Source organism: Agrobacterium sp. CNPSo 2736, from assembly GCF_004005385.1.
GTDB lineage: Bacteria > Pseudomonadota > Alphaproteobacteria > Rhizobiales > Rhizobiaceae > Agrobacterium > Agrobacterium leguminum.
Genome location: NZ_RZTX01000020.1, coordinates 1 through 84777, shown reverse-complemented (window position 1 = coordinate 84777; position 84777 = coordinate 1). Strand labels below are relative to the sequence as shown.

Annotated in this window: 96 protein-coding genes; 28 read left to right on the top strand and 68 right to left on the bottom strand. The window is 62.1% G+C overall.

Annotated features, from left to right (window positions below; translation table 11 throughout):
- Positions 1-44: 44 nt before the first annotated feature.
- The 13 genes from EM858_RS24185 to EM858_RS24125 form a co-directional block, all read right to left on the bottom strand.
- Positions 45-2036: a heme lyase CcmF/NrfE family subunit gene (locus EM858_RS24185; RefSeq protein WP_020808641.1), complete on the bottom strand. Its 1992-nt coding sequence runs from the start codon at positions 2034-2036 to the stop codon at positions 45-47.
- Complete coding sequence (ccmE, locus tag EM858_RS24180) at positions 2033-2545, bottom strand: cytochrome c maturation protein CcmE (RefSeq protein ID WP_080817359.1); 513 nt, start codon at positions 2543-2545, stop codon at positions 2033-2035. The genes EM858_RS24185 and ccmE overlap by 4 nt, the downstream gene beginning before the upstream one ends.
- Entirely contained in the window at positions 2542-3705 is a 1164-nt protein-coding gene (ccmI, locus tag EM858_RS24175) for a c-type cytochrome biogenesis protein CcmI (RefSeq protein ID WP_164865550.1), read from the bottom strand. The genes ccmE and ccmI overlap by 4 nt, the downstream gene beginning before the upstream one ends.
- Positions 3706-3865: 160 nt before the next feature.
- A complete protein-coding gene (locus EM858_RS24170) occupies positions 3866-4294 on the bottom strand; it encodes a hypothetical protein (protein ID WP_127758231.1) in 429 nt (142 codons plus the stop codon).
- Positions 4295-4399: 105 nt separating this feature from the next.
- Complete coding sequence (locus tag EM858_RS24165) at positions 4400-5800, bottom strand: HAMP domain-containing sensor histidine kinase (RefSeq protein WP_003521230.1); 1401 nt, start codon at positions 5798-5800, stop codon at positions 4400-4402.
- Positions 5790-6461 carry a response regulator transcription factor gene (locus EM858_RS24160; protein WP_003509815.1) on the bottom strand — a complete coding sequence of 224 codons (672 nt, stop codon included), beginning with the start codon at positions 6459-6461 and terminating at the stop codon, positions 5790-5792. The genes EM858_RS24165 and EM858_RS24160 overlap by 11 nt, the downstream gene beginning before the upstream one ends.
- Positions 6462-6555: 94 nt before the next feature.
- Positions 6556-6810: a hypothetical protein gene (locus EM858_RS24155; RefSeq protein ID WP_003497070.1), complete on the bottom strand. Its 255-nt coding sequence runs from the start codon at positions 6808-6810 to the stop codon at positions 6556-6558.
- Positions 6811-6947: 137 nt separating this feature from the next.
- A complete protein-coding gene (locus tag EM858_RS24150) occupies positions 6948-7154 on the bottom strand; it encodes a hypothetical protein (RefSeq protein ID WP_035262738.1) in 207 nt (68 codons plus the stop codon).
- Between the two features lie 34 nt (positions 7155-7188).
- Entirely contained in the window at positions 7189-10998 is a 3810-nt protein-coding gene (locus EM858_RS24145; RefSeq protein WP_127758224.1) for a glycoside hydrolase/phage tail family protein, read from the bottom strand.
- 16 nt (positions 10999-11014) lie between these two features.
- Positions 11015-11449 (bottom strand): NlpC/P60 family protein, encoded by a 435-nt coding sequence (locus EM858_RS24140; protein ID WP_127758223.1) that lies wholly within the window; start codon positions 11447-11449, stop codon positions 11015-11017.
- Positions 11446-12330, bottom strand: coding sequence for a DUF2163 domain-containing protein (locus EM858_RS24135; protein WP_127758222.1), 885 nt, complete (start codon positions 12328-12330; stop codon positions 11446-11448). The genes EM858_RS24140 and EM858_RS24135 overlap by 4 nt, the downstream gene beginning before the upstream one ends.
- On the bottom strand, positions 12327-12965 hold the full coding sequence (locus EM858_RS24130) for a TIGR02217 family protein (RefSeq protein WP_127758221.1): 639 nt from the start codon (positions 12963-12965) through the stop codon (positions 12327-12329). Before EM858_RS24130 ends, EM858_RS24135 begins: the two co-directional genes overlap by 4 nt.
- A 56-nt stretch (positions 12966-13021) precedes the next feature.
- Positions 13022-13603 (bottom strand): phage tail tape measure protein, encoded by a 582-nt coding sequence (locus EM858_RS24125; RefSeq protein WP_127758220.1) that lies wholly within the window; start codon positions 13601-13603, stop codon positions 13022-13024.
- A gap of 112 nt (positions 13604-13715) precedes the next feature.
- Between EM858_RS24125 and EM858_RS24120 the strand changes: the two genes are divergently transcribed.
- Positions 13716-13943: a DUF4160 domain-containing protein gene (locus tag EM858_RS24120; RefSeq protein ID WP_031233366.1), complete on the top strand. Its 228-nt coding sequence runs from the start codon at positions 13716-13718 to the stop codon at positions 13941-13943.
- Positions 13936-14340, top strand: coding sequence for a DUF2442 domain-containing protein (locus tag EM858_RS24115; RefSeq protein ID WP_127758219.1), 405 nt, complete (start codon positions 13936-13938; stop codon positions 14338-14340). Before EM858_RS24120 ends, EM858_RS24115 begins: the two co-directional genes overlap by 8 nt.
- A 5-nt stretch (positions 14341-14345) precedes the next feature.
- Here the strand turns inward: EM858_RS24115 and EM858_RS24110 are convergent, their stop codons facing one another.
- The 3 genes from EM858_RS24110 to EM858_RS24100 are packed head-to-tail and all read right to left on the bottom strand — an operon-like array spanning position 14346 to position 15318.
- Positions 14346-14555 carry a rcc01693 family protein gene (locus tag EM858_RS24110; RefSeq protein WP_127758218.1) on the bottom strand — a complete coding sequence of 70 codons (210 nt, stop codon included), beginning with the start codon at positions 14553-14555 and terminating at the stop codon, positions 14346-14348.
- On the bottom strand, positions 14552-14911 hold the full coding sequence (locus EM858_RS24105) for a gene transfer agent family protein (protein WP_127758217.1): 360 nt from the start codon (positions 14909-14911) through the stop codon (positions 14552-14554). The genes EM858_RS24110 and EM858_RS24105 overlap by 4 nt, the downstream gene beginning before the upstream one ends.
- Positions 14911-15318, bottom strand: a complete 408-nt coding sequence (locus EM858_RS24100; protein WP_003521219.1) for a phage major tail protein, TP901-1 family — start codon at positions 15316-15318, stop codon at positions 14911-14913. The genes EM858_RS24105 and EM858_RS24100 overlap by 1 nt, the downstream gene beginning before the upstream one ends.
- Positions 15319-15408: 90 nt before the next feature.
- Between EM858_RS24100 and EM858_RS24095 the strand changes: the two genes are divergently transcribed.
- Positions 15409-16608, top strand: a complete 1200-nt coding sequence (locus EM858_RS24095) for an MFS transporter (RefSeq protein WP_164865549.1) — start codon at positions 15409-15411, stop codon at positions 16606-16608.
- A gap of 7 nt (positions 16609-16615) precedes the next feature.
- Here the strand turns inward: EM858_RS24095 and EM858_RS24090 are convergent, their stop codons facing one another.
- The 11 genes from EM858_RS24090 to EM858_RS24040 form a co-directional block, all read right to left on the bottom strand.
- Entirely contained in the window at positions 16616-17011 is a 396-nt protein-coding gene (locus EM858_RS24090) for a DUF3168 domain-containing protein (protein ID WP_127758216.1), read from the bottom strand.
- Complete coding sequence (locus EM858_RS24085) at positions 17008-17343, bottom strand: phage head closure protein (protein WP_127758215.1); 336 nt, start codon at positions 17341-17343, stop codon at positions 17008-17010. Before EM858_RS24085 ends, EM858_RS24090 begins: the two co-directional genes overlap by 4 nt.
- Before the next feature lie 3 nt (positions 17344-17346).
- Positions 17347-17916, bottom strand: coding sequence for a head-tail connector protein (locus tag EM858_RS24080; protein WP_127758214.1), 570 nt, complete (start codon positions 17914-17916; stop codon positions 17347-17349).
- A gap of 175 nt (positions 17917-18091) precedes the next feature.
- Positions 18092-19360 (bottom strand): phage major capsid protein, encoded by a 1269-nt coding sequence (locus EM858_RS24075; RefSeq protein WP_127758213.1) that lies wholly within the window; start codon positions 19358-19360, stop codon positions 18092-18094.
- 30 nt (positions 19361-19390) lie between these two features.
- Entirely contained in the window at positions 19391-19963 is a 573-nt protein-coding gene (locus EM858_RS24070) for an HK97 family phage prohead protease (protein WP_065654190.1), read from the bottom strand.
- A 28-nt stretch (positions 19964-19991) separates the two neighbouring features.
- Complete coding sequence (locus tag EM858_RS24065) at positions 19992-20312, bottom strand: DUF6107 family protein (protein WP_003521211.1); 321 nt, start codon at positions 20310-20312, stop codon at positions 19992-19994.
- A 194-nt stretch (positions 20313-20506) separates the two neighbouring features.
- The gene (locus tag EM858_RS24060; RefSeq protein ID WP_127758212.1) at positions 20507-21673 is read right to left on the bottom strand and encodes a phage portal protein; all 1167 of its coding nucleotides are present in this window, start codon (positions 21671-21673) and stop codon (positions 20507-20509) included.
- 269 nt (positions 21674-21942) lie between these two features.
- A complete protein-coding gene (locus tag EM858_RS24055) occupies positions 21943-22251 on the bottom strand; it encodes a Dabb family protein (RefSeq protein ID WP_003522330.1) in 309 nt (102 codons plus the stop codon).
- Positions 22252-22309: 58 nt separating this feature from the next.
- Entirely contained in the window at positions 22310-22948 is a 639-nt protein-coding gene (locus tag EM858_RS24050) for a hypothetical protein (RefSeq protein WP_127758211.1), read from the bottom strand.
- Positions 22949-23517: 569 nt separating this feature from the next.
- Positions 23518-24777: a DNA-packaging protein gene (locus EM858_RS24045; RefSeq protein ID WP_164865548.1), complete on the bottom strand. Its 1260-nt coding sequence runs from the start codon at positions 24775-24777 to the stop codon at positions 23518-23520.
- Positions 24774-25301: a hypothetical protein gene (locus EM858_RS24040; RefSeq protein ID WP_127758210.1), complete on the bottom strand. Its 528-nt coding sequence runs from the start codon at positions 25299-25301 to the stop codon at positions 24774-24776. The genes EM858_RS24045 and EM858_RS24040 overlap by 4 nt, the downstream gene beginning before the upstream one ends.
- Before the next feature lie 440 nt (positions 25302-25741).
- Between EM858_RS24040 and EM858_RS24030 the strand changes: the two genes are divergently transcribed.
- Positions 25742-27382: an alpha/beta-hydrolase family protein gene (locus tag EM858_RS24030; protein WP_164865551.1), complete on the top strand. Its 1641-nt coding sequence runs from the start codon at positions 25742-25744 to the stop codon at positions 27380-27382.
- Between the two features lie 23 nt (positions 27383-27405).
- Here the strand turns inward: EM858_RS24030 and EM858_RS24025 are convergent, their stop codons facing one another.
- The gene (locus EM858_RS24025; RefSeq protein WP_127758208.1) at positions 27406-28245 is read right to left on the bottom strand and encodes an SDR family oxidoreductase; all 840 of its coding nucleotides are present in this window, start codon (positions 28243-28245) and stop codon (positions 27406-27408) included.
- 142 nt (positions 28246-28387) lie between these two features.
- Here EM858_RS24025 and EM858_RS24020 point away from each other — a divergent pair, with 142 nt between their 5' ends.
- A complete protein-coding gene (locus EM858_RS24020; protein ID WP_065654197.1) occupies positions 28388-28756 on the top strand; it encodes a helix-turn-helix domain-containing protein in 369 nt (122 codons plus the stop codon).
- 232 nt (positions 28757-28988) lie between these two features.
- Here the strand turns inward: EM858_RS24020 and EM858_RS24015 are convergent, their stop codons facing one another.
- Positions 28989-29420 (bottom strand): Lrp/AsnC family transcriptional regulator, encoded by a 432-nt coding sequence (locus tag EM858_RS24015; RefSeq protein WP_052817598.1) that lies wholly within the window; start codon positions 29418-29420, stop codon positions 28989-28991.
- Positions 29421-29564: 144 nt separating this feature from the next.
- On the opposite strand from EM858_RS24015, the gene EM858_RS24010 reads away from it, so the two are divergent.
- On the top strand, positions 29565-30665 hold the full coding sequence (locus EM858_RS24010; RefSeq protein WP_127758207.1) for a saccharopine dehydrogenase family protein: 1101 nt from the start codon (positions 29565-29567) through the stop codon (positions 30663-30665).
- Positions 30666-30838: 173 nt separating this feature from the next.
- Here the strand turns inward: EM858_RS24010 and EM858_RS24000 are convergent, their stop codons facing one another.
- Positions 30839-32299, bottom strand: coding sequence for a protein adenylyltransferase SelO (locus tag EM858_RS24000; protein WP_080817380.1), 1461 nt, complete (start codon positions 32297-32299; stop codon positions 30839-30841).
- Between the two features lie 168 nt (positions 32300-32467).
- On the opposite strand from EM858_RS24000, the gene EM858_RS23995 reads away from it, so the two are divergent.
- Both EM858_RS23995 and EM858_RS23990 read left to right on the top strand, forming a co-directional pair.
- Positions 32468-34183 (top strand): glycoside hydrolase family 32 protein, encoded by a 1716-nt coding sequence (locus EM858_RS23995; protein WP_127758206.1) that lies wholly within the window; start codon positions 32468-32470, stop codon positions 34181-34183.
- A 68-nt stretch (positions 34184-34251) separates the two neighbouring features.
- Positions 34252-34425: a hypothetical protein gene (locus EM858_RS23990; RefSeq protein WP_127758205.1), complete on the top strand. Its 174-nt coding sequence runs from the start codon at positions 34252-34254 to the stop codon at positions 34423-34425.
- On the opposite strand, the gene EM858_RS23985 is transcribed toward EM858_RS23990, so the two are convergent.
- A complete protein-coding gene (locus EM858_RS23985) occupies positions 34416-35825 on the bottom strand; it encodes an MFS transporter (protein ID WP_183232568.1) in 1410 nt (469 codons plus the stop codon). The genes EM858_RS23990 and EM858_RS23985 overlap by 10 nt on opposite strands.
- Before the next feature lie 191 nt (positions 35826-36016).
- Between EM858_RS23985 and EM858_RS23980 the strand changes: the two genes are divergently transcribed.
- Positions 36017-36265, top strand: a complete 249-nt coding sequence (locus EM858_RS23980) for a hypothetical protein (protein WP_080817381.1) — start codon at positions 36017-36019, stop codon at positions 36263-36265.
- Here the strand turns inward: EM858_RS23980 and EM858_RS23975 are convergent.
- From EM858_RS23975 to EM858_RS23935, 9 genes are all read right to left on the bottom strand, one after another.
- On the bottom strand, positions 36262-36627 hold the full coding sequence (locus EM858_RS23975; protein ID WP_127758203.1) for a type II toxin-antitoxin system RelE/ParE family toxin: 366 nt from the start codon (positions 36625-36627) through the stop codon (positions 36262-36264). The genes EM858_RS23980 and EM858_RS23975 overlap by 4 nt on opposite strands.
- Entirely contained in the window at positions 36617-36886 is a 270-nt protein-coding gene (locus EM858_RS23970; RefSeq protein ID WP_127758202.1) for a type II toxin-antitoxin system ParD family antitoxin, read from the bottom strand. Before EM858_RS23970 ends, EM858_RS23975 begins: the two co-directional genes overlap by 11 nt.
- A gap of 69 nt (positions 36887-36955) precedes the next feature.
- Positions 36956-37315 (bottom strand): type II toxin-antitoxin system PemK/MazF family toxin, encoded by a 360-nt coding sequence (locus tag EM858_RS23965; protein ID WP_127758201.1) that lies wholly within the window; start codon positions 37313-37315, stop codon positions 36956-36958.
- On the bottom strand, positions 37315-37581 hold the full coding sequence (locus EM858_RS23960; RefSeq protein WP_127758200.1) for an AbrB/MazE/SpoVT family DNA-binding domain-containing protein: 267 nt from the start codon (positions 37579-37581) through the stop codon (positions 37315-37317). The genes EM858_RS23965 and EM858_RS23960 overlap by 1 nt, the downstream gene beginning before the upstream one ends.
- Positions 37582-37649: 68 nt before the next feature.
- Entirely contained in the window at positions 37650-37850 is a 201-nt protein-coding gene (locus EM858_RS23955; protein ID WP_127758199.1) for a heavy-metal-associated domain-containing protein, read from the bottom strand.
- A 53-nt stretch (positions 37851-37903) separates the two neighbouring features.
- Complete coding sequence (cueR, locus tag EM858_RS23950) at positions 37904-38326, bottom strand: Cu(I)-responsive transcriptional regulator (protein WP_127758198.1); 423 nt, start codon at positions 38324-38326, stop codon at positions 37904-37906.
- The gene (locus EM858_RS23945) at positions 38323-40905 is read right to left on the bottom strand and encodes a heavy metal translocating P-type ATPase (RefSeq protein ID WP_164865547.1); all 2583 of its coding nucleotides are present in this window, start codon (positions 40903-40905) and stop codon (positions 38323-38325) included. Before EM858_RS23945 ends, cueR begins: the two co-directional genes overlap by 4 nt.
- A 357-nt stretch (positions 40906-41262) precedes the next feature.
- Complete coding sequence (gene blaOXA / locus EM858_RS23940) at positions 41263-42087, bottom strand: class D beta-lactamase (RefSeq protein ID WP_065654207.1); 825 nt, start codon at positions 42085-42087, stop codon at positions 41263-41265.
- A 170-nt stretch (positions 42088-42257) separates the two neighbouring features.
- Positions 42258-42737, bottom strand: a complete 480-nt coding sequence (locus tag EM858_RS23935; RefSeq protein ID WP_065654208.1) for a YcgN family cysteine cluster protein — start codon at positions 42735-42737, stop codon at positions 42258-42260.
- Between the two features lie 267 nt (positions 42738-43004).
- On the opposite strand from EM858_RS23935, the gene EM858_RS23930 reads away from it, so the two are divergent.
- Positions 43005-45197, top strand: a complete 2193-nt coding sequence (locus tag EM858_RS23930; RefSeq protein ID WP_080817389.1) for a transglycosylase domain-containing protein — start codon at positions 43005-43007, stop codon at positions 45195-45197.
- Positions 45198-45428: 231 nt separating this feature from the next.
- Here EM858_RS23930 and EM858_RS23920 read toward each other — a convergent pair whose 3' ends face one another.
- Positions 45429-46328, bottom strand: a complete 900-nt coding sequence (locus tag EM858_RS23920) for a LysR family transcriptional regulator ArgP (protein WP_127758197.1) — start codon at positions 46326-46328, stop codon at positions 45429-45431.
- Positions 46329-46704: 376 nt separating this feature from the next.
- Here EM858_RS23920 and EM858_RS23910 point away from each other — a divergent pair, with 376 nt between their 5' ends.
- Positions 46705-47313, top strand: coding sequence for a LysE/ArgO family amino acid transporter (locus EM858_RS23910; protein WP_127758196.1), 609 nt, complete (start codon positions 46705-46707; stop codon positions 47311-47313).
- On the opposite strand, the gene EM858_RS23905 is transcribed toward EM858_RS23910, so the two are convergent.
- The gene (locus EM858_RS23905; RefSeq protein ID WP_127758195.1) at positions 47310-48698 is read right to left on the bottom strand and encodes a M20 family metallopeptidase; all 1389 of its coding nucleotides are present in this window, start codon (positions 48696-48698) and stop codon (positions 47310-47312) included. The genes EM858_RS23910 and EM858_RS23905 overlap by 4 nt on opposite strands.
- A gap of 111 nt (positions 48699-48809) precedes the next feature.
- Here EM858_RS23905 and EM858_RS23900 point away from each other — a divergent pair, with 111 nt between their 5' ends.
- Both EM858_RS23900 and EM858_RS23895 read left to right on the top strand, forming a co-directional pair.
- Positions 48810-49397 carry a DUF1214 domain-containing protein gene (locus EM858_RS23900; protein ID WP_003522305.1) on the top strand — a complete coding sequence of 196 codons (588 nt, stop codon included), beginning with the start codon at positions 48810-48812 and terminating at the stop codon, positions 49395-49397.
- On the top strand, positions 49390-49938 hold the full coding sequence (locus EM858_RS23895; RefSeq protein WP_035261158.1) for a membrane protein: 549 nt from the start codon (positions 49390-49392) through the stop codon (positions 49936-49938). The genes EM858_RS23900 and EM858_RS23895 overlap by 8 nt, the downstream gene beginning before the upstream one ends.
- A 19-nt stretch (positions 49939-49957) precedes the next feature.
- On the opposite strand, the gene EM858_RS23890 is transcribed toward EM858_RS23895, so the two are convergent.
- Positions 49958-50146 (bottom strand): hypothetical protein, encoded by a 189-nt coding sequence (locus EM858_RS23890; protein WP_035261156.1) that lies wholly within the window; start codon positions 50144-50146, stop codon positions 49958-49960.
- A 561-nt stretch (positions 50147-50707) separates the two neighbouring features.
- Between EM858_RS23890 and EM858_RS23885 the strand changes: the two genes are divergently transcribed.
- Positions 50708-51643 carry a DUF2336 domain-containing protein gene (locus tag EM858_RS23885; RefSeq protein WP_210305463.1) on the top strand — a complete coding sequence of 312 codons (936 nt, stop codon included), beginning with the start codon at positions 50708-50710 and terminating at the stop codon, positions 51641-51643.
- Positions 51644-51699: 56 nt separating this feature from the next.
- Here the strand turns inward: EM858_RS23885 and EM858_RS23880 are convergent, their stop codons facing one another.
- From EM858_RS23880 to EM858_RS23865, 3 genes are all read right to left on the bottom strand, one after another.
- On the bottom strand, positions 51700-52053 hold the full coding sequence (locus EM858_RS23880; protein WP_059753859.1) for a DUF1491 family protein: 354 nt from the start codon (positions 52051-52053) through the stop codon (positions 51700-51702).
- Positions 52054-52314: 261 nt separating this feature from the next.
- A complete protein-coding gene (locus EM858_RS23870) occupies positions 52315-53214 on the bottom strand; it encodes a peptidoglycan-binding domain-containing protein (RefSeq protein ID WP_164865546.1) in 900 nt (299 codons plus the stop codon).
- Positions 53186-54718 carry a PAS domain-containing sensor histidine kinase gene (locus EM858_RS23865; protein WP_127758193.1) on the bottom strand — a complete coding sequence of 511 codons (1533 nt, stop codon included), beginning with the start codon at positions 54716-54718 and terminating at the stop codon, positions 53186-53188. The genes EM858_RS23870 and EM858_RS23865 overlap by 29 nt, the downstream gene beginning before the upstream one ends.
- A 489-nt stretch (positions 54719-55207) precedes the next feature.
- Between EM858_RS23865 and EM858_RS23860 the strand changes: the two genes are divergently transcribed.
- Positions 55208-55633, top strand: a complete 426-nt coding sequence (locus tag EM858_RS23860) for a DUF5330 domain-containing protein (protein WP_127758192.1) — start codon at positions 55208-55210, stop codon at positions 55631-55633.
- A 182-nt stretch (positions 55634-55815) separates the two neighbouring features.
- Positions 55816-56232, top strand: a complete 417-nt coding sequence (locus tag EM858_RS23855; RefSeq protein ID WP_080817400.1) for a SufE family protein — start codon at positions 55816-55818, stop codon at positions 56230-56232.
- Between the two features lie 3 nt (positions 56233-56235).
- Here EM858_RS23855 and EM858_RS23850 read toward each other — a convergent pair whose 3' ends face one another.
- The 10 genes from EM858_RS23850 to EM858_RS23805 all read right to left on the bottom strand — a co-directional run bounded on the left by EM858_RS23850 (position 56236) and on the right by EM858_RS23805 (position 64680).
- Entirely contained in the window at positions 56236-57063 is an 828-nt protein-coding gene (locus EM858_RS23850) for a DUF6456 domain-containing protein (RefSeq protein WP_127758191.1), read from the bottom strand.
- On the bottom strand, positions 57056-57478 hold the full coding sequence (locus EM858_RS23845) for a helix-turn-helix domain-containing protein (protein WP_127758190.1): 423 nt from the start codon (positions 57476-57478) through the stop codon (positions 57056-57058). The genes EM858_RS23850 and EM858_RS23845 overlap by 8 nt, the downstream gene beginning before the upstream one ends.
- Positions 57479-57870: 392 nt before the next feature.
- Entirely contained in the window at positions 57871-58299 is a 429-nt protein-coding gene (ros, locus tag EM858_RS23840; protein WP_003509257.1) for a MucR family transcriptional regulator Ros, read from the bottom strand.
- A gap of 433 nt (positions 58300-58732) precedes the next feature.
- Positions 58733-59065 (bottom strand): monovalent cation/H(+) antiporter subunit G, encoded by a 333-nt coding sequence (mnhG, locus tag EM858_RS23835; protein WP_059753870.1) that lies wholly within the window; start codon positions 59063-59065, stop codon positions 58733-58735.
- Entirely contained in the window at positions 59065-59448 is a 384-nt protein-coding gene (locus tag EM858_RS23830; protein ID WP_127758189.1) for a cation:proton antiporter, read from the bottom strand. Before EM858_RS23830 ends, mnhG begins: the two co-directional genes overlap by 1 nt.
- Positions 59445-59924, bottom strand: coding sequence for a Na+/H+ antiporter subunit E (locus EM858_RS23825; RefSeq protein ID WP_003522293.1), 480 nt, complete (start codon positions 59922-59924; stop codon positions 59445-59447). The genes EM858_RS23830 and EM858_RS23825 overlap by 4 nt, the downstream gene beginning before the upstream one ends.
- Positions 59921-61498, bottom strand: a complete 1578-nt coding sequence (locus EM858_RS23820; protein WP_127758188.1) for a Na+/H+ antiporter subunit D — start codon at positions 61496-61498, stop codon at positions 59921-59923. The genes EM858_RS23825 and EM858_RS23820 overlap by 4 nt, the downstream gene beginning before the upstream one ends.
- Before the next feature lie 19 nt (positions 61499-61517).
- Positions 61518-61895, bottom strand: a complete 378-nt coding sequence (locus EM858_RS23815) for a Na+/H+ antiporter subunit C (protein ID WP_003512021.1) — start codon at positions 61893-61895, stop codon at positions 61518-61520.
- The gene (locus EM858_RS23810; RefSeq protein WP_127758187.1) at positions 61895-62314 is read right to left on the bottom strand and encodes a Na+/H+ antiporter subunit B; all 420 of its coding nucleotides are present in this window, start codon (positions 62312-62314) and stop codon (positions 61895-61897) included. The genes EM858_RS23815 and EM858_RS23810 overlap by 1 nt, the downstream gene beginning before the upstream one ends.
- Entirely contained in the window at positions 62311-64680 is a 2370-nt protein-coding gene (locus EM858_RS23805) for a putative monovalent cation/H+ antiporter subunit A (RefSeq protein ID WP_127758186.1), read from the bottom strand. The genes EM858_RS23810 and EM858_RS23805 overlap by 4 nt, the downstream gene beginning before the upstream one ends.
- A 201-nt stretch (positions 64681-64881) precedes the next feature.
- On the opposite strand from EM858_RS23805, the gene msrB reads away from it, so the two are divergent.
- Positions 64882-65289 (top strand): peptide-methionine (R)-S-oxide reductase MsrB, encoded by a 408-nt coding sequence (gene msrB / locus EM858_RS23800; RefSeq protein WP_080817406.1) that lies wholly within the window; start codon positions 64882-64884, stop codon positions 65287-65289.
- Between the two features lie 212 nt (positions 65290-65501).
- On the opposite strand, the gene EM858_RS23795 is transcribed toward msrB, so the two are convergent.
- The 5 genes from EM858_RS23795 to EM858_RS23775 all read right to left on the bottom strand — a co-directional run bounded on the left by EM858_RS23795 (position 65502) and on the right by EM858_RS23775 (position 68174).
- Positions 65502-65999 carry a GNAT family N-acetyltransferase gene (locus tag EM858_RS23795; protein ID WP_127758185.1) on the bottom strand — a complete coding sequence of 166 codons (498 nt, stop codon included), beginning with the start codon at positions 65997-65999 and terminating at the stop codon, positions 65502-65504.
- 116 nt (positions 66000-66115) lie between these two features.
- Positions 66116-66784, bottom strand: coding sequence for a hemolysin III family protein (locus tag EM858_RS23790; RefSeq protein ID WP_080817408.1), 669 nt, complete (start codon positions 66782-66784; stop codon positions 66116-66118).
- 301 nt (positions 66785-67085) lie between these two features.
- On the bottom strand, positions 67086-67406 hold the full coding sequence (locus EM858_RS23785; RefSeq protein WP_035260908.1) for a TraR/DksA C4-type zinc finger protein: 321 nt from the start codon (positions 67404-67406) through the stop codon (positions 67086-67088).
- Between the two features lie 61 nt (positions 67407-67467).
- A complete protein-coding gene (locus EM858_RS23780) occupies positions 67468-67878 on the bottom strand; it encodes a universal stress protein (RefSeq protein WP_003522284.1) in 411 nt (136 codons plus the stop codon).
- Between the two features lie 47 nt (positions 67879-67925).
- Positions 67926-68174 carry a hypothetical protein gene (locus tag EM858_RS23775; RefSeq protein ID WP_127758184.1) on the bottom strand — a complete coding sequence of 83 codons (249 nt, stop codon included), beginning with the start codon at positions 68172-68174 and terminating at the stop codon, positions 67926-67928.
- On the opposite strand from EM858_RS23775, the gene EM858_RS23770 reads away from it, so the two are divergent.
- Together EM858_RS23770 and EM858_RS23765 are read left to right on the top strand one after the other, a co-directional pair.
- Positions 68157-69017 carry a VOC family protein gene (locus EM858_RS23770; RefSeq protein WP_127758183.1) on the top strand — a complete coding sequence of 287 codons (861 nt, stop codon included), beginning with the start codon at positions 68157-68159 and terminating at the stop codon, positions 69015-69017. The two genes, EM858_RS23775 and EM858_RS23770, sit on opposite strands and share 18 nt — an antisense overlap.
- A gap of 86 nt (positions 69018-69103) precedes the next feature.
- Positions 69104-70300: an AI-2E family transporter gene (locus tag EM858_RS23765; protein ID WP_080817409.1), complete on the top strand. Its 1197-nt coding sequence runs from the start codon at positions 69104-69106 to the stop codon at positions 70298-70300.
- A gap of 249 nt (positions 70301-70549) precedes the next feature.
- Here the strand turns inward: EM858_RS23765 and EM858_RS23760 are convergent, their stop codons facing one another.
- The 4 genes from EM858_RS23760 to EM858_RS23745 form a co-directional block, all read right to left on the bottom strand.
- Positions 70550-71629, bottom strand: a complete 1080-nt coding sequence (locus tag EM858_RS23760) for a trifunctional transcriptional activator/DNA repair protein Ada/methylated-DNA--[protein]-cysteine S-methyltransferase (protein ID WP_164865545.1) — start codon at positions 71627-71629, stop codon at positions 70550-70552.
- Positions 71630-71885: 256 nt separating this feature from the next.
- Entirely contained in the window at positions 71886-72611 is a 726-nt protein-coding gene (locus tag EM858_RS23755) for a polysaccharide deacetylase family protein (RefSeq protein ID WP_127758181.1), read from the bottom strand.
- A gap of 50 nt (positions 72612-72661) precedes the next feature.
- The gene (locus EM858_RS23750; protein WP_127758180.1) at positions 72662-73570 is read right to left on the bottom strand and encodes a dihydrodipicolinate synthase family protein; all 909 of its coding nucleotides are present in this window, start codon (positions 73568-73570) and stop codon (positions 72662-72664) included.
- Between the two features lie 104 nt (positions 73571-73674).
- Positions 73675-74076: a DUF930 domain-containing protein gene (locus EM858_RS23745; RefSeq protein ID WP_080817413.1), complete on the bottom strand. Its 402-nt coding sequence runs from the start codon at positions 74074-74076 to the stop codon at positions 73675-73677.
- Positions 74077-74300: 224 nt separating this feature from the next.
- Here EM858_RS23745 and EM858_RS23740 point away from each other — a divergent pair, with 224 nt between their 5' ends.
- Complete coding sequence (locus tag EM858_RS23740; RefSeq protein ID WP_127758179.1) at positions 74301-76400, top strand: S9 family peptidase; 2100 nt, start codon at positions 74301-74303, stop codon at positions 76398-76400.
- 279 nt (positions 76401-76679) lie between these two features.
- Here EM858_RS23740 and EM858_RS27230 read toward each other — a convergent pair whose 3' ends face one another.
- A complete protein-coding gene (locus EM858_RS27230; protein WP_164865544.1) occupies positions 76680-76898 on the bottom strand; it encodes a hypothetical protein in 219 nt (72 codons plus the stop codon).
- On the opposite strand from EM858_RS27230, the gene EM858_RS23730 reads away from it, so the two are divergent.
- The 4 genes from EM858_RS23730 to EM858_RS23710 all read left to right on the top strand — a co-directional run bounded on the left by EM858_RS23730 (position 76897) and on the right by EM858_RS23710 (position 80831).
- Positions 76897-77907, top strand: coding sequence for an ABC transporter substrate-binding protein (locus tag EM858_RS23730; RefSeq protein ID WP_080817415.1), 1011 nt, complete (start codon positions 76897-76899; stop codon positions 77905-77907). The two genes, EM858_RS27230 and EM858_RS23730, sit on opposite strands and share 2 nt — an antisense overlap.
- 257 nt (positions 77908-78164) lie before the next feature.
- The gene (locus tag EM858_RS23720; RefSeq protein WP_082183931.1) at positions 78165-79073 is read left to right on the top strand and encodes a proline/glycine betaine ABC transporter permease; all 909 of its coding nucleotides are present in this window, start codon (positions 78165-78167) and stop codon (positions 79071-79073) included.
- Positions 79066-80172 carry a glycine betaine/L-proline ABC transporter ATP-binding protein gene (locus tag EM858_RS23715; protein WP_127758177.1) on the top strand — a complete coding sequence of 369 codons (1107 nt, stop codon included), beginning with the start codon at positions 79066-79068 and terminating at the stop codon, positions 80170-80172. Before EM858_RS23720 ends, EM858_RS23715 begins: the two co-directional genes overlap by 8 nt.
- A gap of 371 nt (positions 80173-80543) precedes the next feature.
- Entirely contained in the window at positions 80544-80831 is a 288-nt protein-coding gene (locus tag EM858_RS23710; RefSeq protein WP_080817417.1) for a hypothetical protein, read from the top strand.
- Positions 80832-80841: 10 nt separating this feature from the next.
- Here the strand turns inward: EM858_RS23710 and dmeF are convergent, their stop codons facing one another.
- Together dmeF and dmeR are read right to left on the bottom strand one after the other, a co-directional pair.
- Positions 80842-81861 (bottom strand): CDF family Co(II)/Ni(II) efflux transporter DmeF, encoded by a 1020-nt coding sequence (gene dmeF, locus EM858_RS23705; protein WP_127758176.1) that lies wholly within the window; start codon positions 81859-81861, stop codon positions 80842-80844.
- Positions 81862-81881: 20 nt separating this feature from the next.
- Complete coding sequence (dmeR, locus tag EM858_RS23700) at positions 81882-82154, bottom strand: Ni(II)/Co(II)-sensing transcriptional repressor DmeR (RefSeq protein ID WP_003509296.1); 273 nt, start codon at positions 82152-82154, stop codon at positions 81882-81884.
- A 127-nt stretch (positions 82155-82281) separates the two neighbouring features.
- On the opposite strand from dmeR, the gene EM858_RS23695 reads away from it, so the two are divergent.
- From EM858_RS23695 to EM858_RS23680, 4 genes are all read left to right on the top strand, one after another.
- On the top strand, positions 82282-82644 hold the full coding sequence (locus EM858_RS23695; protein ID WP_127758175.1) for a hypothetical protein: 363 nt from the start codon (positions 82282-82284) through the stop codon (positions 82642-82644).
- Between the two features lie 111 nt (positions 82645-82755).
- On the top strand, positions 82756-83169 hold the full coding sequence (locus EM858_RS23690) for a helix-turn-helix domain-containing protein (protein WP_003522268.1): 414 nt from the start codon (positions 82756-82758) through the stop codon (positions 83167-83169).
- 204 nt (positions 83170-83373) lie between these two features.
- Entirely contained in the window at positions 83374-83862 is a 489-nt protein-coding gene (locus tag EM858_RS23685) for a GNAT family N-acetyltransferase (protein WP_003509304.1), read from the top strand.
- Between the two features lie 21 nt (positions 83863-83883).
- Positions 83884-84450, top strand: coding sequence for a type 1 glutamine amidotransferase family protein (locus tag EM858_RS23680; protein WP_127758174.1), 567 nt, complete (start codon positions 83884-83886; stop codon positions 84448-84450).
- The last annotated feature ends 327 nt before the right edge of the window (positions 84451-84777 follow it).

Here is an 84777-nt window from a genome sequence, read left to right as displayed (position 1 = left end):
GGATTCCTGTGACAAGCACAGGAATGAGGGGAGCAAGACCACACTCATTCCGCCGCCTCCGGCATTGCAGCCCGCACCGGCTTCGCCTTGCGATTCGGCGCTCCGACCCGCAAACGCCTGTCCGAGAGCGAGATGAAACCGCCCGCCATCATGAACAGCGTGCCGCCCCAGATGCACAGGATGAAGGGTTTCCACCAGATGCGCACCACCATGCCGCCATCGGCCATGGGGTCACCCAGCGAGACATAAAGCTGGCTGAGGCCGAAGGTCAGGATGCCGGCTTCCGTCGTCGGCATCCGGCGTGCGGTATAGAGCCGCTTGGACGACCAGACATCGGCCACCTCCACCCCCGCCTTGCGCACGGTGAAATGGCCGCGATCCTCGGTGAAATTCGGGCCGACGGCGTGGCGGACGCCATCGAAGGTCAGGCTGTAACCGCCCGCTTCCGCCGCCATGCCCTCTTTCATTTCCAGGACCGTCTCGGTCTCGAAAGTGGTGACGATGACGATGCCGAGCACGGTGATGCCGAGCCCCATATGCGCCAGCGCCGTGCCGAAGGCCGAACGCGGCAGGCCCTTCAGGCGGCGAAACGCGATACCGAAGGCGAGCTTGCCGAAATTGGCGCGATACCAGAGATCGGCGAAAGCGCCGAAGATCAGCCAGAAACCGGCGGCGATGCCGAGTGCGGCCAGCACCGGACCGCCATTTTCAATGTACCAGAGCGTCAGCCCGGCAAGGGCCGCAAGCGCTGCCGCCACATAAAGCCGCTGGAAGGCTCCGAGAAGATCGCCGCGCTTCCAGGCGAGCATCGGCCCGAAAGGCGTGACGATCAGGATCGGGATCATCAGCAGGCCGAACGTAAGATTGAAGAAAGGCGCACCGACCGAAATTTTTTCGCCCGTCAGCGTTTCCAGAATGAGCGGATAGAGCGTGCCGATCAGCACGGTCGCGGTCGATACCGTCAGGATGAGGTTGTTGAGAACCAGCGACCCTTCGCGCGAGATCGGCGCAAACAGACCACCGGCCTTCAGGGAAGGTGCACGCCATGCGAAAAGCGCGAAGGCGCCGCCGATGAAGACGGTCAGAATGCCGAGAATGAAGATGCCGCGGCTCGGATCGGTGGCGAAGGCGTGGACCGAGGTCAGCACGCCGGAGCGGACGAGGAAGGTGCCGAGCAGCGACAGCGAAAAGGTCATGATCGCCAGAAGCACGGTCCAGATCTTCAGCGCCTCGCGCTTTTCCATGACGAGCGCCGAATGCAGCAGCGCCGTTCCGGCAAGCCACGGCATGAAGGAAGCGTTTTCCACCGGGTCCCAGAACCACCAGCCGCCCCAGCCGAGTTCGTAATAGGCCCAGTAGGAGCCCATGGAGATGCCGGCGGTCAGGAAGGTCCATGCGGCGAGCGTCCACGGCCGCACCCAGCGCGCCCAGGCGGCGTCGATGCGTCCTTCCAGCAGCGCCGCAACGGCAAAGGAGAAGCAGACGGAAAAGCCGACATAACCGAGATAGAGCAGCGGCGGATGGATGGCGAGGCCGAAATCCTGAAGAATGGGATTGAGGTCCTGCCCCTCGGCCGGCACCGGCTCCAGCCGCAGGAACGGGTTGGAGGTGAGCAGGATGAACAGCAGGAAGGCGACCGAAATCCATGCCTGCACCGCAAGCACATTGGCTTTGAGCGTTTCCGGCAGGTTACGGCCGAAGGCTGCGACAAGCGCGCTGAAAAACACCAGGATGAGCAGCCACAGCAGCATGGAGCCTTCGTGGTTGCCCCAAACGCCGGTCAGCTTGTAGATCATCGGCATCAGCGAATGCGAGTTTTCCCAGACGTTGCGCACGGAAAAATCCGAGACGGCATAAGCCCGCGTCAGCGCCGCGAAGGAGAAGGCGACCAGCAGGAACATCAGGACCGAGCCGAGCGAGGCGACATCCATCAGCGCCCGGTCGTTGCGGCGCGCGCCGATGACCGGCAGCGTCGAGACGATCAGCCCCACACCGAGCGCCAGAACCAGAACATAATGGCCGATCTCGTTGATCATCTGGTTGCTCCGGTCTTGTCGGAAGAAGGTGCGCTGGCCGCTGGCGTTGCGGCGGCTGGTTCCTCGCCGTCTCCGGCATGCTGCCACAGGCCCTTGTCCTTCAGCCGGTCGGCCACTTCCTTCGGCATGTAGTTTTCGTCGTGCTTGGCCAGAACGCTGTCGGCCACGAAACCGTGGGTCGCGGCATCGAACATGCCTTCGGTCACCACGCCCTGCCCTTCGCGGAAAAGATCGGGCAGGATGCCGGTATAGCTGACCGGCACGTTCGCTTCACCGTCGGTCACCGTGAAGCTCACCGTGCGGCCCTCGCCGCGCTTGATCGAGCCTTCCGCTACCAGCCCGCCGAGGCGGATGCGGGTGCCGGGGTTGACGGGCGTCTTTTCCAGATCGGCCGGCATGTAGAAATAGGCGATGGACTGGCCGAAGGCGAACATGACCAGCAGCACGGCTGCAACGATGAAGCTCATGCCGCCGCCGATGATCACTAGGCGTTTCTGTTTGCGGGTCATTGCGTCACTCCCTGCGGCGCGGCATCCTGCTGCCCGTTCATGCGGATCGGTCCGGCCGAAACGCCCAGTTCCTTCGCCAGCGCCAGAAGCTGCCTGCCCTGCTCGCCCTCCGGCGGGAAGGCCTTCAGCCCCGCCCGCAGCGCTTCTCCGGCCTTGGCTTCGTTCTTCAGCACGGAATAGGCGCGAACGAGACGCATCCACCCTTCAAAATCGGCCGGGTTTTCCTTCAGCTTGGCGTCGAGGCTCGCCACCATGCCCTCGATCATCGCCTGCCGGTCGGTCGCCGTCATATCTTTTGCCGCAGCCATGTCCTCAGCGGTCGGGCCGGGTGCGGCAGGGGTCGCCGCGCCGCCGGTCCGGGCTATATGTTCGCGCACCAGCGGCAGCCACGGCGCACCGGCCGGCGCATCGGCCGCCAGCGCGGTGAAGGCGGCGCGCGCTTCCTCGGCCTTGCCGGCCTGTTCCAGCGACAGCGCCAGATAGAAGCGGGCGCGCGGATTGCCGGGCTTCAGCTCTTCGGCCTGCGCAAACGCATCCCGCGCGGCCTCGATGACGATGCCGTCATTGCCGGCCACCAGCGTTTCGCCAAGGCCCGTCAGCCGTTCCGGGCTCGGTCCCAGAATACGAAGCGCATTGCGATAGGCAAGCTCGGCATCGCCAAGCCGCAATGTCTTGAAATAGATCGGCGCGAGGATATCCCAGCCGGCGCCGTCCTCCGGGTTCTGCGCCAGATGCCGTTCCGCCCGGGCGACCAGCAGGTTCATGTCGTTGCCGGGCTTTTCAAGACGCGCCTCGAGCGGCATGTCCGGCACCTCCGGACTGCCGTTCCAGATGTAAAGACAGAGACCGAGCGCGGGCAGCAGAATGGTAATGAGGCTGGCGGCGAGATTGTGCCGGCGCGGCCGGGGTTCTTTGCCGGATTGCTCTTCCGCTTCGGCGGCGGCGAGAAGCCGGCGGCCGATTTCGGCGCGGGCATAATCCGCCTCCGTGTCGCCGATCAGGCCGGCGGCGCGTTCGCGGTCGAGTTCGGCGAGCTGATCGCGATAAACGGCGACCTCACCGTCGCGGCGCGTCTGCGGCGCCTCGGTCTTCCGCATCAGCGGGTACATCAGGACGATGGCGACAGCCGCCGTCAATATCGCAACGACAATCCAGAACATAAGGCTCAATTACTCGAATGCGCGGCACATGGAAACATGAAGCGCGGGGATGACGTGAATTTGAGACATCACGCCGCACCGCAGGCCATCTCCCGGCTGCACCGCCATGCCTTTTCTTGTCATCGCAAAAGGCCCGTGTCCTTGATTTACGTCAAACTGGTTACGTCAGCGGCGACCAGCTTCCATCGGCATTGCGGCAAGCCGCACCACGCGCCCTGGTTTCGCGTCCGTCGACCGTCAGGGTGTGCGAATATTGCCGGCAATTCTGGTTGCCGACCTGATAGGGCGCATTGGCGACCACCTGCCCCTTGGCGTCATCGCCTGTCCACGACACGGGCGTGCCGACGGGGGCCGTTTCCAGGGCCTTGTATTCGGCTTCCAGCGCCTTGGTCTGATCACCCCTGTCGAGCTGCACGCCGCTTCTCCCGACAATGCCGCCTTCCAGATTGGCAAGGAACGGCGTCGAAGGCTGCGCAGAGCGGCCGAACAGGCCGCCGCCCGTCGGGCGGGTGCCCGTGGTGGTGCAGGCGCTCAGCATCGATACGCACAGGATCGAGAGAAGTGCCGGGCGTGACACCAGCGAGCGCATTGTCACGGAGCGGCAGCCATCATACACGTCAACCAAACCCTGTCCTCTTTCCTACCGCATTGCACCTAATATATCGCCATTGAATTTCTTGCCTTTTTTCTTGCCTCACGCAAGCTCTTTCGAAAGGCCCGGCAAAATCAGATCGGCTTTCAGGCCGCCAATGGCGCTGCGCGACAGCGAAAAGCGGCCATGGTACTCTGACACCACCTCGGAAACGATCGACAGGCCGAGGCCCGTGCCCGGCCGGCTCTCGTCCAGCCGCCGCCCGCGCTTCATCGCTTCGCTGATCTGTTCCGGCTCAAGCCCCGGCCCGTCGTCCTCCACCGTCAGCTCCACCCAGGAGCGACGGGCGATTTCCGCATCGGAGGATGGGTGCGTGCCGGTCGCAAGCGTGATGACCACACGCGTCTGCGCAAAACGCGCGGCATTTTCGAGAAGATTGCCGACGACCTCTTCCAGATCCTGCTGCTCCATGCCGAGTACCGCGCCGGGCTGCTCGAAATTCAGCACGAACTGCTTGTCGGGGTTCAGGCGGCGCATCACCCGCACCAGCCGTTCCAGCGCCGGTTCCGCTTCCACGCGGGCAAGGATCGAGCCGCGCTGGGCGGCGATGCGGGCGCGGGAGAGATAGGATTGCACCTGCGCCTGCATGGCGTCCGCCTGCGCCCGTACCAGATCGCCATGCTGCGGCTCCAGCGTGCGGGCCTCGTTCAGAAGAACGGCGATCGGCGTCTTCAGCGAATGCGCGAGATTGCCGACCTGCATGCGGGCGCGCTCCACCAGCCGGCGATTGCTGTCGATCAGCGCATTGACCTCATTGGCGAGCGGCTGGATTTCACGCGGGAATTCGCCTTCGAGGCTTTCCGCCTCCCCGCCCCTGATCTTGCCGAGCGCCACACGTGCCTGATCGAGCGGCCGCAGACTGTAGAGAATGGCAAGGCCGTTGACGACCAGACTGCCGACACCGAAAACGGCGAGCGCCAGATAAAGGCTGTTGGAGAAATCGCGCACATCGTCTTCCACGACGTTCAGATTGCCGGAGACACGGAAACGCGCGGCGCGTCCCTCGCCATCCAGAACGACTTCCGTTTCCGCCACGCGCACCTGATTGCCGGCCTCGTCGGTGACGGCATAAAAGCGCTCATAGCGGTTGTCGAAGGGCGCATCGAGAATGCTCGGCACCGGCAAAGTGGAGACGCCGAGCGACGATGACACCAGCGGCGCGGTCTGGAAATTGCCGAGCGGCTCGACAACCCAGTACCAGCCGGTATCGGGCTGCGAAAAGCGCAGATCGCCGAGCTGCGGGCTGCCGGCCAGCGTGTTCTCGTTGGAAATCGTCACGGAATTGATGACGTTATAAAGCTGCGCCCTCAGAAGATCGGTGAAGCTGCGCTCCACCCCCTGCCGGTAAAGCGTCGAGATCACGACGGCGATCACCACCAGCGCCAGCACCGACCAGAGCGAGGCGAGCAGCAGAACGCGGGCGGTGAGGGAATTACTTCGCATCTGCCGGCGCTTGCATCCGGTAACCGAGACCGCGGATCGTCTCGATCAGATCAACACCGAGCTTCTTACGCAGACGGCCGACAAACACCTCGATGGTGTTTGAATCGCGGTCGAAATCCTGATCGTACATGTGTTCGACCAGCTCCGTGCGCGAGACGACCTCACCCATGTGGTGCATGAGATAGGACAGGAGCCGGAACTCATGCGAGGTAAGCTTCAGCGTCGTGCCGTTGACGGTGGCCTTGGAAGACTTGGTGTCGAGCCGGACCGGGCCGCAGACGAGTTCGGAAGAGGCGTGGCCGGCGGCGCGGCGGATAAGCGCGCGCACGCGGGCAAGCACTTCTTCCACATGGAAGGGCTTGGTGACGTAATCGTCGGCGCCGGCGTCGATGCCGGCGACCTTGTCGCTCCAGCGGTCGCGCGCGGTGAGGATGAGCACCGGCATGGCCTTGCCGGCCGCACGCCATTTTTCAACGACGGTGATGCCGTCGAGCTGCGGCAGGCCGATATCGAGGACGATGGCGTCATAGGGCTCGGTATCGCCGAGATAATGGCCTTCCTCGCCGTCGAATGCCTGATCGACGACATAACCGGCTTCTTTCAGCGCATCGGTCAGCTGACGATTGAGATTGGCATCGTCCTCAACAACGAGAATACGCATTGTCCGCCCTTTCCTGTATCCCGGCCCGCAGGCGCGCCGCCGGTCATGCTAAATGTGTCGGATTGTTTTCCGATATTTCGGCGATGCGGGCAAGCTACATCGGCACGCGCATCGTCACCTTGCGCGGGCGTTCGCCATTGCCCTGGACGAGAACGGTGACGACACAGGACTGACCGTCACCGGAAGGATAGACCGAAAGCAGCTGACCGCCGGTTTCGCGCACGACGCGGGCGACGGCTGCGCCGCAATCGCTCGCCGCCAGAATGTAATGGCCCTGCAGATCAGCCTCGGGCGCCGTGAAACCGGAAAGCCCGGCTGCAAGCGTCGCGATGATGAGAGGTGATGCCATTCTACAAACTTCCAAAAAACCGGGTGCGTCTCGAACCGTATTGTGACCGAATATGTAGCGCAAAGCGTCTGAATGGCAAATGAATGCCGCCCCCGCCGCATGGGCGCAAGGCGGGAACGGCGTGGTCGCGGGCGCTGTCAGCGAATGGCGCTGGTCGCGGAAAGGCGGCCGTAAAGTGCGACCAGACCGCCGATTCCGCCCGCAACCGTCACCAGCCCGTCCGCAAGTTCTCCTTGCAGACCGGCGGGCAGATCAAGGCCGGCGATGCTGAAAAGCGGTGCGAAAACCGCGACCAGGGCGCCCCAGATCGTGCGCGATTGATACCATGCTTTGGTGCTGTCCATAGTCTCATCCTTTGCGTTGTTTTACAGGCACATGTCAGATCGGGAGGGTGGCCTGCGCCACCACGCCCGGGGGCACCGCGCGGCCGAGCATTCGGACACGCACGGAAATGTGATCCCGCAATGCCGGGAAATCTGTGAGTTCGTCTGCGGCGGGGTAAAACCAGAAGGGTTGCGAAACCTCCGCCATGCGCCGCACGGTCTCGCCGTCCAGCACCTCGATGCGATAAAGCTCGAAGGGCTCGTCCAGCGGGATGTCGCTCGCATCCCAGCCGTCGGCCTCCACCCGGCCCCGGCGTTTCCACCTGATGAAAACGCCGTCGCCGCGCCGCTCGGCGGCAAGATGCGCCGGCGCGAGCGGTGTCAGCGCCCGCAGGCCGCCCTCGAAGGCAAAAGGACGGCTCGGCGCGCCCGCCATTCCGGCGGCTTCCGCAATCCAGTTCAGGCGACGCCCGCGCTCGCTCGCGGCAAGACCGAGCGGCTGCACCGCCACATCCAGAACCACCACCGGCGCACCTTTCGGCGCGCCTGCGGCGAGCGCGTCTTCCGTGCCGGCGAGCCCCCGCAGAAGAGAGGAGAGCCGCCAGCGTGCGGGGGCGATTTCCTCGGCCTTTGCGAAGGCGACGATTTCCCACACGCCGTTCGCCGCCTTGATGGCGAGACGGTTCTCGCCGTTCAGTACCGAAAGCTCCCCGGCCGACGATACCTCGCCGAAGGGCAGATCGACGACAACGGTGTTTTTCCGGTCGAAGCGGCCGGAAGGGCCCGATGTCAGCGGCATTGCCAGCGCGCCGATCATCGCCGGCCGGTCCAGCAGCACGCGTTGCCGGTAACCTTCCCTGCCCGGCGACGCGGAAATGATGATTGGCCGCCAGGGCTTTGCAAGCGCCGCAATCCGCGCCGAATCCTCCGGCGCGGTGCCGTCATGGTAGGGCAGATCGAGAAACAGCACTTCGGGCGCGAAACCTTCGGCTCCGCTTGCGCCGCTGCTGCGCCGTTCCTCCGCACCGCCGGCAAAGACCGGAAAGGCAGCAGAAAAGGCCCGCGCCTCCACCTGCCGCACTGCGCCGTCCTCGATCCGGCTAACCAGAAACCGCCCTGCCGGCGCCTGCGGGAAAGCCCCTTCCGGCAAACGGATACAATCACCCGGTTCAAGCGCGATATCGCAAGGCGGCAGAGCAAAGCGCAGGCTGCGCCGCGCCTGCCGATTGTCGCGCAACAGCGCCTCGACAGCGGCTTCCGCCGTTTCCGCAGGCAGGGCAGCGTTAAGATCGAGCCGCACCACCCGACTACCGGCATTGTCGATTCGGCGGGACCTTGCGCTTGCCTGCTCGTAATCCAGCGCCGGGTTGAAAGAGGTCAGCACGGCTTCGGCAGCGAAATCGCTGTCATGGCCGCGATTTTCCGACCAGAGCGGCTCGTCCTCCAGATCGGCCAGCACGGCAATATCCCGCACCGGCAAGACCGCCGTATTGCGGGAGCGGAAACGCAGTGTTCCGCCATCTTCCGCCACATCCACCTGAAACGCCGCCATCAGCGGCTCCAGCAGGTTGCGGGCCGAGGTCACGTCGCCCTGCACATAACCTCCCAGATCGCCACTGACCGCGGAAACATCGAAGTCGGAAAAGCCGTGATCGGTGAGGATGGCGGCGATGGTATCGGCAAGTGTGGCCGTTCCCAGCCGGCCATTCAACCAGTGGCCCGTGCGCCAGTTGCCGCCATCGCTCCATGCCGCGCCATTCTGCGGAAAGGCCGGAAAAGGCCGCGCATCCCAGGTCCACAGATAGACCCGGTTTGCATCGACCATCGCCGCATCGCCCTTTTCCCAATGGTCGAGATGCGCCTCCAGAAACCGTCGCTGCTGGCTGTCGGCGCGGTTGCGGCGGGAAAAATAGGGAAAGGCGTTTTCCGCCGATTTTGGATCGGGAAAGACATTCGGGCGCGTCGCGCTCTTGTCCACCGCCGGGCAGCCGAGTTCGGTGAACCAGATGGGCTTCGAGCGCGGCGCCCACGCCGTCGGCGTGGTTTTCTCTGTTCCCCGCACCCGGTCGAAATGGAGGTTTCCCCACCAGTTGCGCAAGTCCTTGTAACGGAACACCCATGGCTTGCCTCGCATCCCGTCGGTAATCGGCGTGCGCCGCCGCGCCGTCCGGTCCGCATCGCTGGCATAATACCAGTCAAAGCCTTCGCCCGCCGTAATGGCGCGGCGGAAACCTTCGGCATCGTCCGGGCCGGTCATGCCGTCCGGATTGCCGTTTGCGACATCCTCGTCGCGCCAGTCGGAAAGCGGCATGTAATTGTCGATGCCGACGGCGTCGATATTCGGGCTCGCCCAGAGCGGATCGAGATGGAACAACACGTCGCCCGAGCCGTCCGCCGGCTGGTGGCCGAAATATTCGCTCCAGTCCGCCGCATAGGTCAGCTTCACCGTCGGCCCCAATATCGCCCGCACATCGCCCGCCAGCCGCAGCAATTCCCCGACAAAGGGAAAGGCATCGTTCTCGTCCCTAAGCGCTGTCAACCCGCGCAGCTCCGAGCCGATCAGGAAGGCATCCACTCCCCCCGCCTGGGCCGCCCGGGCCGCCAGCGCCGCATAATGCAGCACCATACGGCGATAGCCTTCATCGCGGTTGCAGAAGGCGGAAACCTGCGCCCGTGCACCCGCGCTGCGATCCGCAGAGCCGGCCCTGCCGGGTGCGGGAAAGCAGGTGATGCGCCCACGCCAGGCATAGGCGTCCTGCTCGCTTTTGCCATAGGGGTCCGGCAGACCATTGCCGATCGGAACATCCATCATCACGAAGGGGTAAAGGCACACCCGAAGGCCGCGCGCCCTGAGATCGGCGATCGCCTGCAACACGCTTTCGTCGTTCGGCGTGCCGCCATAGGCCGGGCCGCCGCCATGATGGCTGACGGGATGCGCCTCATCGCGCGACAGGCCGGCGACGGACCATGGCGTGGTTTCCCCGTCTCGGCCGGCCACTTCCACGCCCGGCAGAATGCGGCATTCCCCCACCCGCATATCCGTGCCGAACCAGCTCACCACCAGCGCCACGCTCTCAAGATTGGGGCACAGATCCAGCAACTCGTCGATCGCAGCAGCCCAGTCGGTCGCGGCGGTCAGGCCGTTGCGGTTCATGATGCGGCTTTGGCCGATCCCCGTCCTTTCGCAAACCTGCGCAGTGGCGTAACCGTGCTCGGTGGCGCCCGGAATGACGGTGATGGCGCGGATGGATTTTTCCAGCCGGCCGACCGGCCGCACCACCTCGAACTGCATGAGCGGAATGCGGTTGCCGAAACCGTCGAGCGGCAGGCGTTCGAACACCACATAGGCCAGTCCGCGAAAGGCCGGCGCATTGCCCGCCCCCTGCTTCGCCTCGATCAGCGGGTCGGGCAATTGCGTCTCGCTGCCGGGATAAAAGCGCATCTCCACGGCACTCAGGTCCAGTTCCCGCCCATCGGCCCAGACGCGCCGCACCCTTGCCGCCTCGCCTTCACACAGGCCGATGGCAAAGCTTGCGAAATACCGAAATGTCTCCACTTTCGGGCCGCGATTGCCCTTGCCGCCGCGCCGCTCCACCTCCACGCTTTCTTCGAAACGCGTCGCCCAGATCAGCGTGCCGCCGATCCGTGCTGCGCCGTAAAGCCGGTTGATCGCCGCTCCCTCATCCGCCCCCGGAATGCGCGCCGTGGAGAGCCGCGCGCCCGTTACCGTCCGCCCGTTCGAGAGCAGCGTGCGGTCGATGGCATTGCCCGCCAGCGCCCCGGCCGCCCGGCCGATCACCGCGCCCAAAGGACCGAAAATGCCGCCGAGTGCCGCGCCTGCCGCCTGAAAAACGATTGTCGCCATGCTTGCCTCGAAAAATTCAGGGACCGGGAAAACGGAAAACGCCGGCGATGCGCCGCCGCCAGCCCGGCACCAGCGCCGAACGCACCACCGCCGCCTGTTCATAGGCATGGATGAAATGCTGCGGACCGGCGAGAATGCCCAGATGCTTGGCCGCCGCATCGGCCCGCCAGCGGAACAGCAGCAGGTCTCCCGACCTTGCCTCTTCCAGGCCCGACACCGCCGGAAAATGGCGTTTTGCCGCCGCCATCAGCCGGTCCTCGCCGCCGCGTTCGGCCCAATCGGGCGCATAGGGCGGCGGCAATTCCGGTTCGTGGCCGTAAAGGTCCCGCCAGATGCCGCGAATGAGGCCGAGGCAATCGCAGCCGACACCCTTCAACGAGGCCTGATGCCGATAGGGCGTGCCGATCCAGCCTTCGGCGAGCGCCAGCACTCTTTCGCCGGGATCGCTCATGAAAACAGCGCCCCGCCGTCATGGCTCTCGCCGCCCGCCGCATAGGAATAGGCGAAATCCGCCCCCGGCAGATGCGGAAAGCCCCGGAAATTCAGATGATTGGCGAATTTTGCCCGGCAGGTGGAAAAACTCTTGTCGCAGCCGGCGGTGACGGAGAACCTATCTCCCGGCAAAGGCGTCTGTTCCGGCAGCAACCAGAAGGACAAAAGCACCCCGCCGTCACGCCGCTCCTGCCCGTCGAGATAAAACCCCTTGCCGGCGAGCGGGCCGGTCAGAAAACGCAGCTTTCCCCGGCTGAAAAAACCATCGGCAAAGGCATCGAGCCCGGAGACGAGCAGGCCGCCCGAGGCGTCCACCGCCGCCACGCGGCCATGCCCGGTAAAGCGCGCCAGATCGACACTGCAACGCCTGTCGCCAAGGGCGGCGTCGCAGCGCCGCCCATAGACCCTGCCCTGCGGCTGGCCGAGGCGATGGGCAAGACTGCGCAGCTCGGCGCGAAACGCCCCGCCGGCCCGCGTTACCTCGCCAATTTCGCGCATGTTCAGCAGCACATGCTGGTCAGACGCCTGCCAGTTGACGAGGAAAAGCTCCACCCTCGCGCCATCGAAACGCCCGGCGGCCAGATCGCCTTCCGCAATCGCCTCGCTTGAAAAACCGCCGGCCACCTCCCCGGCGCCTGCGCCCAGCCCCGTTTCGCCGTCGTTATCGCTGGCAGCGAAACCGCTGGCGGCAAGGTAGGAGGTGCCGGCAAACGATATCGCCTCGTCATGATCGGTAAAACCGATCACCGCGCCGTCCTTCAGTGTCACCTTCCAGCAATGGCATGTCGTCGTCGCATCTTGCCCGAGATGCTCGGCAAAGGCAGCGGGAATGGTTTTCATGGCAGGATTTCCATCAGTGGAATGGAGGGAATACGGCCCGCCTCGAAAGCGGTCAGGTTCACGTCGATACGGTCGATCCCGAAGCGGACCGGCACGTCGAATTCGAAACCGGCGCGGATCGCGGCGCCGGCGGGCGGCACCCGCCCGGCACGGAACACGATCATGCCGGTTACATGATCGACCGCCACATCAGCCGCTTCGACCTTCACCCCCTCGACCGAGACCATGACCGAGCCTTCGGCCGGTTTTTCTATCCGCCGCACGAAGGAGCCGCCCGCATCGGCATAGGTTTTCAGCAACTGAAAACGGGCCGTCATCCCGTCGCCGGTGCCGATCCTCTGATCGGTCGCGGCGGGCGTCTCCCCCGGCGGGCAGGATTTGAAATCCACCGGGTCGCGAAAACGAAAGCCGTAAAGCTCGCCGCGCCGCGCCTCGAAAAAGGCGAGCACCTCATAAAGATCGGCGACGGAGCGGATGCCGGATCCGGCGTCATAGCCGCGTCTGGCGTTCCTCCAGCGCTGGTTGCGGCTTTCGCGGCCATTGGACAGGTTGACGATGTCCGTCCGCCTCACCGGCCCGCCGCTCACCCCGAGTGCGAGCCGCAGCGGAAACCGCACTTCATGAAATGCCGCCATGTCGTTGTTCCTGGATTCTTTTCGATGGTCTTGAACCGTGGGAGGACGCGCGTGCGTCACAATCCGCGCTGGCCGCGCCCGACGCTGCGCGCCAGCATGGCGGCGATCTGGCCTTCGCTTTTCCGAAAGCTCGCAGCATCCGTCGCCGTCACGTTAAAAACGATCTGCGCCCCGCCTCCGCCGGAAGGCGCGGCAACGCCGAGAGCGCCATCCGAACCGCGCTTCAGCGGCAGGATCGCTTCCGCCCCCGCCTCGCCCATCAGACCAAGCCCGCCGCCCATTGGAAAAAAGGCGGGGCTGGAAACGACGCCGCCATCGGCAAAGGGCGTGATGCTGTGTCCCGGCACACCGCCATCGGCAAAAGCGAACAACGAACCGCTGCCGTTCAACAGCCCGCTGACGGCATTGCCGATCATGCCCTCCAGCGGTTTCAGACCGGCCGAGAGTGCGATGCCGGACAGCCGCTGCCCCAACCCGCGCAATACATCGTCCAGCCCTTTGCCGCCCGCCGTCGCCGCCTGCAGGGCCGAGGTCAGGGCCGTTCCGAACCGCTCGGACCGGCGTTCGAGATCGCCCATCACCTCGGACAGCGCCTCCGCCTCTTCCCGGTTCTCCGCCATCGATCCTTCGCCCGCCATCGCGCTTGCCTTTCTGATTCAACTGGGGAATGCATGGTGCTGAAACAGCTCTCAAAAACTGCTGCTCCAACCCACACTCTTTTAAAACCCAACTTCTTGGGTTATGGTTCTCATGGTCACGGTTCTCCGCCAGCATGGCATGCGTTTTGTCATCTACACGGCCGATCACGAGCCGCCGCATGCCCATGTCTATGGAGAGGGTGAAGCCCGTATCGACATCGTCAGCCTCGTCGTTCTCACACAGGGCGGCATGTCGGACCGGGATGTGCGGCGCGCCGTCGCCGTCATCGAGGAAAACCGGAAGCTGTTTATGGAAACCTGGAGACGATATCATGGTTGAGGTCAGCGATGCCGAACTTGCCGCCGCCAAGGAACGCTGGCAAAAAGAGCGCGCCGAGCGCCCCATTCCGGTTTCCGTACGTTTCGAAACGGCCTCGGCCCGTGTCATCGTCGATTTCGCCAACGGCGCCTGCTTCATGTTTCCCGCGCGGGCGCTCGAAGGTTTGCAGGACGCGACCGCCGAACAGCTTGCGGATGTCGAACTGCTCGGCGAGACGGGTCTGCATTGGGAAACGCTCGATGTCGACTATACGATCAGCGGCCTGATGAACGGTATTTTCGGCAGCCGCGCGTTCATGGACGCGCAGCGCAAGGGCGGGCAATCCCGCTCTCCTGCCAAGACGGCAGCCAGTCGCGCGAACGGTGCCAAGGGCGGCCGTCCGCGAAAAATGCCCTGACGCCGTTATCTGTCCGGAAACCGCCGCATCATCGCTTCCATCGCCTGACGATCCGGGCCGCGGGGAGCGGCGTTGCCGCCCGTCATCGCGAAGAATTCCCGCGGGGTCAGCCGCCAGAAGGTTTCGGAGGAGAGCCGCAGCAGGCAGAAGCCGGCATGGATCACCGCCTCCCAGGGGAACGGGCGCGGCGTCGTTTCGCCTGCTGCGGCGCTCAAGGGTCCGGCGGCGTCTCGCCTTTCAGGCCGCCGAAGGTGGCGGTCAGAAGATCGGCGACGATGGCGGCATGGCCGGCAATGCCGCCTTCCACCGTGGCGGCGGCCACATCCTCATCGGAAAAGACATTGCCCGCGCCGCGCAGGCCCGCGCCGATCACCCTTACCATGTCGACCGCCTTCATGCGGCCGCTCGCGAAACGTTCGGCGAGCGCGGTAAGATCTTCGGCTGCAAAGGCGGTTTCGAGTTCGGCGAGAGCCCCGAGCGTCAGGCAGAGAATGCGCCTTTCGCCGTCGATCAGCGCCTCGATCTCGCCGCGATGGCGGTTCGCCCGCCCGTAACGCAAACGCTCAGCCATCACAGCGCTCCGAATGTGAGAAGACCGGCCGATTCCAGCGCGATCTCGAATTGCACCTCGCCATCGTGACGGCCGGAATATTCAAGCGCCACGATCTGGAACGGTCCGGTAACGATGCCGAAACCGGGAATGACAATCTGCCAGCCGGGAATGCTGCCCGCAAAAAATGCGCCGCGCACCAGCGCATCGCTTGCCTGATCCTTGAAGATGCCAGAGGCCGTGAGCGATGCCCGCTGCACGCCGGCGCCGGCAAGAAGCTCCCGCCAGCGCCCCGCGCTTTCGGCGTCCGTCACATCGACCGCCTGCGCATTGAAGGCCAGCCGCTTTGTCCTCAGCCCCGCAACGGTTGCGTAGGAACCGGCATTGTCGATCTTCAGCAGCAGGTCCTTGCCCTTCTGCGCCACCATGTTGTTTCCTTTCGTCTCGATTGATGTTGCGGGGTCGCGACGGGCCTGCTACCAAAAGCGTTCCTGCACCTCGCACCCCGCGATCTCACCATGTCCGACGCTGCCCCCCTGACGTCTCGCGCGCGCCTTATCGGCGTGCTTGCGGTCGGGCAGATCGTCAGCTGGGGTAGCGGTTTCGATATGCTGGCCGTCCTCGGGCCACGGATCGGCAGGGAACTGGCCATTACCAACGGCGTGGTTTTCGCCGGCCTCACGATCATGATGACCATCAGCGCCCTGTGCGGCCCGCTGCTTGGAAGAATGCTGGTGCGCCACGGCGCGGCGCCAGTGCTGGCGGCCGGTTCGGTGTTCTTCGCGGCCGGCTTTGCCGTGCTCGCCTTTGCGGGCGGGGCGGTGAGCTATCTCTTCGGCTGGGCCGTGATGGGTTTTGCCGCCACCTGCGGCCTGACGACGGCGGCCCATGCGGCCGTGGTGGAACGCGTGGGCGCGGAAAGCGGCCGGCTGCTGACGCTGCTGATGCTGTTCACCGGGCTTTCGGCGGCGGTTTTCCTGCCGGTCACCACCATTGCCGATCAGCATCTCGGCTGGCGCGGCACGCTTGCCGCCTATGCCTGTCTGCAAATCTTCATCCTGCTGCCGCTCTATCTTTTCGTGCTTCCCGGCCGGCCGGCCCGAAAAGAGGCAAAGCCGAAAGAAGCAACGGCGATGTCGCCCTCACCGGTCGATACGCGGCGCGCCTTCGTGCTGCTGGCCGCCATGACGACGATCAGCGCGTTCACGACCTTCGGCCTGTCACCGCTCCTGCCGCTGCTTCTGGTTCAGGCCGGCGCGACGCAATCGCTTGCGGTGCAACTGGCATCCGCACGCAGCGTCCTTGCGATTACGGCGCGCGGGCTGGATTTCCTGCTCGGGAAGCACGGAAATCCCTTCCTCACCGCCATGATCGGCTTCTGTCTGCTGCTCTTCTCCCTGCTGCTGTTGCTCTTTTTTGCCCCGGCCATGCCTGCCTTCATCGGCTTCATCGTTTTCTTCGGCTTCGGCGCCGGCGTGCTCACCGTCAGCCGGGCCGTGTTGCCGCTCGCGGTATTTTCCCCGGAAGAATATGGGCTTCAGGCCGCGCGCATCTCCCTGCCGCAGAACCTCGCCATTGCCGTGGCGCCGGTCGTCTTCACCCTGGCGCTCGATCGCGGCGGCGTATCCGCCATGCTCACCATCGCCTCCGTGCTGATCGGCATTTCGTTTCTGCTGCTGATCGTTCTGTGGAAAACCGTACGCAGGCACGGTTCCTGAAACGGCGCTACTCCGTCACCGCCCTGAAGCGCATTTCCGCGATGAAATTCCGTGTCTTCGCCTCGCGCCGCGAACGGCTGGAAAGAAGATGCAGATTGACGAGAGAGACGCCGGCAATCGGCAGTGCGGCATCATCGAGCAGGATCTTCACCCGGTCGACGATTTCGCCGGCACCCCTGCGGCCATTGGCGTCGCTCCATATCTGCAGCGACAGGAAATGCTCCTCGGCCTTTTCCGTCGCCGTCGAATAGTCCCGGCTTTCGAGATCGTCGATAACGATGCATGGCAGAGCCACGCGCGGCAGAAGCCGGTCGACGATGCCGCCGGGGATGAGCGCTGTCAGTGCCGCATCGCTGCCGAGCCTTGCGAAAATTGCCTGCAGAAGCAGGTTTGCGGCGCTCATCGGCTTTCCTCCTCGCAGCGGCAGACAATGAAGCGGCGGGTCTCATCCGGGTCCATCACCGCCCGGATCGCCAGAATGCGGCGGCCCCTGCGAAAGCGCAGGCCGGCGGCGATGTCGCCGCGGTAAGCCAGCCAGACGCGGTGGGTGATCGTCACGCCCTCGGCCGAGGCCCGTTCATGCGACGCCTCCGAAACGGGTTCGATCGCAGCCCAGAGCGACCGCAGGAAATTCCAGCTTTCGGCAGCACCGCCCTGCCCGTCCGGCGTTTCGGTCCGCACCTCCAGTTCCAGCCGCGCCGTCAACTTGCCGGGATCGAGAAAAACAAGGTTCATGTCTCAAAGCCCCAGACGGCAGAAAGGCGCCACCAGCCGCTCGTAGCCGGCGGGAATAGCGGCGGGCTGGTTTTCCGGGGCAACCGCGCCGCGAAAGGCAAACATCTGCGCCACATGCACCAGCATGGCGCGTTTCAGCGTGTCGGGCACATCCGTTCCCGCTTCGCCATAGCCGGCAATGAAATCGATCTCGATGCCGTTCATCGCCCGTCCCGGAGCGGGAAGATCGCGCAGCCACAGCCTTGCCGGCCGCGCCGCGCCATCGAGCAATTTTTCCCCGGCGGTGATATCCGCCGAGCGCCCCTCACCGTCAAAAACCAGTATAGTTTCGATGGCTTGCACCGGTGTCCTGGCAATCGGAATCACGCCGTTCTCAGGCCACCGGTCGAGATAAAGCCGCCAGGTCTGACGGATGAGGCAAAGTCCAGTCGTGCGTTCCAGATGCTCGCGGGCGGTGCGGATGAGCGCGGCAAGAAGCGCGTCCTCATCGCCGCTGTCGAGACGCAGATGCGCCTTCACCTCGGCAAGCGTCAGCGGCTCCGCCTGCGGCGGATGAATGAGGGCATAGGTCATGGGGTCTCCGGAAGGAAGATAATCGCACTAGCGAGCGTGTACCGCTTGTTTCTTCTCCCCGAGGGGGAGAAATCCGCGGCAGCGGGATGAGGGGGCAAGGGTAGATGTGTTCGGAGAGCTTGCCCCTCATCTGCCCCTTCGGGCATATTCTCCCCGGCGGGAGAAGAAAGGGCGGTCAATTCACTCCGAATTTCACCAGCTTGATCGCCTCGAAATTCTGCACGCCGCCGCCCACGCGTTTGGTGGTGTAGAACAGCACATAGGGTTTGGCCGAATAGGGATCGCGCAGGATGCGCACCCCGGTACGGTCGACGACGAGATAGCCGGCGCGGAAATCGCCAAAGGCGATGGCGAAGCTGTTGGCCGCCACATTCGGCATGTCCTCCGCCTCCGTCACCGGAAAGCCCATCAGCGAGGCCGGCTGGCCGGCGGCGGCGGGCGGATGCCACAGATAGGCGCCGCTGGTATCCTTGAAGCGGCGCAGCGCCCCTTGCGTCTTGCGGTTCATCAGGAAGGTTCCGTTCTGGCGGTGGCCGGCCTTCAGCGCATAAACGGCATCGAGCAGCACATCCATCGGCCCGGCCGAGGCGAAACCGGCCGAAACGCCGGTCGCGACATAACCGATATTGCCCCAGCTCCAGCCATCATTGGCGACGGCCGCATAGGAGAGGAAACCCTTGGGCTTACTCGCGCCATCGCCGGCAATAAAGGCGGCGGCCTCCTGTTCGGCGAAAGCGATATCCACTTCGGAGGCGATCCAGGCTTCGATATCGACTGCCGCATCATCCAGCAGGCCCTGTGTCGCCGCCGGCATGGCGTAAAGCTCCATGGTTGGGAAGGAAAGCTCGGCAAGCTGCGGCGTTGCCGTTTGCGGACGCGCCGCCGTTTCGGAAACCCAGCCGGTCGTCATGCCGCCGGGCGAGAAGGGTTTCTTCAGCACGGCGGCGGAAACCTGCCGGACGGTCGCCAGCGCACGGATCGGCGAAATCGCCGTCATGCGCCGGCCGATTTCGCCATCCGTCTCGTTCGGCAGCAGAAAACCGCCATCGGCACCGGTCGAACCGGCAAAGGCCTTGGCCTCCAGATCGCGCAACGCGCCCTCCTCGCCGCGACGGATATAGGCCTCGAAAGCGGCCTTGTGCTCTTCGGCATCGTGGGAAAGCGCATCCTTGCGGCCAAGCGCGGGACGCGCTTTCTTGAGCGCCAGATCGTCCATGATCCGGCGGTTGTCGTCGAGCGCCCTGTCGATGCGGTCGAGCTTGTCGCGGGTCACGACATCCGCGCCCATCTTGCGCTCGATATCGGCAAGCCGCTGGTCGTTGGTCTCGCGAAAGGCCTCGAAGGCCTCCATGAACTCATCGAAGGCCGCCGTCACCGTATCGGGCACGGCCTTCACCTGCGGCGCGACGGTCATCGGGGCCGGTTTCGTCATCTGGTCTGTCATGTCGTTTCCTTGTTGGTGATTGTCCGGAAGTCAGCGTTTGGGTGTCGTGTCGAACAGCGCGCGGGCGGCGCGGCGCATGGTGCGCACCAGCTCGGTCTCGCGGTCGCGGAAGAAGCGGGCATGCTTGACGTCGGAAACGCGCGCCGAGGGCAGCATCGGGAAGGTCACGACCGAGATTTCCCAGAGGTCGGCTTCCAGGATGCGTCGGACGCCGTGGCTCGCCGCCTTGCCGGAACGCACCGTTCGGAATCCGATGGACAGCCCGTCCAGCGCCCCGGTCTTCATCAGCGAATGCACCTCGCGGGAGCGGGCGACGCCGGGGGCGAGAACGCCCTCGACATAAAGGCCGCGCTCGTCCTCGCGGATGGTGCGCCAGGCGCCGATGGGCTCGGCCGGATCGTGCTGGTAGAGCATGCGGATGCCGGCTGCGCCCCGCTCCTCGATGGAGCGGCGGAAAGCGCCGCGCTCGATGACATCCTGACCGAGATCGACCTCGCCGAAGACGCTGGCATAACCGGAAAAGGTGCCATCGCTGGTAATGCCGCGCAGTTCCAGATTGGCGAATTTGCGCGTGGCGGGACGCGGCCCGCGATAAACGTGCATGGAAAACTCCTGCGATGTGAAGGAAATGTCAGGCGCGCGGGCGCGCACCGTAACGGTCGGCGATGCGCACCAGCACGCCCAGCCCCCACCACGCGCCCATGCTGGCGGCGGCGGAACCCGCCACCATGATTTCCCGGCCCGAAAGCGCACCGGCGATATCGAGCTGCTGCACGATCCACAGGCCGATAGGCCCGCCGAAGATCATGCCGCAGGAAACGCCGGTGATGAAACGGCTCGCGGCCTCGCGTCTGCTTTTCGGCAGGAGATAAACGAGCGATACACCCGCGCCCGCCACGGCGCCGGTGATGCGGGCGGCCCAGATGCCGGCCTCATTGGCGAATTCAGACATGGGTAATCATTCCGTTCTAGGATGTGGTTATCGGGCGGACGCGCCGCGTCGCACGCAGGCGCTTTTTGCGCGCCTGCGCCGGTGATTTTGCGAATCTTCGGAATCGCTTGGACGGAAGACCTCACAGGGAGATTCCGCTTCTTCAGAAAATGATTGAACAGGAAACTGGGGTTCCGATCCCGCCGGGGCGGCGATCAATAACCGACGGCTTCGCGCTTTTCCTCGTCGCTCAGGAACGAGGCCGCGCCGATGCGTGCCCAGAGCGCATCCCGCTCGCCGGCAAGCCCGGCAATTTTGTCGAGATCGGGTTCGAGCCTCAGCCCAGAGCCGAAGACCGGAGAAAGCCAGCCGCAGAGCCTCGATGCCGTGCGATAAACGAGCGGCAGGACGGTCAGGCGATAAAAGGCGCGGTTCGCCTCCTGGTAATTGGCATAGGTATTGTCGCCGGGAATGCCGATCAGCATCGGCGGCACGCCGAGCGAAAGAGCAATATCGCGCGCCGCCCCATTGCGGGCCTCGAGAAAATCCATGTCGCGCGGCGAAAGACCCATGGCCTTCCAGTCCAGCCCGCCTTCCAGAAGCAGCGGCCGGCCGGCATTCATCGCCCCCTGATAGCCTTCCTCCAGCTCACGCTTCAGCCGCTCATATTGTTCGGTGGAGAGATTACCGCCCTCCTTCGGCTGGTAGACCAGCGCGCCGGATGGCCGGGCGGAATTGTCGAGCAGGCGCTTGTTCCACTGGCTTGCGGCATTGTGCAGATCGAGCGCGGCCCCTGCGGAGGCGAGCGGCGCAAAACCCGCCCGGTCATCCAGCGGATGGAAAAGTTTCAGATGCAGCAGCCCCAGCCCGTCCCGCTCGGCGGCGATGCGCCGGGAGGCGCGGCCCTCGGCGCGGTAATCATAGGCCACCGGCCAGCCATCCGGCCCCTCGACGATGCTGACCCGGTCGGGCCGCAGCAGATGCAGCTCGCGCAGCCGCCCGCCCACCATCAGCGGCTCGATATAGGCATTTCCGGCGAGCATGAGGTGACCATAAAGCGCCTCGAAGAAATCCGGCCCGCCCATATGGGCGCCCGGTTTTGAGAGCAGCGCCAGGAGCGGATGATCGGCGAGTTCCTCTTCGCCATCATAAAGCAGCCAGCTGACGGAAGCCGAGGTCTCCGCCACCATGCGGGCGGCCCGGTGCGCCACTGGGTTCTTCATGAAGCCCTCGCGGGCAAGTGCGGCATAGGACCGGCCCGACCAGAAGGCCTGCCCGCCCTGCACGGCAACCGCCATGAAGCCATCGGCCATTTTCCGGCTTTCAGGCACGGCTCTGCCATCCGCCGGGCGCAGCCACGGCAGGGAAAAGGGAAATCGCATGGAGTTGTCCTTGTTTTGATGGCGCGCGGCGTCGACTCCTGCGGCGTCGCCCGCGTGGGGTTTTAACCGACAGGGTAGGCGCTGAAATTTCTGACGACGTCCTGAAAGCTCTCTTTCGTCATGCTCGGGCCTGTCCCGAGCATCTGCAACGTCTCGATTTTATTGGACGTGATCAGATCCTTGGGACAAGCCCAAGGATGACGTCGCGCGTGAGACACCCTGTCCGCACAGCGGCAATATTTCGCGCCGACTTCGGTGAAACCGGACGTTTACCGGATCGGCGCTTTCACCGCCGTATCGCTGTCGAAATCGGCGGCAACGCGGGTCTCGCGCAGCGGCTTTACCGTGCGGGTCGAAAGATCATAAGCTGGGTCGGCCTTGTAAGCGGCCAGCGCCGCCTCGTTTTCGAACTCGCCATAGACGATGAAATCGACCGAATTGCCCCATTGGTCCTTCTTCACGTTCTCGCCGATTTCCAGCTTCAGCGAATGCGGTATCGCGGTGAGGCCCGAAAGCCCCCTGCGCACGGCGTCGCGGTTTTCCTCGGGAACGGTGAAAAAGACGATATGGCGGATCACGGTGTCACCTGTCATGCAAACTTAAAAGGCGGCCTTTTCGGCACCGGGTAACGGGTTATCATCTGGCCCGCCCGGGTTCAATCCGCGCGGCGACAAGCGCGTGATGAAATGCGCGCCCGTAACCGCCCACCAGCCGCGCGCGGTCGCTGCCATTGATGATGGCGCGGGCGCCGTCCCAATCCTCGCGCCCGTCGCTGAAGAAATCGGCGAGCCTGCGGCCGGTGAAGCCGCCGCCCGCCATGCCGTGGATCAGGATCGCGGTGGCCACCTCCGCCTCCATGGCACGCTCGGGCCGCTCCAGGAGATCGACGCCCGTTAGCGCCGACATGGCCTCGTAATTGCGCCGATGCGTCAGTTGCACGAAGCCGCGCCCCAGCCAGCTTTTACCCTCCGTATCCGGCCGCCAATAGGGCTTGCGCACCATCGGCAGCCTGCCCGCCGCAAAGGCGCGGTCGAGCCTTGCCATCGCCTCGGCATCGCTTGCCGCCAATGTCTCGCGCACGGGCTGCATGGTCGCCGCCGTCTCATGAAAGGCCGTCGCCAGCATATAGGCGAGCCAGCGCGGATCGCCGCCCGGCATCGACTTTTCGAACCCTGCCAGCATCGTTTTAGTGCCGGCAAGCTGGGCTGCGCGCAGGCGACCGGCAAAAATGGAAATCCGCGCCGACGCGAAGAATCGCGCCTCGTCATAGGCCATGATGGCTCCTGAAAATGATGGGCGATACGACGCCCGGTTTTTCCACATGCAGGCCGCCGGAACTAAATCGATTTGAAAAAACCTTAATCGATTTTAATCCGCGCCCCGGGGTTTTGGGGTAAAAAATTCCTTGAATTCCGGAACCTTAGCGCGCTAACTCCATTCACCGCGCAATCCTGCAGCGTTAACCATTCAAGGAGGAATGCCACCATGACAGCGACAATCCCCCAGACCGTTTATGACCGTCTCGAAAACGAGTGGCGCCAGATGCGCGAAACCGGCTCTCAGCCGAAACCGGCGCAATCCCCGAAGAAATAATATCCGCCAGACGCCCGAAATCGGGCGTTGACGGTGCCTGGGCTTTTCTTCTCCCCGCCGGGGAGAAGATGGCCCGAAGGGTCAGATGAGGGGGCAAGCTCTCCGCATCTGTCTACTCTCCCAGCGCATCTTGACCGTGGCCCCCTCATCCGGCGCTGCGCGCCACCTTCTCCCCGGCGGGGAGAAGAAACAGGCGGTATCCGCTCGGCCTGCAATTGGCATGCATTCGCCTGAGCCAATCACCCACGAAGTTACATCCCCCGCACCTTCGGTTCACTCACCACCATCGTCGTCAGCGCGGTTATCGCCCAGACGAGCGCATCCAGCCGATCCGGCGAGCGCCCCGACGAAAGACCATCCGGCCCGAAATCCGTCATCTGGTCTTCCAGCTTTTCAAACCGCGCGGCGTGGCGCACCCTGCCCTGTTCGTAGAGTGCAGCGACCGGCTCGGCGCGGGTGAATTTGCCGCGGCTCGCCCGCACCAGCGTCAGCGGCAGGTTGGCGTCGATGCTCTGCAGCATGGCGCGCACCATCTCGCCGCCCTGATTGACCTCCGCCACCACCCGGTCCGCCTCGTGGCGGCGAAAGGCGGCGACCACGGCGCGGGCCCAGCCGGCCGGCGTTTCGCCCTCCACCGAACAATCCGCAAGCACGTTAAGACGCCCGGACATGCCGAGCCCCGCCACGACGATGCCGCAACAGGAATGTTCACCCACGCCGGCGGGCGGGTCGACCGCCACCACGATCCGCATAAGCGTTTCATGCGCCGCTTCGACAATCGCTTCCAGATCGGCACGTTTCCACAGCGCGCCCTCGCGCTCGTCGATCAATTCACCGCCGATTTCCTGACGCCCCAGCCGGGTGCCGCCATAGCGGTCCTGCATGGCTTTGAGAAAACCGGGCGAGAGATTGCGTGCATTCATGGCCGTCGGCATCCGCGCCACACGTGTCGAGGGATCGGCGAGAAGCGCCTTTAAAAGCGGAATGGGCCGTGGCGTGGTGGTCACCAATTGCCGGGGCGTTTCACCCAGACGCAGGCCGAATTGCAGCATATCCCAGGTTTCCTGCGGATATTTCCATTTGCCCAGCTCATCCGCCCAGGCCATGTGAAACTGCGGGCCGCGCAGGCTTTCCGGGTCTTCCGAGGAAAACACCTGCGCCATCGCGCCGTTGGGCCAAAGGAGCCGCCGGCGCGAAACCTCGAAGGCGGGGCGATGGCGGCGGGCAATACGGCAGATGCCGGAAATGCCGTCGATCATCACCTCGCGGGCGTCGCCCAGCGTTTCGGCTACGAGCGCGATGCGCAAATCCGACTGTTTGCCGGCGGATGCGACACGATGCACCCATTCCGCCCCGGCACGGGTCTTGCCGGAACCGCGCCCGCCGATCAAAAGCCATGTCCGCCAGTCGCCCTCCGGCGGCTGCTGCGGCAGGTTGCCGATGAAACGCCAGTCGCGCAGGAGGTTGAAGACCTGCGCCTCCAGATGGGGTCCGGTCGACATATCCGTCATGTGTCGGCTTCTGCGGATGGGCTGCGGGCGGGATCGGCCTCCATCTTCGCACGGCATTTCTGTTCAGCCAGTTCGTCGATGCGGTTGAGGAAATGCGCCACCGCCGCTTCGTAATCCCCGGCCTCGGTTTCGTCTTCGCCGAAAAGAGCTTCCCTCTCCTCCGCCAGCACCCGTTGCAGGGCGTCGATCCGCTCCAGCGTGCGCACGATCAGCGAAAGCTGGTCCGTCGCGGCCTTCACATCGGCGCGCGCCAGCTTGCCCGAAGCATCCTCCGCCGTCGCCAGAAAGGCCGCTTCGCTTGCCTGCCGGAGATTGCGGTACAGGCAGAACTGCTCGCGCATCTCCTCCGTCAGCTCGTTCAGCAATTGCCGCAGGCTGCCATTGCGCGCCGCATCTTCGGCAGCCAGCCTGTCGGCGCGAGACTTCGTCTCCGGCGCGGCTCCCGGCATGTCCTCACCCGCATAGGCGGGCGTTTCCGGCCAGACGCCGTAGAGCGCCGGATCGCAATTGCTGGACATTGTCATGGGATTGGCCTGCGAGAGAGATGGAAAATGGGTACGGGATGCACGCGGTTCATTTGCGGGCGGCGCCTCTCCACAACCCTCATTCCTGTGCTTGTCACAGGAATCCAGTCGACGCGCGTCTGCGCGGCGGAAGGAGTCTTTTCAGCCCAAGGACTTGGGCTGGCTGGATTCCTGTGACAAGCACAGGAATGAGGGAAGAGAGCAAAGGCTTGTTATTTGTAAAATCCAGCGCTCTGATATTTTGAATCAACCCAGCCGCAAATCTCCGACTGTAGCCAAACACTACCAAACCACCGTCACGCTGTAAAGGATTATTTTCCTATCTTTGTGATTTTTATCCTGATCGCAGGATTTGCACCCTCGTCCGTCACATATTACACTCAGCACCAGGCGGTGAGCACAAGGGGCGAGTCAAGTTGGTGAAACAATGGGTTGAGCGGTTGTTTGCAGGTCTTTCGGCAACCGGCATCGTCTTCGGCACTATTCTGTTCTGCGCTTCACTCACGCCCTCGCTCTTGCCGCGCACCTGGCTGATGCAGGGCGTGCTGTGCGGCTTTTCCTTCGCCATCGGTTATCTGATCGGTGTCGCCCTGCACGCCATCTGGGCCTATCTGGAGCTGCCCGAACCCTCGCACCATAATGCGCGCGGCATTCGTTTTCTCATCGCACTTGCCGCCGCCATTACGGCCATCGCGTTTTTATGGCAGGCGAAGGACTGGCAGAATTCCATCCGCGTTTTGATGGAGCTCGATCCGCTGCCCAGTGCCCATCCCACCAAGACTGGCGGCCTTGCGGTGCTGGTCGCCGCCATCCTCATCGGCGCCGGCCGGCTGTTTCAGCTTATCCGCCGGTTCTTTGCCGCGCGCAGCCGCCATTTCCTGCCGCGACGCCTTGCCAATGTGCTGGGCATCGCGGTGGCAATCATCCTCTCATGGATGCTGCTCAATGGGCTGATCTTCGACATCGGCCTCAGATTTGCCGATTCCTCGCTGAAACAGGTGGATGCGCTGATCGAACCCGACGTGCCGCGCCCGTCAGATGCGCTCAAGACCGGCAGCAGCGCTTCGCTGATGACATGGGAATCGCTCGGCCGTCGCGGGCGCGAATTCGTCGCCGAAGGCCCGGCGAGCGCAGAGATATCCGCCTTCACCCATCGCCCGGCAAAGGAGCCGCTCAGGGTCTATGCGGGCCTCAACTCGGCTTCGACGCCAGAAGAAAGAGCGGCCTTGGCGCTGGAGGAGCTGAAACGGGTCGGCGGTTTCGAGCGCAAGGTGCTTCTGGTGGTCATTCCTACCGGCACCGGCTGGATCGACCCGGAGGCGCTCGATACGGTCGAATATCTGCATGATGGCGATATCGCCAGCGTCGCCGTGCAATATTCCTATCTCTCCAGCTGGATCGCGCTGCTGACGGAGCCGGATTACGGTGTCGAGACGGCGCGCGCCCTGTTCGAGGCCGTCTATGGCTACTGGACCACGCTGCCGAAGGAAACGCGGCCGAAGCTTTACCTGCATGGCCTCAGCCTCGGTTCGCTCAACTCGCAGAAATCCTCGGATCTTTACGATGTGCTCTCCGACCCGTTCCAGGGTGCGCTGTGGAGCGGTCCGCCCTTTTCCAGCCCGACATGGCGCATGGCCACCAATGGCCGGGTGAAGGGCACGCCGGAATGGCTGCCGCGCTTCCGCGATTCCTCCGTCATCCGCTTCGCCAACCAGTATACCACCGCCCATATGCCCGATGCGGAATGGGGCCCGATGCGGATCGTCTATCTGCAATATGCCAGCGACCCGATCACCTTCTTCGAAGCCGCCTCGCTCTACCGCCGGCCGCAATGGATGGCGCATCACGGGCCCGACGTTTCCACATCCTTCCGCTGGTTCCCGGTCGTCACCCTGCTGCAACTCGGCCTCGATGTCGCCGCCGCCACCACCGCGCCCATCGGTTATGGCCACGTCTATGCGCCGGAACATTATATCGATGCATGGACGGAAGTAACTGCACCAAGCGGCTGGAACGCGGAGGATATCCAGCGGCTGAAAATGTTCTTCAAGGCCCGCCGCGGCTCCACCGATCCGGCTTGAGCGCGGCGGGCTCGCTTTGAGCCTCAGCCCTTCAGCCGGTCCAGATTGTCGGCGATATAGGTCTCCAGTGAACGCGGCGCATGGCCGGTCAGCGTCTCGACATCGCCGGTTACCACCGCTGTCCAGCCTTCGCGCACGGGATAAAAGATCGAGGCGAGGAACGAGGCATAGTCCTGCGGCACGCCCGCACCGGTGAGGATGCCGATGAAGACCTCATCCGAAACGGCAGCGTAGGACACCGGCTTGCCGATCGCCTGCGATATCAGCGCGGCCGCTTCGCCGTAACCGAAGGCCTTCGGACCCGTCAGGTTGAAAGCCTTGCCGTTAAAGGCGTCAGAAGTCAGGGCTGCGGCGGCGCTGTCGGCGATATCGCGCACATCGATGAAGCTCGACTTGCCCTCGCCGGCCGGCACGGCGATCTGGCCGTGATCGATGCCGGCCTTCCAGTAGCTGTGGAAATTATCGGCAAACCAGTTAGGGCGCAGGATGACGTAAGGCGTGCCCGAAGCGATGATCTTCAGCTCGATCTGGCGATAGGGGATGGAATCATCGGCATCGACGCCGAGGACGCTGAGGAACACGATCTTCACCCTGCGGCGCGCCGCCTCCTCGACAACGGGCGTCAGCGCGTCGATGGCATCCAGCCGCCCGCCCGCGAGGATAAGGAACAGACGGTCGACACCGTCGAAGGCATCCGCATAAGTCGAGGCGTCGGTATAATCGAAACGTACCCCTTCCGCGCCGTCCGTGGCGTTGCCGCTGCGCGAGGCGGCCTTCACGCTTTCGCCCTTGGAAAGCAGCGCCTTCACCAGCGGTGTGCCGATGGTGCCGGTGGAACCGATTACGAGTATCTTGCCTGTCATCTCAAATCTCCGTAGTATCTAATGGAAACCATGTTTCGAAAACGCAGGTACTGCGTTTGCGAAATCATGAAAAGAGAGCACTTTTCGGTTATCTGGTTTCCTTGCGGAAACCGGCATGGCCCTGAAACGACGGAACAAACCCATGGAACGTATCTATGACGTCTATGAAGACCGCTGCCCCACCCGCATGGTGCTGGACAGGATCGCCGACAAATGGGCGCTGCTGATCCTCGACCGGCTGCGGGTGGAAGCGGTGCGCTTCAATCTGCTGCGGCGGGAGATCAAAGGCATTTCGCAGAAAGTCCTGTCGCAGACGCTGAAGAAGCTCGAGCGCGACGGGCTGATTTCGAGGCAGGTGTTCCCGACCGTGCCGGTGACGGTCGAATATTCGCTGACGCCGCTGGGGCGGACGCTGACCGACACGGTGGCGGCGCTTGCCCATTGGGCGGAGGGCAATATCGACGCGGTGATGGCGGCGCAGAAGGCTTATGATGAGCGGGCGGTGGTTTAGACGGTCTTCGCTCTCGCGTAGCGAGAGAAACATGGGAGCGGCAAGCTCCTTTGTTGTTTCGTTTTGCAGACCATCGCTTCCGTCATACCGGACTTGATCCGGTATCCAGTCAGCCCAAGTCCATGGGCTGAAAAGACTCTATTCGCCGCGCAGACGCGCGGCGGCTGGATGCCGGATCAAGTCCGGCATGACGGAAGTGGGTTTCGCGTATCTTCCACTCCCTCAAACGCTCCTACCGCGAAATCCGCGTCGACAGAATGATCGACGACAGCGTGCGCTCCACGCCGTCAAGCGCGCCGATCCGGTCGATCAACCTGTCGAGATCGAGGATCGAAGGCGCGGCCAGAATGGCGATGAGGTCGAAGGTGCCGCTCACCGAATGCAGCGTCGTCACCTCCTTGATGGCGGCAAGCGCCGCCGTTACGCCCGGCAGCGCCTTCGGTGCGATGGTAATCAGCACATGGGCGCGCACCAGCCCGGAAAGATAGCTTTCCGAAAGCCTGAGGCCATAACCCGCGATCACCCCGTCCGCCTCCAGCCGCTCGATACGGGCCTGCACCGTGGTGCGTGAAAGGCCAAGCTTGCGCGCCAGTTCCGCCACCGGCATGCGGGCATTTTCGGAAAGCAGGGCGAGCAGCGCCCGATCCTTGTCGGCAATCGTCATAGTGACCAATCCTGTCGTCTTATTGCTCAATATTAACCCGCTATCCGCACATAGTGAAGCTGCGAATCGTCAATAAAAACTGGCATTCTGTTCTCGAAGCGCATCTGCGCTGACACATTTGCATTCACTGCGGGGAACAAAAACATGAAAAACATTGTCGTCATCGGCGCGGGCAATATCGGTTCGGCCATCGCCTGGATGCTGGCCGCCACCGGCGATTATCGCATCACCGTCGCCGACCGTTCGGCCGATCAGCTGGCCAATGTGCCGGCGCATGAACGGGTCGATACCGAAATCGTCGACATCACCGACCGTCCCGCTCTGGAAGCACTGCTGAAGGGCAAATTCGCCGTGCTTTCCGCCGCCCCCTTCCACCTGACGGCGGGCATCGCCGAAGCGGCCGTTACCGTCGGCACGCATTATCTCGATCTCACCGAAGACGTCGAATCCACCCGCAAGGTCAAGGCCTTGGCGGAAACGGCCGGGACGGCACTCATTCCGCAATGCGGCCTTGCCCCCGGCTTCATCTCCATCGTCGCCGCCGATCTTGCCGCCAAGTTCGACAAGCTGGACAGCGTGAGGATGCGCGTCGGCGCGCTGCCGCAATATCCGTCCAATGCGCTCAACTACAACCTCACCTGGAGCACGGACGGGCTGATCAACGAATATATCGAGCCCTGCGAAGCGATCGTCGAAGGCCGCCTTACCGCCGTTCCGGCGCTGGAGGAACGTGAGGAATTCTCGCTCGACGGCGTCACCTATGAGGCCTTCAACACCTCGGGCGGGCTTGGCACGCTCTGCGCCACGCTGGAAGGCAAGGTGCGCACGATGAATTACCGCACCATCCGTTACCCCGGCCATGTCGCGATCATGAAGGCGCTTCTGAACGACCTCAACCTGCGCAATCGCCGCGATGTGCTGAAGGACCTGTTCGAAAACGCCCTGCCCGGCACCATGCAGGATGTGGTCATCGTCTTCGTCACCGTCTGCGGCACCCGCAACGGCCGTTTCCTGCAGGAAACCTATGCCAACAAGGTCTATGCCGGCCCGGTTTCCGGCCGGATGATGAGCGCCATCCAGATTACCACCGCCGCCGGCATCTGCACGGTTCTCGATCTGCTCGCCGAAGGCGCCCTGCCGCAGAAGGGCTTCGTGCGACAGGAGGAAGTGGCCCTGCCGAAATTCCTCGAAAACCGGTTCGGCCACTATTATGGCGCGCATGAGCCGCTGGCGCGGGTTGGGTGAAAAAGAGAAGACGGGTGGGAGAACATCTCCTCCCATTCCTCCGTCATACCGGCCTCGAGCCGGTATCCAGCCAGCCCAAGTCCTTGGGCTGACAAGGCTTCTCTCGCCGCGCAGACGCGCGGCGGCTGGATGCCGGATCAAGTCCGGCATGACGGTGAGGATTGACGAACCCGTTACGTCCCGCAAAACGTCCTGAAGACCCGCTCATGGCTCATCGGCGGCTGCATATAGACGAAATTGTCCGGCCGTTCATCGAAGGGCGTTGCAATCGCGGTCAGCATGGCGTGGAAGGGCTCGAAATCCCCCTCTTCCACCGCTGCCTCTATCAGTTCCTCGATGCGGTGGTTGCGCGGAATGATGGCCGGATTGGCGGCCAGCATCGCCGCTGATCGTTCGGAATCGGAAATCCCCTCGCGACCGGCTCTTTCCCGCCAGCGCGCCAGAAATTCGTCCGCCCCCGCAATATCGATGAACATGCCGCGAAACGGTTCGGCATCGCCATTGGCCGCATGGGAAAGACGCCGGAAGGTCAGCGTATAATCCGCCTCCGATGCCTGCATCAGCGCCAGCAGCGCCTGCACCAGATCGATGTCGCCCTCTTCCTCCGCCGTCAGGCCAAGCTTTTCGCGCATGCCGGAAAGCCAGCGTTTGGGAAAGGCGGCGGCGAAATCGGCGAGGACGGCATTGGCGAGTTCGGCGGCTTTCTCCACCTGCGGATCGAGCAGCGGCAGCAGGCATTCCGCCAGCCTTGCAATGTTCCATTGCGCAATGCCCGGCTGGTTGTTGAAGGCGTAACGGCCCTGCGCATCGATGGAGGAGAAGACCTTGTTGGGGTGATATTCGTCAAGGAAAGCGCAGGGGCCGAAATCGATGGTTTCGCCTGACACCGCCATATTGTCGGTATTCATCACACCATGGATGAAGCCCACCATCATCCAGCGGGCGATGAGGTCGCATTGCCGTTGCGCTATGCCTTGCAGCAGGGCGAGGTAAGGATTATCAGCGCCTTTCGCCTCGGGATAGTGACGGTCGATCACATAGTCCGCAAGGTTCCTGATCGCCTCGTCATCCTCGCGGGCGGCGAAGAACTGGAAGGTGCCGACCCGAATATGGCTTGCCGCAACGCGGGTGAAAACACCGCCCGGCAGACCGACTTCGCGCTGCACCCTTTCGCCGGAAAGGACGGCCGCCAGCGCCCGTGTGGCGGGAATGCCGAGCGCAAACATCGCCTCCGACACGATATATTCGCGCAGCACCGGGCCAAGGGCCGCGCGCCCGTCGCCCCGGCGCGAAAACGGCGTCGGGCCGGAGCCCTTGAGCTGGATATCGCGGCGTTTGCCGTTCCTGTCGATCACCTCGCCCAGCAGAATGGCGCGGCCATCGCCCAACTGCGGCACGAAACCGCCGAACTGGTGGCCGGCATAGGCCATGGCCAGCGGCTCGGCCCCCTGCGGCACGACATTGCCGGAAAAGATCGCCGCCAGCCTTTCATCGTCAAGGCCGGCCACATCGAGAAGGAGTTCATCGGCCAGCCCACGATTGAAGGCGATGAGCCGCGGCGCCTTCACCGGCGTCGGCAACACGGCGGCACTGAACCGTTCCGGCAGGCGGGCATAGGAATTGTCGAATTTCATCACGGATAAACTCCCTGCTTTGCCCCTATATGGGGCCGGAAGGCGGCGGATGCGAGCGATAAATGCCCAAGCTCCTCCATCGCCTCATTCAATTTTGCGCAATGAACTTTCCCGCGCCATCATCGTTCCTATGCTTGACCCGCAGAATGCCGAAGGAAAGGAAAAGCAATGACCGTCGTTGAAGCCACAGCCGAGCCGGAAAGCGCCATCCGCACCATTCATACCGATCTGCCCGTCAACGCCACCTTCCATGTCTGGCTGAAGGCGAAGAAAGATGCCGAGCCCGGTGCCGTCTCCTTTTCCAATCAGAACGGAAAATTCGCTGAGGTTTCAAGCGTCAACACGGAAGAGTTCGGTTTTCGAATCTATCAGGTTTTCGGCGGCGGCCATGTGGAGCTGAGTTACGACACGGTCACGACCGCCGTTTCCGTCATCTACTGGTTCACCGCGTCGGATGTGCTCGAAACCGGCATCACCGTCGTCCATACCAAGCCGGACAATGCCGCACCCGAACTTCCCGGCAGCTATCATTTTCGCCCGCCCTTCGGCTGGATGAACGACCCCAACGGTTTCGGACGTTTCGAGGGGCGGCCGCATCTGTTCTATCAGCATTATTCGCACGGGCTTCGCTGGAACACCATGCATTGGGGCCATGCCGTCTCGTCGGATTATCTGCGCTGGCGGCACCTGCCGATCTTCCTTTTCCCTTCCGAGGATCTGACGACGCGGCCGGACAAGCGCGGCGGCGCTTATTCCGGTTCCACCATTCCGCTGGTTGAAGGAACGGGCATCCGGGTGTTCTTCACCGAACAGGTGCAGGATCGCATTCCCGAACAGCAGATACAGCTCACCGCCACCTCCTCCGATCTCATCATGGCCGGGCAGGCGGAGGTCATTCTCGGCACTCGTCCGGACGGACAGGGGCTGACGCCGGATTTCCGCGATCCTTACGTCTTTCGCGGTCCCGACGGCCTGTGGAAAATGGTGCTCGGCAGCCAGAGCGATGGCGGCGGCGTCATCCTGCTCTACGAGACGCTGGACCCCACCGCCGCATCGGGCTGGACCTATGTGGGCAAGCTGTGGGTGGAAACGCGCTATAAAACCACGGCCATCGAATGCCCCTGCCTGCTGCCGCTCGACGGCCCCGCCAATGCCCGCTCCACCCGCTGGGTATTGATTTACGGGCTGATGCACTCGGAGGACCCGGAAACCGGCCGCAAGAACCTGACCATGGCCGATGTCGGCTGGTTTGACGGCAAGGTCTTCACCAAGGAATCCGGGCAGGAGCTGGATTTCGGCACCGACAATTACGCCTTCCAGGCCTTTCTGGATGGCGACAGCATCATCGGCATGGGCTGGCTGGCCAATTGGGCGGATGCCAATCCGGAGATCGATTTCCCCACCTCCATGACGCTGCCGCGCCGGATTCATTATGTGAACGGCGAGCTTCTGACCCCGCCCATCGGCGCGGCGGAAAGCCTGCGCAGCCATATTCTCGACCGCACGCGGCTTGCCGCCGGCGAACGCATCACCTTCATCAACGGGGCGGTGGAAATATTGTTCGAGCTTGCCTCGCCCGGCGCGCCCTTCGAACTGGTGCTCGACCATCCGGCGGTCGAGCTGGGCGTCGTTTCCGATGAAACGGGGCTGTGGATCCGCCACGAGGACGGGCGTGACGGCCCCTCGCCGCATTATATCGCCAGGGGCGCAAGGGCCTCGCGCATCCGCATCTTTCTCGATTACGGCTCCATCGAAGTCTTCGCCAATCGTGGCCGATATGTGGGCACCAAGCGCCTCGAAGGTTTCGAACCGGTACGCTCGGCGCTGCTGAAGGCCGCCCCCGGCGCGGTGGTGCATGCCACCAGCTGGGCGCTGAAACCGTGAGGAACCTTTTGGCGGATTGGGCGGTTGATAGACCGAAACCGCCCATTCCACGGATAAGGAGAGACGGCATGACCAAAATCCGCGACACCAGCGATCCGATCCTGTTTCCGACCGAAGCCAATGAAAACAAGGCCGAGAAAAAACGCGCCGGCAAGGGCATCGTCATCATTATCGGTGCGATCGCGATCATGGCCTTCGTCGTTTACCTGGCGGCGATCGCCATCGCCACCACTCAGTCCTGAAGGTGGCGGAAGAGCCGCCTTTCGCCCCGCAACCCGCTGGCGGTCATGATCGCCAGCAGCGATACGACCACACCCAGCCCATAGAGATAAACCATCGGCATCGTCACATCCGCCCGCTCGATCTGCCCCACCAGATCGGTGGCAGCGGCGACGGTGCCGCTGGCGCCGGCACCGGCGGCAGCGCCCAGGGTCGCGACCGTCGGCAGCAGTGCGCCCGTCATCTTGCGTTCCTCTTCCGGTGCGGCCTCCATGGCGGCCTGGCTGATGCCGGCCCATGACATGCCGAAGGCGGAGCCGATCAGAATTTGCCCGACGAGCATTTCTCCCCAGTTGCCGGTTGCCAGCCCGAGCCCCAGCAGCGCGCAGCCCGGCACCATCTGGTAAGGACCGTAATGCAGGCAAATCTCCCGAAGGCGGGCAGAACGCAGGCTGCCGATCAGCATCGCCACGAAGCTCCAGGCAAGCGGCATCGTCACCACGATGAAACCGGCAAAGGTCGGTTCATGCCGCCAGAGATTGATGGCGACATAAGCGAGATAGACGCTGCCCAGCGCATGGGCATAGGACATCAGGAACAGCACCCAGAAACCGCTGCCGAGCACCGTCTTCAGCCGAAAGGAATCCTTGGGGAAAAGACCGATTGAAGGCCGGGTGCCCGCGCGCAGCGAGGCCCACAGCAGCGCCGCGCCCACCAGCAGGGAAAGGGCGCGCAGGCTCGCATCCTCGAAGGCGGAAGGCGCGGAAAACGCCAATGCGCCGACGAGGCAGAGAAGCAGCGGCACCAGCGGTTTACGCGTCGCCGCCACCGGCCGCTCGGCGGAGACGGCAATGGCGGTATAGGCCAGAAGCAGCAGGATCAGCGGCGCCGACAAGAGGAAAGTGGCGCGCCAGGAGATGTGTTCGGTGGCGAAACCGCCGGTCAGCGGGCCGATGAAGGAGGCGACCGCCCAGATCGCCGCCTCGATGGCGAAGACCTTCGGCAACAGGCCGGAGCGGAAACCGGCGGGAATGAGGCTGTAGCACACGGCCACGATCAGCCCGTCCGCCAGACCCTGCAGGGCACGGCCGACGACGACCCACAAAAAGTCGCCGGCGATTGCCGAGAGGACCGAACCGAAAGAAAAGATCAGGCAGCAGAGAAGCAAAACGACGCGTGCGCCAAAACGCTCGCGAAACAGGACGGCGGTGACGCCGCCCGCCACGGAACCGACGAAATAGAGACTATAGGCCCAGCTATAGAAGGCCGCGCCGCCGATTTCGTTGACGGCGACGGGCAAGGCCGTCACCACCGCGAACTGGTTGAAAGCGTGCAGGCCGATACCGGCGGAGATGACGGTCAGAAGCGAGAGATTCGCCCCGCTCAGCAATTCACTCCAGCCGTTTTTCTCCGTCATTTCCATACTCGACAAAGCCGTATCCTTTCCATTCTTGCGATACGGCGGGCAAACTAGAACCTCAAGCGCCATTGAGGTCAAGACGGCTTTTTCACGCAATCCGGCCTGACGGAATTCAGTGACGGAATTCAACGGCGACAGGAACCCTTAGCGCCTTCGGGCCGTTTGTCGAATGAACGGACAGAAAGGACACCGTCATGGACCGCGAAAAAATCCTGCCCCGCAACGAAGACGCCATGGACGAGGACCTGCTCGATCTCGATATCGACGCCCTTCCCGCCAAGGGAGAAATTCCGCAATCCATCGAACAGGAAATCGAGGAAGAAGAGGCGGAGAGCGAGGACGATCCCTATCAGGAAAGCGACGAGGCCCTGCCCGACGATGCCGAGGAACGAGTGATCGACCGCAACCCTTCGCGGGAAGGCGGGACTTTCGACGAGGTTTAGGGAAGATTGAGGGCGCGACGGGACACGAGGCGCGTGAGCATATGGCGCAGATGATCCTGCCCGCCGAAAAAGACCGCAAGAATACGCACGGTCTTTTCACCCTCATCGACATCGAAATAAAAGACAGCCTGATTTTTCGTCACCCGGCGAAGGCCGGGCAATATTTCGGGCAATAATGTGCCCTGAAAAGGCGCTTTGTGAAGCGCTTCCATATCCGCCTCGATTGACCCCACACGTCGCGCAGCGCGCGCGAAAGCGCCCGGCAAGGCGTCGCCAAGGTCGAGATAGGACTGGATGAGATGGTCGAGAATGAGGCCGAGGTCCTGATCCGTCTGTGTCGAACGCAGGACCCTAAAGGCCATAGCCGGCCTTCTTGGCTGCGATCATCTCTGCCGTTCTTTCCTTGCCGTCTTCCACGGAGACGAAGTCGCCCTGCCCGCGCTCGACCAGCAAAACGCGAAGCGCGGCAAGTTCGGCGTCCTTCAGTTCCGTTTCCTGCCGCAGCAGTTCCAGCCCACGCTGGACGACGGCACTGAGGCTCGCGTAACGCCCTTCCTCCACCAGCCTGCGGGCGAAACTGTCCTGCTGATCGGAGATGGAAACTGACGCCTTGACGGACATTGTGGCTATCCCGGTTCAAAAGAGATGCTACTCAGTAGCATATTTCGCCCATTATTCCAATGGGCGTTCTCAGGCAGGATCGATCATGCTGATGACACGTCCGGCGATTTCGTCAATCGTCGCATCGTCAAGGGTTTCGATATATTTCGCTTTCTTCTGGGCGACACGGGCAACAATGTCCATGCTTCTCACCTGATTGCATAGTGCGACACCCGTAGTCCTGTGGGCCGATATGTTGACGGCAAGCCCTGCCCTGCGTGTGAATACTCCGCCCGTCGTCACGGGAACGACAAGGCACAGTCCAACCGCATTGATTTCTCTGGGCGTGATGACGATACAACGATGCTCGTCCCTGATTTCGCTGCCGATGACAGGATTGAGGTCGACCAGATAAACGTCGCCACGTTTTGGAACCTGGCTGCGGACCATCAAAGGGCTTCTTTGCCAACTGGCGGCGCTTCGTCCCACTCCCGCGCGCCGGCATTGAGGGCGGCAACTTCATCCGCACCCTCCAGCAGTTCGGCAAGCGTGAAGCGCTTCTTTTCCTGCCGAACCGGGCTGGCGACCAGCGCGCCGTTGTCGACCTCAAGCGTCAGTTGTTCACCGATTTCCAGCCCCAGCATCTTCAAAAGAGCGGGCGGGATGGTCATCACCGCCGCACCGCCCTGACGTCTTATTCTCGTCGTTACGGTCATCCGTTTACGCTCCATTTTGTGCAACATATGTAGCACATTTTGGAACCTGTGCAAACGGAAGCCGTCTCTCAACCCGCCCGTTCCGGCGAATAACCGGCTTCGCGTATCGCCGCTTCCGCGGTTGCGGCGTCGCCCGTGACGATCAGCCTGTGGGCATCAAGGTCGATGCTGATGGATGCGCCGGGAAGAGCCTCCGTGAGAGCACCGCGCAGCGTCTTTTCGCAATGGCCGCAGGTCATGTCCGGAATGAGGAAGGTGGTTGCACTCATGGTTTTCTCCTTATCGCCGGTCGCGATATTGTCGTGCCGGCTGTCATTAAAGGTCAGTGGGTTCGCGCGTGCCTGGCGTCGGCCTTATCTGCGCCCGCGAGATCGTCGAGGATGGGGCAGTCGGGCCGGTGGTCGCCGCCGCAGCAATGGGCGAGATGGGAGAGCGTCTTCACCATGCTCTTCATCTCGGCGATCTTCTGCTCGAGATCGGCGATGTGGACGAGCGCGATTTCCTTCACCGCCGAACTCTCACGGCTCTTGTCCTGCCAGAGTTTCAGCAGCGTCTCGGTTTCTTCCAGCGAAAAACCGAGCGTGCGCGCCCGCTTGATGAAGCGCAGATTGTGCACGTCCTGCTCGCCATAGACCCGGTAATTATTGCCGGTGCGGGCGGCCGGCGTGATGAGGCCGATCTGCTCGTAATAGCGGATCATCTTGGCGGAAACACCCGATGCTTCCGATGCCTGGCCGATATTCATGACGTCACCTCCCGATGGGCCACCTTCGCCCGTTTCAACCGCAGCGCATTGGCGAGAACGAAGACGCTGGACAGCGCCATGGCGCCCGCGCCGATCATCGGCGACAGCGTGATGCCGAAGGCGGGATAAAGCACGCCCGCCGCAACCGGTATCAACGCCACATTGTAACCGAAAGCCCAGAACAGGTTTTCCTTGATGTTGCGGATGGTCGCCCGGCTCATCTCGATGGCGTTGACCGCACCGAGAAGATCGCCGCCGACCAGCACCACATCGGCGCTTTCAATGGCGACATCCGTGCCGGTGCCGACGGCGATGCCGATATCGGCTTCAGCCAGCGCCGGCGCATCGTTGATGCCGTCACCCACGAAGGCCAGCACCTTGCCGCCTGCGCGCATCTCGTGGATCGCCTTCACCTTGCCCTCGGGCAGCACTTCGGCCACCACACGGGAAATGCCGACCTGCCGGGCGATGGCGTTTGCCGTACGTTCATTGTCGCCCGTCACCATGGCCACTTCGATGCCCATCGCCTGCAACGCCCGGATGGCGGTCACACTCGAGGGTTTCAGCGGATCGGCGACGGCAATCGCAGCCGCCAGCCTGCCGTCGATGGCGGCATAAAGCGGCGTCTTGCCCTCGTCACCCAGCCTTGCGGCGGCCTCAGCGAAGATATCGACCGAATGGCCGAGTTTCGCCATGTAACGATCCGCGCCGACTTCGACCCTGCGGCCATTGACGGTGGCGGCGATGCCGTAACCCGTCACGCTTTCGAAGTTTTCGACGGTCGCGGGTTCGAGTCCTGCAGGGGTCGCAACCTTCTTTTCTTCCGCAGCCCGGACGATGGCTTCGGCAATCGGATGTTCCGAACGGCCCTCGACGGCGGCGACCAGCGCCAGCACCTCGTTATCGGCAAACCCTTCCGCAACCACCAGATCGGTCAGCTCCGGGCGGCCCTTGGTCACCGTGCCGGTCTTGTCGACCACGACGATCTCGGCCGAACGCAGCTCCTGCAGCGCCTGCCCCTTGCGGAACAGCACGCCCAGTTCCGCCGCCCGGCCGGTACCGACCATGATCGAGGTAGGCGTGGCGAGACCCATGGCGCAGGGGCAGGCGATGATGAGCACCGCCACGGCATTGACCAGCGCGAAAGTATAGGCAGGCTCGGGACCGAAGATCGCCCAGACGATGAAGGTCAGCACCGCAATGGCGATGACAACGGGCACGAAGAGCGCGGTGACGCGGTCGACCAGCAGCTGAATGGGAAGCTTGGATCCTTGAGCCTCCTCCACCATGCGGATGATCTGCGACAGCATGGTATCCGCGCCGACCTTGGTCGCCTTGAACTTGAAAGCGCCGGTCTTGTTGATGGTGCCGCCGACGACCGTTGCGCCGACCGTCTTTTCCACCGGCACCGGCTCGCCGGAGATCATCGATTCATCGACATAGGAGGAGCCTTCGACGACTTCGCCATCCACCGCCAGCCTTTCGCCGGGACGGATGACGACGATATCGCCGGCCACGAGGTCTTCGGGGGAAATATCGATGGTAGCGCCGTCGCGCTCCACCCGGGCGGTCTTCGCCTGCAGGCTCATCAGCTTGCGGATGGCGTCTCCAGTGCGTCCGCTGGCGCGGGCTTCGAGAAGCCGCCCGGTCAGGATCAGCGTGACGATGACGGTTGCGGCTTCATAATAGACGAACTGCGCCTCTTCCGGCAGCAGGTTGGGCGCGAAGGTCGCCACCACCGAATAGAGATAGGCGGCGGTGACGCCCAGCGCCACCAGCGAGTTCATTTCCGGCGCGCCGCGCAGCAGGGCCGGGAAACCGGTCTTGAGGAAACGCAGGCCCGGCCCGAAAATCACCGCCGTCGCCAGCGCGAAATAGGTGTAATAGAGGTTCTGCGTGTCGATGATGCCCATCAGCCAGTGATGCATCGGCTCATAGAGATGGCCGCCCATTTCCAGCACGAAAAGCGGCGCGGTCAGGATCGCGGCAATCGTCAGGTCGCGTTTGAGCGCGCCCTCTTCGCCCGCATGCTGCATATGGTCATGGCCGCCGGCCTCGCCCGCCGCCATCTGGCCGTGGCCCTGATGATGTCCATGGTGCTGGCTGTGACCGTTATGGGCGGAATGGTCGTGCGGTTTCGGCGTCTTCAGCGCGAACCCGGCAAGCTTTGCCGTTTCCACAAGCGCATCCCGTTCGCGCCGGCCGCCAATCGTTTCCACGGAGGCCTTGCCGGAGGCAGCGTCGACCTCGACGGCGATTGTGGTGGCGACCGCTTCCAGAACGGCCTTCAGCCGCTCGGCCTCAGCCTCGCCCCGCAAGCCTTCCACCGCAAATTCGTGACGCTCCGGCGCGATATCGTAACCGACCTTCTTGATGGCGGCGCCAAGCGTTCTGGCCGAAAAACCCTCGGCTGGCTCGACGGTGAGCTTCTTCGTGGCGAAGTTCACGGAACTCGACATGACACCCGGCACCTTGGCCGCGGCCGTTTCCACCCGCCGCACGCAGGAAGCGCAGGTCATGCCTTCCACGGGAATGGAAACCGGTTCATGTCGATGGGCGTGTTTGACTGTCTCGTTCATGGGAAATCCCCTTTCGAGACCCTATGTAGAGATTCCCATGATGGGAAGGTCAAGGGAAGCGGAAACTTTTTGTTGAACACACAATCGTGAGTGCGGCCGGGCTTGCTGTCGGCGCCTGCGCGGCAATCTGACGGATACCTACTGACCGCGCTATCTCGGTCCACAGCGTTCACATTTCCATGCGCCAAGATATCACCCTCATTCCTGTGCTTGTCACAGGAATCCAGTCGACGCGCGTCTGCGCGGCGGGGAGAGTTCTTTCAGCCCAAGGACTTGGGCTGGCTGGATCCCTGTGACAAGCACAGGGATGAGGGAAGGAGCACGTCGCAAAACTACGCTTTTATTAGATGCGTGCGGCTACCGGTGCACGGCCAGCCGGGGAATATCGCGCAGGAAGGCATCGCGCACGGCGGGGCCGAGCGGCTCGTCGGACGGTTTGTCGGAAACGCGCAGTCTTGCGAAGACGATGTGCTGGCCTTCGCGCTCCGCCCAGCCGACGAACCAGCCGAAGGGGCGGTTGCGGTCGGGATTGCCCTTTTCGTCGCGCATGTAGCCCGTGCCGGTCTTGCCGTGCACCGCCCAACTTTCGGGCGCATCGAAGACCGGCACGATTGCCCTGGTCTTCGCCTGCGCATCGCGCGAGACCGGCAGATTGCCGGCCAGAAGGCGGCGGAGAAAGCCGACCTGTTCCACCGGCGAAACCGTCAGCGACGATCCGAGCCAGGAATGGGTGAGCCCGTTATTCTTGCCCGGCTCACCGGAAACATCGGCATTGCCATAACCGAGGCGCTTCACATAGGCGGCGAATTTTTCCGGGCCGAGGCGGCGGGTAATTTCACGCGAATACCACAGCACCGAATCCTGCTCCCATATCGAGGGATCGACCGTCTTGCGGTCGGAGGCGCGCGCCTCCGTGCCGGGTTTCCAGTCCCAGGCGGGCGTCTTTTCATCCTGAAGAATGCCGGCGTCGTAACCGATCAGCGCCAGCGGCACCTTGAAGGTGGAGGCCGGCGCCACGCGCTGGTCGCAGGCGCCCTGCTGGTTGATGATGGCGCCGGTCTCGATGGAGGTGACCAGCGTGCATTCGAAGGCCTGGGGCTGTTGCTGGGCGTCAGCGGAAAACGGCAGGAGCCCCGGAAGGGCGAGGCATGAAAGAACGATGGCGGGCAGCCGATAGCGCATGCGTTTTGATGTCCCTCGTCCGCTTTTGCGGATCATTTGCCGGAATGGCCGGAAGCTGTCTTTGATTTCAGACAAGTCGTAACCCGAAACCGTGACACGCTTTCGGGCGACACTGCCTTAAGGGAACGATGGGGCAGGAATAGGACCAAAACGAAAATCGACGTTTTCCGTCACATCCGTTCCTTTTCGCCTGCCCTCTCACCCACTGTCAGGGGCCAGTCGACCACATAATCCTCGAAGTCGTCAACATCCACGTCGGCCTCGCTGACGGTGCGGCCGCGCGCGGAAATGCCGGCCTGATGCACCGTTTCCGTATCGCCGGAAACGAGATAGTGCCACCAGTAGAGATCCTTGCCGTCGCGCACCAGCGCATAGGCGCAGGTGGGCGGCAGCCAGCCGATCTCATGCACCTTCTTCAGGTCGAGCTGGATACAGTCCGGCACGGTGGCGCGGCGGTTTTCGTAATCGGAGCATCGACAGCTTTCACCGTCAAGCAGCACACAGCGCACCGAGGTGAACACCACTTCGCCGGTGTCCCAGTCCTCCAGCTTGTTCAGACAGCACAGGCCGCAGCCGTCGCACAGGCTTTCCCATTCCTCGCCGGTCATCTCCGTGAGTGATTTGGTTTTCCAGAACGGCGCGTCATTCATCGTTAACATTTCCGTTTCATTTTGATCTCTTGGACGGGAGTGTTTAACCGGTCCCTAATCCTTTATATCGTATCGCCAAGGGCTGGTTTGTACGATATTTTAGCATATTGGCAGGCGGCAGAGGGGTCATTGGCCCGCGAAAGGCCGCCGCGTCAAGCACTTCCGACATAACCATGCCACGGTTTTGCGTCGGGAATGGGTTGAAGCGTAGAATATCACGCAGGCATATCGATGGCAGCGTTGCGTTGAACAGGAAAACATCGCCAGGTGCAGGAAGAAAAAGACGATAAAAAAGGCCGTAAAAAACGGCACATCCTGCTCCGGATCGATAGCTTCATCGACTCCGGCCTGTGGACGGCTGCGGCAAGGCTGGTGGATTTCTGGGAAGACGTCACCATCGCCTCGCGCAAGCTGCATGTGCGCGGCTGGAAGAAGCTCCTCGTCAACCTCACCTGCGACGCGCTGACCTTCGGAACGGCAGGGTCCGTCGTGCTCCTGGCGCTCGCCATGCCCGCTTTCGAAGAGACCAAGAAGGACTGGCGTTATCGCGGCGATTTCGCCGTCACCTTCCTTGATCGCTACGGCAACACCATCGGCCACCGCGGCATCATCCATGAAGACAGCGTCCCGATCGACCAGATGCCGGATCATTTCATCAAGGCGGTGCTGGCGACCGAGGACCGGCGTTTCTTCGACCATTTCGGCATCGATTTCATCGGCCTTGCCCGCGCCATGAGCGAAAACGCCCGCGCCGGCGGCGTGGTGCAGGGCGGCTCGACGCTGACGCAGCAGCTCGCCAAGAACCTGTTCCTCACCAATGAGCGCTCGCTGGAGCGCAAGATCAAGGAAGCCTTCCTCGCGCTGTGGCTCGAGACCAACATGTCGAAGAAGGAAATCCTCAGCCTTTATCTCGACCGCGCCTATATGGGCGGCGGCACCTTCGGTGCTGCTGCGGCGGCGCAATTTTATTTCGGCAAGAACCTGACCGACGTGACATTGGCGGAATCCGCCATTCTGGCCGGCCTGTTCAAGGCTCCGGCCAAATATGCGCCGCATGTCAACCTGCCGGCAGCGCGCGCTCGCGCCAACACCGTGCTTTCCAACCTGGTGCAGAGCGGGTTGATGACCGAGGGCCAGGTGATCGGCGCGCGGCGCAACCCGGCCACCGTCATCGACCGCGCCGATGTGAAGGCGCCGGATTATTTCCTCGACTGGGCTTTCGACGAAGTGCAGCGGCTGGCCGCCGAGGGCAAGTTCAAGGACCATACCGTCGTCGTGCGCACCACCATCGATACCGGCCTGCAGCAGGCGGCCGAACAGGCGATGGAAATGGGCCTGCGCGAATATGGCGAAGGTTATCGCGTCAAGCAGGGCGCGATGGTGATGATCGAGAACGGCGGCGGCGTGCGCGCCATGGTCGGCGGGCGCGACTATGGCGAAAGCCAGTTCAACCGCGCCACGGCGGCGCTGCGCCAGCCGGGCTCCTCCTTCAAGGTCTATACCTACTCGGCCGCCATGGAAAAGGGCATGAAGCCTGAGACGCTGATCTCCGACGCGCCGGTGACCTGGCGCGGCTGGTCGCCGCAGAATTACGGTCGCTCCTATGCCGGCAAGGTGACGCTGCAGATGGCGCTCGCCAAATCCTACAACACCGTGCCTGTGCGCCTCGCCAAGGACGTGCTTGGCACGCAGGTCATCGTCGATACCGCCAAGGCCATGGGTGTCGCCACGCCGCTGCGCAGCGACAAGACCATTCCGCTCGGCACATCGGAAGTGACGGTTCTCGATCAGGCCACCGCCTATGCCGTTTTCCCGGCCGACGGTATGCAGTCGCGCCGCCACGGCATCGAGCAGGTGCTGGATTACGAGGGCAATGTTCTCTACGATTTCAGCCACAACGAAGCGCCCGCCAAACGGGTGCTTTCCGAAGACGCCAATTCGAAGATGAACCAGATGCTGGTGACCATCCCGGTCATGGGCACGGCAAGGCGCGGCGCGCTGGACAACGGCATCGTTTCCGGCGGCAAGACCGGCACCTCGCAGGCCTATCGCGACGCCTGGTATGTGGGTTTCACCGGCAATTACACCACGGCCGTCTGGTTCGGGAACGACGATTTCACGCCGATGAACAACATGACCGGCGGCGCGCTTCCGGCCATGGCCTTCAAGCGGCTGATGGACTATGCCCATCAGGGCATGGAACTGCGACCGATCCCCGGCATCCAGAACCCGCTGCCGACAGGCGCGCGCCCGCAGCCTTCTGCGGAAGTGGCGGCCGCAGCCACCAGCACACCCGCTTTGCCGGCGCTCACCCGCCCACGCTCGCTCTCGGCCGAGGCAACGCGTGTGATCCGCTCCATCGCCAAGAAGATGAAGGACGCTTCGGCCTTGAGTGTGACGACGCAGAAGGTGGCGGATGCGTCGTTGCGCGAGGGCGCGGAGGATGCGGCGCGGCGGTGAGGTGTGGCGCATTGCCTGAAGATTCTGTCGGAGTGTGTGGCTCACCCCCCTCTGCCCTGCCGGGCATCTCCCCCTCAAGGGGGGAGATCGGCTGGTGGCTCTCCCGCCACTTCATTCTCTAACCTTGAGATGGGCGAAACTTCGCCGCAGATCGATCTCCCCCCTTGAGGGGGAGATGCCCGGCAGGGCAGAGGGGGGTAAGCCAAGCACTCCGTCGCCACCGTTTGCAACTTAGCGCAACAACACCCCCCTCGCCGTCTCCACCACATGCGACGTCAACACCCCAAGCCGCTCCGCCGCGAGCCGGTTCACCTGCCAGTAAAGCGGAATATCGAGCGACGTGCCGGGAACGACCTCCACCAGCCTGCCCGCCTTGAGGTGATCCCCCACAAGCTGCACCGGGTTGAGCCCCCAGCCCATGCCGGAAAGGCTCGCCTTCACGAAACCGTCCGTCGAAGGCAGCCAGTGGGTGGGATAAGCGATATCCTCGCCCAGCACCTTCCTGACCCAGCTCGCCTGCAGCCTGTCCTTCTGGTTGAAGGTGAGCCCCGGCGCGCGGGCAAGGGCCGTGGGTGTCACACCATCGGCGAAATGGCGGGCCATGAAATCCGGGCTGGCGGTGGCATGATAGCGCAGCACGCCGAGGGCCAGGACCCGGCAGCCCTGTACGGGCTTGGCATGGGCGGTGACGGCGGCGAGCACCCTGCCGCCGCGCAGCCATTCCACCGTGTGGTCCTGATCGTCCACTGCGATATTGACGAGATAATCGCTGCCGCCGGTGAATTTCGAAACCGCATCCAGAAACCATGTGCCGAGACTGTCGGCGTTTGTGGCGATGTTGAGCGTCACGCGCTCCTGCGCTGCGCCCGCTTCCGCCAGCGCCGGAAGCTGTCGGAACAATTCGCTTTCCAGCATGCCGACATGATCCATGTGACGGCAGAGCCATTCGCCCTTTTTCGTCGCCACGCAGGGATTGCCGCGCACGATCAGCACCACGCCCAGCCGCTCCTCCAGTTGCTTGATGCGCTGGGAGACGGCCGACGGCGTGACGCACAGCACCTGCGCCGCCTTTTCGAAACTGCCGGTTTGAGCAACGAGCGCCACGGCCCGCATGGAGGGATAGTCGAGCATTATGATACCCGCTGTGAAAGCTGGGTTTGACACAGCACATGTAAGGACTCGGACCATCTGCAGCGATCCTCCCCGCCCTCATTCCTGTGCTTGTCACAGGAATCCAGCAAGCCCAAGTCCTTGGGCTGAAAAGACTCATCCGTCGCGCAGACGCGCGTCGGCTGGATTCCTGTGACAAGCACAGGAATGAGGGTGGAGGTGAGGAAAGCGCTCATGATATCCGTCCGTGGAATAGCGTTACGGTACATTAGCTCAGCTTATCTGGATTGAGTTTATTTAACTGGATTAAACTATCTGGCGGAAATATCCAAGCACTCGGTCCGGAAGCAACGCCTTCGGCCATTCCACAGTGGACAGAGGCAGGGCCGCGACGCGCATGGACATCCAGATCTTCTTCACCGGCCTGACAATGGGCCTCAGCCTCATCGTCGCCATCGGCGCGCAGAACGCCTTCGTTCTGAAGCAGGGGCTGGCGCGCTCGCATGTGTTTGCCGTCTGCGCCACCTGCGCCATTGCCGATGCGCTGCTGATCACCGTCGGGGTTTTCGGTTTTCAGCGGATCAGCGCCATCATGCCGGCGCTCGATCCCATCATGCGTTATGCGGGGGCCGCCTTCCTCATCTGGTATGGCGCCAAAAGCCTGCATTCGGCGCTGCGCTCCTCCGAGGCGCTTTCGGTGGCGGAGCGGCAGGAGGCGAGCCTGTGGCAGACGCTGGCCATCTGCCTTGCGCTGACCTTTCTCAATCCGCATGTCTATCTCGATACCGTCGTGCTGCTCGGCACCATTTCCACGCAGTTTCCCGGCTTCGAAAAAACCTTTGCGGCGGGCGCGGCCACCGGCTCGCTGGTGTTCTTCTTTTCACTGGGTTACGGCGCGCGCTGGCTGCGGCCGATCTTCGAAAAACCCTCCGCCTGGCGCATTCTCGAAGGCGTCATCGCCGTCACCATGTGGGCCATCGCCTTCAAGCTCATCATGGGCGCCTAAAGCGGTGGCGTATCCCGCTCTCCGATATCCCAATAGAGCCCGGCCATAAGGGTAAGCGCCTCGCGGGCGATCTCCTTCGGCAAATGTTCGTTCGGCGCATGCTGCGAGCAGCCGGGATAGGAATGCGGCACCCAGATGGTGCGCAGTTTGAGGATATCGGCAAAGATATCGTTGGGCAGCGAACCGCCGAGATTGGGCAGAAGCGCCGGTTTTCTGCCCGTTGTGCGAGCAATGGAGCGCAGCGTGAAATCCACCCATGGATCCTGCGGATCGAGCCGGGTGGCGCGGAAAATCTCGTCGCCGGCAGGCGCGATTTCCACCATGGCGAAACCCTGCCGGTCGAGGTGACGCCGCACGGCGGGCAGAACCGCTTGCGGATCGATACCGACGACGAAGCGCAATTGCAGCCGCGCCCATGCCCGTGGCGGAATGGCGTTGACCGGCGCACGCGGATTGCCGGTCTCGAAAGCCAGCACTTCCAGCGCACACCAGCCGAAAACCCGCTCGGCGGTGGAAAGGCCGGGCTCGCCCCAGTCCGGATCGATCTTCGGGCCGTCCGGCCCGCCATCGATTTCACAATCGGCAAGGGCCTCACGCACCGCTTTCGGCAATTCCTCCGGCACCAGTTCCGGCACGCGGATCTGGCCGGTCGGGCCGACGAGACTTGCGACGGCATGGGTCAGCTGCACGCCGGGATTGGAGAGCGCCCCGCCCCAATTGCCGGAATGATGGCCGCCCTCACGCGCCTCGATCACCAGATCGAAGGTGATGCCGCCGCGCGCGCCGAGAAAAACCGTCGGCCGTTCCGCATTCAGGCGCGGGCCGTCGGAAGCGATCAGAAGATCGGCTTTCAGCCGCTCGCCATGGTTCCGGCAAATCTCCCTCAGGCCGGGGGAGCCCCTCTCCTCGCCCATCTCGATCAGATATTTGGCGTTGAAACCAAGCCTGCCGCGTGTCTCGAGCACGGCTTTCAGCGCCGCCATATTGACCGAATGCTGCCCCTTATTGTCGGCGGTGCCGCGCCCATACCACCTGCCATTGCGCTCAGACATCACAAAGGGCGAAAGGCCCTCGGCCCAACCCTCGTCCTGACCGCGCACCACATCCCCGTGGCCGTATCCCAGCACAGTCGGCAGCGCGTCGCCTTCGAAACGCTCGGCGATCAGAAACGGCAAATCCGCCGTCGGATCACGCAGGATGGTGCAGGAAAAACCCATGGCGGCGAAAGCGGGCAGCATTTCCTGTTCCAGATAAAGCGTCAGCTCCTCGCCCTGCTCCTCATTCTGGCTTTCGGTCCGTCGCAAAACGCGTCGCGACAAATCCCGCTCGAAGCTGCCATCGTCGAAACAGGCGGCGGCACGGTCGATTGCGGATTGTCGCGACATGATGGAATATCCCCGGTTGTGATCATTTTCACGGAGAGTAAACAAGCCGCGCCATTTTCCAAACAGGGAATCAGTGATAGTCCTCGACCTGTTCATAAACGGGAAAACAGCGTGTTCCGAGTTCCATTCCTTGTCGGCATCGCCCTTCTGATCGCCTTTGGCGGCGGCATTGCCGCGACGCTGGCAGCCCTTGAGGCGACATCCGGCTTTGGATCGATCCGCATCGGCTCCTGGGATGCCTTTCCCGAAGCGCAGACGATCGAGGCCGATCCTTACGCCAAATCGCACCGCGCCGACGCCGGCAAGCTGCTTTACGGAACCGCGGAAGGGCTGGCTTTTACCGCCTCCGTCGACAGCGATGGACAACGCCTGAGCGGCGAATGCCGCTACCGGCTGGCCGGCGCCGTGCCGCCCGCACGTTTCTGGACAATCTACACCGCCGACCAGCAGGGCAATGTGCTGGCGGAGGATGCGGGGCGGCCCTTCGCGCTGAATTCCCGCACGCTTTTGCGCAGCGCCGATGGCGGCATCGATATCACCATCGCCGCTGACGCCCAGACCTATAACTGGCTGTCGGTGCCGCAGGGCCAGACCTTCAGGCTGGTCATGACCCTGCTCGACACGCCCGTCGCGGGCAGTTCCGGCCTGATCGATATCTCCATGCCGCAAATTCGCAAGCTGGGGTGTGGCAATGCTTAGGGTCCTGCTCGCCATCCTCACCGGTCTCGTCGGCGCAGCCGTGCTGCATGTCATCATTCTTCTGGCGATACCGCATTTCAGCAATCGCGACGCCTATACGCGCGCGGTGGCGGAAGGAAAGCCGCATCAGTTTCATCTGCTCGAAGAGACGACGGAGAAAAAGACGCTCGGCAGCGGCGATCCCTTCATGCGGGTCGCGGTCTGCACCTTCGATATCGAGGACAAGCCGGTCAGGCTCACCGCCATCGGGGCCGTGCCCTTCTGGTCGGTCGCGGTTTACGACAAGGCCTCGAATGAGGTGTTCAGCATGAATGACCGCACATCCGCCGGCGGGGTGATGGATATTCTGGTGGCGGATGCGGTGCAGATCGCCGCCATCCGCAAGGCGCAGCCACCCGCGCTTTCGCAAGCCATTCTGGCGGAATCGGATCAGACGGAAGGGTATGTGGTGTTGCGGACCATGGTGCCGCAGCCGAGTTTCGGCGAAGAGGCGGAACGGTTCCTGAACGAGGCTAAATGCCAGCCGACGGCGTGGAAATAACGTCGGTTATTCTCTTTAGTCAGGATTTGAGGGCGGTTTCCGCTGCGGATTTGCCCTTGCGCGCGACTTTGCCGGTCGGCTCGGTATCGCGTTTTTCATAGCGCACGCCGGTAAACAGCACGACTTTCGCCGGGCCGATCACCGTTGCCACCGCGCCAGCAGGGCGCAGGCTTCGTCGGGCGTCGCCGATTGGAATAATCTCTGCCATGCTCATCTCCTCTTCGGGACATGATTGTCAATGTTGCCCATGGGAACCGCGCAAGCCTCGTCTTGCGTCGGGAATTTCATCACCATCACATTGCGCATAGGCCAGTCCACAGACTGGTTTTCGCACGATCCAAAAATCCAAAGCGATTCTTATAAGGGGATCGTGCGCAGATTCAGGCTTCGCATGCCATTTTTGCATTTATTCCGTCGATAAGAATAACATGGAATCCTAATACTGCCCATGAAATTACAAACAGACAGAGGTTAATGATCCGTTAACCTTAATTGCCGGACCCCAACTTATTCCGGCCGAAGCCGCACCCCTTGAAAACAAAGGCGATGCGGTAAAGTTCCACGGCATTTTATCCGTCATCAAGGTTTTAAAATTTCCTTGTTGATAGAGGCGGATTCTCTCTTGCCACCCCCCATAGTTAACAGGACGTCAACGCATTTGCTCTAATTTGAGCCGATATTGTGTTTGCGTTTGTTGGGTAGTGCGTTGACCGACCGGTTTCGAGAACTTGAGAGGCCAAGAGCCGTGAGGAAGAAAGATGTGGTGCTGATGGCCACCGTGACGAATTTCGAGAATGTCTCCCATCCGTCAAAAACGGACCTCCGGCAGTTCGCCGAACTTTTCATGCCGCTTTTCAACGCCTCCACCGACGAAGCCAAGCGGGAGGCCATTGCCGCTCTCTCCCAGCATCCGAGCGTGCCTTCGGCTGTCGCTTTCTTCATCGCCTGCCAGCCGCTTTCGCTTGCAGCGCCCTTCCTCATTTCCTCCAAATGCCTCGATGACGACACGCTGATCACCATTGCCCGCACGCAAGGGGCGGCGCATGCGCGCGCCATCGTGCGCCGCGAAGACCTCTCCCCCACCGTCATCGACGCGCTTGTCGGGCTGCGTCACGCCGAAGATCTGAAGCGGCCGGATGAAGAGACGGCGGCTGCCGAACCGCAGGCGGCGGAAAGCCCTGAAGAGCCGAAAGCGGAAGTAAAGACGGACAACATCGCCGCCGCTTCCGCGCTCGAAGAGGAAATGCGCCAGCGCATCAAGCAGATGGCGCATCACCTCAACCGCCCGGAAAGCGACGTTCTCGGCCTTCGCCGGTTGAGCGAGGTGCAGGAAGCGCTGCTGGTGCGTTTCGCCCGCGAGCGCAATGCCCGGCAATTCGCGGTCGCGCTGGCGGATTCGCTGTCGTCGAGCTACTGGCTGTCGGAGCGCATCATGCTCGATATATCCGGCGCGCAGCTGGCAACGACGCTGACCGGCCTTGGCATGGAATTCTCCGAGGCGGCTTTCGTGCTGCAATGCTTCTATCCGCATCTTTCCGCCGCCGAAGGCGATATGAGCCGTGCCGAAGCCCTGCTCGACCGTCTCGACATCGTGGAATGCGAAGAGCGGCTGGAAAGCTGGCGGCGGGCCGACAGCTATACGCATGGTCGCGAACGGCCGGACCGCAGCGCACCGGCTGCGCAGAGAACCGGGACGCAAGGGTAAGTGCGGCCGGTCTTGCACCTTCACGGATTGAAGAAGCGGGCCATTGCCGGACGATTCTAGGCCTTGGGCTGATCCACCAGCGTCAGCAGAGTCCCGATCTCATCGGTTTCGATCTCCACCACCCACAGGTCGCTGTCGAAGCGTCGTTCCCTCTCAAGAAGGGCGGCGCTTTCCTCGCCATCGGCACCGGCAAGGCGCGTTTCGAAACGGCGCTCGGCGCGGATGTCCTCGTCATCGGCAAAGCTCTGCGGCGCGGGTCCATAGAGATTTTCGCGGCCATCGCGCAGGCGCTGGCGAATGAAAATCGCCCCCGCCTCCTCCGCCCCCTTCTTTTCGACAGCCGCAAATCCGCCGGCGGCGAAGACGCGGCGGATGAGGGCTGAGACGAACATTTCGGATTTGAGGCGCATGGGGTGCTTTCGAATGGAAATGGGGGGGGCTTCTCAATGTTTATTTTGGGCGGGCGAAGGTGCGTGGGGCTTTACCCCCCTCTGCCCTGCCGGGCATCTCCCCCTCAAGGGGGGAGATCGGCAGGAGGCGCTACCACCACTTCACTCGCAAATGTTGAGATGGGCAAGACTTATCCGCGAGTCGATCTCCCCCCTTGAGGGGGAGATGCCCGGCAGGGCAGAGGGGGGTAAAGCCCCACGCACCTCAGCCGCTGTCAAAATCTAAAGCGCCCCGATCGACTTCAGCTTCTTCAGCACGGCCTCGCTCGGCTCACCGGTTTCCGGCAGGCGATAGTGTTTCTCAAAGGCGCGGATGGCGTTGCGGGTCTGCTGGCCGGCCACGCCGTCCACCTTCACGTCCGCATAGGCGATATTGATCAGCCCCTGCTGGATCTTGGCGATCAAATCGCGGCTTGCCGGTTTGACAGCACTGTTGAGGGAGGCCGGTTCGGCCTTCGGGCGCGGCGCCTCCGCCTTGCGGATGGCGGCTGCGACCGGGTCGATCTCGACGCCGCCGCTGGTATCGGCAGGCCGGTCCCTGGGGATTGCCGCAACCGTCGCACCATCGATCCTGAGCGCCGCCAGCACGCGGGTCGTCGGCTCGCCGGTCTGTTCCATGCCGAGCGTTTCTTCGAAGAACATGATGGCGGCGGCGGTGCGTGGGCCCATGCGGCCATCCGCCTCGCCTTCGTAAAGCCCGCGCTTCTTCAGTTCGGCCTGAATATCGGCAACGATCTGCTGCGGTTTCTGGCTTTCGGCAACGGGTTGCACCGGCGTTTCGGCCGCCGGCTGCTGCGCGTTTTGTGGCTCCGCCGGTCGTTCTATGCGGAAGGTGGTGACATTGCCCTGCGTGCCGAGCGGCTCGGCCGGGCGATAACCGGCAATGCCGTTCGGGTTTTCCGCATCGCGCGTGCGCAGGAAGGGCGACGGGTGCACGCCCGGCTGATACCAGAGCGCATTGGCGGCGACAAAACCGAAGACGACCGCGAAGGCGCCGCAGCTGCCGACCAGTTTCGGATGGCGCAGGATTTCGCGCCCGATGGCCGAAACCACCAAGGAAACAATCCCGGCGCCAATCTGGGCCGTTGTTTTCTTAGGCGATTTTCGCTTTCGCGGGGCCATCGTCACCATCCTTTTTCATCATTGCAGCCATATCGCCGAGCTGCCGGATGCGCGGCGGAAATTCCACCATGCTTTCGGCTTCGGCGCTTTGGCCCTCACCCGCCATGCCGGAACCGTCGGCAGGCAGGGTGATCGTTACGACCGTTCCCTCGCCGGGCTTGCTGGCGATGGCGAAAGTGCCGCCATGCAGTGCCACAAGCCCCTTGACCAGGGACAATCCCAGACCCGTGCCCTCATAGCGACGGGTATATTCATTCTGAACCTGCATGAAAGGCTGGCCCAGGAGCTCGATCTTGTCGGAAGCGATGCCGATGCCGGTATCGCTCACCGTCAGCTTCAACATCGCGCCCTCACGCGCGGCGTCGATCGACACCACACCACCGGCATCGGTGAATTTTATGGCGTTGCCGGCAAGATTGATGAGAACCTGCCGGATAGCGCGCTGATCGGCCGAGATTTCGCCGATACCGCGCTGGATGCGGCTGGTTAAAGTCAGGCCTTTTTCCTTCGCCTGCAGGCCGAGCATGGCCTCGCAGGACGAGATGGTCTCGGCAATGGGGAAGCTTTCCATCATCAGCTCGTAACGGCCGGCTTCCAGCTTGCTCATGTCAAGCATGGTGTTGACGACAGAGAGAAGATGCGCGCCGGACTGGCGGATCAGGCCGACATATTCCCGCTGGCGGTCGTTCTCCAGCCGGCCGAAATATTCGCCGGCGAGAATATCGGAAAATCCGAGGACGGCATTGAGCGGCGTGCGCAACTCGTGGCTGACGGCGGCGAGAAAGCGCGATTTCGCATCATTGGCCGATTCCGCCTCGGCCGCCTTGCGGGCAACATCGCGGCGCAGGCGTTCCATCTCGGTGATATCGGAAAGCTGGGCGACGATACGGCGCAGCCGGCCACTGGCGCTGCGGATCGCCGTCATCTCGATACGCGCATGCACGAACTGCGCCTGACGCGACTTTGCACCGGTCTCGAAGCGTAGTTCGGCGGTTGCCCTGTCCTCGCCCTGCCGCAGCAGGTCGAAAGCCTGCATCAGTTCGATACGGTCCGAGACATAGACATATTCAACGAGGGAATGACCCTTGCTGGCCTGCAGATCGGCGGGGAAGGTCGCAAAATCGCGGCCGGAGACGTGTTCGACGAAGCCGGTTTCACCGATCATGAGCACAAGGCCCGGCACCTGCGAAGCGGCGATCAGGTCGTTATCGCCAGACGCGGCGGAAAAGGAGGAGGCACCGCGCGCGGGACGCGAAAAGGCAATCAGCAATGCTGCGGCGGCCAGAAACAGCGCCAGCACCAGGGCAGCGCCGATGGGCAGCGCAATGGCGGGGCTGAAGACGAGGCTGAAGAGGGCTGGTACCACCAGAAGTCCGACCGTGCTGAAGGCGATCAGCCGGCGCAGGCGCGCAACGGTTCCGGCGCGCCTTTCGGCGTCCTCTTCCATGCGCGCAAGCCATCTGCCTGCGGCATGGTCGACCAATGCGACCGCTTTTTCTCTCATATTACGCAATACCAACACCGAATCCCTGAGGCGGTTCTAACGGCTCCGACAATAGAAGGCGGCGGCTTAAGGAATGGATAAAAAGAATGGCCTCAAAGGCCCCTCAAATGCCTCGCAGTCCCATTACGGGGCATTTCTTCGAAGCTTTGGCCAATCATGGTTAATGACGGGTAAGCGACGGATTTCGCTTCATTTTTGCCATCGCGTTAACTTTTGTGGCAAGGCTTTGCGCCGCTTTGCCCCGGAACGCGCGGCCTCTGTCGCAATTATGCTTAACATGGACTGTTAAAATGCGAATGAATTGGTGGCAGGCGTCCCGATACGAGGAGAATAGATACAATTTGAATTAAATTGCGCCGCTTTTTGCAATCGGCTGTTCGCCGGTCGCGTGTAGCTTCTTCACAAGCCCGAAAAACGGGACAAAGGCCGATGACCCGAAACCGGGCGGGGCTTTAGAAAACAAAGATCATCTGGCAGGGTAGTCTGACAATGTGGTTTCTGATCAAGGGAACATTCTGGTTTTCGCTGGTGCTGGTGGCGCTGTCCTATTTCGGCAGCAGCAACGATCCGGCCAAGGAACCTTCGGCCTTCGATATTCCCAGCGCCGTTTCGGCCGCCGGGGAAGCCTATCGTTATGTCAGCGCCATCTGCATTGAAAAGCCCGATGTCTGCGTCAAGGGCGCGGAAACCTTCCATGCGCTCGGTGAGCGGGCAAAGGAAGGCGCAAAGGTGGCTTATGAACTGCTGGACAAGCAGCTTGCTTCCGGTGACAAGCCCGCCCCCGCCGCTGAACTTGCGGCCGAGACCGAAAAACTGGCCGAAACCCCGGTCGTCAGCGTCGAATTTCCGAAGGATGCCGACATGCTGAAGACCGGCACCGTCATTCCCCTGCCGCAAAAGCGCCCGGCCCCCTGATCTATGCCGGCCACCGCGCCGCACTTTTTTGCGAGCGGAGATTTCCGCCCGCCGACTGACTGCCAAACTTGCCCACGGAAACCTGCTTTCCGTGGGCTTTTTCATGGCCCATGGTTCAAAACCGGCCGGACTTCGCCTATATCCTAGCAAAGACCCGCAATAATGGATGATACGGCGCGCAAATGGCATCTCTCGAAACGATCCTTGACGATTTCGCCTTCCTCGATGACTGGGAGGACCGCTATCGTTATGTCATCGAACTCGGCAAGGCGCTGCCCGATCTGCCGGAAGACAAGCGCACGGCCGAGAACAAGGTGCATGGCTGCGCAAGCCAGGTCTGGCTCGTCAGCCATAGCGATGGTGCGGAAGACCCTCTCCTGACCTTCGAAGGCGATTCGGATGCACATATCGTGCGCGGCCTCGTCGCCATTGTGCTCGCCGTCTATTCCGGCAAGAGAGCCTCCGAAATCGCCGGTCTCGACGCCATCGAGGTATTCGACAGGATCGGGCTGGTGGAACATCTGTCTTCGCAGCGCGCCAACGGCCTGCGCTCCATGATCAAGCGCATCCGCGAGGAAGCCCGGCTGCTGGCCGCCTGACCTTCACCTCGTCATCGACGGGCGATAATCTGCGTCGCCCCAATGGTGTTCCTTCCTGCCGGCGCGGGCCGCAGGCGGCGCATAATGGCGGGCAAGCGCCAGCAGTGCGGCGCGCAGCAGCAGTTTTGCCGACCGCGCCGGCCATTGCCTTTCCCGCTCCACCGTCTCCAGCCCCTTTTCGAAGCAGCAGATATCGATGGCGACGCCCGACAGTTCGGGCCCCATCGCATCGGCCGCGCGGGAAAACCGCGTTCTTGCGGCCATTGCCGCCTCGGTAAGATCGAGCGCGCCTCCCGCCTCCCCTTTTGTGCGGTTCGCTATTCTCGGCTCCCATGTCGCCGTTACCTTCGGGTTGAGATGGCCGCGATGAAAATCGGCGGCGAGGCGCTCGCCCGCCTCCAGAGCATCCGCCGGGAAAAACGCCGCACCGTCCCGTTCCTTCAGCCTTGCAAGGCTGGTCAGGGGAGAGGTGTTAAGATTGCGCCGGGCCTGCTGCTTCGCATCGCCGACATCCACAATAACCGTCTGCATATGCCGGTGCTGCTCCTGAAAAACCTCGTCCCGGTCTTTTGCCATTGCGCGTTTCAGGCAGGAGGCGAGCGGCGGTGCGGCGGAAAGGGTGTTGTCCCGCTGCTCGACCAGCCCGGAGGAAATGGCAAACCGCACCGTCGCTGCCGGAAACCGCAGCGCCGTGTGGCCAGCCCGCGCCCGGCGCAGGACGATATCGCCGCCCTCCTGCGACATCTCGGCCGCGCCCGCGGCGATGCAGCGCAGCAGCCGCAGGAGATGAGGGTTCGGGGAGGCAACCGGGGCGCTTTTTTCCTCACTCATCCCGGGCGCCTTTCATCGCGTTGAGGATACTGCCGGTGAGCCGCTCGAGCGCGGCGACGAACTCATCGAATGCCGGTTCGTCACGCCGGTCCTCCACCACCTGGCAGGCATGGCCAACCGTCGTCCTGTCCCGGCCGAAACACGGCCCGATATCCGACATGGGAATGCCGAGCTGCACATGGCACACATACATGGCGATCTGGCGGATGTGGCATTCCATGCGCCGGCTGTCGCGGCGCACCAGCGTTCGGTCGCCCGTCAATTGCACCATCTCGCCGGTGAGCTGCCGTACCAGACGGCAAAGACGGGAAATCTCATCCCGCCCGGCCGCAGATGGCCAATGACGAAAAGGACGATCACCGACCCGCGCACAAGGCCGCGCGGTGGCAGGCAGAAACACAGTATCCGACGGCATATGCAACTCCTCTACGAATAGGAATTAATTCATGCACCTGAGAGCAATCGTGGGGAAGCGCAAATTTGACAGGGAAGATTATGCGATTGATACGGCTTTATTTTTGCAGAATTGATGTATGCGATAAAGGATTTTTTTCCTCAATCGAAATTTTGCGCGACATAAAAAGTCGGTTGAGGGAACGGCCCCCGGGTCTGGTGCGATGCAGTTCTCGATCGCGAAAGACCCCTCTCACCGCGCAGACGCGCCATAGCTGGATGCCGGATATGGTCCGGCAGGACGGAGGTGAGACCTTCGAACCCCAGAAACGAAATCGGCCGGTCAAAGGACCGGCCGTATTGCCTTGCGACTTCCGGCTATCTGTCAGGACAGCAGCCGGACCGTCTTTAAAATCAACGGCTGGCCTTGCGGCGCTGACCGAGACCCATTTCCTTGGCGAGCCGCGAGCGGGCTTCGGCATAGGCGGGCGCAACCATCGGATAGTCGACCGGCAGGTCCCATTTTTCGCGATATTCTTCCGGCGTCATGCTGTGATGCGTCGTGAGATGCCGCTTGAGCGACTTGAACGAGCCGCCACATTCCAAACAGACGATGTGGTCATCCTGAACCGACTTGCGGACGGAGACGGCAGGCTTCTGCTTTTCTACATTGACCGCCACCGATGCCGGTGCCGATGTTCCGCTGAGTGCCGTGTGAACATCCGAAATAAGGCCGGGAAGCTCAGTTACCGGAACGACGTGGTTGCTAACATAGGCAGCCACAATATCCGCAGTCAGTTCGACCAGCAGATCCTGGGCGTTACCGTATGCAGTTTCCGTCATTTAAGTATCTCCTGTTTATTGATCCCCTGACGCGGGCGAACGCCGCATCGAGCGATGTGAAGTTACCCGGTGCCCCACCTTCGCCTTGTTGAAACCAACATGAAACCTACCCCTAGATTTCGAGCGAAAACCGGAAACGAATTGGTCCGAGATTCAACTTATGGCCCGCGACATGGGCAGCAATGGTCCGATGGGCCATAGATTAGACATTAATAAAATGCCTATGCCGACTATGAAGAGGCTAGATGCAAATCGCGATTAGCAACTTTACACTTAATTTGGATAACAGCAAAACAGCAAAAGTCAAATTCCTATTGTGAATTTTTCAGTTCAAAACAGTCTAATCGGAATACAAAAAATTACGGGTAATAAAATACTATGCCAAGTAGTAATTGAAAATGAATACCCCCAATTATTAGGGGGATTTTCAACTTCAAATTTTCTTGATGTCATCAACTACCGATTTAACGGCAAGCGGATAACCTGCCTTGTGAGCGGCCATGGCAAGAAGATGTGCCGAGACCGGCGCGGTAAGGACAAAGAAGAAGAAACCGGCGAGCGCCCGCGCCAGCGTCGATATTTCCATGGAATGAATGCCGACAGCCAGAAGCAGCAGGCCGGACCCTACCGTTCCCGCCTTGGAAGCCGCATGCATGCGGGTATAGACATCCGGCAGCCGATTGAGGCCGATTGCCGCGATCAGCGAGAAAATGGCGCCTGAGATCAACAGCGCCGCAACCAGAATAGCCACGATCCAAGCCATCATCACCTGCCCTTTCCTTTTCTGTTGGCGACACCTTTTTCCATATTTTTTTCAATGGCTTCAGATGCCCTTTCGCCATCGAGAACCGCCGCTGGCCTGCGCCGGCCGTCCGGGCCGCGCGACAGCACGAAGCGGGCGAAGGCCACCGTTGCCAGAAAACCGACCAGCCCGAGCGCAATCGCAATATCGACGTAAAGATTGAAGCCGGTGCGGATGGCGATGACTGCGATAAAGCCGATGGCGATGCCCACCAGCATGTCGAGCGCAACGATACGGTCCGGCAAGGTGGGGCCGACGACGACACGATATACTGTCAGCAAAAAGGCGGCCGACAGAACAACCGATGCAAGTATAGTTGCAAATGAAACTATTTGTTCCGGCGTCATATCTGAAACGCCTCCATGATCTTTCTTTCAAAGCCGTTACGGATGTCGTTTTTCGTGGCCTCGATATCGCTGCAATCGATCGCGTGCACGTAAAGCGTTTTCCTGTCCGCCGAAACATCGACCGAGAGCGTGCCGGGCGTGAGCGTGATGAGATTGGCAAGCAGCGTGATCTCGAAATCCGTCGTCACCGTCAGCGGATAGGCGAAAATGCCGGGCTGCACGTCGAGCTTCGGCCGCGTCACCAGCACGGCGACCTTCCATGCGGAAAGCGCCAGCTCCTTGAAGAACAGCAGCACCAGCGACAGCACGCGGACAAGCCTGAGCCAGTGGTTACGCCCGCCGGGAAGCTGGTGGCGGATGATGCCGAGCGCCAGCGTCGAAACGACAAGGGCGAAAATGATGTTCGCGAGCGTGACGCTGCCCGTCACGGCGAGCCATACGGCAACGAAAAGCAATTGTACGAGATAGAGGCTCATGGTTTGCCCCCTTCGGTAAAGACCGACTGGATATAGGCCTGCGGATTAGCGAGGCCTGCGGCCGCCTGCTGGCTGAGATTGAGCAGGCTTTCCGGAAACAGGCCGAAGAACACCACCAGCAACGTCAGCCCCACCAGCGGCGCGAAAGACGGCGCTGCCGAGGGCGACGCCTGCGGCAGCGAAGGCTGACCGGGGGATGCCGCAACGGGACGCCAGAAACACAAAAGGAAGATCCGCCCGAAAGCGATGGTGGCGATGAAGCCGGAGGCGAGAATGGCGCCAGCCAGCCACCAGGCGCCGATATCGATCGCCGACTTGACCAGCACCGCCTTCGGCCAGAAGCCGGAAAAGGGCGGCAGGCCGGAACCGGCGAAAAACAGCGCCAGCGCCAGCGCCGAAAACCACGGAGCCTGCTGGTAAAGGCCTCTGAGCGAGGTGAGGCTGAAACCGCCGCCGAGGCGGGCGGCATGGCCGGCGGCGAGATAAAGCGCCGTCATCAGCACCATGGAATGCAGCGCGTAGAAAATGGCGCCAGTGACACCCGACGGCGTGCCGATGGCGATGCCGGCCATCATGTAGCCGATACCCGATATGACGATATAGCCGAGCATGCGGCGGATATCGTTCTGGGCGAGCGCGCCCATGGCCCCGAGCACCATCGTCAAGGCCGCCGAGATGGCGATGACGATGCTGAGTTCTTCCCGCTCGACCGGAAACAGCATGACCATGACGCGCAGCAGCGAATAGATGCCGACCTTGGTGAGCAAGCCGCCGAACAGGGCGGAAACGACAATGCGCGGCGTGTGATAGGAAGCGGGCAGCCAGAAGTTCACCGGGAAGGCCGCGGCCTTCATGGCGAAGGCGAGCGCGAACAGGCTCGCAAGCGTCATCAGCGGCGCCGAGCCGCGCAGCCCGGTCGCCTTCTGGGCGAGATCGGCCATGTTGAGCGTGCCGAAGATGGCGTAGAGATAACCGACCGTTATCAGGAACAGCGTCGTGCCGATGAGGTTCAGAACGGCGTATTTCAGCGCGCCGTCGATCTGCTCGCGCGTCGAGCCGAGCACGATCAGGCCGAAGGACGAGATCAGCAGCACCTCGAACCAGACATAGAGGTTGAAGATGTCGCCGGTCAGGAAAGCGCCGGTGACACCGGCCATCAAGAGCATCAGGAAGGGATAAAAACCGTAGCGCCTGCCGCTGGCGTCGATATCCGCGCCGGCATGGATGGCGCCCGCCAGTGCGACGATGGCCGCGGCAAGCGACAGCAGCGCGCCCGTCAGATCGGCGGTAAAGGCAATGCCGAAGGGCGGCAGCCAGCGGCCCATGACCATGGTGAAGGGGCCATGAGTTGCGACCTTCCACAAAAGCGCGGTATCGAGCAGCACCAGCAGGAACAGCGTCGCGATGGCGACGGCCGCGTGGTGACGGATGGCATGGCGCATCATCATCAGCACCGCGCCTGCGCCAATGCAGAGCGCGATGGGGAGAATGATCAGCCAGTCGGTGAGCGGCACGGGCGTCGTGACGAGCGCTGCGGAAAGATCGGTGACTGCGGAAGTGGTGGAGGATGCCATGGTGTCTCAGCCTCGCCGCTCAATAACCGAGCGGCGGCAAGGGCTCGCCTGCGGGTTCTGCGGTGCGCATTTCGTCCGTATCGTCGGTCTGCAGTTCCTGAAACGCACGCCAGGTCAGCACCAGAAGGAAACAGAAGAAGGAAAAGGAAATGACGATGGCCGTGAGGATGAGCGCCTGCGGCAGCGGATTGGCCGCACCGGCGGGCAGCGCATCCATGCCGGGCGGAATGATCGGCGGCACTTCGCGCGTCAGCCTGCCCGCCGTGAACAGCAGAAGGTTCACCGCATTGCCGAGAATGGCGATGCCGAGCAGCATGCGGATGCTGTGGCGCGACAGCATGAGATAGATCGCCACCGAAAAGAAGATGCCGACGAGAATGGAGAAGACCGCTTCCATCAGTCGCTTTCCCTTTCTTCCAGCGCCAGCGCAATGGAGGTGATGGCGCCGACCACGACGAGATAGACACCGATATCGAAGGACATGACGGTGGAGAGCGGTATTTCGACACCGAACAGGTTCGGATAGACCCAGAGCCCGGTCATGAAGGGCACGCCGGCGGCGATGGAAACGAGGCCGGAGAGCATGGACAGCAGCAGCCCCGCCCCCGCAATCGACAGCGGATGAAACATGATGGCGCGCCTGACTGCGGTAACGCCATAAGCGATGCCATAGATCGCCAGCGCCGAGACGGCGATCAGGCCGCCGATGAAGCCGCCGCCCGGCTCGTTATGGCCGCGCAGCAGCACGAAGATGGAAAACAGCACCATGAGGCTGGTGACAACAGGGGCGACGGTGCGCAGAATGAGCGTGTTCATGCCCGCGCTCCTTTTTTCTTCGCGGTTTTGGCCGATCCCTTGATGGCAGCAGCCGGGCGGATGCGGATCAGCGCGAGAATGGCAAGACCCGTTATCATCACGACAGCGATTTCACCGAGCGTATCCGTGCCGCGGAAGTCGACGATGATGACGTTGACCACATTGGCGCCGTGGGCGATGACCTTGGAATAGGTGTTGTAGAAATCCGTCAGGCGGTTGTCGAAGCTCGCCTGCGTCGCGCGCATCAGGAACAAAGCGAAGCCGGTTCCGCAGGCAATGGCGATGGTGCTGTCCAGCAGCTTCTGGCCAAGGCCGCGATGGTCTGACGGCGACAGACGAAGCCGCGTCATCACCAGCGTTAGAATGACCACCGACAGCGTCTCGACCATGAATTGCGTGAAGGACAGATCGGGCGCGCCGAAGAGCAGGAAGATGACCGCCACCGCAAAGCCCTGAATGCCGAGCGCGATGATGGCGGTGAGTCGGCTCGACGCCGTCAACACTGCGATGAGCCCCGCCACGGCAATGGCGATGAAAGTCAGCTCATGGACCGGCATATCGCGCGGCCATGACGGCATGGACGGCAATTCGCCATAAAGGAACAGCGGCACAAGCAGCACGGCGGCGACGACGGCGAAGGTGGCGGTGACGTAAAATTCCAGCCTGCCCGGCTGAATGAGCCGGGTGATGTGGAACGAGACTTTCACCAGCATTTCGATGAAGACGTCAAAGCCCCTGTCCGGCCCTGCCCCCAGCGCCTTGAAGGTGCGGTCGATCAGTCCACGGACGACGGAAAGCTGCGTATAAAGGACGATGCCGAGCGCGATGGTGAACAGCGACAGGCCGAGCGGCACGCCGATATGGGGAATGAGCGAGATTTCCACCGGTCGCGCCTCGCCGGCAATGGCGCTTGCCATGGGTGTCGAGACATAGAAATGCGCGATGCCGGAGAACAGAGCAATCGTCAGCCCCTTCAGCGCCAGAAGCGCCGGGCCGAGCCAGAGCAGCAGCGGACCTTCATGCGCGTGTTTCGGGGTCTTCACCGGCTTGCCGAGGAAGGGTTTCAGCGCTACCGCAAAGGCGACGGCGAACATCAGCCCGTTGCCGAGAATGGCGATGCCGGTGAATAGCACGGCACGCGGATTGCCATGCGCCAGCGCGTAATAAATCTCTTCCTTGGCGAGAAAACCGAAGAAAGGCGGCAGGCCCGCCATGGAAATCGCAGCCGCCAGCGCCGCCGCAAAAGTGATCGGCATGGCTTTTCGCAGGCCGCCGAGCTTCGTCACGTCGCGGGTGCCGGTCTCATGGTCGATAATGCCGGCGACCATGAACAGCGCGCCCTTGAACAGCGAATGCGCCACCAGATAAAGCACCGCCGCCTCGATGGCATGGTCGGAGCCGAAACCCGTCAGCATGACCAGCAGGCCGAGCGACGACACCGTCGTATAGGCGAGCATCAGCTTGAGATCGGTCTGGCGCACGGCCAGCAGCGCGCCGGTGAGCATGGTCAGCTCACCGAAGAAGGGCAGCAGGATCTGCCAGGCGGCGGTATCGCCGAGAACCGGGTTGAGGCGCATCAGCAGATAGACGCCGGCCTTCACCATGGTTGCCGAATGCAGATAGGCGGAGACCGGCGTTGGCGCTTCCATGGCGTTGGGCAGCCAGAAATGGAAGGGAAACTGCGCCGATTTGGTGAAGGCGCCGCCGAGAACCAGAAGCAGCGCGGCCAGATAAAACGGGCTGTCGCGCAAGACATCGCCGCCGCGCACCAGCATCGACAGTTGCGTCATGCCGCTGATATCCCAGATGAAAATCAGCCCGGCGAGAAGCAGCAAACCGCCGCCACCCGTCACCACCAGCGCCTGCAGCGCAGCGCGGCGCGAGGCGGCGCGCTCATGGTCGAAGCCGATCAGCAGGAAGGACGTGATGGAGGTGAGTTCCCAGAAAACGAACAGCATCAGCAGGCTGTCGGAAACCACGACGCCCAGCATCGCGCCCATGAAGAGCAGCAGGAAGGACAGGAACCGGCCCTGTTGCGGGTGGCCTTTCATATAACCGCCCGCATAAAGCACGATCAGCAGGCCGATGCCGGTGATCAGCAGCGCAAAGGTCAGCGACAGGCCGTCGATGAACCAGGAGAAGCTGAGATTGAAGCTCGGCACCCAGGCATAACCGCCGGTCACCACCCCGCCTGCCGCGATATCCGGCAGCATCAATGCAAAATGCGCAAAAGCGAGAGCAGGCGCAATCGCCAGGACCCACGCCGCATTGTGACCGAACCTTTTAACCAGAACGGGTGCGGCAAGCGCTGCCAGGAACGGCAGAAGCAGCGACAGGAATGTCAACGGCGTGACATCTGATGTCATTCACATCTCCCGGGATGTCCCCCACCCCTGCGCGCCAATGAATGGCGTTCTTTAAAATCGATTTTTCCAGTTAAGGCATAGACAAAGCCATCTCAACCCAAATCGACACTCCCGACCCATAACGAACGCGTTATGAGGCGTCGCCCCTTTCAATCCGCGGCGGCGATGACTATTTGAGGCGGGAACAGAAAGGATCATTCCATGAGCGATCTGACATCCCCCAAAGTCAACAAGACCGATGCCGAATGGCGTGAGCAGCTGACGCCGGAGCAATATCGCATCCTGCGCGAACACGGCACCGAGCGCGCCTTCACCGGGCCCTATTGGGATACATTCCAGAAAGGCCTCTATCGCTGTGCGGCCTGCGACGAGCCGCTGTTCCTCTCCGATACGAAATTCGATGCCGGCTGCGGATGGCCGAGCTATTTCGAGCCGGTAAAACCGGGCGCCGTGACGGAACATCGCGACGCCAGCTACGGCATGGTGCGCACGGAAATCCGCTGCGCCAATTGCGGCGGCCATCTCGGCCACGTCTTCCCCGACGGCCCGAAGCCCACCGGCCTGCGTTATTGCATCAACGGCCATTCGATGGTGTTCGAGCCGGTTTGATTGGGCAATGGGTAACGCCCATACGGCAAGCGACGTCGGTTTGTGGACGTCCACCCCAAACACTCAGCGTCATCCTCGGGCTTGTCCCGAGGATCTGCGACCGATTGATTTAACTCGACGTGGTTAGATCCTTGGGACAAGCCCAAGGATGACGGAGGAGAGGTTGAACGTCCCACGCCGGGGCCGCTTTCTCTTGGCAACCCGCCCGGGAATTAGTTCAGCTTCAGCTCCATGCAGGTCAAATCCAGCCAGCGGCCGAACTTGGTGCCGACTTCCGAAAACCGACCGACGACCCTGAAGCCAAGGCTTTCATGCAGCCGGATGGAGGCGGTGTTTTCCGCCTCGATGGCGGCGATCAGCACATGCACGTCGTTGCCCAAGGCATGATCGATCAACGCCTGCATCAGCTTCTTGCCGATGCCGTGGCCGCGCGCATCCTTATGCACATAGACCGAATGTTCGCGGGTGTGGCGATAACCGTCGAAAGCGCGCCAGTCGCCATAGGAAGCATAACCTGCGACCTTGCCTTCAAGGATTGCGACGATGACCGGAAAGCCGCGTGACTTGCGGGCGGCGAACCATTCCTTGCGGTTTTCAAGATCGACCAGCACGTCGTTCCAGATCGCGGTCGTGTTCAGCACCGCATCATTGTAAATCTCCATGATGCCGGAGAGATCGTCCACGGTGGCGTCGCGCAGTTGCACGCTCATTGTCGTTCACCCTTTTTCCTGCTTGCAGCGGCGGTATTTTCGGCCGCCATCTGCACGAGGATTAGGCGATGATGCGAATGGCTGTCCAGTACCCATGCGCCATCGGAGCGCATTCTTCAGGATGCCAGCGGCACGAGGCTGAAGGAGGTGACCACGGCGAAATAATGAACGGCGGCGGCGGCGACCACGAAAGCGTGCCAGATGGCATTCTGGAAGCGCAGCTTTTCCCAGACATGGAAGATGACGCCGAGCGAATAGATGACGCCGCCGGCGACGATCAGCCAGAGCGTGACGGGGGCGAGATGCGACGACAGCGGCCCGACCACCATGACGCCGCTCCAGCCCATGGCGAGATAAAGGCCGATGGCAACCCGGTCGTAACGGCCGGGGAACAGGCATTTGAGCAGGATGCCGCACAGCGCCGCAAGCCAGATCAGCCCCAGCATGGCCGCAATCAGCGGATCGTGGATGCCGCGCATCAGAAAGGGCGTGTAGGTGGCGGCGATGAGGATGAAGATCGCCGAATGATCCAGCCGGCGCAGGAACCATTTTACGTTCGAGTGCGGCCAGATATTGTAAGTGAAAGACACGGAAAGACAGGCGACGAGGCCGAGACCGTAAATCCACGCGGCGGCGATCGCGCTGAGCGTCCCCCAAACCATCGCGTAAAAGATCAGCGCCGTGGCGCCGATAAGGGCAAACACGATGCCGACACCGTGGACGATGCCATCGGCGACAATTTCGTGAAAATCATACTGGCGCCCGAACCGCCATAAATCGCTCATAGTCCAATCCCGTCTGCGTGCTTTCCTCAAAGCATGGAGACAATATTAGACAGGAACAAGACAGCGCCCGGTTAACGGCAATCAAATTGCGTTCGAGACTGTTGCGAAAAGAGAGGTGCAGGTTGCCCTTCGGCCAGAACAATTGCCTGTGGAGTAAGCGGTAGACGCTTGTTTCTTCTCCCCGCCGGGGAGAAGTCCGCGGCAGGGTAGACGTGTTCGGAGAGCTTGCCCCCTCATCCGGCCCTTCGGGCCACCTTCTCCCCGGCGGGGAGAAGAAACCCAGTCACGCTTTCCCCTGCCCTCACAACGCCGCAGCGCATTCCTGGCAAAACGGCGTATAGGGCACCGCCTTCAACCGATCCTCCGAAATCCGCTTGCCGCATTTGACGCAGGTGCCGAAGGTGCCGCTGGCGATACGGTCGAGGGCTGCGTCGATGGCGCGCAGCTCGTCCTGCCCCACCTGCCCCAGTTCGTCCAGCACCTCGTCATTGCTGCGTTCGGTGGCGCGATCCTCGTCATCGGGATTGCGAGGCTCTTCGAAATCGGCCTCGATTTTGTGCAGGCGGCGATAAAGCTCGCGCTGGCGGTCACGCAGGATTTTCTCGTAACTTTCGACATTCATGTTTTTTTCCTCCAGCCGGTACGGGCGGAAAACCCGCCCGCAACCCTAAAACGTCAGGCTTTTATCGGTCCACCAGCACCGAGCATTTGGCGTGGCGCACCACGCGGTCGGCGGTGGCGCCGATGAAATAATTGCTGAAATCCGGCGTGTGCGACGCGATGATGATGAGGTCGGCCTTGTGTTCCTCGGCGGCGGCGATGATTTCACGCGCGGGCGCGCCGCTTCTGATTTCCTGGCTGCCCTTGAAACCGGCCCTGGTCTTGATGTCCGAAAGTTTGGTCTTGGCGTCCTTGATGGCATTTTCGATCAGGTCGACAGGCAGATCGATCGCCATATAGCCCGGCAGTTCCTCGACAACATTGATGAGAACGATCTCGCCATCGGGATCCAGAAGCGCCTTGGCCTTTTCGAGAATCTTTTCCCCCTTGTCGGTGGCGCTGAGGTCTACCGGTACGATGATCTTCTTGTACATGGCTGTCTCCTTTGGCTTGATCCGCCGTTTAGCGTGTCGGGCTAGGCTTATATTTCCCCTTCGGCATGGCCTTCGCCTTGATCGAAGTCAAAGCCGGAGCCGGGCCGGAACAGGGCATTGTCAACGAATAGTGGACGGTCAATCGCCAGACGACGATCTTTGCTGAACGACGAAACCAGCCCATATTCGCCTTCGACAAACGCCGCAAAGCGGCGTCGGCCGATGGTTTCGGCGACCGATCCGCCCCAGGGCGCTTCGGATTCAATATGGAGATCATGATGAGTGAAATCAAACAATTCGCCCTGACGCGGCCGGCCTATGTCGGCCAGGCGCATCTCGTCGTTCACGATCTGCCGCGCGTTTCGGATTTTTATCAGAAGATCATCGGTCTTTCCGTGCTTGAAAAGAACCCGAGCGGTGAAGTGCTTGGGGTCGGCGGCCAGCCGCTGCTCACACTTTCCACCTCCGGCACGGCGGAACGCGCGCCGCGCAACGCCGCAGGCCTGTTCCACACCGCCTTCCTGATGCCGGGCCGGAACGATCTGGCCCATTGGCTGGCGCATGCCGCCCATAACAATGTCCAGTTTCAGGGCGCGTCCGACCATCTGGTCAGCGAGGCGATCTATCTTGCCGACCCGGAAGGCAACGGCATCGAAGTCTATCGCGACCGTTCGCCGGATGAATGGACCTACCAGCAGGACGGCACGGTGGAGATGGCCACCCTCGGCCTCAACCTTCAGGCGCTTTACGACAGCGCGCCGAAGACGGCCTTTACCGGGGCGGCGGAAGGAACAGCCATCGGCCATATCCACCTGCAGGTCGGCAACATTCCGCAGGCGGATGAATTTTATCAGGATGTGCTGGGGCTGAAGATCATGGCGCGTTATCCCGGCGCGAGCTTCTTCGGTTCCGGGGCCTATCACCACCACGTCGCCGCCAATATCTGGAACAGCCGGGGTGCTGCGGCCCGCAAGGACAATATGACCGGCCTTTCCGGCTATTCGCTGACCTTCAACGAGCCGGCCGCGCTTGAGACGGCGATTGCCGCCCTCGACCGGCTGGAAATCGCCACCGAACGGCAAAGTGACGGCATTGTCCTCACAGATCCGTGGGGGATCGGCCTAAAGCTTTCCGCATAAACACAAAAAAGCGGCGGCAGAAATTTCTGCCGCCCCGGAACCGCCACATTTTTCGAACGTTTGTCCCCTTATTGGGGGACCGTTCGATGAATGAAAATGCCAGGCCGGACAAGACCGGCAGCTTGGTCAACACCGCGGCAACCGCCGGCACGACGGCCGCAACCGCTCTAGCAACAAGAGCGGACCCGCTGGAAGTTCCGGCATCCGGCTCACGGCGTGACGATGCGCGCAGCCAGCAGCCGCTTGGCCGCGAAGCGCTGGATGTCGTCGTCGCCTGGTCGGTGATCGGCATATTCCTCATCATGCTGATGGCGGTCATCCATGAATTGTCGCTCATCCTCATTCCGGTGGTGATGGCCATCGTGGTGGGCATGATCCTCGGCATCGCCGCCGAAAAGCTCGGTTCCTACGGCATTCCCGGCTTTGGCGTCGCGCTCATTCTTTCGAGCCTCGTGGCGGCGGTGATGTTCTTCGTCATCAATTCGCTCACCGAACCGCTCTCGCTCCTTGCTTCGGAAGGCCCGGCGCTGGTGGAGCGCAGCATCGACCGTTTCCTGCCCTATCTGCAAAGCCTCAGATGGCTGAATATTTCGGCGGCGAGTTTCAGCATGGGATCGATGTCGATGGAATCGCTGATTTCCCGCAGCGGCGAAATCATCTCGCTGCTCGGCGCCAACGTCACCCCCGCGGTCATTCAGGGCCTGATCTTCCTCGCCGCGCTGCTGATGTTTCTCTATAGCCGGTTGCGGCTGCGCAAGGCGATCATAATGGCCTTTCCGGCCCGCCACCAGCGGCTGCGCACCATCCGTATCATCGGTTCGGTGGAAGAGGTGCTCGGCACCTATTTCGCCACGGCGGCGCTGATCTATGCCGGGCTTGGCGTGACGATGGTGGTCATCGCCTATTTCGGCGGACTGGCCATGCCGCTTCTGTGGGGGCTGTTCGCCTTCCTCTCCAGCTTCGTACCGTTTCTCGGCATCACCGCCATGACGATTTCGCTGACGGTGGCGGGTATCATCACCCATGACAACATCGTCCTGGCGCTCCTGCCGGCGGCGATCTTCTTCACCATTCACCTGTTGATGGAAAACCTCGCCTTTCCGGCGGTGGTGGGCCGCAACATGGAGATAAACCCCTTCCTCGTCTTCGTGATGATCATCTTCTGGACGTGGATGTGGGGGGCTGCCGGGGCGATGCTCGCCCTGCCGCTGTCGCTGATCGCCATGACGGTGACGCGGGAGTTGTTTCCGTCGCGCCGGGTGGTGCCCAAATTGCCGGATTAAGCACCGGCTTCAACGGCAGGCGCGGGCGCGTGGGGCTTACCCCCCTCTGCCCTGCCGGGCATCTCCCCCTCAAGGGGGGAGATCGACTCGCGGGCGGGTTTGGCCCATCTCAACGTTGAGAATGAAATAGCGGTAGCGCCTCCTGCCAATCTCCCACCTTGAGGGGGAGATGCCCGGCAGGGCAGAGGGGGGTAACCCCCACGCGCCGGCGTCAATCAACAACCTCCTGAAAACCAGCAGCCAGACCGCTCAGGAAGCGAGCGGCATTCCCTGCGCACTCGCCATGCGGCGCTCGTGCTCGATCAGCCATTTCTTCCGCCACAGCCCGCCGCCATAGCCGGTCAGGCTGCCATCCGCGCCCAGTACACGGTGGCACGGCACGACAATCGCAATCTGGTTCGCACCATTGGCGCGGGCCACCGCGCGCACGGCGGATGACCTGTCCATGGCGGTTGCGAGCGAGGAATAGCTGACGATCTCACCCGCCGGAATTTCCCGCAGGTTGCGCCAGACATCGCGCTCGAAGGGCGTGCCATGGCCGGCAAGCCGGGTTTCGAAGGCGGACGAATGCCCGGCGAAATAGGCCCTGAGCTCTGCTTCGATCTGGCCGGTCACGGCCGTCCGGCCGAGCACCATATCCGCACCGGTGCGCGTCTTCAGCCGCTTCAGCTCGGCTGGAAGCGCCGGCCGGTCGGCGAATTCGAGGAGATGCAGGGCGTGATCGTCCGCGACGGCGAGCATCGGGCCGATCGGCGTATCGATCCAGTCGCCCTTCAAAAACCCCTTGCCTTTCATGGCGGCGGGCGAAGAGCCGAAGAACTGGTTGATGGCAGAGCGGAAACCGCTGCCGGATTCGTAACCGGCATCGATCTGCGCGCCGATAACCGCTTCGCCGGAAGCGATGCTTTCCGCCGCACCGCCCACCCGCCGCAATCTGGCGATTTCCAGAAAGCTCATGCCGAAACGGCGCTTGAAAGTGCGGCGCACGGTGGAAGGATCATGGCCCATCGCCACCACATCCTCCTCGCGCCAGCGCCGCGCCGGTTCGTTTTCCAGCGCCGTCAGCAGCGACGTCACGGTCTCATCGGCCGAGCCATAGGACAGCATCGGCTTGCAGCGTTTGCAGGGACGGAAACCGGCCTCCAGACATTCGGCGATGGTCTCGCGGAACCGGCAGTTTTCGATCTTCGGCTTTCGCGCCGTGCAGGTGAAGCGGCAGAAAATCTTCGTCGACGTCACACACACATAGGCCACGCCCTCATAGGCGGGGTCCTTGTTCACAAGGGCGGAATAGAGCGTTTCGGTGTCGGGGCGTTTGAACAGCATCATGGGGAGGATGCTAGCGCAATTTTTTGGCCGGTGCCGCCGAAAAACGGGCATGGATGTGGGGGATGTTGTCGGCTCGTTTCGTCCGCGCCGTTTGGCCAAGCCGGTGCGGCATATTTCCTCTCCCCGCCGGGGAGAAGGTGGCGCGCAGCGACGGATGAGGGGGCGACGGTGGAGAGATGCGGAAAGCTTGCCCCCTCATCTGCCCTTCGGGCATCTTCTCCCCGGCGGGGAGAAGAAACGGCGGCGACCTTGCGGATCAATTCCCCGGCGGTGCGAAGGACGGGTCGTCCAGCCGGGCGAAGATGACGCCGCGGGCTTTCAGCGCCAGAAGGCCCTTCACCACGCCCTCGCCCGCCTCATGGGTGGGCTGGTTGATGTGGGAGATGATGACGTCGCCATCTTTTGCCGAGGCGATGTGTTTCGCCGTCGCGGCCGCCCCCAGCAGCGAGCCGCCATCGCCATTGACGGAATAACCGGCCACCCGCATGCCGAGCCGGTTGATGGTGGCCATGGAGGACCTGGTGTATTTAGCCGTCGCACCACGGAACCATTGCGGTTGCAGGCCGGTGGCGGCGACGATGGCCTGGCGACCGCCCTCCACTTCCTGCTGGACCGCTGCTTCCGAACCGGCGGCGGCGATGCCGTAGATGGAAACCGGCTTGTCCACTGCCGGCACATGGTTTTCGCCGTGGTTTTCGATCTCGAACAGATCCGGATGCGCCATGAGCACGGCGAGCGCTTCGCCATTGTGTTTCAGCCAGCGGGCGGTGACGAAGATCGTTGCCGGAATGCGCTCCTTCACCAGCGTATCGAGAATGCGGTGATCGGTCTTGCCCATGCAGGCATCCAGCGTCATCGCCACCCGCACCTTGCCGTCATGCTGCGGCGTCATCTTCAACGTCGGCTCGACAAGGCCGGTTCCCGCGAATGCGGCGGAAGAGGCGCAGAAAAACAGGGTGGCGATGAAGAGGCGACGCAGCATTTTATGTTCCGGAGTGTGAGAGGTGGCAATCCGCCCGCAAAGCGCCCGAATTAAGGCGCGGTTTCCAGCCCGGACAGCGCCTCCAGCGCCTCTTCTACCCGCTGGCGTTCGGCGCTGGTGAGCGGCAGGATCGGCCGAGGCGGTTCGCTCACGGTCAGCGACAGGATATTGGCGGCGGCGTAAACCACGCGGATGCTGCCGAATTCCTTAAACAGCGCCCAGAGCGGCTGGAAGGCCGCGGCGAGCCGTTTGACCTCTTCCGCATTCTTGGCCTGAGCCGCCCGCATCAATTGCAGGGCTGGAACCGGCAGCAGGCCGGCAACCACACTGTACCAGGTGTCGCCGCCGGCAAGTGTCGCCTCGGCGCAGCCCCAGTCGCCGCTGTAACCGATGGCGAAATCTTGCCCCAGCTTCGGCCTCAGCCGCGCAAGCTCGCCCGCATAATCGGAATCGGCCGGCAGCGGCATCTTGATGGCGCGGATATTGGGGATATAGGCAAGCCGCACCAGAAGCTCGTCGCTGAAGGTGAAGCGGGTCGTCGTCGGGTTGTTGTAGATGGCGAGCGGCAGGCCCGTTGCGCCCGCCACGGCGGCGAAATGGTGATAGGCCTCTTCCTGCGTCAGCGGCGTGTAGGAGACGGGTGCGAGCAGCAGCGCATCGGCGCCGGCCGCTTCCGCGTCCTTCGCCAGCGCCACTGCGTCATCGGTTCGCAAGGCGCCGACGCCTGCCATCAATATGCGCTTGCCCTTGAGAATGGCCGCGGCCGCCTCGATGGCGCGACGCCGCTCCTCACGCGTGAGATACATGTAGATGCCGGTGCTGCCGAGAATACCGACGGAATCGACCGCCGGCCCATCCAAACGCTCGATCAGGGCGCAGAAGGCCTCGGCATCGACCCGCCCGGCCTCATCGGCCGGCGTGATCGGAAAAGCAGAAAGCCCCTTGAATCGTCTCGCCATGTTTATGTCCCTCACTTCGATCGGAAGTCAGGGTTACAGAGCCGTTGACGACGCGGCAACAAAACGGCGGCTAAACGCCGGCCTGAAATCGAAAAATTCCGTGCTCAGTCATAAAGATACAACTTCTTCCACTGCTCTTCGGGAATTTTATCGCCCACACGGTAGTCGAAGGACTGGATGCTGAGGCTGTCGCTCTTGAGCTGGCACTTGTATTTGAGCTTGTACCATTCGCCCGAACTTCTAAAGACCGCGCCCGGCGCCTTGATGGAGTTCTTCCCCACTTCCGGATCGCCGAAAGTATAGGCGATGACCTTGTCCGGCCGCATGCCCTTCTGCTCGGTCGCTATCCTTTCCATTGCCTCGATATCGCAACGCTGTTCCAGGCGCTCTTCCGGGGCAAGCGCATTCAGCTGCCGCATGACGCTGGCGTCGATCGCGAAAGCGGGAGTAAAGGCCTGCAAGCCAAGGAAAAAGGCAGAGAGGGCAGCGGGAAGAAGCTTTCGCATTGGATCCTGTCAGTTTTTTCGTTTGTTCTTGTGGTGGGCGACAGGCCGGGCGGCCTGCATCCATCATCGCTGATTTGCCGGATATTGCCAAAATGTGATCGAAAGCTGACGAAATTGTGCCCAAGCCGCATTCCGCCTGTGGAGATTTGAAACTTGATCGGCCGCAAGCCCCGCTCTACATCTTGGTGCCGCCCAAGAATTCTTCATACGAAAGCGAGTTTCCCTTGCCGATTTTCAAGAACCTGCCCGCCGCTCCGACCGCCGAAAAACGGCCCGTTCAGGATACGCATCACGGCATTACCCGCACCGACGATTACGCATGGTTCCGGGCCGATAACTGGCAGGCCATGTTCAAGGACCCCACCCTGCTCGACCCGGCCATCCGCGCCCATCTGGAGGCGGAAAACGCTTATATGGAAGCGGCGATGGGTGACACCAAGGCGCTTCAGGAAAAGCTGTTCGAGGAGATGAAAGGCCGCATCAAGCAGGATGATTCCTCCGTGCCCGTCAATGACGGGCCTTATGCTTACGGGACATTGTTCGTGACCGGCGGCGAGCAGCCGCATTATTTCCGCACCCCGCGCGATGGCGGCGAAAAACATGTGCTGCTTGATGGTGACAAGGAGGCCGAGGGCAAGGATTATTTCCGGCTTGCCGGCCTCGACCAGTCCTCCGACCACAGCCACGGCATCTGGGGTTACGACGACAAGGGCTCGGAATATTTCACGCTGCGCATCCGCAACCTCGAAACCGGCGAAGATCTTGCCGACGTCGTGGAAAACACCGGTGGCGGCGGGGCCTGGGCGCCTGATGGCAAGAGCTTCTTTTATACGCTGCAGGACGAGAACCACCGTCCCTCCAAGGTCTTCCACCATATTATCGGCCAGCCGCAATCGGCAGACCGTCTGGTCTATGAGGAAAAGGATCCCGGCTTCTTCATGGGCGTCGGCGCGTCGGTTCTCGACGATTTCATCTTCATCGACATTCACGACCATGAAACCAGCGAATATCGCCTTCTCTCCACCAGCGACCTGACGGCCGAGCCTGCTATCGTGGCAGAGCGCGAAGAGGGCATCGAATATTCGATGTGCGAAGGCGGCGATGTCTTCTTCATCCTCACCAATGACGGCGACGCCAAGGATTTCCGCATCGTGGAAGCGCCGGTCACAGCACCGGGCAAAGAAAACTGGAAAGAGATCGTCCCGCATGAGCCGGGCCGTCTCATTCTTTCCGTCGATGCCTATGCCCGTCACCTGATCTGGCTTGAGCGCCGCGACGGCCTGCCGCGCATCGTCATCCGCGATCGTCGCACGGGCGAGGAACATTCCATCGCCTTTGCCGAGGAAGCCTATTCGCTCGGCCTGCATGGCGCGGCGGAATATGACACCGATGTTATCCGCTTTTCCTATTCCTCGATGACGACGCCGAGCCAGCTGTTCGATTACGACATGGTGACGCGCGAGCGAACGCTTCTGAAGACGCAGGAAGTGCCCTCGGGCCACAATCCTGATGATTACATCACGCGCCGCATCATGGCGCCCGCCCATGATGGCGAACTGGTGCCGGTCTCGCTGCTTTACCGCAAGGATGTAGCGCTTGACGGTTCCGCCCCCTGCCTGCTCTACGGATACGGCGCTTACGGCATCACCATTCCCGCCTCCTTCTCCACCACCACACTGTCGCTCGCCGACCGTGGTTTCATCTATGCCATCGCCCATATTCGCGGCGGCAAGGACAAGGGTTTCGAATGGTACGAAACCGGCAAGATGGAAGACAAGCAGAACACCTTCAAGGACTTCATCGCCGCTGCCGATCATCTGGTTCAGGAGGGTTTCACCTCCTATGACCGCATCATCGCCGAAGGCGGCTCGGCCGGCGGCATGCTGATGGGGGCTGTGGCCAATATGGCGCCGGAAAAATTCGCCGGCATCATCGCCGCCGTTCCCTTCGTGGACGTGCTGACCACCATGCTGGACGACACCCTGCCGCTGACCCCGCCGGAATGGCCCGAATGGGGCAATCCGCTGGAATCGGCAGAGGAATATGGCTGGATCGCTGCCTACAGCCCCTATGACAATGTCGGCGCGAAGCCTTACCCGCCGATCCTCGCGCTATCCGGCCTCACTGACCCGCGTGTGACCTATTGGGAGCCGACCAAATGGGTGGCGAAGCTGCGCGAAAAGACGACGGGGGAAGCGCCGATCCTGCTCAAGACCAATATGGCGGCCGGCCATGGCGGCAAGTCCGGTCGTTTCCAGCGGCTGGAAGAAATCGCCTTCGAATATGCCTTCGCGCTGAAGGTGGCCGGCAAGGACGCCGTGTGAGGCCTTGATTGCGAAACGGGCGGCGACGGAGCCGCCGCCCGAGCCAAAACAGTATGAAAATACCTTCAAAAAACCTCTTTCTGAATATTTTTTCCACAAAAATGCGCCGTTTGCTTTTTCTTTAATTTCACTTTGCTGATACGTAGATTTTTATTTCGTATTACTAAAGACGATAATAAACTTTAGTAAATACCAAATACATTTCATGTATTATTCCACCTGAAAAAATGTTCCGAAAATCGAACGCATGGCTGCGATGCGCCATTTTGCGTTGCAATATCACTTTTTGGCCGTATTATGCCGGTCGTTGACATATTCATGCGCCTTTCCGCCGCGTTTCTCGCGGCAATCCTGCAGCACGTCTTGCGGATATTCTTCACGCCGGTTTTTTTCGGCTTTTCCATGCGCCATGTCAGTTCGCCCTTGGCAATCCGGGCTTTGCAGTGCTCCCGCTTTGCCAATTGAAAACACTGCATCAGACTTGGGGGTCTTACACATGAAGAAACTCCTCGCCTCGACCATTCTCGTAACGGGCTTTATCATCGCTGCCGGTGCAGCAAATTCCGCCAATGCCGCCGAAGAGTGCGGCAGCATCTCCATCGCCGAAATGAACTGGGCATCCGCCGGTGTCGCGGCTTATGTCGACAAGTTCATCATGGAAAACGGCTATGACTGCACGGTCAATGTCGTCAGCGGCGATACCATGCCGACCTTCGCCTCCATGAACGAAAAGGGCCAGCCGGACATGGCGCCCGAATTGTGGGTGAATGCCGTGCGCGAGCCCCTCGACGCCGCCGTCAAGGACGGCCGCATGATCGAGGCATCGAAAATTCTTTCCGAAGGCGGTATCGAAGGCTGGTGGATTCCGAAATTCATCGCCGATGAACACCCCGATATCAAGACCGTCGAGGATGCGCTGAAACATCCCGAGCTCTTCCCCGCCCCGGAGGACGCCAGCAAGGGCGCCGTGCACAATTGCCCCTCCGGCTGGAACTGCCAGGTGACCACCACCAATCTCTACAAGGCACGCGAAGGCGACAAAAAGGGCTTCACGCTGGTCGATACCGGCTCCGCCGCCGGCCTCGACGGTTCGATCGCCAATGCATTCGAAAAGAAGCAGGGCTGGCTCGGCTATTACTGGTCGCCCACCGCCATTCTCGGCAAATACGAGATGGTGAAGCTGGATGACGGCGTCGAACTCGACCGCGCCCATTTCGATGAATGCACTGCCAAGGTCGATTGCGCCGATCCCAAGGTCAACGCCTATCCGGTGGCCGATGTCTTTACCGTCATCACCAAGGATTTCGAAGGCAAGGCCGGGGTGACGCTGGACTACATCAAGGCCCGCAACTGGGACAACAAGATGGTCGCCGAAATCCTCGCCTGGATGGATGAGAACCAGGGCACCAACGAGGATGGCGCGGAATATTTCCTCGAGAACCATGAGGAAATCTGGACGAAGTGGGTTCCGGCCGAGGTGGCGGAGAAGATCAAGGCTTCGATGTGATTGGTTGATGGGGGGAGAAGCTTCGGTGGTATCCGGGGCTTTACCCCCCTCTGCCCTGCCGGGCATCTCCCCCACAAGGAGGGAGATCGGCTGGGCGCACCCTTCTCACAAATCCGCAACGTGTTTGATGGGCGAGACCTTGCCGCAGGTCGATCTCCCCCCTTGTGGGGGAGATGTCCGGCAGGACAGAGGGGGGGTGCCTCACGCTCCGTTGCCCGCCGCACCATCCCATCTAAACCAAAGGTAAAACAACAATAATGGCCCTCTGCAATTACCTGCCGGACATGCTCTGCAAGTTCCCGGCAATCGACAACTCCACGATGCGTGTGGCACGCAAGACCATCGACGATGGTTTTCGCGATATCGTGCGCAATTACGGCGATGCGATTGACGTCGTCGTGCATCCGCTGCAGCTCTTCCTCAATTCCTCGGAGCGGCTGTTCATCCAGACGCCGTGGATCATCACGATGCTGGTCATTCTCGCCATCGTGCATCTGGCCGGGCGCAGCTTCAAGATCACCGGCGGCACCGCCATTTCCCTGCTGATGATCGGCGCGGTCGGCCTCTGGCGGGACGCCATGACGACACTGTCCATCGTCGCCATCGCCACCCTGATCGCCATCGTCATCGGCCTGCCGCTCGGCATCCTGATGGGTCGTTCCGAACGCCTGCAACGCCTCATCAATCCCGTGCTCGACGTGATGCAGACCCTGCCCAGCTTCGTTTATCTCATCCCCGTGGTGGTGATTTTCGGCATCGGCAAGGTTCCGGGCCTGATCGCAGTGGTGATCTATGCCATTCCGCCCGTCATTCGCCTGACCAGCCTCGGCATTCGCCTCGTTGATCGCGAAGTGCTGGAAGCCGCCGATGCCTTCGGCTCCTCCAATGGCCAGAAGCTGTTCAACGTGCAGCTGCCGCTGGCGCTGCCCACCATCATGACCGGCATCAACCAGACCATCATGATGGCGCTCGCCATGGTCGTCGTCGCCTCCATGGTCGGGGTCGGCGGGCTTGGCAAGAACGTGCTGCAGGCCATCAACAACCAGTTCTTCACGGTGGGCTTCCTGAACGGTTTCGCTCTGGTCGCCATCGCCATCATGTTCGACCGGGCGAGCCAGGCTTTTGGCAAGCGCCTGCAGAAATACCGCGAGGTCTCCCATGGCTAAAAGCATCGAAATCCGCAACCTCTACAAGATCTTCGGCAAGCATCCCGAGAAATATCTCGAAGCGGTGCGGTCCGGCATGGACAAGGTGGAGCTGAACGACAAGCACAACCACGTGCTTGGCCTCAACAACATCAACATCACCATGCCGGGCGGCAAGATCACCGTCGTCATGGGGCTTTCCGGCTCCGGCAAGTCGACGCTCATCCGCCACATCAACCGGCTGATCGACCCGACAGCCGGCGAGGTTCTTTATGACGGCGAGGATATCTGCGGCATGAGCACCTCGGCGCTCAGGCAATTCCGCCGCCACAAGACGGCGATGGTGTTCCAGAAATTCGGCCTCTTGCCACACCGCACGGTGCTGGAAAACAGCGTCTACGGCCTCGACATCCAGGGCGTGCCGCGCAGCAAGAGCGAGAAAAAGGGCCGCTACTGGCTGGAGCGTGTCGGCCTTGCCGGTTACGAGGATTATTATCCGAACCAGCTCTCGGGCGGCATGCAGCAGCGTGTGGGCCTTGCCCGCGCACTTGCCAATGACGCCGATATCCTCCTGATGGATGAAGCCTATTCGGCGCTCGATCCGCTGATCCGCGTGGACATGCAGACCATGCTGCTCGATCTGCAGCAGGAGCTGAAGAAGACCGTCGTGTTCATCACCCACGATCTCGACGAGGCGCTCAGGCTCGGCGACCACATCGCCATTCTCAAAGACGGCGAAGTGGTGCAGCAGGGCGACGGCCAGAGCATCATTCTCTCCCCGGCCGATGGTTACGTCACCGACTTCGTGCGCGACGTCAATCGCGGCCGCGTGCTGCAGGCGACCACGGTGATGGAGCCGCTGGAAAGCCGCCCCGAGGGCATGCCCGTGCCGGAAACCGCGACGCTGGAAACCATTGCCCGCGACATGTCGGAAGCCAACGAGACCACCGCGCATGTGGTGGACGAGGACGGCAAGCCGGTCGGCAGCATCGGCCTCGATACGCTGGTAGCTGCGATGGTGACGCCAGCGCCGCAGGAGGTTGAGGCGGAGGCGGAAGCGGCGGAGAAGCCGGAGAAGCTCCAGGAAACGGTTATGCCGGTGGAGAAGGAAACGGCGTAATCCGGCACCGGACGGATTGGCCGCGTCCGCGAGATTTCCTCTTTCCGTCATACCGGCCTTGAGCCGGTATCCAGCCAGCCCAAGTCCTTGGGCTGAAAGGACTCTCTCGCCGCGCAGACGCGCGTCGGCTGGATTCCGGCTCAAGGCCGGAATGACGGGAGTGAGGTATTCACGGCGCCAGAAATTTAAACCGGACTGCAATGCCGCGAGGGACAAAGCTGGCGCCTCCTGCCCCGTCTTCACTATGCAAAAACGAAGCACTACTTCGCCGGCTGTCAACCCTCGGCAGTCGCTGCAGCGCAGCAAGCGCAAGTTTCGGACAAGTCGCCGCCGTTAACCATTCGTTAACTTTTGAACGCGGAATCACCGACATGCAGATCGAAAGCAATATTGGCGGATATAACTATCAGGGTCGCATCCGCGACATCGAAAAAGCTGGCAGCGCTCAAAGCGCGCCGGAGGAGCAGGCGGTAAAACGCGGCCCCGGCAACCCCACCGTTTCCAGCACCATTCTTTCCCAGTCGCTGGCCAATGTTCTGTGGGCCGTCGGCAATGGCAGCGCGCCCGCTTATCAGGATGCGGCCGCGGCTTCCCCCGAGGACAAGGCGGAAGCCGAGGTGGAATGGGTGCGCAGCGCCTATTCGGAATATACCGAATAAGCGATTCCAATCAGGCCCTTGCTGGGCTCACTTCCACCGTCACATGCGAGAGTTCATGTATGGCGGCAAGTTTCTGCTTATAAAAAGCCGGCGCTTTCGGCGCCTGCGAATGGATCGCCACGATGGCGGCGTGATGCCCCGGCCCTACCTGCCAGACATGCAGGTCGGTGATGCGATCCTCTTCCGTCTCCACGCTTTCCCGGATTTCCTGCGGCAAATCCTCCGCCGGCGGCAGCGCGTCGAGCAGGGTCGTCGCCGTGGAGCGGATCAGCCCCCATGACCAGCGGGCGATGACCAGACCGCCAACGATGCCCATGGCCGGATCAAGAAACGACCAGCCGTTCCACTTGCCGAGCAGCAGCGCGACGATGGCGAGAACCGAAGTCAGCGCATCCGCCAGCACATGCAGATAGGCCGCACGCAGATTATTGTCCCGGCCGCCCTTTGCGCCGTGGTCCGCATGGTGACCGGCATGGGAACCGTGATCGTGATGGGCGTGGCTGCCATGGCCATGATGGGCATGCGAGCCGTGGGCGTGTCCATGCCCATGTCCATGATCGTGGTGATGGTCATCCTTCAAAAGCACGGCGCTGAGGAGATTGACGGCAAGGCCGATGATGGCGACGAGGATAGCCTGGTTGAAATCGATTTCGACGGGATTGACGAGGCGCATCGCGCTTTCGACAGCAATCAGCAGCGCCACCACCGCCAGCACGATGGCGCTGGCAAAACCCGCCAGATCGCCGAACTTGCCGGTGCCGAAGGTGAAGCGCGGATTGCGCGCCTCGCGGCGGGCATAAAGATAGGCGAGCGCCGAAATCAGCATCGCGCCGGCATGGGTGGACATGTGCCAGCCATCCGCAGTCAGCGCCATGGAGCCATACCAGTGGCCGGCAACGATTTCCGCCACCATCATGGCCGCGGTCAGCGCGATGACCATCCAGACGCGCCTTTCGTTGCGCTCATGGTTCTGGCCAAGGAAAACATGGTCGTGACCGGCTGCTGCACGGTGTTCGGATGTCGTCGTCATGTCGCTAATCCTGTTCGATTTTACCGGATGTAGGTCTTCAGCACCTGGGCCAGCTCTTCCGCCGCCCGCGCCCGCTCGTCTTCGTTTTCGGCATGCACCACATGCTCGTGCAGATGCTCCTGCATCACCTCCCCGGTCAGGCCGGAAAGCGCGCCGCGCACCGAAGCGAGCAATTGCAGCACCTCGCCGCAGGGCTTGGCATCGTCCAGTGCGCGCTCCACCGCCTCCATCTGCCCTTTCAGGCGGCGGATGCGGGCGAGAAGCTTCTCCTTGTTGCGGATCGTATGGGACATGGGCACCTCATATACTATAGGGGGGTATACTATATAAGCAAGTTTTTCCGTTCAAGCCCCGTGCGACGCAATCCTCGCGAATGTTTCGGCCATTAAAAATACCCCATGAAACTTAGGGGACTCAGTCATGACGACTATTGCAGCAACCATCAGCAGCTATCATCCCACTCCGATCCGGAGCCTTGAGCCGACAAAGGGCAAGGAAACCCACTCCACCACCGAAGCCCTGCTGGAGCTGACGCGCGCCGCGCATCGCACCATTTCGAGCGTCGAAAGCATCGCCACGGTCGTCGCGCCGGCCGCCGCCAGCGTATCCACCGGCCTTGCCGCAGCGCTCTGGAACCTCGACAGCGGCGCTTCCACGACGACCGCACCCGCTCTGGACATGGGCGACATGGCCGCATCGGCACAGCCGGAAACCGCATCCAGCATCGAGAACGATGTCCTCAAGGCGCTCGCCCAGGCGCTCGGTGTGGATGAAGCCGCCTGAGACCCATTGAACGGCAGGCGGGAAAGCCATATCTCTAGAGACTAGAGCATCGCACCGGACCGGTGGAGCCATCCGTTCTGCCGTCGCTGCACCCGAGATATGGAGAAAAAGATGCTGTCCATCGGTGAACTGTCCAAACGCACCGGCGTCAAGGTGCCGACTATCCGTTATTACGAGCAGATGGGCCTCATCCGCGAAGCCGACCGTTCGGACGGCAACCAGCGCCGTTACGAAAAGACCGACCTCGAAAGACTGGCCTTCATCCGCCATGCGCGCGATCTCGGGCTGAACATCGACGCCATCCGCGAACTGATCGCGCTTAGCCAGCACCGGCAGATGCCCTGCGAAGGCGCGGACCGCATCGCCGCCGAACACCTCGCTCATGTGCGCGAAAAGATCGCCAGCCTGAAGAAGCTGGAGCATGAGCTGGAGCGCATCGTCTCCCATTGCCACGGCCATTCGATCGAGGATTGCTACGTCATCCGCGCGCTTTCCAATCACGGCATGTGCGAGGGTGAACATTGATCGGAAAACCGGGCTTGACAGATTGCGGATTCGGGCGCATTGCATGTCCCATGATCAACGAACGCGCACCCATCTCCTGCTCGTACTTTTGGGCCTACCTCTAAGGGCGGCTCGACAGATCATATTGTCAACAAGCCGCCGTCAGGCGGCTTTGTTGTTTCTCAAGCGTCCTGACGGCACCGATAAGACCAAAGGACCGAAAAAATGACCGAAGATAGCTCCCTTACACTGGAAAGACCGCCCGTCGTCATCATTCGTGGCGCACGCAAGACGGATTTGCCCGAGCTTAACGAGATGATCACCCTGCTTGCCTCCTACCACGGCGATGCGGCGGCGATCACCCCGGCGAAACTGGAACGCGACCTGTTCGGCCCGCTGCCCTGGGTACATGGCCTGGTGGCCGAGGCCGATGGCGCGCTGATCGGTTACGCCCTGCTTCTGCCGCTCTACAGGGCGCAGGAAGGCCGGCGCGGGCTTGAGCTGCATCATCTCTTCGTGCGTGACGGGCATCGCGGCCATGGCACCGGCCAGCATCTGGTTTCCCGCGCCCGCGATATCGCCAAGCGCCTCGGTTGCGACTATCTTTCCGTCAGCGCCACGACCGGCAATGTGGCGGCGCATCGCTTCTACGAAAACATGGATTTCGCGCCCCGGCCGGTTACCGGCATGCGCTACATGCAGTCCATCGCCTGATTAAAAACCACGGAGACGGCCATGACACGGATCGCCATTGCGCTGGCGCAGGATTTTGCGGACTGGGAACCGGCGCTGCTTGCTGCCGCAGCCCGCAGTTATCTCGGCGTCGAGATCGTCTACGCTACCCCTGATGGCGGGCCGGTGACGTCCATGGGCGGGCTGACCGTGACGCCTGACACGTCCTATGGTGCGCTTGATCCGGCCGGCATCGACGCGCTGGTCATTCCCGGCGGTTTGAGCTGGGAAAAGGGAACCGCTGTCGATCTTGGCGGGCTGGTGCACCGGTTTCGCGACAGGGACCGGCTGGTTGCCGGCATCTGCGCGGCGGCAAGCGCGCTCGGCGGCACGGGCGTCCTGAACGATGTCGCCCATACCGGCAATTCGCTGGCGTCCCACAAGGCTTATGCCGTCTATAGCGGCGAGGCGCTTTACCGCGACCAGCCGAAAGCGGTCAGCGATCGCGGCATCATCACGGCCGCCGGCAGCGCGCCGGTGAGTTTCGCTGTGGAAATCCTGAAACACCTCGGCCTCTTTGGTCCGGAAGCCGAGGCGGAACTTCAGGTTTTTGCGGCGGAGCATCGCTGAGGCATAGCCGTCTCGGTTGTTTGCACTCACCGTCATTCCGGCCTTGAGCCGGAATCCTGTGTATTGGATTTGTGCTATGTAGAGTGCGGGCGGAAGGCCGTCGGAATCCTGGTCGTTAGAGACCGCCTGCTGGCTTTTGGACCTCCGCCCGCTCTGATAATCCCAACCTGAACAGTTGATGGAGGCCGTGAGCGCGGACCTCGTAGCACAGGATGAGGCTTGCCATGGTACACCCTGTTTACATCGGATGCGACGTCTCAAAGGCACATCTGGATCTTTTCGATGCCGCAACACAAAAAGCCGTCCGCATCGCCAATACCGGCACCG

Excerpts from the sequence above, each read along its gene's own strand:
- EM858_RS23690 (WP_003522268.1), top strand. The coding sequence starts at position 82,756 with ATGCTGTCCATCGGTGAACTGTCCAAACGCACCGGCGTCAAGGTGCCG.
- EM858_RS23920 (WP_127758197.1), bottom strand. The coding sequence starts at position 46,328 with ATGCTCGACTATCCCTCCATGCGGGCCGTGGCGCTCGTTGCTCAAACC.
- EM858_RS24160 (WP_003509815.1), bottom strand. The coding sequence starts at position 6,461 with ATGCGTATTCTCGTTGTTGAGGACGATGCCAATCTCAATCGTCAGCTG.
- blaOXA (WP_065654207.1), bottom strand. The coding sequence starts at position 42,087 with ATGCGCTATCGGCTGCCCGCCATCGTTCTTTCATGCCTCGCCCTTCCG.
- ros (WP_003509257.1), bottom strand. The coding sequence starts at position 58,299 with ATGACGGAAACTGCATACGGTAACGCCCAGGATCTGCTGGTCGAACTG.
- EM858_RS23970 (WP_127758202.1), bottom strand. The coding sequence starts at position 36,886 with ATGTCCGTCAAGGCGTCAGTTTCCATCTCCGATCAGCAGGACAGTTTC.
- EM858_RS24120 (WP_031233366.1), top strand. The coding sequence starts at position 13,716 with ATGGTCACGGTTCTCCGCCAGCATGGCATGCGTTTTGTCATCTACACG.
- EM858_RS23695 (WP_127758175.1), top strand. The coding sequence starts at position 82,282 with ATGACGACTATTGCAGCAACCATCAGCAGCTATCATCCCACTCCGATC.
- EM858_RS23850 (WP_127758191.1), bottom strand. The coding sequence starts at position 57,063 with ATGAGTGAGGAAAAAAGCGCCCCGGTTGCCTCCCCGAACCCTCATCTC.
- EM858_RS23845 (WP_127758190.1), bottom strand. The coding sequence starts at position 57,478 with ATGCCGTCGGATACTGTGTTTCTGCCTGCCACCGCGCGGCCTTGTGCG.
- EM858_RS23960 (WP_127758200.1), bottom strand. The coding sequence starts at position 37,581 with ATGACCGTAACGACGAGAATAAGACGTCAGGGCGGTGCGGCGGTGATG.
- EM858_RS24065 (WP_003521211.1), bottom strand. The coding sequence starts at position 20,312 with ATGTCTGAATTCGCCAATGAGGCCGGCATCTGGGCCGCCCGCATCACC.
- EM858_RS24155 (WP_003497070.1), bottom strand. The coding sequence starts at position 6,810 with ATGGCATCACCTCTCATCATCGCGACGCTTGCAGCCGGGCTTTCCGGT.
- EM858_RS23885 (WP_210305463.1), top strand. The coding sequence starts at position 50,708 with ATGGCCACCGTGACGAATTTCGAGAATGTCTCCCATCCGTCAAAAACG.
- EM858_RS24185 (WP_020808641.1), bottom strand. The coding sequence starts at position 2,036 with ATGATCAACGAGATCGGCCATTATGTTCTGGTTCTGGCGCTCGGTGTG.
- EM858_RS23975 (WP_127758203.1), bottom strand. The coding sequence starts at position 36,627 with ATGGCCTTTAGGGTCCTGCGTTCGACACAGACGGATCAGGACCTCGGC.
- EM858_RS23965 (WP_127758201.1), bottom strand. The coding sequence starts at position 37,315 with ATGGTCCGCAGCCAGGTTCCAAAACGTGGCGACGTTTATCTGGTCGAC.
- EM858_RS23890 (WP_035261156.1), bottom strand. The coding sequence starts at position 50,146 with ATGGCAGAGATTATTCCAATCGGCGACGCCCGACGAAGCCTGCGCCCT.
- EM858_RS23795 (WP_127758185.1), bottom strand. The coding sequence starts at position 65,999 with ATGAGCGTGCAACTGCGCGACGCCACCGTGGACGATCTCTCCGGCATC.
- EM858_RS24010 (WP_127758207.1), top strand. The coding sequence starts at position 29,565 with ATGAAAAACATTGTCGTCATCGGCGCGGGCAATATCGGTTCGGCCATC.
- EM858_RS23820 (WP_127758188.1), bottom strand. The coding sequence starts at position 61,498 with ATGGCATCCTCCACCACTTCCGCAGTCACCGATCTTTCCGCAGCGCTC.
- EM858_RS23710 (WP_080817417.1), top strand. The coding sequence starts at position 80,544 with ATGCAGATCGAAAGCAATATTGGCGGATATAACTATCAGGGTCGCATC.
- EM858_RS23830 (WP_127758189.1), bottom strand. The coding sequence starts at position 59,448 with ATGACGCCGGAACAAATAGTTTCATTTGCAACTATACTTGCATCGGTT.
- EM858_RS24090 (WP_127758216.1), bottom strand. The coding sequence starts at position 17,011 with ATGAGCGCCGCAAACCTGCTTCTGCAGGCAATTTTCGCAAGGCTCGGC.
- EM858_RS23860 (WP_127758192.1), top strand. The coding sequence starts at position 55,208 with ATGTGGTTTCTGATCAAGGGAACATTCTGGTTTTCGCTGGTGCTGGTG.
- EM858_RS24135 (WP_127758222.1), bottom strand. The coding sequence starts at position 12,330 with ATGAAAACCATTCCCGCTGCCTTTGCCGAGCATCTCGGGCAAGATGCG.
- ccmE (WP_080817359.1), bottom strand. The coding sequence starts at position 2,545 with ATGACCCGCAAACAGAAACGCCTAGTGATCATCGGCGGCGGCATGAGC.
- EM858_RS23760 (WP_164865545.1), bottom strand. The coding sequence starts at position 71,629 with ATGATGCTGTTCAAACGCCCCGACACCGAAACGCTCTATTCCGCCCTT.
- EM858_RS23980 (WP_080817381.1), top strand. The coding sequence starts at position 36,017 with ATGGACCGCGAAAAAATCCTGCCCCGCAACGAAGACGCCATGGACGAG.
- EM858_RS24085 (WP_127758215.1), bottom strand. The coding sequence starts at position 17,343 with ATGAACCTTGTTTTTCTCGATCCCGGCAAGTTGACGGCGCGGCTGGAA.
- EM858_RS23910 (WP_127758196.1), top strand. The coding sequence starts at position 46,705 with ATGGACATCCAGATCTTCTTCACCGGCCTGACAATGGGCCTCAGCCTC.
- EM858_RS24000 (WP_080817380.1), bottom strand. The coding sequence starts at position 32,299 with ATGAAATTCGACAATTCCTATGCCCGCCTGCCGGAACGGTTCAGTGCC.
- EM858_RS23990 (WP_127758205.1), top strand. The coding sequence starts at position 34,252 with ATGACCAAAATCCGCGACACCAGCGATCCGATCCTGTTTCCGACCGAA.
- EM858_RS24075 (WP_127758213.1), bottom strand. The coding sequence starts at position 19,360 with ATGACAGACCAGATGACGAAACCGGCCCCGATGACCGTCGCGCCGCAG.
- EM858_RS24145 (WP_127758224.1), bottom strand. The coding sequence starts at position 10,998 with ATGGCGACAATCGTTTTTCAGGCGGCAGGCGCGGCACTCGGCGGCATT.
- EM858_RS23730 (WP_080817415.1), top strand. The coding sequence starts at position 76,897 with ATGAAGAAACTCCTCGCCTCGACCATTCTCGTAACGGGCTTTATCATC.
- EM858_RS24105 (WP_127758217.1), bottom strand. The coding sequence starts at position 14,911 with ATGGCTGAGCGTTTGCGTTACGGGCGGGCGAACCGCCATCGCGGCGAG.
- EM858_RS24140 (WP_127758223.1), bottom strand. The coding sequence starts at position 11,449 with ATGAGCGATCCCGGCGAAAGAGTGCTGGCGCTCGCCGAAGGCTGGATC.
- EM858_RS23810 (WP_127758187.1), bottom strand. The coding sequence starts at position 62,314 with ATGAACACGCTCATTCTGCGCACCGTCGCCCCTGTTGTCACCAGCCTC.
- dmeF (WP_127758176.1), bottom strand. The coding sequence starts at position 81,861 with ATGACGACGACATCCGAACACCGTGCAGCAGCCGGTCACGACCATGTT.
- msrB (WP_080817406.1), top strand. The coding sequence starts at position 64,882 with ATGAGCGATCTGACATCCCCCAAAGTCAACAAGACCGATGCCGAATGG.
- EM858_RS23945 (WP_164865547.1), bottom strand. The coding sequence starts at position 40,905 with ATGAACGAGACAGTCAAACACGCCCATCGACATGAACCGGTTTCCATT.
- EM858_RS23680 (WP_127758174.1), top strand. The coding sequence starts at position 83,884 with ATGACACGGATCGCCATTGCGCTGGCGCAGGATTTTGCGGACTGGGAA.
- EM858_RS23720 (WP_082183931.1), top strand. The coding sequence starts at position 78,165 with ATGGCCCTCTGCAATTACCTGCCGGACATGCTCTGCAAGTTCCCGGCA.
- EM858_RS24060 (WP_127758212.1), bottom strand. The coding sequence starts at position 21,673 with ATGCGATTTCCCTTTTCCCTGCCGTGGCTGCGCCCGGCGGATGGCAGA.
- EM858_RS23790 (WP_080817408.1), bottom strand. The coding sequence starts at position 66,784 with ATGAGCGATTTATGGCGGTTCGGGCGCCAGTATGATTTTCACGAAATT.
- EM858_RS23935 (WP_065654208.1), bottom strand. The coding sequence starts at position 42,737 with ATGAATGACGCGCCGTTCTGGAAAACCAAATCACTCACGGAGATGACC.
- EM858_RS24050 (WP_127758211.1), bottom strand. The coding sequence starts at position 22,948 with ATGGCCTATGACGAGGCGCGATTCTTCGCGTCGGCGCGGATTTCCATT.
- EM858_RS23755 (WP_127758181.1), bottom strand. The coding sequence starts at position 72,611 with ATGCTGCGTCGCCTCTTCATCGCCACCCTGTTTTTCTGCGCCTCTTCC.
- EM858_RS24100 (WP_003521219.1), bottom strand. The coding sequence starts at position 15,318 with ATGGTGGCGCAGAAGGGCAAGGACCTGCTGCTGAAGATCGACAATGCC.
- mnhG (WP_059753870.1), bottom strand. The coding sequence starts at position 59,065 with ATGATGGCTTGGATCGTGGCTATTCTGGTTGCGGCGCTGTTGATCTCA.
- EM858_RS24115 (WP_127758219.1), top strand. The coding sequence starts at position 13,936 with ATGGTTGAGGTCAGCGATGCCGAACTTGCCGCCGCCAAGGAACGCTGG.
- EM858_RS23770 (WP_127758183.1), top strand. The coding sequence starts at position 68,157 with ATGAGTGAAATCAAACAATTCGCCCTGACGCGGCCGGCCTATGTCGGC.
- EM858_RS27230 (WP_164865544.1), bottom strand. The coding sequence starts at position 76,898 with ATGTGTAAGACCCCCAAGTCTGATGCAGTGTTTTCAATTGGCAAAGCG.
- EM858_RS24070 (WP_065654190.1), bottom strand. The coding sequence starts at position 19,963 with ATGCACGTTTATCGCGGGCCGCGTCCCGCCACGCGCAAATTCGCCAAT.
- EM858_RS23765 (WP_080817409.1), top strand. The coding sequence starts at position 69,104 with ATGAATGAAAATGCCAGGCCGGACAAGACCGGCAGCTTGGTCAACACC.
- EM858_RS23745 (WP_080817413.1), bottom strand. The coding sequence starts at position 74,076 with ATGCGAAAGCTTCTTCCCGCTGCCCTCTCTGCCTTTTTCCTTGGCTTG.
- EM858_RS23955 (WP_127758199.1), bottom strand. The coding sequence starts at position 37,850 with ATGAGTGCAACCACCTTCCTCATTCCGGACATGACCTGCGGCCATTGC.
- EM858_RS24080 (WP_127758214.1), bottom strand. The coding sequence starts at position 17,916 with ATGACCTATGCCCTCATTCATCCGCCGCAGGCGGAGCCGCTGACGCTT.
- EM858_RS24130 (WP_127758221.1), bottom strand. The coding sequence starts at position 12,965 with ATGGCGGCATTTCATGAAGTGCGGTTTCCGCTGCGGCTCGCACTCGGG.
- EM858_RS23870 (WP_164865546.1), bottom strand. The coding sequence starts at position 53,214 with ATGGCCCCGCGAAAGCGAAAATCGCCTAAGAAAACAACGGCCCAGATT.
- EM858_RS23865 (WP_127758193.1), bottom strand. The coding sequence starts at position 54,718 with ATGAGAGAAAAAGCGGTCGCATTGGTCGACCATGCCGCAGGCAGATGG.
- EM858_RS23805 (WP_127758186.1), bottom strand. The coding sequence starts at position 64,680 with ATGACATCAGATGTCACGCCGTTGACATTCCTGTCGCTGCTTCTGCCG.
- EM858_RS24020 (WP_065654197.1), top strand. The coding sequence starts at position 28,388 with ATGGAACGTATCTATGACGTCTATGAAGACCGCTGCCCCACCCGCATG.
- EM858_RS24095 (WP_164865549.1), top strand. The coding sequence starts at position 15,409 with ATGTCCGACGCTGCCCCCCTGACGTCTCGCGCGCGCCTTATCGGCGTG.
- EM858_RS24040 (WP_127758210.1), bottom strand. The coding sequence starts at position 25,301 with ATGACAATGTCCAGCAATTGCGATCCGGCGCTCTACGGCGTCTGGCCG.
- EM858_RS23985 (WP_183232568.1), bottom strand. The coding sequence starts at position 35,825 with ATGGAAATGACGGAGAAAAACGGCTGGAGTGAATTGCTGAGCGGGGCG.
- EM858_RS23880 (WP_059753859.1), bottom strand. The coding sequence starts at position 52,053 with ATGCGCCTCAAATCCGAAATGTTCGTCTCAGCCCTCATCCGCCGCGTC.
- EM858_RS23715 (WP_127758177.1), top strand. The coding sequence starts at position 79,066 with ATGGCTAAAAGCATCGAAATCCGCAACCTCTACAAGATCTTCGGCAAG.
- EM858_RS24125 (WP_127758220.1), bottom strand. The coding sequence starts at position 13,603 with ATGGCGGGCGAAGGATCGATGGCGGAGAACCGGGAAGAGGCGGAGGCG.
- EM858_RS23855 (WP_080817400.1), top strand. The coding sequence starts at position 55,816 with ATGGCATCTCTCGAAACGATCCTTGACGATTTCGCCTTCCTCGATGAC.
- dmeR (WP_003509296.1), bottom strand. The coding sequence starts at position 82,154 with ATGTCCCATACGATCCGCAACAAGGAGAAGCTTCTCGCCCGCATCCGC.
- EM858_RS24150 (WP_035262738.1), bottom strand. The coding sequence starts at position 7,154 with ATGGACAGCACCAAAGCATGGTATCAATCGCGCACGATCTGGGGCGCC.
- EM858_RS23905 (WP_127758195.1), bottom strand. The coding sequence starts at position 48,698 with ATGTCGCGACAATCCGCAATCGACCGTGCCGCCGCCTGTTTCGACGAT.
- EM858_RS24015 (WP_052817598.1), bottom strand. The coding sequence starts at position 29,420 with ATGACGATTGCCGACAAGGATCGGGCGCTGCTCGCCCTGCTTTCCGAA.
- EM858_RS23750 (WP_127758180.1), bottom strand. The coding sequence starts at position 73,570 with ATGGCGAGACGATTCAAGGGGCTTTCTGCTTTTCCGATCACGCCGGCC.
- EM858_RS24170 (WP_127758231.1), bottom strand. The coding sequence starts at position 4,294 with ATGCGCTCGCTGGTGTCACGCCCGGCACTTCTCTCGATCCTGTGCGTA.
- cueR (WP_127758198.1), bottom strand. The coding sequence starts at position 38,326 with ATGAATATCGGCCAGGCATCGGAAGCATCGGGTGTTTCCGCCAAGATG.
- EM858_RS23785 (WP_035260908.1), bottom strand. The coding sequence starts at position 67,406 with ATGAATGTCGAAAGTTACGAGAAAATCCTGCGTGACCGCCAGCGCGAG.
- EM858_RS23825 (WP_003522293.1), bottom strand. The coding sequence starts at position 59,924 with ATGAGCCTCTATCTCGTACAATTGCTTTTCGTTGCCGTATGGCTCGCC.
- EM858_RS23780 (WP_003522284.1), bottom strand. The coding sequence starts at position 67,878 with ATGTACAAGAAGATCATCGTACCGGTAGACCTCAGCGCCACCGACAAG.
- EM858_RS23895 (WP_035261158.1), top strand. The coding sequence starts at position 49,390 with ATGCTTAGGGTCCTGCTCGCCATCCTCACCGGTCTCGTCGGCGCAGCC.
- EM858_RS24165 (WP_003521230.1), bottom strand. The coding sequence starts at position 5,800 with ATGCGAAGTAATTCCCTCACCGCCCGCGTTCTGCTGCTCGCCTCGCTC.
- EM858_RS24045 (WP_164865548.1), bottom strand. The coding sequence starts at position 24,777 with ATGACGGATATGTCGACCGGACCCCATCTGGAGGCGCAGGTCTTCAAC.
- EM858_RS24025 (WP_127758208.1), bottom strand. The coding sequence starts at position 28,245 with ATGACAGGCAAGATACTCGTAATCGGTTCCACCGGCACCATCGGCACA.
- EM858_RS23815 (WP_003512021.1), bottom strand. The coding sequence starts at position 61,895 with ATGGAAGCGGTCTTCTCCATTCTCGTCGGCATCTTCTTTTCGGTGGCG.
- ccmI (WP_164865550.1), bottom strand. The coding sequence starts at position 3,705 with ATGTTCTGGATTGTCGTTGCGATATTGACGGCGGCTGTCGCCATCGTC.
- EM858_RS23685 (WP_003509304.1), top strand. The coding sequence starts at position 83,374 with ATGACCGAAGATAGCTCCCTTACACTGGAAAGACCGCCCGTCGTCATC.
- EM858_RS23995 (WP_127758206.1), top strand. The coding sequence starts at position 32,468 with ATGACCGTCGTTGAAGCCACAGCCGAGCCGGAAAGCGCCATCCGCACC.